100 protein-coding genes and 1 pseudogene (2 of these 101 cut by a window edge) are annotated in these 115,343 nt (G+C 71.3%); 45 read left to right on the forward strand and 56 right to left on the reverse strand.

Features of this window, described 5'->3' with window-relative positions:
- The 3 genes from QLQ12_RS05045 to QLQ12_RS05055 form a co-directional block, all read right to left on the reverse strand.
- On the reverse strand, positions 1 to 894 hold the 5' portion of the coding sequence (locus tag QLQ12_RS05045) for a threonine aldolase family protein (protein ID WP_282757424.1). The gene continues 126 nt to the left of window position 1, outside the view; only the first 894 of its 1,020 coding nucleotides appear in the window; it begins with the start codon at positions 892 to 894; its stop codon lies beyond the left edge, outside the window.
- On the reverse strand, positions 887 to 2,293 hold the full coding sequence (locus tag QLQ12_RS05050; RefSeq protein ID WP_282757426.1) for a class II 3-deoxy-7-phosphoheptulonate synthase: 1,407 nt from the start codon (positions 2,291 to 2,293) through the stop codon (positions 887 to 889). Before QLQ12_RS05050 ends, QLQ12_RS05045 begins: the two co-directional genes overlap by 8 nt.
- Positions 2,294 to 2,357: 64 nt before the next feature.
- The gene (locus QLQ12_RS05055) at positions 2,358 to 3,818 is read right to left on the reverse strand and encodes a glycosyl hydrolase family 18 protein (RefSeq protein ID WP_282757427.1); all 1,461 of its coding nucleotides are present in this window, start codon (positions 3,816 to 3,818) and stop codon (positions 2,358 to 2,360) included.
- A 172-nt stretch (positions 3,819 to 3,990) separates the two neighbouring features.
- Between QLQ12_RS05055 and QLQ12_RS05060 the strand changes: the two genes are divergently transcribed.
- Together QLQ12_RS05060 and QLQ12_RS05065 are read left to right on the forward strand one after the other, a co-directional pair.
- Positions 3,991 to 4,464 carry a glutathione peroxidase gene (locus QLQ12_RS05060; protein WP_282757428.1) on the forward strand — a complete coding sequence of 158 codons (474 nt, stop codon included), beginning with the start codon at positions 3,991 to 3,993 and terminating at the stop codon, positions 4,462 to 4,464.
- Complete coding sequence (locus QLQ12_RS05065) at positions 4,461 to 5,138, forward strand: DUF429 domain-containing protein (protein ID WP_282757429.1); 678 nt, start codon at positions 4,461 to 4,463, stop codon at positions 5,136 to 5,138. The genes QLQ12_RS05060 and QLQ12_RS05065 overlap by 4 nt, the downstream gene beginning before the upstream one ends.
- A 120-nt stretch (positions 5,139 to 5,258) precedes the next feature.
- Here the strand turns inward: QLQ12_RS05065 and proC are convergent, their stop codons facing one another.
- The 4 genes from proC to QLQ12_RS05085 form a co-directional block, all read right to left on the reverse strand.
- A complete protein-coding gene (proC, locus tag QLQ12_RS05070) occupies positions 5,259 to 6,071 on the reverse strand; it encodes a pyrroline-5-carboxylate reductase (protein ID WP_282757431.1) in 813 nt (270 codons plus the stop codon).
- Between the two features lie 67 nt (positions 6,072 to 6,138).
- Entirely contained in the window at positions 6,139 to 7,167 is a 1,029-nt protein-coding gene (locus QLQ12_RS05075) for a 6-phosphofructokinase (RefSeq protein WP_282757433.1), read from the reverse strand.
- Between the two features lie 141 nt (positions 7,168 to 7,308).
- On the reverse strand, positions 7,309 to 7,806 hold the full coding sequence (locus tag QLQ12_RS05080; RefSeq protein WP_282757434.1) for a pyridoxamine 5'-phosphate oxidase family protein: 498 nt from the start codon (positions 7,804 to 7,806) through the stop codon (positions 7,309 to 7,311).
- Between the two features lie 2,452 nt (positions 7,807 to 10,258).
- On the reverse strand, positions 10,259 to 11,671 hold the full coding sequence (locus QLQ12_RS05085; protein WP_282757435.1) for a DHA2 family efflux MFS transporter permease subunit: 1,413 nt from the start codon (positions 11,669 to 11,671) through the stop codon (positions 10,259 to 10,261).
- Between the two features lie 167 nt (positions 11,672 to 11,838).
- Between QLQ12_RS05085 and QLQ12_RS05090 the strand changes: the two genes are divergently transcribed.
- Positions 11,839 to 12,480, forward strand: a complete 642-nt coding sequence (locus tag QLQ12_RS05090) for a TetR/AcrR family transcriptional regulator (RefSeq protein ID WP_282757436.1) — start codon at positions 11,839 to 11,841, stop codon at positions 12,478 to 12,480.
- Here the strand turns inward: QLQ12_RS05090 and QLQ12_RS05095 are convergent.
- Together QLQ12_RS05095 and QLQ12_RS05100 are read right to left on the reverse strand one after the other, a co-directional pair.
- Positions 12,461 to 12,955: a polyadenylate-specific 3'-exoribonuclease AS gene (locus QLQ12_RS05095; RefSeq protein WP_282757438.1), complete on the reverse strand. Its 495-nt coding sequence runs from the start codon at positions 12,953 to 12,955 to the stop codon at positions 12,461 to 12,463. The two genes, QLQ12_RS05090 and QLQ12_RS05095, sit on opposite strands and share 20 nt — an antisense overlap.
- Positions 12,956 to 13,020: 65 nt before the next feature.
- Positions 13,021 to 13,875, reverse strand: coding sequence for a phosphotransferase enzyme family protein (locus QLQ12_RS05100; RefSeq protein ID WP_282757440.1), 855 nt, complete (start codon positions 13,873 to 13,875; stop codon positions 13,021 to 13,023).
- Positions 13,876 to 14,112: 237 nt separating this feature from the next.
- Here QLQ12_RS05100 and QLQ12_RS05105 point away from each other — a divergent pair, with 237 nt between their 5' ends.
- Entirely contained in the window at positions 14,113 to 14,802 is a 690-nt protein-coding gene (locus QLQ12_RS05105; protein WP_282757441.1) for a Crp/Fnr family transcriptional regulator, read from the forward strand.
- 131 nt (positions 14,803 to 14,933) lie between these two features.
- On the opposite strand, the gene QLQ12_RS05110 is transcribed toward QLQ12_RS05105, so the two are convergent.
- Positions 14,934 to 15,647, reverse strand: a complete 714-nt coding sequence (locus QLQ12_RS05110; protein WP_282757442.1) for a lysophospholipid acyltransferase family protein — start codon at positions 15,645 to 15,647, stop codon at positions 14,934 to 14,936.
- A gap of 142 nt (positions 15,648 to 15,789) precedes the next feature.
- Between QLQ12_RS05110 and QLQ12_RS05115 the strand changes: the two genes are divergently transcribed.
- Together QLQ12_RS05115 and QLQ12_RS05120 are read left to right on the forward strand one after the other, a co-directional pair.
- Positions 15,790 to 16,590 (forward strand): DUF308 domain-containing protein, encoded by an 801-nt coding sequence (locus QLQ12_RS05115; RefSeq protein ID WP_282757443.1) that lies wholly within the window; start codon positions 15,790 to 15,792, stop codon positions 16,588 to 16,590.
- A gap of 34 nt (positions 16,591 to 16,624) precedes the next feature.
- On the forward strand, positions 16,625 to 18,085 hold the full coding sequence (locus tag QLQ12_RS05120; RefSeq protein WP_282757444.1) for an alpha,alpha-trehalose-phosphate synthase (UDP-forming): 1,461 nt from the start codon (positions 16,625 to 16,627) through the stop codon (positions 18,083 to 18,085).
- A gap of 40 nt (positions 18,086 to 18,125) precedes the next feature.
- Here QLQ12_RS05120 and QLQ12_RS05125 read toward each other — a convergent pair whose 3' ends face one another.
- From QLQ12_RS05125 to QLQ12_RS05150, 6 genes are read right to left on the reverse strand one after another with little or no spacing between them, the layout of a single operon-like run.
- Positions 18,126 to 18,908, reverse strand: a complete 783-nt coding sequence (locus QLQ12_RS05125) for an alpha/beta hydrolase (protein ID WP_282757445.1) — start codon at positions 18,906 to 18,908, stop codon at positions 18,126 to 18,128.
- Positions 18,908 to 20,224 carry a flavin-containing monooxygenase gene (locus QLQ12_RS05130; protein WP_282757446.1) on the reverse strand — a complete coding sequence of 439 codons (1,317 nt, stop codon included), beginning with the start codon at positions 20,222 to 20,224 and terminating at the stop codon, positions 18,908 to 18,910. The genes QLQ12_RS05125 and QLQ12_RS05130 overlap by 1 nt, the downstream gene beginning before the upstream one ends.
- A 25-nt stretch (positions 20,225 to 20,249) precedes the next feature.
- On the reverse strand, positions 20,250 to 20,927 hold the full coding sequence (locus QLQ12_RS05135; RefSeq protein WP_282757448.1) for an endonuclease/exonuclease/phosphatase family protein: 678 nt from the start codon (positions 20,925 to 20,927) through the stop codon (positions 20,250 to 20,252).
- An 11-nt stretch (positions 20,928 to 20,938) separates the two neighbouring features.
- Positions 20,939 to 21,886: an ROK family glucokinase gene (locus tag QLQ12_RS05140; RefSeq protein ID WP_282757449.1), complete on the reverse strand. Its 948-nt coding sequence runs from the start codon at positions 21,884 to 21,886 to the stop codon at positions 20,939 to 20,941.
- A gap of 25 nt (positions 21,887 to 21,911) precedes the next feature.
- The gene (locus tag QLQ12_RS05145; RefSeq protein WP_282757451.1) at positions 21,912 to 22,667 is read right to left on the reverse strand and encodes a hypothetical protein; all 756 of its coding nucleotides are present in this window, start codon (positions 22,665 to 22,667) and stop codon (positions 21,912 to 21,914) included.
- A 23-nt stretch (positions 22,668 to 22,690) separates the two neighbouring features.
- Positions 22,691 to 23,143: an SRPBCC family protein gene (locus tag QLQ12_RS05150; protein ID WP_282757452.1), complete on the reverse strand. Its 453-nt coding sequence runs from the start codon at positions 23,141 to 23,143 to the stop codon at positions 22,691 to 22,693.
- A 92-nt stretch (positions 23,144 to 23,235) separates the two neighbouring features.
- Here QLQ12_RS05150 and QLQ12_RS05155 point away from each other — a divergent pair, with 92 nt between their 5' ends.
- Positions 23,236 to 24,924: a GAF domain-containing sensor histidine kinase gene (locus tag QLQ12_RS05155; RefSeq protein ID WP_407651415.1), complete on the forward strand. Its 1,689-nt coding sequence runs from the start codon at positions 23,236 to 23,238 to the stop codon at positions 24,922 to 24,924.
- A gap of 7 nt (positions 24,925 to 24,931) precedes the next feature.
- The gene (locus QLQ12_RS05160) at positions 24,932 to 25,600 is read left to right on the forward strand and encodes a response regulator transcription factor (RefSeq protein ID WP_014688640.1); all 669 of its coding nucleotides are present in this window, start codon (positions 24,932 to 24,934) and stop codon (positions 25,598 to 25,600) included.
- A 154-nt stretch (positions 25,601 to 25,754) separates the two neighbouring features.
- Here the strand turns inward: QLQ12_RS05160 and QLQ12_RS05165 are convergent, their stop codons facing one another.
- Positions 25,755 to 26,246, reverse strand: a complete 492-nt coding sequence (locus tag QLQ12_RS05165) for a MarR family winged helix-turn-helix transcriptional regulator (RefSeq protein ID WP_282757459.1) — start codon at positions 26,244 to 26,246, stop codon at positions 25,755 to 25,757.
- Between the two features lie 81 nt (positions 26,247 to 26,327).
- On the opposite strand from QLQ12_RS05165, the gene QLQ12_RS05170 reads away from it, so the two are divergent.
- Positions 26,328 to 27,749: an MFS transporter gene (locus QLQ12_RS05170; protein WP_282757460.1), complete on the forward strand. Its 1,422-nt coding sequence runs from the start codon at positions 26,328 to 26,330 to the stop codon at positions 27,747 to 27,749.
- Positions 27,750 to 28,111: 362 nt separating this feature from the next.
- On the opposite strand, the gene QLQ12_RS05175 is transcribed toward QLQ12_RS05170, so the two are convergent.
- The 5 genes from QLQ12_RS05175 to QLQ12_RS05195 all read right to left on the reverse strand — a co-directional run bounded on the left by QLQ12_RS05175 (position 28,112) and on the right by QLQ12_RS05195 (position 34,574).
- Entirely contained in the window at positions 28,112 to 28,480 is a 369-nt protein-coding gene (locus QLQ12_RS05175; RefSeq protein WP_282757462.1) for a thioredoxin family protein, read from the reverse strand.
- A 988-nt stretch (positions 28,481 to 29,468) separates the two neighbouring features.
- On the reverse strand, positions 29,469 to 30,596 hold the full coding sequence (locus tag QLQ12_RS05180) for a glycosyltransferase family 4 protein (protein ID WP_282757464.1): 1,128 nt from the start codon (positions 30,594 to 30,596) through the stop codon (positions 29,469 to 29,471).
- A gap of 751 nt (positions 30,597 to 31,347) precedes the next feature.
- Positions 31,348 to 32,604: a M48 family metallopeptidase gene (locus QLQ12_RS05185; protein WP_282757465.1), complete on the reverse strand. Its 1,257-nt coding sequence runs from the start codon at positions 32,602 to 32,604 to the stop codon at positions 31,348 to 31,350.
- Between the two features lie 266 nt (positions 32,605 to 32,870).
- Complete coding sequence (locus QLQ12_RS05190) at positions 32,871 to 33,092, reverse strand: hypothetical protein (protein ID WP_282757466.1); 222 nt, start codon at positions 33,090 to 33,092, stop codon at positions 32,871 to 32,873.
- A gap of 93 nt (positions 33,093 to 33,185) precedes the next feature.
- The gene (locus tag QLQ12_RS05195) at positions 33,186 to 34,574 is read right to left on the reverse strand and encodes an NYN domain-containing protein (RefSeq protein WP_282757467.1); all 1,389 of its coding nucleotides are present in this window, start codon (positions 34,572 to 34,574) and stop codon (positions 33,186 to 33,188) included.
- Positions 34,575 to 34,680: 106 nt separating this feature from the next.
- On the opposite strand from QLQ12_RS05195, the gene QLQ12_RS05200 reads away from it, so the two are divergent.
- From QLQ12_RS05200 to QLQ12_RS05215, 4 genes are all read left to right on the forward strand, one after another.
- Entirely contained in the window at positions 34,681 to 36,480 is a 1,800-nt protein-coding gene (locus tag QLQ12_RS05200) for a DEDD exonuclease domain-containing protein (protein ID WP_407651416.1), read from the forward strand.
- Between the two features lie 148 nt (positions 36,481 to 36,628).
- Positions 36,629 to 38,413, forward strand: coding sequence for a RelA/SpoT family protein (locus tag QLQ12_RS05205; protein ID WP_282757469.1), 1,785 nt, complete (start codon positions 36,629 to 36,631; stop codon positions 38,411 to 38,413).
- Positions 38,414 to 38,445: 32 nt separating this feature from the next.
- A complete protein-coding gene (locus QLQ12_RS05210; RefSeq protein WP_282757470.1) occupies positions 38,446 to 39,021 on the forward strand; it encodes an NUDIX domain-containing protein in 576 nt (191 codons plus the stop codon).
- A complete protein-coding gene (locus tag QLQ12_RS05215; RefSeq protein ID WP_282757472.1) occupies positions 39,018 to 39,860 on the forward strand; it encodes a sugar phosphate nucleotidyltransferase in 843 nt (280 codons plus the stop codon). The genes QLQ12_RS05210 and QLQ12_RS05215 overlap by 4 nt, the downstream gene beginning before the upstream one ends.
- A 347-nt stretch (positions 39,861 to 40,207) precedes the next feature.
- Here the strand turns inward: QLQ12_RS05215 and QLQ12_RS05220 are convergent, their stop codons facing one another.
- Positions 40,208 to 40,453, reverse strand: a complete 246-nt coding sequence (locus tag QLQ12_RS05220; RefSeq protein WP_282757473.1) for a hypothetical protein — start codon at positions 40,451 to 40,453, stop codon at positions 40,208 to 40,210.
- Positions 40,454 to 40,503: 50 nt separating this feature from the next.
- Positions 40,504 to 40,791 carry an Lrp/AsnC family transcriptional regulator gene (locus QLQ12_RS05225; protein WP_282757474.1) on the reverse strand — a complete coding sequence of 96 codons (288 nt, stop codon included), beginning with the start codon at positions 40,789 to 40,791 and terminating at the stop codon, positions 40,504 to 40,506.
- 1,077 nt (positions 40,792 to 41,868) lie between these two features.
- Here QLQ12_RS05225 and QLQ12_RS05230 point away from each other — a divergent pair.
- Positions 41,869 to 42,127 (forward strand): annotated as a pseudogene (locus QLQ12_RS05230) (IS3-like element ISMyma3 family transposase); the annotation flags it as partial.
- 458 nt (positions 42,128 to 42,585) lie between these two features.
- On the opposite strand, the gene qcrB reads toward QLQ12_RS05230, so the two are convergent.
- The 4 genes from qcrB to ctaE are packed head-to-tail and all read right to left on the reverse strand — an operon-like array spanning position 42,586 to position 46,787.
- Positions 42,586 to 44,196: a cytochrome bc1 complex cytochrome b subunit gene (gene qcrB / locus QLQ12_RS05235; protein WP_282757476.1), complete on the reverse strand. Its 1,611-nt coding sequence runs from the start codon at positions 44,194 to 44,196 to the stop codon at positions 42,586 to 42,588.
- The gene (gene qcrA, locus QLQ12_RS05240) at positions 44,193 to 45,296 is read right to left on the reverse strand and encodes a cytochrome bc1 complex Rieske iron-sulfur subunit (RefSeq protein ID WP_282757479.1); all 1,104 of its coding nucleotides are present in this window, start codon (positions 45,294 to 45,296) and stop codon (positions 44,193 to 44,195) included. The genes qcrB and qcrA overlap by 4 nt, the downstream gene beginning before the upstream one ends.
- A complete protein-coding gene (qcrC, locus tag QLQ12_RS05245; RefSeq protein WP_282757481.1) occupies positions 45,293 to 46,141 on the reverse strand; it encodes a cytochrome bc1 complex diheme cytochrome c subunit in 849 nt (282 codons plus the stop codon). The genes qcrA and qcrC overlap by 4 nt, the downstream gene beginning before the upstream one ends.
- 49 nt (positions 46,142 to 46,190) lie before the next feature.
- Complete coding sequence (gene ctaE / locus QLQ12_RS05250; RefSeq protein WP_282757482.1) at positions 46,191 to 46,787, reverse strand: aa3-type cytochrome oxidase subunit III; 597 nt, start codon at positions 46,785 to 46,787, stop codon at positions 46,191 to 46,193.
- A gap of 109 nt (positions 46,788 to 46,896) precedes the next feature.
- Between ctaE and QLQ12_RS05255 the strand changes: the two genes are divergently transcribed.
- The 4 genes from QLQ12_RS05255 to QLQ12_RS05270 all read left to right on the forward strand — a co-directional run bounded on the left by QLQ12_RS05255 (position 46,897) and on the right by QLQ12_RS05270 (position 49,729).
- Positions 46,897 to 47,847 (forward strand): cytochrome c oxidase assembly protein, encoded by a 951-nt coding sequence (locus QLQ12_RS05255; protein WP_407651417.1) that lies wholly within the window; start codon positions 46,897 to 46,899, stop codon positions 47,845 to 47,847.
- A 48-nt stretch (positions 47,848 to 47,895) separates the two neighbouring features.
- Positions 47,896 to 48,321: a response regulator gene (locus QLQ12_RS05260; protein WP_282757484.1), complete on the forward strand. Its 426-nt coding sequence runs from the start codon at positions 47,896 to 47,898 to the stop codon at positions 48,319 to 48,321.
- 38 nt (positions 48,322 to 48,359) lie between these two features.
- Positions 48,360 to 49,418 carry an anthranilate phosphoribosyltransferase gene (trpD, locus tag QLQ12_RS05265; protein ID WP_282757486.1) on the forward strand — a complete coding sequence of 353 codons (1,059 nt, stop codon included), beginning with the start codon at positions 48,360 to 48,362 and terminating at the stop codon, positions 49,416 to 49,418.
- Positions 49,419 to 49,528: 110 nt separating this feature from the next.
- Entirely contained in the window at positions 49,529 to 49,729 is a 201-nt protein-coding gene (locus QLQ12_RS05270) for a hypothetical protein (RefSeq protein ID WP_282757487.1), read from the forward strand.
- A gap of 233 nt (positions 49,730 to 49,962) precedes the next feature.
- Here the strand turns inward: QLQ12_RS05270 and QLQ12_RS05275 are convergent, their stop codons facing one another.
- Complete coding sequence (locus QLQ12_RS05275; protein WP_282757489.1) at positions 49,963 to 50,430, reverse strand: cytochrome c oxidase subunit 4; 468 nt, start codon at positions 50,428 to 50,430, stop codon at positions 49,963 to 49,965.
- Between the two features lie 10 nt (positions 50,431 to 50,440).
- Positions 50,441 to 51,367 carry an aa3-type cytochrome oxidase subunit II gene (ctaC, locus tag QLQ12_RS05280; RefSeq protein WP_282757491.1) on the reverse strand — a complete coding sequence of 309 codons (927 nt, stop codon included), beginning with the start codon at positions 51,365 to 51,367 and terminating at the stop codon, positions 50,441 to 50,443.
- Between the two features lie 175 nt (positions 51,368 to 51,542).
- Between ctaC and QLQ12_RS05285 the strand changes: the two genes are divergently transcribed.
- Together QLQ12_RS05285 and QLQ12_RS05290 are read left to right on the forward strand one after the other, a co-directional pair.
- Positions 51,543 to 52,688 carry a cysteine desulfurase family protein gene (locus QLQ12_RS05285; RefSeq protein WP_282757492.1) on the forward strand — a complete coding sequence of 382 codons (1,146 nt, stop codon included), beginning with the start codon at positions 51,543 to 51,545 and terminating at the stop codon, positions 52,686 to 52,688.
- The gene (locus QLQ12_RS05290) at positions 52,685 to 52,894 is read left to right on the forward strand and encodes a sulfurtransferase TusA family protein (protein WP_282757885.1); all 210 of its coding nucleotides are present in this window, start codon (positions 52,685 to 52,687) and stop codon (positions 52,892 to 52,894) included. Before QLQ12_RS05285 ends, QLQ12_RS05290 begins: the two co-directional genes overlap by 4 nt.
- A gap of 67 nt (positions 52,895 to 52,961) precedes the next feature.
- Here QLQ12_RS05290 and QLQ12_RS05295 read toward each other — a convergent pair whose 3' ends face one another.
- The 4 genes from QLQ12_RS05295 to QLQ12_RS05310 all read right to left on the reverse strand — a co-directional run bounded on the left by QLQ12_RS05295 (position 52,962) and on the right by QLQ12_RS05310 (position 56,163).
- Positions 52,962 to 53,477: an AAA family ATPase gene (locus tag QLQ12_RS05295; protein WP_282757493.1), complete on the reverse strand. Its 516-nt coding sequence runs from the start codon at positions 53,475 to 53,477 to the stop codon at positions 52,962 to 52,964.
- 17 nt (positions 53,478 to 53,494) lie between these two features.
- On the reverse strand, positions 53,495 to 54,472 hold the full coding sequence (locus tag QLQ12_RS05300) for a carbohydrate kinase family protein (RefSeq protein WP_282757494.1): 978 nt from the start codon (positions 54,470 to 54,472) through the stop codon (positions 53,495 to 53,497).
- Positions 54,473 to 54,599: 127 nt separating this feature from the next.
- Positions 54,600 to 54,968, reverse strand: coding sequence for an iron-sulfur cluster insertion protein ErpA (gene erpA / locus QLQ12_RS05305; RefSeq protein WP_282757496.1), 369 nt, complete (start codon positions 54,966 to 54,968; stop codon positions 54,600 to 54,602).
- An 88-nt stretch (positions 54,969 to 55,056) separates the two neighbouring features.
- Positions 55,057 to 56,163 carry a glycerate kinase family protein gene (locus QLQ12_RS05310; RefSeq protein ID WP_282757497.1) on the reverse strand — a complete coding sequence of 369 codons (1,107 nt, stop codon included), beginning with the start codon at positions 56,161 to 56,163 and terminating at the stop codon, positions 55,057 to 55,059.
- A 60-nt stretch (positions 56,164 to 56,223) separates the two neighbouring features.
- Here QLQ12_RS05310 and nadA point away from each other — a divergent pair, with 60 nt between their 5' ends.
- The 3 genes from nadA (at position 56,224) to QLQ12_RS05325 (ending at position 59,673) form a co-directional block, all read left to right on the forward strand.
- Positions 56,224 to 57,402: a quinolinate synthase NadA gene (nadA, locus tag QLQ12_RS05315; RefSeq protein WP_282757498.1), complete on the forward strand. Its 1,179-nt coding sequence runs from the start codon at positions 56,224 to 56,226 to the stop codon at positions 57,400 to 57,402.
- Positions 57,403 to 57,538: 136 nt separating this feature from the next.
- Positions 57,539 to 58,966, forward strand: coding sequence for a UDP-N-acetylglucosamine 1-carboxyvinyltransferase (gene murA / locus QLQ12_RS05320; protein WP_282757887.1), 1,428 nt, complete (start codon positions 57,539 to 57,541; stop codon positions 58,964 to 58,966).
- 89 nt (positions 58,967 to 59,055) lie between these two features.
- Positions 59,056 to 59,673: a DUF3043 domain-containing protein gene (locus QLQ12_RS05325; protein WP_282757499.1), complete on the forward strand. Its 618-nt coding sequence runs from the start codon at positions 59,056 to 59,058 to the stop codon at positions 59,671 to 59,673.
- A gap of 68 nt (positions 59,674 to 59,741) precedes the next feature.
- Here the strand turns inward: QLQ12_RS05325 and QLQ12_RS05330 are convergent, their stop codons facing one another.
- Together QLQ12_RS05330 and QLQ12_RS05335 are read right to left on the reverse strand one after the other, a co-directional pair.
- Positions 59,742 to 60,050 (reverse strand): AzlD domain-containing protein, encoded by a 309-nt coding sequence (locus QLQ12_RS05330; protein ID WP_282757500.1) that lies wholly within the window; start codon positions 60,048 to 60,050, stop codon positions 59,742 to 59,744.
- Complete coding sequence (locus QLQ12_RS05335; RefSeq protein WP_282757502.1) at positions 60,044 to 60,829, reverse strand: AzlC family ABC transporter permease; 786 nt, start codon at positions 60,827 to 60,829, stop codon at positions 60,044 to 60,046. The genes QLQ12_RS05330 and QLQ12_RS05335 overlap by 7 nt, the downstream gene beginning before the upstream one ends.
- A 66-nt stretch (positions 60,830 to 60,895) precedes the next feature.
- Between QLQ12_RS05335 and QLQ12_RS05340 the strand changes: the two genes are divergently transcribed.
- Entirely contained in the window at positions 60,896 to 61,453 is a 558-nt protein-coding gene (locus QLQ12_RS05340; RefSeq protein ID WP_282757503.1) for a helix-turn-helix domain-containing protein, read from the forward strand.
- A 92-nt stretch (positions 61,454 to 61,545) separates the two neighbouring features.
- Here QLQ12_RS05340 and QLQ12_RS05345 read toward each other — a convergent pair whose 3' ends face one another.
- Genes QLQ12_RS05345 through QLQ12_RS05355 form a run of 3 tightly spaced genes read right to left on the reverse strand, consistent with a single transcriptional unit; the run spans position 61,546 to position 64,146 of the window.
- Positions 61,546 to 62,496, reverse strand: a complete 951-nt coding sequence (locus tag QLQ12_RS05345) for an ABC transporter ATP-binding protein (RefSeq protein WP_282757504.1) — start codon at positions 62,494 to 62,496, stop codon at positions 61,546 to 61,548.
- The gene (locus QLQ12_RS05350; protein WP_282757505.1) at positions 62,493 to 63,293 is read right to left on the reverse strand and encodes an ABC transporter permease; all 801 of its coding nucleotides are present in this window, start codon (positions 63,291 to 63,293) and stop codon (positions 62,493 to 62,495) included. The genes QLQ12_RS05345 and QLQ12_RS05350 overlap by 4 nt, the downstream gene beginning before the upstream one ends.
- Entirely contained in the window at positions 63,286 to 64,146 is an 861-nt protein-coding gene (locus QLQ12_RS05355) for an ABC transporter permease (protein ID WP_282757506.1), read from the reverse strand. The genes QLQ12_RS05350 and QLQ12_RS05355 overlap by 8 nt, the downstream gene beginning before the upstream one ends.
- Before the next feature lie 1,228 nt (positions 64,147 to 65,374).
- Here QLQ12_RS05355 and QLQ12_RS05360 point away from each other — a divergent pair.
- Both QLQ12_RS05360 and QLQ12_RS05365 read left to right on the forward strand, forming a co-directional pair.
- A complete protein-coding gene (locus QLQ12_RS05360; RefSeq protein ID WP_282757507.1) occupies positions 65,375 to 70,372 on the forward strand; it encodes a WG repeat-containing protein in 4,998 nt (1,665 codons plus the stop codon).
- A 19-nt stretch (positions 70,373 to 70,391) separates the two neighbouring features.
- Entirely contained in the window at positions 70,392 to 71,390 is a 999-nt protein-coding gene (locus QLQ12_RS05365; RefSeq protein ID WP_282757508.1) for an aldo/keto reductase family protein, read from the forward strand.
- 84 nt (positions 71,391 to 71,474) lie between these two features.
- On the opposite strand, the gene QLQ12_RS05370 is transcribed toward QLQ12_RS05365, so the two are convergent.
- A complete protein-coding gene (locus QLQ12_RS05370; protein WP_282757509.1) occupies positions 71,475 to 72,302 on the reverse strand; it encodes a site-2 protease family protein in 828 nt (275 codons plus the stop codon).
- A gap of 1 nt (position 72,303) precedes the next feature.
- A complete protein-coding gene (locus tag QLQ12_RS05375; RefSeq protein WP_282757510.1) occupies positions 72,304 to 72,501 on the reverse strand; it encodes a hypothetical protein in 198 nt (65 codons plus the stop codon).
- Positions 72,502 to 72,583: 82 nt separating this feature from the next.
- On the opposite strand from QLQ12_RS05375, the gene QLQ12_RS05380 reads away from it, so the two are divergent.
- Both QLQ12_RS05380 and QLQ12_RS05385 read left to right on the forward strand, forming a co-directional pair.
- Positions 72,584 to 74,473, forward strand: a complete 1,890-nt coding sequence (locus QLQ12_RS05380) for a bifunctional adenosylcobinamide kinase/adenosylcobinamide-phosphate guanylyltransferase (protein ID WP_282757511.1) — start codon at positions 72,584 to 72,586, stop codon at positions 74,471 to 74,473.
- Positions 74,466 to 75,200 carry an adenosylcobinamide-GDP ribazoletransferase gene (locus QLQ12_RS05385; RefSeq protein ID WP_282757512.1) on the forward strand — a complete coding sequence of 245 codons (735 nt, stop codon included), beginning with the start codon at positions 74,466 to 74,468 and terminating at the stop codon, positions 75,198 to 75,200. Before QLQ12_RS05380 ends, QLQ12_RS05385 begins: the two co-directional genes overlap by 8 nt.
- 93 nt (positions 75,201 to 75,293) lie before the next feature.
- Here the strand turns inward: QLQ12_RS05385 and gcvT are convergent, their stop codons facing one another.
- Complete coding sequence (gcvT, locus tag QLQ12_RS05390) at positions 75,294 to 76,415, reverse strand: glycine cleavage system aminomethyltransferase GcvT (RefSeq protein ID WP_456049080.1); 1,122 nt, start codon at positions 76,413 to 76,415, stop codon at positions 75,294 to 75,296.
- Between the two features lie 92 nt (positions 76,416 to 76,507).
- Between gcvT and QLQ12_RS05395 the strand changes: the two genes are divergently transcribed.
- The gene (locus QLQ12_RS05395; RefSeq protein WP_282757514.1) at positions 76,508 to 78,046 is read left to right on the forward strand and encodes a leucyl aminopeptidase; all 1,539 of its coding nucleotides are present in this window, start codon (positions 76,508 to 76,510) and stop codon (positions 78,044 to 78,046) included.
- Positions 78,047 to 78,064: 18 nt separating this feature from the next.
- Here QLQ12_RS05395 and QLQ12_RS05400 read toward each other — a convergent pair whose 3' ends face one another.
- Positions 78,065 to 78,385, reverse strand: a complete 321-nt coding sequence (locus QLQ12_RS05400; RefSeq protein WP_282757515.1) for a hypothetical protein — start codon at positions 78,383 to 78,385, stop codon at positions 78,065 to 78,067.
- A gap of 164 nt (positions 78,386 to 78,549) precedes the next feature.
- Between QLQ12_RS05400 and lpdA the strand changes: the two genes are divergently transcribed.
- The 7 genes from lpdA (at position 78,550) to QLQ12_RS05435 (ending at position 87,493) form a co-directional block, all read left to right on the forward strand.
- Positions 78,550 to 79,941, forward strand: a complete 1,392-nt coding sequence (lpdA, locus tag QLQ12_RS05405) for a dihydrolipoyl dehydrogenase (RefSeq protein ID WP_282757516.1) — start codon at positions 78,550 to 78,552, stop codon at positions 79,939 to 79,941.
- Positions 79,942 to 79,982: 41 nt separating this feature from the next.
- Positions 79,983 to 81,821: a 2-oxoglutarate dehydrogenase, E2 component, dihydrolipoamide succinyltransferase gene (gene sucB / locus QLQ12_RS05410; protein ID WP_282757517.1), complete on the forward strand. Its 1,839-nt coding sequence runs from the start codon at positions 79,983 to 79,985 to the stop codon at positions 81,819 to 81,821.
- Between the two features lie 86 nt (positions 81,822 to 81,907).
- On the forward strand, positions 81,908 to 82,825 hold the full coding sequence (locus QLQ12_RS05415; RefSeq protein ID WP_282757518.1) for a TIGR01777 family oxidoreductase: 918 nt from the start codon (positions 81,908 to 81,910) through the stop codon (positions 82,823 to 82,825).
- A gap of 31 nt (positions 82,826 to 82,856) precedes the next feature.
- The gene (locus tag QLQ12_RS05420) at positions 82,857 to 84,731 is read left to right on the forward strand and encodes a DUF2079 domain-containing protein (protein ID WP_282757519.1); all 1,875 of its coding nucleotides are present in this window, start codon (positions 82,857 to 82,859) and stop codon (positions 84,729 to 84,731) included.
- Positions 84,732 to 84,889: 158 nt separating this feature from the next.
- Positions 84,890 to 86,689 (forward strand): glycosyltransferase family protein, encoded by a 1,800-nt coding sequence (locus tag QLQ12_RS05425; protein ID WP_282757520.1) that lies wholly within the window; start codon positions 84,890 to 84,892, stop codon positions 86,687 to 86,689.
- A gap of 10 nt (positions 86,690 to 86,699) precedes the next feature.
- Positions 86,700 to 87,329 (forward strand): lipoyl(octanoyl) transferase LipB, encoded by a 630-nt coding sequence (lipB, locus tag QLQ12_RS05430; RefSeq protein ID WP_282757521.1) that lies wholly within the window; start codon positions 86,700 to 86,702, stop codon positions 87,327 to 87,329.
- Positions 87,329 to 87,493, forward strand: a complete 165-nt coding sequence (locus QLQ12_RS05435) for a peptide ABC transporter substrate-binding protein (protein WP_282757522.1) — start codon at positions 87,329 to 87,331, stop codon at positions 87,491 to 87,493. Before lipB ends, QLQ12_RS05435 begins: the two co-directional genes overlap by 1 nt.
- Before the next feature lie 129 nt (positions 87,494 to 87,622).
- Here the strand turns inward: QLQ12_RS05435 and QLQ12_RS05440 are convergent, their stop codons facing one another.
- A complete protein-coding gene (locus QLQ12_RS05440; protein WP_282757523.1) occupies positions 87,623 to 88,810 on the reverse strand; it encodes an outer membrane protein assembly factor BamB family protein in 1,188 nt (395 codons plus the stop codon).
- Between the two features lie 43 nt (positions 88,811 to 88,853).
- Positions 88,854 to 90,119, reverse strand: a complete 1,266-nt coding sequence (aspS, locus tag QLQ12_RS05445; protein WP_282757524.1) for an aspartate--tRNA(Asn) ligase — start codon at positions 90,117 to 90,119, stop codon at positions 88,854 to 88,856.
- A 377-nt stretch (positions 90,120 to 90,496) separates the two neighbouring features.
- Between aspS and lipA the strand changes: the two genes are divergently transcribed.
- Positions 90,497 to 91,393, forward strand: a complete 897-nt coding sequence (gene lipA, locus QLQ12_RS05450) for a lipoyl synthase (protein WP_282757888.1) — start codon at positions 90,497 to 90,499, stop codon at positions 91,391 to 91,393.
- A 14-nt stretch (positions 91,394 to 91,407) separates the two neighbouring features.
- On the opposite strand, the gene QLQ12_RS05455 is transcribed toward lipA, so the two are convergent.
- The 4 genes from QLQ12_RS05455 to QLQ12_RS05470 all read right to left on the reverse strand — a co-directional run bounded on the left by QLQ12_RS05455 (position 91,408) and on the right by QLQ12_RS05470 (position 95,293).
- A complete protein-coding gene (locus QLQ12_RS05455) occupies positions 91,408 to 92,361 on the reverse strand; it encodes a PfkB family carbohydrate kinase (protein ID WP_282757525.1) in 954 nt (317 codons plus the stop codon).
- A gap of 8 nt (positions 92,362 to 92,369) precedes the next feature.
- Entirely contained in the window at positions 92,370 to 93,140 is a 771-nt protein-coding gene (locus QLQ12_RS05460) for an ATP-binding cassette domain-containing protein (RefSeq protein ID WP_282757526.1), read from the reverse strand.
- Positions 93,137 to 94,150, reverse strand: a complete 1,014-nt coding sequence (locus QLQ12_RS05465; protein ID WP_282757527.1) for an ABC transporter permease — start codon at positions 94,148 to 94,150, stop codon at positions 93,137 to 93,139. Before QLQ12_RS05465 ends, QLQ12_RS05460 begins: the two co-directional genes overlap by 4 nt.
- 84 nt (positions 94,151 to 94,234) lie before the next feature.
- Positions 94,235 to 95,293: a sugar ABC transporter substrate-binding protein gene (locus QLQ12_RS05470; RefSeq protein WP_282757528.1), complete on the reverse strand. Its 1,059-nt coding sequence runs from the start codon at positions 95,291 to 95,293 to the stop codon at positions 94,235 to 94,237.
- 293 nt (positions 95,294 to 95,586) lie between these two features.
- Here QLQ12_RS05470 and QLQ12_RS05475 point away from each other — a divergent pair, with 293 nt between their 5' ends.
- Positions 95,587 to 96,669: a LacI family DNA-binding transcriptional regulator gene (locus tag QLQ12_RS05475; RefSeq protein WP_282757529.1), complete on the forward strand. Its 1,083-nt coding sequence runs from the start codon at positions 95,587 to 95,589 to the stop codon at positions 96,667 to 96,669.
- 98 nt (positions 96,670 to 96,767) lie between these two features.
- Here the strand turns inward: QLQ12_RS05475 and QLQ12_RS05480 are convergent, their stop codons facing one another.
- The 3 genes from QLQ12_RS05480 to QLQ12_RS05490 all read right to left on the reverse strand — a co-directional run bounded on the left by QLQ12_RS05480 (position 96,768) and on the right by QLQ12_RS05490 (position 100,406).
- A complete protein-coding gene (locus tag QLQ12_RS05480; protein WP_282757531.1) occupies positions 96,768 to 96,989 on the reverse strand; it encodes a hypothetical protein in 222 nt (73 codons plus the stop codon).
- Between the two features lie 202 nt (positions 96,990 to 97,191).
- Positions 97,192 to 100,221: a helix-turn-helix transcriptional regulator gene (locus QLQ12_RS05485; protein ID WP_282757532.1), complete on the reverse strand. Its 3,030-nt coding sequence runs from the start codon at positions 100,219 to 100,221 to the stop codon at positions 97,192 to 97,194.
- Positions 100,218 to 100,406 carry a hypothetical protein gene (locus QLQ12_RS05490; protein WP_282757534.1) on the reverse strand — a complete coding sequence of 63 codons (189 nt, stop codon included), beginning with the start codon at positions 100,404 to 100,406 and terminating at the stop codon, positions 100,218 to 100,220. The genes QLQ12_RS05485 and QLQ12_RS05490 overlap by 4 nt, the downstream gene beginning before the upstream one ends.
- A gap of 163 nt (positions 100,407 to 100,569) precedes the next feature.
- Between QLQ12_RS05490 and QLQ12_RS05495 the strand changes: the two genes are divergently transcribed.
- The 4 genes from QLQ12_RS05495 (at position 100,570) to QLQ12_RS05510 (ending at position 105,584) form a co-directional block, all read left to right on the forward strand.
- On the forward strand, positions 100,570 to 101,262 hold the full coding sequence (locus QLQ12_RS05495; RefSeq protein WP_282757536.1) for a DUF4191 domain-containing protein: 693 nt from the start codon (positions 100,570 to 100,572) through the stop codon (positions 101,260 to 101,262).
- Between the two features lie 380 nt (positions 101,263 to 101,642).
- Positions 101,643 to 103,301: a right-handed parallel beta-helix repeat-containing protein gene (locus tag QLQ12_RS05500; protein ID WP_282757538.1), complete on the forward strand. Its 1,659-nt coding sequence runs from the start codon at positions 101,643 to 101,645 to the stop codon at positions 103,299 to 103,301.
- Positions 103,302 to 103,329: 28 nt separating this feature from the next.
- Positions 103,330 to 104,631, forward strand: coding sequence for a type VII secretion protein EccE (locus tag QLQ12_RS05505; protein WP_282757539.1), 1,302 nt, complete (start codon positions 103,330 to 103,332; stop codon positions 104,629 to 104,631).
- On the forward strand, positions 104,628 to 105,584 hold the full coding sequence (locus tag QLQ12_RS05510) for a hypothetical protein (RefSeq protein ID WP_282757541.1): 957 nt from the start codon (positions 104,628 to 104,630) through the stop codon (positions 105,582 to 105,584). Before QLQ12_RS05505 ends, QLQ12_RS05510 begins: the two co-directional genes overlap by 4 nt.
- Here QLQ12_RS05510 and eccCa read toward each other — a convergent pair.
- A complete protein-coding gene (eccCa, locus tag QLQ12_RS05515) occupies positions 105,581 to 109,534 on the reverse strand; it encodes a type VII secretion protein EccCa (protein ID WP_282757543.1) in 3,954 nt (1,317 codons plus the stop codon). The genes QLQ12_RS05510 and eccCa overlap by 4 nt on opposite strands.
- 75 nt (positions 109,535 to 109,609) lie before the next feature.
- Between eccCa and eccD the strand changes: the two genes are divergently transcribed.
- Both eccD and eccB read left to right on the forward strand, forming a co-directional pair.
- Positions 109,610 to 111,019, forward strand: a complete 1,410-nt coding sequence (gene eccD / locus QLQ12_RS05520) for a type VII secretion integral membrane protein EccD (RefSeq protein WP_282757545.1) — start codon at positions 109,610 to 109,612, stop codon at positions 111,017 to 111,019.
- A 7-nt stretch (positions 111,020 to 111,026) separates the two neighbouring features.
- Positions 111,027 to 112,397, forward strand: coding sequence for a type VII secretion protein EccB (gene eccB / locus QLQ12_RS05525; RefSeq protein WP_282757547.1), 1,371 nt, complete (start codon positions 111,027 to 111,029; stop codon positions 112,395 to 112,397).
- A gap of 101 nt (positions 112,398 to 112,498) precedes the next feature.
- Here eccB and QLQ12_RS05530 read toward each other — a convergent pair whose 3' ends face one another.
- The 3 genes from QLQ12_RS05530 to QLQ12_RS05540 form a co-directional block, all read right to left on the reverse strand.
- Positions 112,499 to 113,719 (reverse strand): S8 family serine peptidase, encoded by a 1,221-nt coding sequence (locus tag QLQ12_RS05530; RefSeq protein ID WP_282757549.1) that lies wholly within the window; start codon positions 113,717 to 113,719, stop codon positions 112,499 to 112,501.
- Positions 113,720 to 114,038: 319 nt separating this feature from the next.
- Positions 114,039 to 114,323 (reverse strand): WXG100 family type VII secretion target, encoded by a 285-nt coding sequence (locus QLQ12_RS05535; RefSeq protein WP_282757551.1) that lies wholly within the window; start codon positions 114,321 to 114,323, stop codon positions 114,039 to 114,041.
- A gap of 20 nt (positions 114,324 to 114,343) precedes the next feature.
- Positions 114,344 to 114,682: a WXG100 family type VII secretion target gene (locus QLQ12_RS05540; protein WP_282757552.1), complete on the reverse strand. Its 339-nt coding sequence runs from the start codon at positions 114,680 to 114,682 to the stop codon at positions 114,344 to 114,346.
- 242 nt (positions 114,683 to 114,924) lie between these two features.
- Between QLQ12_RS05540 and QLQ12_RS05545 the strand changes: the two genes are divergently transcribed.
- A protein-coding gene (locus QLQ12_RS05545) for a hypothetical protein (RefSeq protein ID WP_282757553.1) crosses the window boundary here: on the forward strand, positions 114,925 to 115,343 show its beginning. It continues 589 nt past the right edge of the window; the window shows 419 of its 1,008 coding nt (coding positions 1-419); the start codon lies at positions 114,925 to 114,927; its stop codon lies off the right edge, out of view.

A 115,343-nucleotide genomic window follows, 5' to 3' on the forward strand; every position in this document is an offset into this window, starting at 1 on the left:
GCGGGCGGCCAGCGTCGGCGCGTCCAGGTCCGATTTCGACAGATCCAGCGGTACGAGGTTCGTCCGCACCTTCTCCGGATCGACCACCCCGAACGGGGCGAGGGCCTCGGCGATGATGCGGGCCCGCTCATGGTCCTCGGTGAGCCGCCGCAGGTGGTGATCGAGGGCGTACCGGCCGGCGGCGGCGAGGATGCCCGCCTGCCGCATGCCGCCGCCCATCCGTTTGCGGATCACCCGGGCCCTGGCGATCCTCTCCCGGCTGCCGACGACGAGGGAGCCGACCGGCGCACCGAGCCCCTTGGAGAGGCAGACCGAGAGGGTGTCGAACAGGGCGCCGTACTCGGCCAGGCTCACCCCGTCGGCGATGTGCGCGTGCCAGATCCGGGCGCCGTCGCAGTGCAGCGTCACACCGCTCGTGTCGGCGACCGCACGCAGATCCTGGAGTGTGGAGAGCGGGATCACCCCGCCGCCGCCGAGGTTGTGGGTCTGCTCGACGGCGATCGCCGCGGTCGGCACCGACGGGAAGCCGCGCGGGCGGATCATCCCGGCGATCCGCTCGGCGTCCAGGGCGGCGCCGTCGGAACCCCAGGTGCGGGTGGAGATGCCGCCGAGCATGGCGGCGGCGCCGAGCTCATAGGTGACCACGTGCGCGTCGGCCCCGGCCAGCAACTCGCCGCCGGGCGGGACGACGAGTTGCAGGGCGATCTGGTTGGCCATCGTGCCGGACGGGGCGAACAGCGCCGCCTCGTGCCCGAAGAGATCCGCGACGTGAGCCTCGAGCGCGTTGACCGTCGGGTCGTCGCCGAAGACGTCGTCGCCGACGGCCGCGCGGGCCATCGCCGCCCGCATCCCCTTGGTGGGGCGGGTGACGGTGTCCGACCGCAGATCAGCCACGAAGCATCTCGGCGACGAGGAACGCCAGCTCCAAGCTCTGCTGGGTGTTCAAGCGCGGGTCGCAGGCCGTCTCGTAACGGCCCGGCAGGTCGAGGTCCTCGATGCCCTGGGCGCCGCCGAGGCACTCGGTGACGTCCTCGCCGGTCAGCTCGACGTGGATGCCGCCCGGGTGGGTGCCGAGCCCGCGGTGCACCTCGAAATAGCCGAGCACCTCGTCGACGACCCGGTCGAAGTGGCGGGTCTTGTAGCCGTTCGACGACTCGTGGGTGTTGCCGTGCATCGGGTCGCACTGCCAGACGACCTTGGCGCCGGTGGCGTTGACCTTCTCCACGATCGTCGGCAGGACGTCGCGGACCTTGCCGTTGCCCATCCGGCTGATCAGGGTGAGCCGGCCGGGGATGTTGTCGGGGTTCAGCTTCTCGCACAGCTCGATCGCGGTCGAAGGCTCCGTGCCCGGACCGATCTTCACACCGATCGGGTTGGCGATGCGGCTGATGAAGTCGATGTGCGCGTGGTCGAGCTGGCGGGTCCGCTCGCCGATCCACAGGAAGTGGCCGCTCAGCCCGTACGCCCGGCCGTCGGAGACGCGGGTGAGCGCCCGGTCGTACTCCAGGGCGAGGGCCTCGTGCGAGCAGTACAGGCTGACGGTGCGCAGCGCCTCGCTGTCGGTCATGCCGCAGGCGCGGATGAAGTCGAGGGCGCGGTCGATCTCGCGGGCGATCGCCTCGTAACGCTCGCCGGCCGGGGAGGCGCGGACGAAGTCCTTGTTCCAGTCGTGCAGGCCGTGCAGGTCGGCCAGGCCGCCGGAGAGGTAGGCGCGGAGCATGTTCATGGCGGCGGCCGAGTTCGCGTACGCCCGGATCATGCGCTGCGGGTCGGCGACCCGGGCCGCCTCGTCGGCCTCCAGCGAGTTGATCATGTCGCCGCGGTAGGCCGCCAGGCCGAGCGAGTCGGTCGGCGCGGAGCGGGGTTTGGTGTACTGCCCGGCGACCCGGGCGACCTTGACCACCGGCATCGACGCGCCGTAGGTGAGCACGACCGCCATCTGCAGCAGCGTGCGGGCGTTGGCCAGCAGGTGGCTCTCGGTGTTGTCGGCGAAGGTCTCGGCGCAGTCACCGCCCTGGAGCAGGAACGCGCGGCCCTCGCAGACCTCGGCGAGCCGGTGCCGGAGTTGGTCGACCTCGTAGGGCGCGACGATCGACGGCACGTTGTCAAGGACCTTGCAGACCTCGGCGACCTCGCCCATGTCCGCCCAGGGCGGCATCTGCACGCGCGGCAGGCTGCGCCAGCGGTCGAGGCCGAGAGCGGAGTCCTCGGCGGAGTCGGTGGACGGGCGGGACGTCTGGAGAGCCGGGTTGCCCACCCCGGGGTGACTGAGCTGATGCCACTCGCGGCGCATATCGGAAAGCCTACGGAAGAGGGGCACCGGGGCTGCGCCCGGTGCCCCTCTTCTCACAGGGTGACTACAGATTGCCCTTGATGGCGGTGATCAGCTCACCGTTGGTGGTGTCACCGGAGAGCTCCCAGAAGAACGCGCCGCCGAGACCCTGGTTCTTCGCGTAGGTCATCTTGCCGGCGATGGTCGACGGGGTGTCGTAGCTCCACCAGTTGTTGCCGCAGAAGGCGTAGGCGGTGCCGCCGACCGTACCGGTGGGCGGGCACTTGGTCTTGAGGACCTTGTAGTCCTCGATGCCCGCCTCGTAGGTGCCGGCCGCGGCGCCCGTCGCGGAGCCGCCCGGCGCCGCCTGGGTGACCCCGGTCCAGCCGCGGCCGTAGAAGCCGATGCCGAGCAGGATCTTGCTGGCCGGAACGCCCTTGCTCTTGAGCTTCTGCACGGCGGCGTCGGAGTTGAAGCCGGCCTGCGGGATGCCCGGGTACGAGGTCAGCGGCGAGTGCGGGGCGGTCGGGCCCTGCGCGGCGAAGGCGCCGAAGTAGTCGTACGTCATCGGGAAGACCTTGTCGAGCTTCGCGATGCCGGCCGCGTAGTCGGCCACGTCGAGCTTGCCGCCGTTGCTGCCGTCGGCGGAGATCGCCGAGGTGATCAGGTTGTTGCCGCCGAACTTGGTGCGCAGCGCCGAGATCACGTTGGCGTACGCGGCCGGGCCGCTGGTGTCACAGGTGAGACCGCAGGCGTTCGGGTACTCCCAGTCGACGTCGATGCCGTCGAACACGTCGGCCCAGCGCGGGTCCTCGACCAGGCGGTGGCAGGAGTCGGCGAACGCGGCCGGGTTCTTGGCGGCGTCGCTGAAGCCGCCGGACCAGGTCCAGCCGCCCATCGAGTAGATCACCTTGAGGTGCGGGTACTTCGCCTTCAGCTTGCGGAGCTGGTTGAACGAGCCACGCAGCGGCTGGTCCCAGGTGTCCGCGACGCCGTCGACGCTCTCCGCGGCGGTGTAGGCCTTCTCATAGTCGGCGTACGAGTCACCGATGCTGCACTTGCCGCCGGTGGTGTTGCCGAAGGCGTACAGGATGTGGGTCAGCTTCGCGGCGGAGCCGGACGTGTCGATGTTCTTCACGTGGTAGCCGCGGCCGTAGACGCCCCACTCGGCGAAGTAGCCGACGACCCACTTGTCGCCCGTGGTGGGCGGGGTGGTGGGCGGCGTGGTCGGCGGGGTGGTGGGCGGGGTCGTCGGCGGAGTGGTCGGCGGCGTCGTGGGAGGCGTGGTGCCGCCCTCACACACACCGCTGTCGGCCCAGACGGCCCACTGGGTGCTGTTGGTCGCCGGGGACTCGTTCTGGGTCCACCACTTGGCGGTGTAGTTGTGACCGGCCTGCGAGGCGACGTTGCCCTTGACGTAGACGGCGCTCGAGGACCAGGGGGTGGCACAGGCGGCGGCGGCGGACGCCTGGGTGATCGGAACGGCGACGCCGGCCGCCAGAACGATCACGCCGGCGATCAGCGCCCGACGGGGGGTTGTACGCAACGGATGTCTCCTCAAACAGTTAGGAAACTTTCCAATGAGAGGGATGAGGAGACGGTAGTCACATCGATTAACAACAGTCAAGCAACGTGAAGACCTTTAAGGTCTCTTTAACATCGCGACGCTGGATACGACGGGGTGCAATCGGGCGGACACACCCAGTAGTCTTCCCGTCATGACCATCTTCGACGTCAGCATTGGCGCCCTCACCGGTGGCGCGACCGAATTGGACCGTTACCGCGGGTCGGTCGTCCTGGTGGTCAATGTGGCCTCACGCTGCGGCCTGACCCCGCAGTACTCCGGATTGCAAAGCCTCTACGAGACCTACCGCGACCGCGGCCTGGTGCTGGTGGGCGTGCCGTGCGACCAGTTCGCCGGCCAGGAGCCCGGCACCGCCGACGAGATCGACGAGTTCTGCCGGGTGAACTACGGCGTGACCTTCCCCGTGACCGAGAAAGTCGAGGTCAACGGCTCCGGCCGGCACCCGCTCTACCGCGAGCTGGTCGGTGACGGCGACGACATCCAGTGGAACTTCGAGAAGTTCGTCGTCGCCCCCGACGGCACCGTGGCGGCCCGCTTCGCCCCGGGCACCACACCGGATGACGCCGAGCTGGTCGCGACGATCGAGAAGCTGCTGCCCCGCGGATGAGCATCCACGTGATCGGGGTCGACGCGTACGCGCTCGGCTGGGTCGGCGTCGAGTTGCGCGACGGCGCCTTCGGGCGCGCCGTCCTGGCGGCCACCCTCTACGAGATCGTCGCCGGCAGCTCGGGCGCCGCCGTGATCGGCGTGGACATCCCCCTCGGCATGCTGCCGGACCGCTGGCGGGCCGCCGACACCCTCGCCGCCGACCAGCTCGGCCCGCGCCGGGGCAGCGTCTTCCGGGTGCCGCCGCGGCCGGTGTGGCAGGAACCCGACTTCGCCTCCGCCAACCGGGTCTGCCGCGAGCTGACCGGGGCCGGCCTGAGCCGGCAGTCCTGGGCCCTGCGGCCCAAGCTGCTGGAAGCGAACGCGATCTGGGAACGGCACCCGAAACTGCTCTTCGAGGCTCACCCGGAAGTGTCGTTCCGCACCATGGCGGGCGAACCCCTGCCGTGGGCGAAGAAGACGTGGAGCGGCCAGGCCCGGCGCCGCGAGCTGCTCGCCCGCAACGGCATCGTCCTGCCCGACAAGCTCGGCCCGGCCGGTCAGGCGCCGCCGGACGACATCCTCGACGCGGCCGCCGTCGCCTGGACCGCCCACCGCGTCGCCACCGGCACCGCGCTCAGCCACCCCAGCCCACCCGAGGAGGAGAACGGCAGCCGGATCGCCATCTGGTACTAAAAAAAACCGCCTGCTCGGTACGGCCAGCGGCAGACAACCGCACCAGAGCCGTCCCCTGGCTCCCGCGCGGCGCCCGCCCGGCGAACGGCCCCGGCGCGCCTCTCGGGCTGATCGGCGGGGCTACTTCGCCTGGGCGGCGATCTCCCGGGCACGGTCGCGGGCCGCCTCCAAGGCGCTCGCCAGGGCCGCGCGGACCCCGTGGTTCTCCATCTCCCGGAGCGCCGCGGCCGTGGTGCCGGCCGGCGAGGTGACCGCCTCACGGAGCTGGACCGGGTGCTCACCGGAGTCACGCAGCATGGCCGCCGAGCCGACCGCGGTCTGCACGATCAGCTCCTGCGCCGTCCGGCGCGGCAGCCCGAGCAGCACACCCGCCTCGATCATGGCTTCGACCATCAGATAGAAGTAGGCCGGACCGGACCCGGAGAGGGCCGTGACCGCGTCCTGCTGGTACTCCGGAACCCGGACCGTCGAGCCCAGCGGCCGGAACATCGACTCCGCGAGGGCCACGTGCTCGTCGGTGGCGTGCGGGCCCGGGGAGATCGCGCTCATCGCCTCGCCGACCATGGCCGGCGTGTTGGTCATCACCCGCACCACCGGGGTGCCCTCGGGCAGCCGGGCGGCGAAGAAGCTGGTGGGCAGGCCGGCGCAGAGCGAGACGACGAGCTTGCCCGCGGTGACTCCCGGGGCGATCTCGTCGAGCAGCGCGGCGCAGTCCTGCGGCTTGACCCCGACCGCCACGATGTCGGCGCGCGTGACCGCCTCGGCGTTGCCGGTGACCGTCACGCCGTACCGCTCGGCCAGCTCGGCGGCGCGCGCCGCACGCCGGGCGGTCACCAGCAGGTGGCCGGCCGGGTGACCGGACCGCAGCAGGCCGGAGAGGACGAGTTCACCCATCTTGCCGGCCCCGAGGACGGCGACGGTGTGCTGGGACAACGCGGACTCCTCGATGGAAGACGAAATGCCGGGAGCGGTTCACCGCTCCCGGCATCGCAACGGTGGATCAGCTGCCGAAGAAGACCTCGGCCTCTTCGTAGCGCTCGAGCGGAACGGTCTTCAGCTCGCCGGTGCCCTCGATCAGCGGGACGCGGACGATGTCCGTGCCGCGCAGCGCCATCATCTTGCCGAAGTCGCCCTCGTGGACGGCGTCGATGGCCTGCAGGCCGAAGCGGGTGGAGAGGACCCGGTCGAACGCGGTGGGGGTGCCACCACGCTGGATGTGACCGAGGACGACCGTGCGGGCCTCCTTGCCGGTCTTCTCCTCGAGCTGCTCGGCGAGCCACTGGCCGATGCCGCCGAGGCGGACGTGGCCGAAGTTGTCGAGCTCCTGGTTGTGCAGCACCATCTGGCCGTCGAGCGGCTGGGCGCCCTCGGCGACGACGACGATCGGCGCGTACTCCACCTGGAAACGCTTGGTCACGTAGGTCGCGACCTGCTCGACGTCGAACTGGCGCTCCGGCAGCAGGATGACGTTGGCGCCACCGGCGAGGCCGGCGTGCAGCGCGATCCAGCCGGCGTGGCGGCCCATGACCTCGACGACCAGCGTGCGGTGGTGCGACTCGGCGGTGGTGTGCAGCCGGTCGATGGCCTCCATCGCGATGTTGACCGCGGTGTCGAAGCCGAAGGTGTAGTCGGTGGCGTTCAGGTCGTTGTCGATGGTCTTCGGCACGCCGACCACGTTGACGCCCAGGTCGTACAGCTTGGTCGCGACGCCGAGGGTGTCCTCGCCGCCGATCGCGACCAGAGCGTCGACGCCCTGCTCGGCCAGGTTGGCCTTGATCTTCTCGACACCGCCGTCGATCTTGAACGGGTTGGTGCGGGAGGAGCCCAGGATGGTGCCGCCGCGCGGCAGGATGCCACGCACCTCCGCGATGCCCAGCGGCTTCGTCAGACCCTCCAGCGGGCCCTTCCAGCCGTCGCGGAAACCGACGAACTCGTGACCGTAAGCGGACACGCCCTTACGGACGACGGCACGGATGACCGCGTTGAGACCGGGGCAGTCGCCGCCACCGGTGAGCACGCCGATACGCATGATTCTTCCCCCTGGATCGGGTAGCGAGATGCGGATAGCCCGTCAGGCCCCAGGGACGATCTCGTCGGCAGCGTTGCCGGTCCGGGGCGGGTCCGCAACCGCACTCTAGTCGCCGCCCCGGACCCGCCGGAACGCGGCCCACTAAAGCCTGACGGTTTCGTTCTCGCCAGCGTCCGGCGTCTTTCCGGTAACGGCGGCCTTGGCGTACCCCAGAAGGGTGGTGATCTTCGAACTGTGCGCCGCCTCCCAGTACTCCGCGCTCTCCGCGTGCACCTTGACCAGCGTCAGGTTCGGCGTCTCCAGCCCGTCCGGGAACCACGCCTTGAGGAACGGGTTCCACAGCCGCTCGGCCTGCGCCCGGTCGTCGACCCGCGCGGCCGCGCCCGAGATCGAGATCCAGTTGTGGTGCTTCGCGTCGCTGAACGCCACGTTCACCTGCGGATGCAGGCCGATCTGCTGGACCAGGTCGGAGTCGGCGTAGGTGAAGAACCACAGGTCCCCGTCGAACTCGACGTCCTGCACCGCCATCGGGCGGCTGACGTGCTTACCGTTATCGGTCATCGTGGTGAGCATCGCGATCTTCGCGTCCGCCACCATCGCCTTGACCTTCTCGCGTTGCTCCTGCTCCGTCGCGGTCATGTCGGCTCCTCACTTCCGGTTCGGTCTCCGCCTACCTTTCCTCTCGGCGACCCCTCAAACCTTCAAGATCAACATCAGGCGAGGTACGAGCCAGAGCCGCAGTTCGGACCAGACCAGCAGCACAGGTCAGACCGCCGCCACAGGTCAGACCGCCGCCACAGGTCAGACCGCCGCCACAGGTCAGACCGCCGGCACAGATCACCGCCGCCACAGATCAGACCGTCGGTACAGGTCAACCCGGGATTCGACGGCGAACTCGGCCTCGACCGCCCTCATGCCGCGGTTGGACTGGCTGCTGAGCCTGCTGAGCCGTAGTACTGGGCCGAACGGCAGGGGCCGAACGGCTGTACTGGCCAAAACGACAGTCCTGAGCCGAGCAGCAGTACTGGGCTGAACGGCAGTACTGGGCTGAACGGCAGTACTGGCCAGCACGGCGATACGGATCAGAGCCCCGATTCGGGGTCAGTGCGGCGGTTCCAGAGCGCGGAGCGACTCCGCACCCGTCCGAGCGCCACCGGAACCACGGTCGAGTCCCGGCCCCGCTCGGGTGGACGGCCGAGGACCTCGCAGCAGCGCAGCACTTGGAGACGCCGCCCTGGACCATGCCGACGTGCGACTCGCCCGCCCGACCAACCCCAGTCAACGCGCCACCAGACCACCCCACCAACCACAGCCAACACGCGCCGACCACCCCAACCAACCACGACGCGACCACCCCAGTAACCGCGACCAACGGGAGCCCACCCCACCGCGCCCGCCCCGCTGACGGGCAGCAAAGTGGTCCTTGACCGACAGTTACGGTCAAGCGGCAGTGCCTGCCCGACACCCGGTTCGACCGGGCGCCGCCGGCCCGATCGCCGACGCCCGAGCCGCCCAAGACCTGCAAGCCACCCGACCCGCCCGAGCCCAGCGAACCCAGCGAGCCCAGCGAGCCCAGCGAGCCCAGCGAGCCGCCCAGACCGCCAGAGCACAGCGAACCGCCCAAGACCTGCAAGCCGCCCGAGCGCCCGAGCCGCCCGAGCCCAGCGAACCGCCCAAGCCGTGCGAGCCGTAGCTATGAGGTCGTATGGCAGTCGGAGAACAGGTCCACGCTACGGCTGAACCGCCCCAGCCCAGCTCACCTCCGAGCCCGGCCGTAGCGCACGCGTGTTTGGAGGGTGTGGTGGGGCGGCTGAGCTACGGCTGGGGAAGCGCCTCTGCAACGGCGCGAACACGACAGCAACCTCGCGCCCGCTGGCTTCCCAGGTCAGTTGATCTGCTGGCCGTGCGGAAGCGCTGCCCCAGGTCCGTTTTGACCGAAGGTACGCACGGCCAGCAGATCAACAACTGGCCAGCGCGGCCATTGCTCCAGGTTCCCCGCAGTTCGCGCCGCAGAAGATTCGCCGCGACTCACACCCCAACAAAACCTGAGCAATCAGGCGAGCGAGCCACCGTTCCAGATGACCAGCGCATCAACATCACAGTCCCCCACCACCCACCACAACCCGGCCCCTGTGATCTTGAAGAGCTAGCCACCGTTCCGGGTGGTTAAGGCATCAACATCGCAGCGCCTGCCACATCCATCACAACCCTGCCCCGTGATCTTGGAGAGTCGGCCACCGCTCCGGGTGGCTAGGGCATCAACATCACAGCGCCCCCGCCCCACCACCCCAGCCCACCCCAGCGACCTTGAAGAGTCGGCCACCGCCCCGGGCGACTGGGGCATCAACATCGCAGCGCCCACCACCACCACCACCACCGGTGACCTTGGAGAGTCGGCCACCGCTCCGGGTGGCTAGGGCATCAACATCACAGCGCCCCAGCCCCACCACCCCAGCCCCGATGACCTTGACGAGCCGGCCACCGCTTCGGGTGGTTTGGGACATCAAGGTGGCGGGGTGGCCGGTGACCAAGGGCTCAGCCCGGTGGTCGCGCTGCGGTCCTGTGCCGGAAATGGTCGCGTCGTAGGACCGGAAGATGTGGTTGCGGTTGGGGAGGGCCTGGCCGTACGAGATCGGATGGTTGGCGATCACCGCCCACTTGCCGTCTCCCGCGTGATCTTGCCGGAGAGAGGTGTGGCGTCGGAAGTTGGAACGCGATGCGGCCATGCGGGTAGGCAGTTATCCGGCCATGCAGCCCTCCGACCCAGCGGCCCACCCAACCATCCGGGCTATCCGACCATCCGGGCTATCCGGCCATCCGGAGATCGCTGGCGTCGAGGTATCCCGGGCGCTCGGGGATCCGGGCGCTCGGGGATCCGGGCGCTCGGGATCCGGGCATGCTGCATGCGCATGCGGCGAGGTGCTTCGGGCGGCGGCGAAACGGGCGTCGGCGATGGTGGGCCGTTCATCGGTGAGGACTCGCGGACGGCGGTGACACGGCTCGCGGTGAGTCGTGTCGAGAGGGGTGTACGGCAACGCGCCCCGCACCGGGAACCGGGCGGGGCGCGGACTGCGTCAAGGTGGCGCGGCCGTCAGTGGGCCATGGCGGGCGGGGCGTCGGGGTCGACGTCGAGCGGGCCGGTGCGGAAGAGCACCGCGGCGACGACCGCCGCGAGCACGAAGAAGCCGGCCGACCACCAGAAGACCGTGTGGTAGCTCTCCAGGGCGGCCTGCGCCTGGACCAGCGGGGACGGCGTCTTGCCGGTCATGTAGTCCTCGGCGGCGCTGGCGGCGAAGGAGCTGAGCAGGGCGGTGCCGATGGAGCCGCCGATCTGCTGAACCGTGTTGATCATCGCGGAGGCGACGCCGGCGTCGCGGTGTTCGACGCCCGAGGTGGCGGCGTTCTGCGTGGGCGCGAAGACCAGGCCCAGGCCGAGACCGATGATGATCAGGCCGGGGAGGACGTCGGCGGCGTAGGTGGAGTCCAGTTCGAGGCGGGTCAGCAGGGTCATGCCGGCGGCCGCGATCAGGGCGCCGACCGGGACCAGCGGGCGCGGGCCGATCTTCGGGGCGAGCATCGACCCGGCGGTGGTGGCGGTGAGGATGACCGCGCCGAGCATCGGCAGGAAGGCCAGGCCGGTCTCCACCGGGGTGAACTGCAGGATCGCGACCAGGTAGTAGGTGAGGAACAGGAAGATGCCGAACATGCCGGCGCCGGCGATCGCGATGGAGGCGTAGGAGCCGCCGCGGTTGCGGTCCAGGACGACGCGGAGCGGCAGCAGCGGGTGGGCGGCCTTGCGCTCGATGAGCACGAACGCGGTGAGCAGCACCACGCCGGCGACGATCGGGCCGAGGGTCATGACGTCGGTCCAGCCGTCGGTCTCCGCGTTGGCGAGACCGAACACCAGGGCGACCAGGCCGGCGACGGCGGTGATCGTGCCGGGGATGTCGATCTTCCCGTGGGCGGGCACGGGCTCGTCGCGCAGCTTGGTGAAGGCGCCGAGCACGGCCACGGCGGCGATCACCAGGTTGACGTAGAGGCACCAGCGCCAGGAGACGTACTCGGTGAGGACGCCGCCGAGCAGCAGGCCGATGCCGCCGCCGGCGCCGGAGATGGCGCCGAAGATGCCGAACGCCTTGCCGCGCTCGGCGGGCTCGGTGAACGTCGTGGAGAGCAGCGACAGCGCGGCGGGCGCCAGAGCGGCGCCGAAGACGCCCTGCAGGGCGCGGGCGACGATCAGCAGTTCCAGGTTCTGGGCGGCGCCGCCGAGGGCCGACGCCAGGGCGAAACCGATCAGGCCGATGACGAACATCCGCTTGCGGCCGAAGAAGTCGGAGAGCCGGCCGCCGAGCAGCAGCAGGCTGCCGAAGGCGAGAGCGTAACCGGTCACCACCCACTGCCGGCCGTGGTCGTCGAAGCCGAGGTCGGCCTGGGCGGTGGGCAGCGCGATGTTCACGATCGTGGCGTCCAGCACCACCATCAGCTGGGCCAGAGCCAGCACCACGAGCGCCCACCAACGCCCTGACTCACGTTCCGTGGGCCGTGGCCGATCAACAAGGGTGCTGCTCATGTGCGGGGCTCCCGAAAGCTAAGTTGAGGACTCTCCTCCACATCGGCAGGCTAGCAGTGGAAGTTGAGGAGTTCTCTCCACTTGACTGTAGGCTTGGCCACATGCCCCTTCGCCGCGACGCCCAACGCAACCGCGAGCGGATCCTCCTCGCCGCGCGGGAGGTCTTCGCCGCCCGCGGTTTCGCGGCCACCCTCGACGACGTGGCGCATCACGCCGGGGTCGGAGTCGGCACGGTCTACCGCCGCTTCCCGACCAAGGAGGCGCTGATCGAGGCGATCTTCACCGACCGGCTGGAGGATCTCGTCACCCTCGCCGAGGAGTCGCTCGCCGCGGCGTCGGCATGGGACGGGCTGACCACGTTCCTGCGCACGTCGGCGCGATGGCACGCCGGCGACCGCGGCCTCCGCGACGCCGCGTTGAGCATGGACGACACACATTTCGTACGGGCCGGCGAACAACTCTCGCCGCTGCTGGAGCAGATCACCGCCCGAGCGCACGCCGAAGGCACGCTCCGCCCGGACGCGGGGTTCCATGACTTCCCGATCATCATGGCGATGGTGACCGAGATGGCACAGCACAGCGAAGGGTGCCGGCCCGGCCTCTACGAGCGTTATCTGGAACTGATGATCGACGGCCTGCGGGCCCGGCCCGGCAACGGCCCACTGGGAGCCGAGCCGGCCGAGGCCGACATCCGGGCCGTCATGCGGGAGTGCGTGCCCCCGCTCAAGCCTTCGCGGTCATAGCGTTCCAGCGGGCCAGGTTGTGCCGCGCGTCGACCAGGGCGTCGTGCCGGCCGGCCATCTCGGGCAGGTGCGGGCGGCCCAGGTCGTCCCACCGCTGGCGCAGATCCTTGGTGAAACGCGGGATCTCCCGGGGCAGAGCCGGCATCGCGCCCCACAACTGGGCCAGCGCCACGTGGTCGTAGGCCGCGTACCACGCCCAGAGCTCCATCTGCTCGCCCCGGCCGCGGAGCGGCTCGGACAGGAACTCGTGAAGGTCGTCACGGATGCGCTCGCGGCTGCGCCACGCCTTGTCGGAGGGTGAGGGAAGTTTGTCCAGGACGTTGCGGCGCACCCAGGGCACGGCTCGGGAGTCGTCGAACTCGGTGCTGACCGCGTAGAACTCGCGGCCGAACTCGTCGACGACCCCGATCGAGACCAGGTCGACGATCCGCCCGTCCTCGATGAACTCGCAGTCATAGAAATAGCGATATACCATCGCCGCCCATCCTCGCCCATCGTCATCCGGGCATGGACGTCAGGGCCTCCCTGACCGCGCCGTCATCATCCGGGCATCGACTCCAGAGCCTCTCTGGCCGCGCCGAGCGCCGCCGGGCAGCCGAGGCGGGCCGCCCGGTCACCCTGGACCGCCCAGCGCAGCCGCAGCAGCACCGGCAGGGCCGCGTCCAGTTCGTCGGCGCCGACCGGGCCGGCCGCGCGGTAACCGTCCAGAAGCTCACCGGCACGCTCCAGGCCTCCGGCGTACACGACCGCGGCGGCCACGTCGTACACCAGCGGGCCGGTCCCGCTCGCCCCGCAGTACAGGAGCCCGGAGCGGCCGGTCGACGGGTCGAGGACGAACATCTCCGGCGCCGGGTCGCCGTGCAGCACGCCGTAGGTGAGCCGGTCGGTCACGGTCAGCCGGGTCGCCGCGGCGACCGCGTCGGTCACCGCGGCGCGGAGCCAGGGCTCGGCGTCCAGGTGGGCGGCGTCGGGATCCAGCAACTGCCAGGGACGCAGGCCGGGGTGATGAAAACCCTGCAGGGCACGGTGTACGGCGCCGAGCCGCTCCCCCCACCACTGCTGGTCCACGGGATCCCGGCCGTCCAGGCGGCGGCCCGGGATCCGGCGCAGGACGGCGAGCGCGCCGTGCGGGGTGACCACGGTGAGGGCGCCGCCGAGCGTACGGACCGGGATGCCCGCGTCGATCCGCACGCCCCGCAGGTGGACCGCCACCGTGAGGCCGGCCTCCAGCGGCTGCCGGGCGGAGATCTCGGCCAGCCGGGCGACATGCCGCTCGCCGTCCGCGGTGAACTCCCAGCCGCGCGACATCAGGGTCGCCGGCAGCTCGATCATCTCGGACGGAAAGAGATGCCACTGGTCGCGCAGCGTAGATCGAAGGAACTCGTCATCCGGCACCGCGGGATTATCTCGACACAAGCCGCCAAAGCGACGGACAGCGAGGGTGACAGTGACTCAGAGAGATTGACGGTTTACAGAACGCTACCGAAGGGACATGATCGTACGAGGCGGGCTTCATTGTCCGGTTTGAAAATGGCGTTCGAGGCACGCTTCGTGCTAAGAGTGATCGTTCGCGTCGTGGGGCCGGCGTCGTCGGCGACCCGGCGCAGTCCTCACCGGGGGAGGGATAGCGCCGTGGATCATCGCTTGCCGGATTCCGGCGACGCGCTTACCGGTGTGGACATGTTCGCCGGTCTCGAACCGGAGGTGCGGCAGCGCGTCATCGCCGCAGCCGTGCCACGCCACTACCGCAAGGGCCAGATCCTCTTCGTCGAGCACGATCCCGGCGACTCCCTGATCATCATGAAACGGGGCGCCGTCGCCGTCTTCCGGACCGCGCCGACCGGCGAACGGGCCGTCCTCACCGTGGTCCGCCCGCCCGACGTGCTCGGCGAGGTGTCCCTGCTGGACGCCTCCACCCGCAGCGCCTCCGCCGAGGCCATCGAGGACTCCCAGGCGCTGTCACTCTCCCGGGTCGCCTTCATGGACCTCGTCCACTCCAACCCGCGCATCCTGGACGCGGTGATGCGCTCGGTCGGCGGCCTGATCCGCCGACTCACCGAGCAGAACGCCGACCACGTCTTCCTCGACCTGCCCGGCCGGGTGGCCAAGACCCTGGTCCGGCTCTCCGGCGAGAGCCAGGCGCCGATGATCACGATCGAACTCAACCAGAGCCAGCTCGCCGAAATGGCCGGCGGCTCGCGGCAGAGCGTCAACCAGGCGATCGGCTCCTTCGCGAGCCGCGGGTGGCTGCGCACCGAGGGCCGGCGCATCGTCGTCACCGACGTGCAGGCCCTGCGCCGCCGAGCCGGCATGCAGGGCTAGCTGGCCTTCGCTGTCGCTCGGCGGCATTGCGCCCTTCTGGCCGGTGTCGGGGGCGCCGAAATCGACCACGGCTTCGCCTCGCCGATTTCGGGCCCCCCCGACCCGGCGGGCGGCCAGCGCGGGGGCCGGGGCTACTTCACCTGCGTGGTAGCGGGTTCTTTCACCTGCGTGGTGGCGGGTTCTTTGAGGCTGGCGGCGTAGACGTCTACGTACTCTCGGCCGGAGAGGGCCATCAGCTCGTACATGATCTCGTCGGTGATCGCGCGCTCGACGAAACGGTCGCCGCGCTGGTCGGCGTACCGGGAGAAGTCGAGGGGTTTGCCGATCCTCATCCGGACCCGCTTCACCTTGGGGATCAGTGTGCCGGTCGGCTGGATCTCATCGGTGTTCAGCAGGGCCACCGGCACCACCGGGGCGCCGCTCTCCAGGGCCAGCCGGGCCACGCCCGTCTTACCGCGATAGAGCCGCCCGTCGGGCGAACGGGTGCCCTCCGGGTAGATCCCGGCGACGTTGCCCTCCTGGAGCACGCGCAGCAGCGTGTCCAGGGCCGCCTGGGCCGCCTGTCCCCCCGATCGGTCCACCGGGATCGTCCCCGCGCCGGTGAAGAACATCCGGGAGAGCCATCCCTTGATCCCCTTGCCGGTGAAGTATTCGGCCTTGGCGACGAAGGTCACTTTCCGCCGCATGACCAGCGGTGTGAAGATCGAGTCGGAGAACGAGAGATGGTTGCAGGCGAGAATCACCGGACCAGACCGTGGCACGTTCTTCAAGCCCTCCACCTTGGGGCGGAAGACCAGTTTCAGCACCGGTCCCAGGACCACCAACTTGAGCAGCCAGTAGAACACTGACGTCCTTTCATCGGATACCACCGTGCATGCGGGGCGACAGGAAGCGTACGAAGCGGGACGGCGCGCCACAACGCACTCCCGCAACAGGCGCCTGCCGTGTCACCATTCAAGGCACGGTCGGCAAGGGGGGTGTGCATCGGTGACAGCGGGTGGCGCCCGTCGCGGGCGGCGTGACAACGGGCTGGACGCCGCCGACTACGCGGCGGCGGGAGATGTGGACCCACGAGTCGGCGAGCACTTGCTCGATGTGCTCGCGGCCGGTGGCATAGCGGCATATCTGCAGCCGACCGCCGACCTGAACCCCATCCTGCGCGCCACGACCCTGCCCGCCAGGCCGATCGACCGGCTGTTCGTCGACCGCACACATCTGGACACCGCCAAGGAGCACCTGCAGAAGGTGACCGGCGGCGTCCCGCCCACCCCGCCGGCCCCGCCGGCGCCCGCCCCCCGGCCACAGGCCGAGGTGGACGCGGAATGGGCCAGGATCATCGCCGGGTTCCACACCACGGTCGAGGCGGGAAGCGCGCCCTGGCCGGCCGTCGAGGACGCCACCCGGCAGGAGCAGAGCCGGCCGGTCACCGACGAGGGCACCCCTCACAACCGGCGGCGCACCGATCCGAAGGACGAGCCGTCGATCCTTTACGGACTCGACTCGTTCGGCGCCGATCTGCCCGTCGAGGACGACGACGAGGAGGAGGACGAGCGGTACATCCCTCCGCCTCCCCCGCCCCTGCCCCGCATCTCGAAGTACGCGGTGATGGGCCTGGTCGGCATCGTGGCCGGTTTCGTGCTGTTCCTCTTCCCCGAACTGGTGCCGGTCGACCCCAACGTGGTCATGGTCTTCGGGTTCGCCGGGATCGTCGGCGGCGCGGTCACCCTGGTGTGGCGGCTGCGCTCGGGCGATGACGACGACGAATTCGACGACGGCGCCGTCGTATAGACAGATGTAGGTGTCTGACCGATAACCTACGGTGATGCGTCAGAGTTCGCTCGTCGTCATCGCCAACCGCCTCCCCCTGGACGACAATGCCGCCCCGGACGGAGCCTGCGAGTGGCGCCGCAGCCCCGGGGGCCTGGCCAGCGCCCTGCACGCGATCCTGGAGCAGACCCCGGCCACCTGGGTCGGATGGGCCGGCGGGGTCGGTCCCGCTCCGGCTCTTCCCGATATGGGCAGCCTGCGGTTACGGCCCGTGTCGCTGACCGAGGACGAACTGCGCGGCTATTACGAGGGGTTCGCCAACTCGACCCTGTGGCCGCTCTACCACGACGCGGTCCAGCAGCCGACGTTCGACCGGGGCTGGTGGGAGACCTACCGGGCGGTGAACCAGCGGTTCGCCGAGGCCGCCGCCGAGATCGCCGAGCCCGGGGCCGCGATCTGGGTGCAGGACTACCACCTCCAGCTCGTCCCCGCGATGCTCCGCGAGCTTCGCCCCGACCTGCTGATCGGTTTCTTCCTGCACGTGCCGTTCCCGCCGCCCGAGCTCTACATGCAGCTCCCCCGCCGGGTCGAGCTGCTCCGCGGGATGCTCGGGGCGGACCTGGTCGGCTTCCAGCGCCCGCAGGCCGCCCACAACGTGGCACAACTAGCCAAGAAGCTGCTCGGGGTGGTGGCCACCGACGACGCCATCGCCGTCGACGGGCGGACCGTACGCACCGGTGCGTTCCCGGTCTCCATCGACGTCACCGAGATGCGGGCCCTCGCCGCCCGGCCGGACGTGGTCAGCCACGCCCGGCAGCTGCGGCACGACCTGGGGGTGCCGAAACGGGTGCTGCTCAGCGTCGACCGGCTGGACTACACCAAAGGCATCGAGCACCGGCTCACGGCGTACAGCGAACTGTTGCGGGACGGGTTCGTGAAAGTGCGCGACACGGTGATGGTCCAGGTGGCGGTGCCCAGCCGGGAACGGGTGGAGAGCTACCAGGACCTGCGTGACCGGATCGAGGGCGAGGTCGGCCGGATCAACGGCGAGTACGGCCGGGTCGGCGAACCCGCCATCCACTACCTCAACCAGCCGTTCGCCCGCTCCCAGTTGGCCGCGCTCTATCAGACCGCGGACGTGATGGTGGTGACCCCGCTGCGGGACGGGATGAACCTGGTCGCCAAGGAGTTCATCGCGGCCCGTGAGGACGGCGCTGGCGCCCTGGTGCTCAGCGAGTTCGCCGGGGCGGCCGCCGAACTGGAGCAGGCCTTCCTGGTGAACCCGCACGATGTGGACGGGCTCAAGGACACCCTGCTGCAGGCGATGAAGGCGGACCGGGGCGACCTGACGGCCCGCATGACGGCGATGCGGCAGCACCTGACCGAGCACGACATCCTGGCGTGGGCCCGCGCGTACCTGACGGCGCTGGACCACACCGGACAGCTGGCCGAGCGGCTGCCCGCCAACCCGCGGCCACGACGCCGCCGCCCGCCCCGTCAGCGGTCGGCACGGTGATCCCGGTCCCTCCGGTCCACCTGGTCGGCCCGCCGTCGGGTCAGTGCGGCAACTCCTTGTCGAGCCAGTCGAGGATCGCGTCGATCGGCTCGGCCCAGTCGGTCTCCAGCATCAGCAAGTGGCCCATGCCGGGAAAGAGCAGGGGCGCCCCGCCGTACCGGGCGGCCGCCCGGTCCAGCGCCGGACGGGACACCACACGGTCGTCGGGGGTGCCCACCACCAGGGTGGGCGGCCCGCCGGCCGGCTCCGGCAGGCTGGTGCGGCCGAACAGTTCGGCGCGCGGCCGGACTCCGATCCGCTCCACGTGGGCCGCGGCCTGCTCGGCCGGGAACTCCGGCCCGAAGAGCTGGCGTGCGGAGAACCGCGGCCGCCCGCCCAGCAACGCCGGCACGGTCCCGGCCGGGTTGCTCCGCAGGGCCGCGCCGAGCGCCGCCCAGCCATCCAGCGCCGGGGCCACCAGGACCGCGGCGCGGGCCGGGTACCGGCCCAGCGCCCGGGCCACCACGCGGCCGCCGGCCCCGTGCCCGACCAGCACCGCCTGGCGCGGCAGCGAGGCCGCCACCTGCACCACGTCGTGCACCTGGGCCCGCGGGTCGCCGCCGGGGCGCGGGGTGACGGCATAGGCGGGGAAGCCCCGGCCGGCCGCGTGGCCGAGCCAGTGCTCGGCGAACACCCACGCGCCGTGGCCCGACACAAACAGCAGCGGCGGGCGCTCCCGGTCGCCCTCGGACAGCCGGTCGCCGCCGGGCAGCCGGGAGATCACCTCGCGTTCCGCCGGCGGCACCGGGTCCGACCAGTCCTCGAAGCGCAACAGGTCACTCATCAGGCCGCCGCCATCTCGTTCAGGAGGCTCTCCAGCGCGCGTAGGTAGTCGACGTGATCGACCTCGAACCAGTACCGCCGGGTGGGCACCGCCTTGCGGCGCGACCACGAGGTCAGCGGACGGGTGGACTCCTTCTGCTGCACGGCGGCGGCCCGTTCCGGGTCGGTGATCCGCAGCCTCAGCCATCGGGCCACCGCGACGCTCTGCCAGTGCGCCAGCGGGAACACCCCGGCCGACGGCTGCACCAGGCCCACCACCGCGAGCGTCGGATGGCGCCGGGCGAACGCGTGCAGATGCAGGTCCGGCCGGCCGTGCTCGTCGCAGTCGAGCAGTTCGGGGGCGAGGAAGTCGAAACGCGGCCGGTAACCGGTCGCGGTGATCACCAGCTCGGGCTCGATCCGCCGGCCGTCGGCCAGTTCCACCGCCGCGCCGTCGTAGCGGGCCACGTCCGGCACCGCCTCGATCCGGCCGTGCGCCAGATAGTGCGGCAGCAGGCCGTTGACGACCGGGTTGCTCTCGTTCGGGGCCTGCTCGGGCGCGGGGACGCCCCATCTGGTCAGGTCGGCGGCGGTCCGGCGGTAACGCCACTGCCGCAGCATCGACGGCAGCCGCCGGTGGTGCACCTGGTCGGCGGGGCGGTCGCCGATGTACTTCGGGGAGTGCCAGTACCCACGCCGGGTGGAGTGCCACACCCGGGTGGCGTGCTGGGCCGCCTCGACCGCGATGTCGCAGCCGGTGTTGCCGCCGCCGACCACGAGGACCTTCCGGCCGCGCAGGCGGGACGGGTCCTTGTACGCGTTCGCGTGGATCACCTGCCCGGCGAACTCTCCCGGGATCTCCGGCGTGACCGGCGACCAGTTGTGCCCGTTGGCGATCACCACGGCCGCGTACCGCTGCACCCGGGACGTGCCGCCGCCGGTCGACCGGATCGTGACGTCCCAGCGGCCGTCGTCGACGGGGACGATGCCGGCGACCTCCATGCCGTACCAGATGTGCTCGCCCAGCCCGAAATGCTTCGCGTACCGCTCCAGGTATTCCAGGATCCGGCTGTGGTGCGGGTAGTCGGGCCAGGTGTCCGGCATCGGGAAGTCGGGGAACTCGGTGAGCGGCCGGGACGAGATGACGTGGGCTCCGGCGTAGACCGGGCTGCGGTCGTGACGCCAGTTCCAGGCGCCGCCGACGGAGGTCTCACGCTCGTAGCAGTCGACCGCGAAGCCCAGCTCACGCAGGTTCTTGATGGCGGTCAGGCCGCTGGCGCCGGCACCGACGACGCACACGGCGTCGCCACGGTCGCCGAGGTCCGGGGAGTCTTGCACCCGGCGATCCTTGCAGACGGCGAGCCTAGGAGGAAGGGAGCAAAAGGTCCGCTACCACCGGTAAATGATCACTCGCGACGCGTGCCCGGTCGGTCTCGATGATCTCGTATCGTTCGATGATCACATCCGGGCTGACGAACAGTCCGTCGATGCGCCGGCTGGGCACGCTCGCCGGGAAGGTGGGCACCTCCTCGGCCGAGCCGAGCAGGCCGTCCTCGACCGTCCGCCAGGCGCCGCCGCCGGGACCCTCGTTCAGGTCGGCGGCGACGATCGCCGGACCCTGGATCTTCTCCAGCTCCGCCTTCCAGTACGCCGCCTGGGAGGGCCGCTCGGCCGGGTCGGTGGCCAGGTGCGACCCCGACACGGTGAAGGTGGCGCCCCGCACCGCGCCCTCGGCGAAGACCGCGCCACGCAGGTGCCGCCCGGGAGTGAGCGGATAGCGCAGGCACCACGTCCGCCGGATCGCCACCCGGAGACTGACCAGCAGCAGGTTGCCCAGCGAGGGCAGCCCGCCGGCGGCCACCACCAGCCCGGTGTCGGAGGCGAACGTCGCGCATCTCTGCCGCCACCGGAAGCGGCGTGGCGCCTCCTGCACGACGAGGACGTCCGGGGCCAGGTCGCGGACCAGGCCGACCAGCGCGGCCCGGTCGTCCCGCAACCCGTGGACGTTGTAGCTGACCACCCGCAGTGGAACCCCGGACATCCCCGGCCGCCTCAGGCGCGTCGTGCGAGGTCGGCCGCGCCGACCACGCCGGCCGCGTTGCCCATCAGAGCGGCGTGCACCTCGGCCACCGGGAAGCGGCCACGGTTGGAGAGCTGATCCCGGTACGCCCGCTCGATCGGCCCCATCAGCAGCGGTCCCGCGTCGATCACGCCCCCGCCGATGACCATGATCTGTGGGTCCAGGCTCTGCGCGAGGTCGGCCAGCGCCACCCCGAGCCAGTACCCGACCTGGGCGAAGGCGTCCATCGCGACCCCGTCGCCGGCCCGTGCCGCCTCGGTGATCTGCCGGCCGGTGATGGCGAGCGCGTCACCGCCGGCCAGTTCGAGCAGTTTCGCGGCCCGTGCCGGCTCCTGCCTCGCTCCGGCCCGGCCGAACCGGACGAGGGCGTTGCCGCTCGCGTACTGCTCCAGGCAGCCGAGCCGGCCGCAGCCGCAGGGATGCCCGTCCGGGACCGACTGGATGTGGCCCAGCTCGGCGGCGATGCCGTTGGCGCCGCGCCACAGGTTGCCGTTGACGACGATGGCGCCGCCGATGCCGGTGCCGACGGTGATCATCACCATCGAGTCGGCGTGCGTGGCCACGCCGAACCGGAACTCCGCCCAGGCCGCGACGTTGGCGTCGTTGTCCAGCACGACCGGCAGGCCGATCGCCTTGTGCACGTAGGCCTGCAACGGCTCGTCCCGCCAGGCCAGGTTCGGCGCGAACAGCACGGTCGAACCGGCGGCGTCGATCCACGCGGCGGCGCCGATGCCGATCGCGGTCGCCTCCGGGTACTGCGCCACGAGCTCGGCGGCCACCTCGACGATCGTGTCCCGGGTGCCGGCCGGGTCGTCCGCCGGCGTCGGCCGCCGGTTGGAAGCGAGCACGTTGCCCTGCTCGTCGACCACGCCACCGGCGACCTTGGTGCCCCCGACGTCGATTCCGATGGTCAGCGTCACGCTGCCCGTCCCCTCTGCAAACAGTTCACACCGCGCTGCCGGGGCGGGCGTCGTCGCCGGGCCCCGCGTCGCGGTCCTCGGGCGCCGCGGCACCCAACTCATGATCCACGCTACGGGGCCGAGCGGCGTCGCCTGCGGCCGCCTCCGAGGTGGCCATGGCCCAGACGTCGCCCGGGCGGGATCCCGCGGCTGCCGGTCGTGCGGCGCCGTGTTCTGCGGGGCGGGCCGCGCGGGCCTTGGCCCGGGCGACCGCTTTCGCCACCGCCTCCTCCGCGGCGGCGGCACGAGCCCGGGCCGCGGCGGCGGCCTCGCGGGCGTCGGCCGCGCTGGCGGCGCCCCACGGGTCGCTCTCCTCGTCGCGCGCCGGCGGCTCCTGCTCCGGCGACGCCGGACGGGTCGCCGTCGACCACGCCTGGTCGGGGGTGGGAGCCGGGCGGCTCCTCGGGGCCGGCGGCCGGGGACGCTCGACGGCCATCGAGGAGAACGCGCGCATCAGCCCGGCCACGCCGCTCGCGATGTCACCGGCACTGGTGGCGAGCCGCTCGGCGGTCTCCGGGCTCGGATCGCGCACCGCCGCGATCGCCTTGCAGACCGGGCAGACGCAGCACTCGGCGCTCCCGGTCGCGAGGTCGCTGCGGGAGAGCACACCGATCAGCCCGGCGACGGACTCACCCAGGAGACCGAATCCGTCCCCGGACGAGTGGCCACCGCTCCCTGTCACCGCCCGGGCGAGGATCGCCGCGACCAGCCGTTCGGCTTCCTCCCGTGCTGACGCCGGCATCACCGCTCCCCTCGGCCCGTGGCTCAGGCCGCGGGCAGGCTCTCGACGCGGCGCTTGAGCTCCTTCAGCGCCGTATCCATGATCATTTTCTCCGCCTTGCGGCGGAACATGCCGAGCATCCCGATCGAGAGGTCCACCGCGAGGGTGTACGTCACGGTCGTGCCGCCGTCCGCGTTCTCCACCAGGTCGTAGGAGCCGTCCTGGGAGCGCTGCGTCTTCGACGGCTCGACCAGGTGCCACTCGATGCGGGACAGGTCGTCGGCATACGCGTACTCCAACGTGTACTCGTCGACCAGGACCGTGGCGTCGATCTGGAAACGCACCTGGGCGGCATAACCGTCCTCGTACTCCTCGAGGACCTCCGCCTTCTTGATCGACTCTGCCCACTCCGGGTAACGCGCGAAGTCGCAGATCACCGCGGCCACCCGTGCCAGGGGCGCATGGACCTGAATCGACTGTGTCGAGGTGTCCGCCATGACGCGAGGCTACCCGTCGCCCGCGACAGAATGCGCAGCCGGGGCGTGCGCGAACCGCGCCGATGTCAGCCACGGCAGCTACCATCCGTGACGTGCCAGCCCTCGCCAGTGGTCCCGCGCGCATCCGCCCCGCCGAAGCCGCGGCCCGAGTCGTCATGCTCGCGCTGGTCGCGGCACTGACCCTGACCGCGACCGGCGACCCGGTCCAGCTCGGCTGGATCGCGCTGCTGGCCGTCGCCGCGGTGCCCGCCTTCGTGGCCCGCGGGCACGCCGTCCTGGCCCCGCTGGGCCGCCTCGGCGAGGTTGTGGTGACCTGCGTGGCGGCGGGCTCGGTGGCCGCCGCGGCCATGGCCGCCGACCGGGTCGGCGCCGGGTTCGGCGCCGAGGCCGTCCTGCCCTACCTGGCCGTGCCGCTGCTCACCGCGGCCCTGCGCCGCCGCCCCTCCGAGAGCATTACGCTGCTCGGGGTCGCGGCCGCCGCCATGGTGGTGGGCGGCGCCGTCGCCGAGCCCGGTGACCCGCTGCGCCAGCCGGGCTATCTCGCCGCCTGCGGCCAGTGGCTGGTCCTGGGCGCGATCATCGCGTTCGCCGCCGAGACGATGCGCCAGCTGCTCCAGCCGCCCGACCCGACGCCTCAGCCCTACGCCGAGGCCACCCGCCTGCTGACCCAGCTGCGCAGTGTGGCCCGGTCGCTGCCCGGCGCCACCCTGGACCCGGGCGGCATCTCCGAGCACCTGCTGGAGGAGTTGCGCGCGGTCGCGCCCGGCCATCGGGCGGCGGTGCTGTCGGCCAGCGGCGGCGGCCGGCTGGTGGTGCTGGCGCAGACCGGCGCCGAGCGGGTCGACTGGGAGACCACCCTCGACGCCGACTCGGGGATCGCCGACGCCTGGGCCACGCAGCAGCCGCAGACCGCCAGCCGGTCGCAGGCGCGCAGCCATCCCGGGGGTGACGTGTCCTCACTGGTGGTGCCCCTGGTCGCGGGGGTGCGCACGATCGGGCTGGTCATTCTGGAGACGGACGCCGCCGGGGCGTACCCCTCACCGGTCGTGCAGGCGGTGACCGAGGTGACCGGCCCGGCCTCGCTGCGGCTGGAAGCCGCCCTGCTCTTCGACGACGTGCGCTCGCTCGCCACCAACGAGGAGCGGCAGCGCCTGGCTCGGGAGATCCACGACGGTGTCGCCCAGGAACTGGTCATGGTCGGCTATGGCATCGACAACGCGCAGGCCACGCTACCCGAGGGCGCGGAGGAGACGGCCGAGGAATTGCGGGCACTGCGGGCCGAGGTGACCCGGGTGATCACCGAGCTGCGGCTGAGCCTGTTCGAGCTGCGTTCCGAGGTCGACCGCAACGGCGGCCTGGCCGCCGCCATCGCGGAGTACGCCCGGACTCTCGGCACGAGCGCCGGCCTGCGGGTGCACTTCACCTTCGACGAGTCGACCGCCCGGCTGCCCGCCGCCACCGAGGCCGAACTGCTCCGGATCGCCCAGGAGGCGATCACCAACGCGCGCAAGCACGCGGGCGCGTCGAACCTCTGGGTCACCTGTACGGTCGACCCACCGTATGCGGAGATCGAGGTGTCCGACGACGGCAAGGGGTTCGCAGACACCCGCCCCGACGGCCGTTACGGCCTTACCATCATGGCGGAACGCGCTGAACGCATCCGGGGTCGTCTCAAGATCACGCCGCGACACCCCAGCGGGACAACCGTCGCCGTAGTGCTCGGAACCCCGCCTCGGCGCGATAGCGTGCGGGATAGCGTTTCAGCTCCAGAAGGGGAGTAACCCGAGCATGTCGACCAGTCCTGCGCCGACGACGCGCACCAAGGTCCTCCTTGTCGACGATCACGATCTGATTCGTAAGGGACTGCGACACGCATTCGAGCGCGACCGCCAGTTCGAGGTCGTCGGCGAGGCCGCCACGGCGGCGGAGGCGGTGCGCCAGGCCGGCGCCCTCCAGCCGGATGTCGTGATCATGGACCTGCGCCTGCCCGACGGCAGCGGCCTGGAGGCGACCCGCGCCCTCCGGAAGAACAATGCCAACATGGGCATCGTCGTCCTGACGATGTACGCGGGCGATGACCAGCTATTCGGCGCTCTCGAGGCCGGGGCCAGCGCTTTCGTGCCGAAGACGGCTCCGGCCGACGAGGTCGTGGCGGCCGCCCGGCACGCCGCGTCGGCGCCCAGCGCGTTCACCGCGGCCGATCTGGCCGAGGCGATGAAGCGTCGTCTCGCCCCGTCCGGCCCACAGCTCTCGCCACGCGAGGGCCAGGTGCTGCGGCTGCTCGCCGACGGCATGAGCGTCGCGGGGATCGCCAAACAGCTGTTCGTCTCGGAGTCGACGGCGAAGACCCACATCTCGAAGCTCTACGAGAAGCTGGGTGCGGCCAACCGGGCGCAGGCGCTCATGACGGCGCTCCGGCTGGGCCTCCTTGAGGCTCCCGACGCTCCCAAGTTCTAAGCATTTCGGACAGATTCGGCGTTTCTGCATTTAACTGCCGAATCCAGATCTAAGCGTCGCAGCCCCGGCATAGCCCGGCGGCTGCGGTGAGTACGCGGCGAGCCGCGCCGCCGCCCGGTGAGGCGACCCACCGTGGCCGGATCCACCACGAGCCCTACTCGCCCAAGGCGAGGAGGACTTTCCGCAGCAGCGCGTTCAACTGGATCAACTCGTCGTGATCGAGCCCGCCGAGGGCCTGCTGATCGATCGCGATGCCCTTGAAGATGTACTTGTTCCACATCTCCCGGCCCTCCGGCGTGGGCCGCACCAGCACCCGCCGCCGGTCGGCGCCGTCCACCTGACGCGTGACCAGCCCGGATTCGGCCAGCCGGTCCAGCCGGCTGGTCATCGCGGCCCGGGTGACGTTCGCCGCCTCAGCCAACTGCGCCGGGGTCGCCTCGGTCGGCCACGGCTGCACCATCAGCACGTGCAGCGTCTTGAAGTCCTGCAGCGTGAACCCGTCCTCGGTGTCGGTGAACATCGCGGCGTCCGCCCGGTCGAGCCAGCGCTGGATGTACTTCATCCGCACCAGCGCACCCTCGACCTCGGGCGCGAAGGCGGGCTCGGTCCGCCAGAACGCCGCCCATCTGGCCACATGCTGATCCACGCTGTCTTCCACAGCCAGAAGTCTGCCACGCTTCTGACTATTCGATTGCTGATAGTTAGATGGCGAACTACCCTGCCGCTCATGACTCGTGACTTCCGGCTGCTCGCCATCGGCCAGGGCCTGTCCTGGCTCGGCAACGCGTTCCAGACCGTCGCACTTGCGTTCGCCGTCATCACCACCACCGGCGCCCGCGACCTGGGCCTGGTCATGGCCACCAACGTCCTCACGCTGCTCGCCGGCACCCTCTTCGGCGGCATCTGGGCCGACCGCCTCCAGCCCCAGCGAGTCATGGTCGTCTCCGACCTGGTCCGCTTCGCCGCCACCGCCGCCATCGCGGCGATGTTCACCACCGGCGGCTACCACCTGGCCACGCTCTGCGCCCTGACCGTGATCTCGGCCGGCGCCGGCAGCTTCTTCAGCCCGGCGATGAGCTCGCTCAAGCCCCTGCTCGTCCCGGTCGAGGAGCGCCAGAAGGCCAACGCCACCCTCAGCCTGCTGCAGTCCATGTGCGGCGTGGCCGGCCCGGCCACCGCGGGCATCACCGTCGCCGCCTTCGGCGCGCCGGCCGGCTTCAGCATCAACGCCGTCAGCTTCCTGGCATCCATGGTCGCCGCCGCCCTCATCCGGGTACGGGCCCCGCGCGGCCCCCGCTCGGCGATGGGCAGCGAACTGGCCGCCGGCTGGCGGGAGCTCCGCAGCCGCGACTGGCTCTTCGCCAACCTGCTCGGCGCCAGCGCCTACCACATCGCCAACGGCGTCATCCTGGTGCTCGTCCCGCTCATCGCGATCGAACGGCTCGGCGGCGCGCACGCGATCGGCTGGATCGCCGCCGCCGAGGGCCTAGGCGGCGTCATCGGCTCGGCGATCGGCATGCGGTTCCGCCCCCGGAGGCTCCTGTTCGCCGGGCTGCTGGCACTGCCACTGATGTCGGTCTGGGCCTTCGCCTACGTGTGGCCCGGCACCCTCGCCGCCATCATGATCGGCGCCGTCATCGGATACGCCGGCCTACTCTTCTACGACGTCGCCTGGGACACGTCCCTGCAGGAGAACGTGCCGCACCGGGTGCTCGGCCGAGTCAGCTCCTGGGACTACCTGACCTCGTTCCTGGCCATGCCGGTGGGCAACGCCATGGCCTGGCCGCTCGCCGACCGTTTCGGCATCGACCGGGTGCTGACGGCGTGCGCCTGCGTCCTGCTCGCCGCGGGCGTGGCGATGTTGCTGGTGCCGGGCTGCCGCCGGCTGGTCCGCACCGGCGAGCCCGCCCCGGACCCGGCCGCAGTCCCGGCCCCGGACTCAGCCCCGGACTCAAGCTCGAACCCCGCACGGTCCTCGAACCCCGGCTCAGCTTCGGACCCGGACTCGACCTCGATCCCTGGCCCCGCCCCCGCGCCTGTCCCGGTGCACCGTGACCCCGTCACGGCCGCCGTCATGCCCACGGATCCCACTCCGGACCGGGTCGTCCCGCCCGCCGACGTGCACCGCCACCACCACCCGGCCGGCTGAGCCGGGCCTCTCCCCCATCGCTGCCGCGCAGCCGTCCAGCTGACCCGTTCCCCGGCAAGCTCGCTCAGACCGGTCCCGATCCTGGCCTCGGCCTCAGACCCACCCACTCAGCCTCGGCTTCGAACCAGCCCCAACCTCGATCCCGGCCCCACCTCGACCCCAGCCCCATCTTCGAACCCCGCTCCGATCTCGGACCCGGCCCTGAACCCTCGATCCCGGCCTCAGCTCCCAGCCGCCACCCTTCCCGGGCAGCCCGGCCTTCCCCAGCCGCCACCCTTCCCAGGCAGCCCGGCCTTCCCCAACGGCCGGCTCGAACCCCGCCATCGACCGTTGCTCACGGCAGGCGGTTCCAGCGGCGGGCCTTACCTGATGGCAGGCGTTTCTCCAGCCACCGCTTTCCCTGCCGCCGGAAGCAGGTCCGCCAGAGCGGCGATCAGGTGCGGCTTCGTCGGCACGCCGGTCGCCCGGCGGACCTCACGGCCATCGGCGGCGAGGATCAACAGCGTCGGTGTACGCGAGACGCCAAGCTCACGAACCTCGTCGAGGTGACTCTCGGCGTCCACCTCGACGTGCCGGGCCTCGGGAAGCAGGGCCACGACCTCGGCGCTGACCCGGCGCACCGCCCGGCAGGGTGCACAGAACGCGGTGGAGAACTGCAACAGCGTGGCACGCCCCGGCTCCACCCCGAGGCGCTCCAGCAGGGCCGGGTCGAGCCGTACACCGTGAGTCATTCTCTGATCTTGACTCTCGACAGCCGTGCCGGCCAGCCGCTCGTCGCCACAGCGACTCCACAAGCCCAGCACCACGCCCGCCGCCGCACCCGAATCCCCTAGATCCACAGGTTGCTCCTGACACGCCATTCAGGCCTACCAGCAGCCGTCGCCCACGGCCCTCGCCGTGATCGTGTGAGTCAGTGGCTGCGCACCGAGCACAAACTCACAAATCTCCAACGATCCGCCGCAATCCCACAGGGGCGTCGACTGAGCAGAAGCCAGGTGTCGGCTGGTCGACGGGGGTTGGGGGCGGCGGCGGACGGCTGCGTGGGACGCCAGACGGCAGACCGACGACCACGCCGGCCACGCACGCCGAGCCGTAGCGCGGACGGCAGACCGACAACCACGCACACCGAGCCGCAGCGCGGACGGCAGACGGCGGCATGGACGCCTGGCGACGAGCAGACGGCGGCGCTGAGCGCAGGCGACGAGCGGCGGCGCTGCTGGCAGACGGTGGCAGCTGGCAGCGGATGGCGTATGGCAGCTGGCAGCGAGGCGGCGGACGGTAGCGGGCAGCGAGGCGGCGGACGGTAGCGGACAGCGAAGGCGGCGGACGGTAGCGGACAGCGAAGGCGGCGGACGGTAGCGGACAGCGAAGGCGGCGGACGGTAGCGGACAGCGAAGGCGGCGGACGGTAGCGGACAGCGAAGGCGGCGGACGGTAGCGGGCAGCGAAGGCGGCGGCGAGCGGGCGGAGGCGGCAGGCGACAGCGGGTGGAGGCGGCAGGCGGCGATGAATAGCAAGCAGCGGACGGCAGCGACGGGTAGCGATAGCAGCTGGCAGCGAGCGGCTGGAGGCGGATGGCGGATGGCGGGCGCTCGCCGAGAAAGCGGCAGGTGGCGGTCACATCCGCCACCCACCGCAAAACCGCACTCGGACAGGAACTGATCAGCGAGCCGTCAGCAGCCTGGTTCTTCCGACAGCCCGGAACCCGGGCGGCAACGGATCAGCGGGCCGTAAGCAGGTCGGTGAGCCGCGCCGCCTGTGTCTCCCAGCGCCACTCCCGCTCCACCCAGGCGCGGCCGGCCGCGCCCATCGCCTGCGCCTTTGCCGGGTCTCCGAGGAGTTCGGCGATGCGGGCGGCCATGGCGGGGACGTCGGTGCCGCCGACCACGTAGCCGGTTTCGCCGTGGCGGACGGCGTCGGGGGCGCCGCCGGAGTCGCCGCCGACGACGGGAAGGCCGGTGGCGGAGGCTTCCAGGTAGACGATGCCGAGGCCCTCGACGTCGAGGCCGGCGGCCCGGGTGCGGCACGGCATGGCGTAGACGTCGCCGGCCGCGTAGTGGTCGGGCAGTTCGGCCCAGGGGACGGAGCCGGTGAAGACCACGTCGGACTCGACGTCGTTCTCCCGAGCCAGGCGTTCCAGGGTCTTGCGGTGCGGACCACCACTGACCAGCAGCAACGCGGCGCCGGGAACACGGCGGCGGATCTCTGGCAGAGCACGGATCAGCATGTCCTGGCCCTTGCGCGGGACCAGGCGGGAGACGCAGACGACCACCGGGCGGCCGGCCAGTCCGTGGCGTTTACGGATGGCGGCGCCGTCCACGCCGGGGTGGAATTTATCCACGTCGACGCCGGGAGCCAGACGCCGCAGGTCGGTCAGGCCGTGCAGAGCCCGGTCGAGACGGGTGCGCTGGTAGTCACCCAGATAGGTGATCACGTCGTTGCCACGGGCGATGCGGCGCAGCAGCGTGCGGGCGCCGGGGAGAGCGGCCCAGCCGATCTCGTGGCCGTGGGTGATGCCGACCGCCCGCTCGATGCCCGCGCTGCGGCGCAGACCGTGGGCGAGCAGGCCGAGCGGGGCGGCCGCGCCGAAGAGGACGCTGCCGCAGCCGTGAGCGCGGGCCAGTTCGGCCGCCCGGCGGGCGACGGCGGGGGTGGGCAGCAGCATGCCGGTGGCCTCGCGCACCACTTCGAAGGGCTGCTCGGCATCGAACTCGGCGGCACCGCGCCACGTGGACGAGTAGACCACGATCGAGTCGGCCGGCTGGCGCACCGCCAGGTTGTGCACGAACTGCTGGATGCCGCCGGGTCGCGGCGGGAAGTCGTTGGTGACCAACAGGGTGCGGGCCATCAGCGGACTCCCTCGACTCGCACACCGGTCGCAACCGGCAACGAAGCACCTCGAACCCCAGGCGGCACCAGCGCCAGACCGACTCGGAAAACGGCCACCACGAGCGACACCCCAACCCTGAAACCAGCCACCACCAACGACACCCCAGCTCGGAACCCAGCCGTCCCCGACGACATCCCCGCTCGGAACCCAGCCGTTACCGACGACATCCCCGCTCGGAACCCGGTCACCACGAGCGACACACCAGCCCGGAAGTCGGCCGTTACCGACGACACTCGAGCCCGGAAACCCGACGCCGACACCGCAGCTCGGGGACCGGCCGCCACCGGCGACACCCCAGCCCGAGGACCGGCCACCACCAGGGACGGAGTGGCTCGGGTGACTGCCCCGGCAACGTTGTGGACGCGACAGCATCCCGCGTCCGTTGGCTTCCCGGGTGAGTTGATCTGCCGGCCGTGCGGAAGCGCTGTATCGCGTCCGCTTCGACCACGGAATCGCACGGCCAGCAGATCGACGACAGGCGAAGGCGGCCGCGATCCCGGCAAGCGCACGGACCGGGGCGGATCTGGCCGGTTCCGCCGGCCGGCCGTGACTGCCGCCTCGACCCGCCCGGAGCCGCGCCCACCACCAGACGGCCCAGAGCGGCTCGGCCGCCGTGCGCCCGTGGACGGACACTGCGCCACTCGGAGGGCGGCCGCCATCGGCGACGGATCAGCGCGGCGGCGGGCCACGACGGGCGACATGTGGGTCATCAGCGGGCTCCGCGCGCCCAGGCGCGGGCGGCGGCCATGCGCTGCACGGTGGACGGGTGCGAGGCGAACATGGCGTGCTCCCAGGACGGCGGGTCGGGATCGGACAGGTTGACGGTGCCGAGACGGCGCTGCATCGACTCGAAGGTCGCGGCATCGCTGGTGAGGGCGAGGGCGTGGATGTCGGCCCGGGCCTCGACGCGGCGGGACACGAACGACTGTGCCGGGCCGGCCACCAGACCGGCCACCGTGGTGACGGCCAGGAGCAGGCCGATGGCCCGGGGCTCGGCGATCGAGTCCACCCCGGCGAGGCGGAGCAGCCACTGCCAGGAGCCGAGCAGGTAGAGGGCGATCACGGCGACGGCGGCTCCGAGAGCGCCCAGGATCGTGCCGGTGAGGACGTCGTTGTCCTTGGCGTGGCCGAGTTCGTGCGCGGTCACGGAGACCACCTCGCCGGGGGTGGCCTCGGTCAGCATGGTGTCGTAGACGACGATCCGGCGGGTCGGGCCGAGGCCGGAGACGTAGGCGTTGACCGCCCGGGTGCGCCGGGACGCGTCGGCGACCAGGACGTCCTTGACCGGGACGCCGTCGCGCTCGGCGAGCGCCAGCAACTCGGTGCGCAGCGGCCCGTCAGCCATCGGAGTGAACCGGTTGAAGACCGGCTCGACCAGCACCGGCAGCACGAACGAGAGCAGCGCCACGAGCCCGGCCGCCCCGGCCGCCCCGAACGCCCACCACCAGCGGGGCGCGAAGTGGGTGACGGTGAAGAAGCCGGCCAGCACGATCGCGCCGAGCACCGCGCCCACGCCGAAGGACTTGAGCAGGTCGACGCCCCAGCCGCCCCACGTCTGGGTGGAGATGCCGTAGCGGACCACGATGGTGTGCCGCCAGACGGCCAGCGGCAGGGTGAGCAGCTCGGCCACGAGGATGACGGCGAGCCCGCCGAGGACGGCCCGGGCCAGCCAGTGGTCGCCGAACGGGCGGCCGGCCAGCTCGACCAGCCGGGCGCCGAAAGGGGTGAGCCCGAGCGCGAGGGCGATCAGCAGGCCCAGGAGCATGCCGGCGTAGGAGCCGGGCCGCAGCTCGGCGTGGAAGGCACGGGAGCGGGCCACCTGGTCGGCGGGCAGCTCGCCGAGGGCGGCGAGCTGGTCGGCACGCGGCGCCGGAGCCCGGTGCCAGGGCACGGCCACGATGGTGAAGGCGATCAGGGCCACCAGCAGCACGACGAGCGTGCCGGCCGCCCAGAGCCGGGGAGTCACCGCTCACCGTGCCGCGTCATCACACTGCTCACCAGACATCCCGACCTCCGAAAGCACGTTGGGAAACTCCGGCCCAGCGTGTGACCGCCAATCCTAGATACGCCGATCGGGATCGGCTGCCCGCCCGGTGCGGTCATGATCTGCCGGGGAGGGGTCCACCTCGTACACCACGATCTGTCCGTGCCGGCTGACCGGAAGCCGCCCCGCCTCGCTCGCGCGAAGGCGCGGCCTGGGCGGGCGCCGTGGCCAGACGACCGTTTCCATGATCACGCCACGTCACGGCGGGACGGGTCGACCGGGACCACGACCGGTGGCTCCGGGGTCTCCAGCAGCTCCACCTCGAACCCGGCCAGCTCGAACGTCTCGATCGCCCGCAGCTCGCCGGGGGTCAGATCGGCGATCCCGTCGGGCGTGCCCATCAGCACGCTGACCAGGCATCCGTTGCAATCGACGCTCCGCTCGGCGCAGCGCCCACAGTCGATGATCATTACCCCTCCTCGATCGGAGGACGGCGACGTGACCGCCACCATCGGTAACAGTCACGCTAAGCGAGGGGTATGACAAGTTTCCGAAACCGCTGGCTACGAGCGTGACAGCCGGCGAAGCAGGGAATCGGCGCCCATCGGGTAGGCGCCGTGCCGCCGCACCCCGTCGGCCACTTCGCGGTCGGAGGACACCACCACCACCGGGCGGCCCGGCGGCTCGGCCCGGACCAGCTGGCGGATCAGCTCGTCGGCGGTGGTGCCCTTGCGGGAGAAGAGCACCCGGACCCCGCGCGGCGCCGGCGGCAGGCCGTGCACCCGCTCGGCTCCGTCGAAGACCACGGTGATCTCGTCGCCGGTCTGCGCGGCTATCCCGCCGAGCCCGGTGATCAGGCGCTTACGCTGCTGTTCGAGAGACATGTCGGCGAAGCCGCGCTTGGTCACGTTGTAGCCGTCGACGATCAGGTGCGCCCGGGGCAGAGCGAGCAACTGGTCGAGACGGCCGGGGTCGTCGGTGTCCTGGGCGCGGGCCCGGGACCGCTCAGGCGCGCCCGGCCGGTCGGCGGAGGCCTCGGCCACGAAGTCGGCTGGCAGCTTGTCGGCCGGGCCGATGGCCAGTTCGCGGCGGAGCCCGGTGGCGGCCTGGCCGATGGTCTCGAGAAGCAGCCAGAGGCGGGCGTCGTCGACGGCCCGGGAGTCCTTCGCCGCCTGTTTGCCGGTGGCGGCGGCGGCCTCCGCGTCGGCCAGGCGCGACCGCAGGCGCCGAACCTCCGCCTCGTGGTCGAGGGTGACGCGCGACGCGCGGCCCTTCTCCGTCGCCAGCAGGTCGCTGGCACGTTTCTGTGCCGCCTGCGCCTCACGCAGGGACCGTGACGTGGACCGCGCCTCCTCGCGCAGCTGGCTCATCTCCTCGCGAACGCGGGCGAGCTCGTCGCGCAGCTTGTCGGCCTCGACCCGGGCGACCGCCCGGTCGTGCTCGGCACGGGCGGCGCGCTGCTCGGCGGCGCGGACCTGCGCGGCGATCGCGGCCGAGTCGGCCTCGGCCCGGACCGCGTCACCGGCCGCGTCGATCAGCTCGCGCCAGCCCTGCGGGCGGGCCAGGTAGGCCAGCGCGGCGACTTCGACCGGGTCGGCCGCGGCCGGGGCGACACCGCTGGTCACAGCCGCGCCGAGGTCTCCCGCGTCGGCCACGATGCGGGTGCCGATGCGCTGCCGGAAGAGCGGGTCGGCGACGAGCTGGGCGGCGATGTCACGGCCGCCGAGGCGGGCCCGGCGGTTGGGCGCGAAGCGGGCGACCCGGCGCAGCGGCACCGGCATCTCGTCGGCCGGGAGACCGGGGAGAGCGGCGGCGGCGAGGACGGTGATCCGCTGACGGACGGCTTCGGGTAGAACCGGTTCGGGTGAGATTTCCGTTCCGAGGGAGAATTCCGCACCCTCCGGAACCGCCTCCTCCTCGGGGCGGTCATCAGGGTTCAGCAGTGCGGACATCCCCCCATTCTCACACCGGTCACCGGCGATTAGCCCACTGGAGCAAGTGATCTTTTCTCACCCCGGCCCGGGTTTATGTCGTACCCCCGCTCTAATGTTCCGGCCCGTGACGCAACCGGCCTACGTGCAGGGCACTCTGGACTCGCTGCTGTCCGCCGACGGCTCGGTGGACCCGGCGGCGCTGTCGCTGGCCGACACCACCTTCGTGGTGCTCGACCTGGAGACCACCGGGGGCGCTCCGGACGGCGGCGGCATCACCGAGATCGGCGCGGTCAAAGTCCGTTCCGGCGAGCGGCTCGGTGAATTCGCGACGCTCGTCAACCCGGGCGAGCCGCTGCCACCGTTCATCACCGTCCTGACCGGCATCACCGAGGCCATGCTGCGCCCGGCCCCGCCGATCGAGAGTGTGCTGCCCGCCCTGCTGGAGTTCCTGCGCGGCGCCGTCCTGGTCGCCCACAACGCCCCCTACGACGTCGGGTTCCTCAAGGCCGCCTGCGCCCGGCACGGCTACCCGTGGCCGGCCCTGCGGGTGCTCGACACCGCCGCGCTGGCCCGTCGCGCCCTGACCCGTGACGAGGTGCCCAACCGCAAGCTGGGCACCCTCGCGCAGTTCTTCCGGTCGCCGGTGCAGCCCACTCACCGCGCGCTCGACGACGCCAAGGCCACCGTCGACGTGCTGCACGGGCTGATCGAGCGGCTGGGCAGCTTCAAGGTGCACACGCTCGGTGACGCGATCGAGTTCGCCAAGGCGGTCACCCCGGCGCAGCGCCGCCAGCGGCATCTGGCCGACGGGCTGCCACACGTCCCGGGGATCTACATCTTCCGGGCCGCCGACGAGCGGCCGCTCTACGTCGGCACGTCGAAGGACGTCGCCACCCGGGTCCGCAGCTATTTCACCGCCGGCGAGAAACGGGCGCGGATCTCGGAGATGCTCACCGCGGCGGTCCGGGTGGAGGCGGTGGAGTGCGCCCACCCACTGGAGGCGGAGGTCCGTGAGCTGCGGTTGATCGCCGCGCACGCGCCGCCGTACAACCGCAGGTCGAAGTTCCCGGAGCGGGTGGTCTGGCTGAAGCTGACCGCGGAGGCGTTCCCCCGCCTGTCGGTGGTGCGCCGGCTCGCCGAGGACGGCGCCACCTACCTGGGCCCGTTCTCCTCGCGGCGCACGGCCGAGTTGGCCGCCGCCGGCGTCTACGACGCCGTGCCGCTGCGGCAGTGCAACCACAAGCTCTCGCTGCGCTCGAAGACGCCGGCGTGCGCTCTGGCCGAGCTGGGCCGGTGCCCGGCGCCGTGCGAGCACGAGATCACCCCCGAGGACTACGACGTACGTGCCGCCCTGCCCTTCCGCACCGCGACCTCGGGTGATCCGGGCCCGGTGGTCTCGGCGATCCTGGCCCGCATCGACACGCTGTCACAGAAGCAGCGTTACGAGGAGGCCGCGGTCGTCCGGTCCCGGTTGATCGCGCTGCTCCGGGCGCTGGTCCGGATGCAGCGGCTGGAGGCGCTGACCCGGCTGAGCGAGCTGGTGGCGGCCCGCCGCGACGACCGGGGCGGCTGGGAGATCGCGGTGATCCGGCACGGCCGGCTGGCCGCCGCGGCCACGTCGCCGCCACGCGAGCATCCACGCCCGACCCTGGACGCCGCCCGTCTCACGGCCGAGACCGTGGTTCCAGGTCAGGGGCCGACGCCGGCCGCGACGGCGGAGGAGACCGAGCGGATCCTCGCCTGGCTGGAGCGGCCCGACACCCGCTTGGTGGAAACCGTGGGCGACTGGGTGTCACCGGTTCGTGGCGCCGCGCGTTTCGCCGCCCTGCTCAGCAGGGCGGAAGCGGCGGCTTCCGCTCAAGACTCGACCGTTCGCCTATCGGTAACTGACCGTTCGGATGACGCTCACTCGCTTAGGCTGTAAGGCACGCACATCTGTCGCAAATGATTCGTCACATTTGTGGGCTCACGCCTTGGCGACGGGCCCTCTCCGATGATTCGCTTGCGAAGGAAACGCGAGGCGACTCCACGCACCGGTTGGGGCGTGGGCGATCGGTGAGGGGGGTGTCCGGGTGGACGTCGACGCCGGCCACGGCGCCGCCTTCGGTCGCGCTCTGCCGGCCAGCTCGTCCGAGACGTCCTTCACCCAGCGCCTGCGCTCGCTGCTCAGCTTTCAGAACAACGACGACGATCCGGTCGCCGAGCTGGCTCGCACGCACCGCAGCATCCACACCTCGGCCGACGTCGCGATCCTGCGCCGCAGCTACCAGATCGCCGAGAGCATGCACCGCGGCCAGTTCCGCAAGAGCGGCGATCCCTACATCACCCATCCGCTCGCCGTCGCGCAGATCTGCGCCGAGCTGGGCATGGACACCACGACTCTGGTCGCCGCGCTGCTGCACGACACGGTGGAGGACACCAGCTACACCCTTGAGGCGCTGCAGGGCGACTTCGGCAACGAGGTGGCGCACCTGGTCGACGGGGTGACCAAGTTCGACAAGGCGTACTACGGGAAGGCCGCCGAGGGCGAGACGATCCGCAAGATGATCGTCGCGGCCGGCAAGGACGTCCGTGTCCTGGTGATCAAGCTGGCTGACCGGCTGCACAACATGCGCACACTGGGCGCCCGGGGCACGGCCAGCCGGGCCCGGATCGCGACGGCCACTCTCGACGTGCTCGTCCCGCTCTGTGACCGACTCGGCATCCAGGCTCTCAAGCGCTCCCTCGACGACGTGGTGCTCTTCCACCTCGAACCGGATTCCTTCGCCCGCATCGACGAGCACGTGAAGAACCGTCCCGGCTGGGACGACTACCTCGCGGACGTCTCGCACCAGGCCCGGGTCGCGCTGCGCCGGCAGAAGGTGACCGCCGAGGTCACCCCCCGCCCGCGGCACTATTACTCGATCTGGAAAGACACCGTCGCCGGCAACCATCCGGTGCCGTTCGACCTGCCCCGCATCGCGGTGATCGTGGACGGACCGGACACCGACTGTTATGCCGCGCTCGGCGCGATCCACGGGCGATGGCGGCCGGTGGCCGGCCGGTTCAAGGATTTCATCGCCTCGCCGAAGAACAACCTCTACCGCTCTCTGCACACCACGGTGGTGGGTCCGGACGGCAAGCTGGTCGAGGTCCTGATCCGCACCCAGGCCATGCACCGCTACTCCGAGTACGGCGTGGCCACCAGTTACCGATATCCCAAGGAGTCGGACGAGCCGGCCGGCTCCGACCAGCTAACCTGGCTGAAACGGGTGCTCGACTGGCAGCAGGACACCACCGACGCGGGCCAGTTCCTCGATTCGCTGCGGTGCGATCTGGCCGAGGGGCAGATCACCGTCTTCGCGCACGGCAACGCCTACGAGTTACCGAGCCAGTCCACGCCGGTCGACCTGGCGTACGAACTAGGCCCTCGCCAGGGTGACCAGTGTCTTGCCGCGACCATCAACGGACGTCTCGCCCCCCTCAGTTCCCCGCTCCGCGACGGTGACGTCGTGGAGATTTTTTCGGAGACCGAGAACCAGGTCGACGTCGAGCCGAACGCGCCACGCGGCCCCCGCAAGGAGTGGCTGGGCTTCGTGAAGTCGAGCCAGGCACAGATGCAGATCAACCGCTATTTCGACGAGCGGAACGAACCGGGCATCAGCATCGCCGACAAGGTCCGTCTGGGCCGCGCCACCATCGGCCTGACCCTCCGCAAGCACGACCGCGGTCTGGCGAGCGAGGTGCCGCTGCGCCGCCTCGCCGAGGAGCTGGGTTACCCCGATCTGGAGACGCTGCTGGTCGCGGTCTGTGAGCGCAGCCTCGAACCGGACGCGGTCGTCGAGCAGCTCATCGCACTCGTCGACCACCCGGACTGAGTTGCACAGCGTCCCCCGTTAGCCTTACGCGCGTGAACATTCAGCGGCAGATCCGCGGCCTCGCCTATCAGGCCTTCTATGGGCTGCCTCTTCCGATCCGCCGCCATGTCGCCCGTCTCGTCTCACCGAAATACCTGGTCGGAGCGGTCACGATCGTCCGCGATTCGGAGGCGGAGCGCCCCGGGCGCATCCTTCTGCTGCGCCAGCCGCCCGGCCGCGGCTGGGGCCTTCCGGCCGGCATCCTGAAGCGGCGCGAGCTGCCCGCTGTGGGCGCGGCGCGAGAGCTTTTCGAAGAGTCGGGGGTACGGGTGGAGCCCGGCGACCTGACTCCCGGCATTCCGAACGCGATCGTCCACCCGAACGGTGGCGTGGTCGACACCGTCTGGTTCGCCGCGGTTCCGGCGTCCAGCACCGCGCTGGCGGTCGACGGTGGTGAGGTTCTGGAGGCCCGCTGGTTCCCGGTCGACGACCTGCCCGAACTGACCTGGCCGACGGCCCGCCTGCTCGGCGTCTACGGCCTGGGCCCGCGGGCCGGGGAGTTGCCGCCGTCGATTCCGGCCGGCACCATCTACCGGGCGCCCTTTCCCGGTTCCGGGGAGCAGCGGTGAGCGTGGCCGTGTGCGGGGTGGTGCTGGCCGCCGGTGAGGGCCGGCGTCTGCGTCCTCTCACCGAGTCCCTGCCGAAGTCGCTCTGTCCGGTGGGCAATCTGCCGTTGCTCGACCACGCGCTGCGCCGTCTGGCCGGTCTCGGTCTGTCCGGTCCGGCCGCGGTCGCCGTGAACGCCGCCTACCTTGCCGAACAGGTCGTCGCGCATGTCGGCGCCCGCGCCCACCTCTCCGTGGAGCCGGACGGCCCGATCGGCACCTCCGGCGGGGTGGCCCGGTTGCGCCCGTGGATCGACGGCCGCGCCGTCCTGGCCGGCAACGCCGACGCCTACCTGCACGATCCGGCGCGCGAGCCGGGCAAGGACATCGCGGCGATGCTGGACGGCTGGTCCGGCGACACCGTCCGGATGTTGACGAAGCCGTGTCTGCCCGGCGACACCGGCGGTTTCAGTGGCCGCCGCTTCGCCGGTCTCTCCCTGCTGCCGTGGCGCTACGTCAAGGACCTGGTCGAGGAGAGCAGCGACCTGGTGCGGACCGTGTGGCGCCCGGCGGAGGCGGCCGGGGAACTGGAGCTGATCCCTTACGAGGGTTTCTATCTGGACACCGGCACTCCGGCCGACTACCTGGCCGCCAACCTGCACGCCGCCGCCGGCGCCACCCTCGCCGGCCCGTCGGCGAGGGTCACCGGCGCCGGCCGTGCCGTCGAGTCGATTCTGGGTGCCGGCTCCCACGTGGAGGGCACGGTCACCCGCTGCGTCCTGTGGCCCGGTGCGCATGTCGCCCCGGGCGAACACCTCACCGACACCATCCGCACCTCGACCGGCCTGACCGTCCAGGCCTGACGCCATCCGGGCCGCCTGCCCGGCGCATCACTCCACAGCGACCGCGTTCCGCCGTTCGGTCGTTACGCCGTTCGGCCGTTCGGCCGTTTGGTCGTTCGGCCGTTTGGTCGTTCGGTCGTTCGGTGAGGAAGCCGACGATGCCGTCCATCGACTCGCTCCCCCTGTGGGTGCGCGCTCCCGGCATCGCTCCAGATCAGCCGGATGGGCAAGGTCCCGCACCACGCATCCCTGAAGCAGTCCACGACCGCGGGAAGTTCCATCCGAAGTAGCCGCCCGGTCCGTTGACCGCCTCACCGAGCGCGCAGAAGAACCAGTCGACGCGGGGTGACGTGCCGCCCGTCGAGCCGTTAGACCGACCCAGGCGGCCGGTCCGGGACCTTGCCGAACCGGTCGCGCCCCAGTGCCAGCCGGAGCCATTCGTGCCGCAGGCCGGCGTCGAGTGCCGCCCAGGTCCCCGGCTCCGACGGCGGCGGGCGCATTCCCCGGCCATCCGAGACAACGACTCCGGCCATCCGGGACAACGACTCGTCGTCGTCGAACTCGCTGAACACATCGTCGAGCAGCCACCGCATCGAAACAGCGACGCTCGTCACCGCGGCAACCTGGCAACCACGCCGTTCAGCGTGCGCCCGCCGCCGGCCGGTCAGTCAGCCTCAGGAAGCCCGATGGCAAAAGCATCCTCAAGATCATGCTTCGAGTACGCCCGGAAGGCCACGAACGTCTCGCTGTTGATCACCCCAGGCGTCTTGGAGATCCGCCCCGCGATCACCTCAGCGATGTCGTCGAAGCGAGGCACCCGAACGATGGCGATCAGGTCGACCCCACCGGCGACCGAGTAGACCTCGCTGACCCCGTCCAGCGCTGCCAAGGCCTCGGCCACTTCCGGAATCGAGTTGGTAGCGCAGTCGATATGCACGATCGCCGTGTTCACCAGCAAACTCCCCACCCGCGAGGACAACAGATCTCCGCCCACTCTATGTCCTCCCCCACCACAAACCACAGACCACCCAAGCCCCCCCGCCCAAGACCAACACCCCACCCCACCCCACCCCAGTCCAGCCCCCAGACCAAGCTGAGCCCTCGCCGGGCCGGGCCGGGCCGGGCCGGGCAGTGTCGGGCCGGGCAGTGTCGGGCCGGGCAGTGTCGGGCCGGGCAGTGTCGGGCCGGGCCGGGCCGGGCAGTGTCCATCGACGGGCGCACGGTGACAGCCAGTCTCTCCTCCGTTGGCTGGCCGTAAGCGCGGTCCCGAGCGGATCGAGGCAGCACTCACCACCAGCCGACCAGCCGCGCGAACCGGCCAAGGTCCTCCCCATCCGGGGCGCTTCCCGAGATCACGGCCGCTCACGCCGGTTGTTGATCTGCTGGCCGTGCGAGTCCGCGGTCAGACCGACGCGAGACAGCGCCTCCGCACGGCCAGCAGATCAACTCACCCGAGAAGCCAACAAACGCGAGAGTGCTAACGCGTCCACACCGTTGCTGAGGCACTCCGCCGAGGCGGGGCGAGGCGGGACGGCGGGGCGCGGCGCGAGGCGGGACGGCACGGCGCGGCGCGGCGCGAGACCGGACGGCGCGGCACGAGACCGGACGAGACGGCGCGAGTGTCCGTCCACGGGCGCACGGCGGCTGCCAGCCCGACCGCTGCCGGCTGGTCGTGAGTGCGGTCCCGAGCGGATCGAGGCAGCACTCACCGCCGGCCAGCAAGAACCGCCAAGATCCACCGAGCTCGGGTGCTTCCCGAGATCACGGCGGCTCACGCCGGTTGATGATCTGCTGGCCGTGCGAATCCGCGGTCAAAACGGACGCGAGACAGCGTTCCCGCACAGCCAGCAGATCAACTCACCCGTGAAGCCAACGGACGCGAGGCTGCTGTCCCGTACACACCGTTGCCAAGAGATTCCCCGCCGGCTGACCGACGTCCGACCACTCCAGCCGTAGTACGCGTGCCTCATGGCAGTCGGCAAGCACGTCCGGGCGACGGCTGGGTGTGGGGGTCGAGGGCTGAGCCTAATGGGCGGCTATCGGTGTGGTCGCGCGGAAGCTCGGGATCGGCAGCGCCGAGACGGTGTGCAAAGGGTGCGTCAGGCCGAGGTCGACGACGGGCAGCGGCCGGGAGGGAGCAGCGACGAGTCGGCCGAGTTGAAGCGGCTGCGCCGGGAGAACGCCGAGTTCCGCCGGGCGAACGAGATCCTGAGGGCGGCGTCGGCCTTCTTCGCGGCCGAGCTCGACCGACCACAGAAGTAGTCGTGAACGTCATAGACAGTCACCGCGGCCGCTTAGGCACGGCGCGAAAGCGACACGGCGCGAGAGCGACACGGCGAGGCGAGGCGAGGAGGCAACCCAAGGCGAGTCGCGCCGCGGTGAAGGCGGGGACACCACCCGACAGAAGGGTTCACCACGACCCGATGCCCCCGCACCCCCACCGACCGGAGCACCCACCACCCACAGAGCACGCAGGCCCGCCACACCCCAAAACGTGTCCCACCGAGAACCACAAGATCCAAACCGTGAGTAGCGGGACAACGCAAGGTTCGGGGGCGGGGGGGGGGGGGGGGGGGGGGGGGGGGGGGGGGCGCCCCCCCCCGCGCCCCCCCCCCCCCCCCCCCCCCCCCCCCCCCCCCGACCCACAGCAAACGCCCCAAAACCCAAAAAGCAAACCCCCAGGCCCAAAAAGCAAAGGCCCGCCGGAGGAAACCCCCCGACGGACCCCAGAAGAACCAACCCCGATTCACCGACCGGACTTGATCTCCTCACGCTTGACAGCCCCACCGACAGCCGGAGAAACCGGAATCTCGGCAGGCTTCTCCACCGGGAAGAAGAACCCCTTGATGGCCGGAGCCAGAGCCCCGATCCGGTTCATCTTCTTGGGAACGACCCATCCCGCGTACTCCAGCGGAATCGGATGTCCGTGATCGTCCACCGGGCCGAGGGGCTGGTGGATCTCGACGAACTGGCCGTTGGGCAGCCGCTTGATGATGCCGGTCTCCACACCGTGGGCCAGCACCTGGCGGTCGTGCTGCTGCAGACCGAGGCAGATGCGGACGGAGATGTAGTAGGCGAGCGGCGGCAGGATGAGCAGGCCGATGCGGCCGGCCCAGGTCATCGCGTTCAAGCTGATGTGGAACTTGTCGGAGATGACGTCGTTGCTGCCGGAGATGGTGGCGACCATGAAGAACGTGAAGGCCATCATGCCGATGCCGACGCGCTCCGGGTTGTCGCGCGGCCGCTCCAGCAGGTGGTGGCTGCGCTTGTCCTTGAGCTTGCGCGCTTCCAGCCACGGGTAGGCCATCGGCAGGGTGAACAGGGCGCCGAGGCCGACGACGGCCGGCCAGAACATCGGCGGGATGCTGTAGCCGTTGCCGATCGGGATGTAGATCTGCCAGTTCGGCATGAGACGGACCAGGCCGTCCATGAACATGACGTAGAAGTCGGGCTGCGATGCCGAGGAGACCTCGGCCGCGCGGTACGGCCCGAACAGCCAGATCGGGTTGATCTGGAACAGGCCGGCCATCAGGGCGATGACGCCGAAGACGGCCATGAAGAAGCCGCCCTGCTTCATCGCGTAGCGCGGGAACATGCGCTCGCCGACCACGTTCTCGTTGGTGCGCAGCGGGCCCGGCCACTGAGTGTGCTTCTGCTTGAACACGATGCCCAGATGGGCGGCGATCAGCGCGAGCAGGATGCCCGGGATGAGCAGCACGTGCGCGATGTAGAACCGGCCGATGATCAGCTCGCCGGGGAACTCGCCGCCGAAGATGGAGGCGGAGAGCCAGGTGCCGATGATCGGGAGGGTCAGCATGATCGCCGAGGCGATGCGCAGGCCGGTGCCGGAGAGGCCGTCGTCAGGCAGCGAGTAACCGGTGAAGCCGGCGAAGAACCCGAGCAGGAACAGCAGGACGCCGATGACCCAGTTGATCTCGCGCGGCTTGCGGAACGCGCCGGTGAAGAAGACGCGCGCCATGTGCACGAGGATCGACGCCATGAACAGCAGCGCCGCCCAGTGGTGCATCTGCCGCATGAACAGACCGCCGCGAACCTCGAACGACAGGTTCAGCGACGACTCGTAAGCCGCCGACATCATGGTGCCCTTGAGGGCGAGGTACTCGCCGTCGTAGGCCACCTCCTTCATCGACGGGTCGAAGAAGAGGGTGAGGAACACGCCGCTGCCCAGCAGCACGATGAACGAGAACAGGGCGATCTCGCCGAGCAGGAACGACCAGTGGTCCGGGAAGACCTTGTTGAGCAGGCCCCGCAGGGGGGTGGCGCCTTGGAACCGGTCGTCCGCACCCTTGGCGAAGTTGACCGGAGCCTGAGCTAGATCGATCTTTCGGCGCTTCACGGCCGCTCCCAGAAGTCAGGTCCGACGGTGTCCTTGAAGTCGGACGCTGCCACGAAGAAACCTTCCTCGTCCACTGTAAGCGGCAACATCGGCAGACGCCGAGTCGCGGGTCCGAAAACCGGCTGCGCGTTGTCGGTGATGAGGAACTGCGACTGGTGGCACGGGCAGAGGAGGCGGTTGGTCTGCTGCTCGTAGAGGCTGGCGGGGCAGCCCGCGTGCGTGCAGATCTTGGAGTACGCGACGTAGTTGCCCCACATCGAACCCTTGTTGCGGCCGTTCTTGTCGGCCTCGGCGTTCGCGCGGGTCGTCGCCGCGTCGTCCGCCCGCAGGTGGATGAGCAGCGTCGGCGAGTCGGCGTAGTGGTTGGTGGCGCCGTGCGGGATGCCCGGGAAGACGGTCATCTGGCCGCCGGCGCTGACGTCCTCGGGACGGATCGGGCTGCCGTCCTCGCGGGTCAGCCGGACCGGCTTGCCACCGTTGGCGACGGGGTTGAAGCCGGTGCGGTACATCATCGGCTCAGGATCCCCGTGCGGGTTCTTGATCATGCCGCCGACCAGCGGAGCGGCGATGGCCAGGCCGAGCGGGGCCGAGCCGAGGGCGATCGCGCCCTTGAGCAGCGGCCGCCGCTGGACACCCAGTTCGTCGGCCACGAACAGCGCGGTCTGGCCGGTGATCAGGCGCTCATCGTCGGAGGACGGATCGCCGTGCCGCTGCTGGATGGACAGCTCGTGCGGCAGCAGCTTCTTGGCCCAGGCGAGGATCGCGAAGCCGAGCGCCAGCAGGCCGAGGCCGAGGGTGATGCCCAGGATCGGCGTGTAGTAGTCGCTCATCGTGTGGCCGAGCTTGAAGTGCCACGGCCACCAGATGTAGGCGACCAGGAAGGCGAGGGTGAACAGCCCGGAGAGCAGGAACAGGATGGAGATGTTGCGGACGACCCGCTTCTCCGCCTTGGAGTTCTGCCCGTGGAAGTGCGACTCGTACGTGACGATCTCGATGTCGTCGCGCCGGAGGCCTTCCTTGACGATGTCGAACCGCGACAGGTGCGGGTCGTTGACGTCGACCGGGGTGCCGGTCTCTCCCGCGTGGTGCACCGCCGTCATGACTTCCCCGCAATCCAGAGCGACGTGAAGACCAGGAGCGTGATGCCGACCAGGAAGATGGCCATGCCCTCGGTCGACGGGCCGTACCGGCCAAGGTTGAACAGGCCGCCCGGGTCCTTCTCCTCCTGGAGCTGGAACTTGATGTAGGTGATGATCTGCTTCTTCTGCTCCGGCGTGAGCTGGTTGTCGCCGAAGACCGGCATGTTCTGCGGACCGGTCAGCATGGCGGCGTAGAGCTCCTCCGCCGTCGGGTCGTGCAGCGCGGGGGCGAACTTGCCCGAGGACAGCGCGCCACCACCACCGCCGAAGCCGTGGCAGGAGGTGCAGTTGACCCGGAACAGCTCGCCACCACGGGCCAGCGCCTCGGGGTCGGTGTCGATGTCGGCGACCAGGGGGCCGTCCGGGATCTCCGGACCGCCACCGAGCTCCTGCACGTACTGTGCGAGCTGCTCGGTCTGGGCCTTGTCGAACTGCGGCGGCTTCTCCTCGGCCTGGGCTTCCTGGCGGGTCATCGGCATGCGGCCGGTGCCGACCTGGAACTCCACGGAGGCCGAGCCGACACCGATCAGGCTCGGCCCGCGCTCGGTGACACCCTGGCCGTCACGGCCGTGGCAGGAGATGCAGCTGGTGTCGTAGAGCGCCTTGCCCTCTTGAGCGACAGCGGAGAGCTGGACGTTGTCCTCGGCGAAGGCGCCCGGGGTGAACGCGGTGTAGACGCCGCCGGCGAGAGCCAGGGCGGCGAGCATGCGCACCGCGGCGCCGAGCCTCCGGCGAGCCCGGCCGGGCGCGCCGCGCCGCCGGGAGAACACCCGGCCACGCCTGCGGGCGGGGGTGTCAGAAGTCATGGGTTATGTCCCTCTGGTTTGTTGTTGCGATCCTCGCCGTTGGCGCTGGTTACTGAAGCCAATAGATCATGGCGAACAGCGCGATCCACACCACGTCCACGAAGTGCCAGTAGTACGACACGACGATCGCCGAGGTGGCCTGAGCAGGGGTGAAGCGCCCCATCGTCGTCCGGATCATGTAGATGATGAAGGCGATCAGCCCGCCGGTCACGTGCAGACCGTGGAACCCGGTCGTCAGGTAGAACATCGAGCCGTAGCCGTCACCGTTGATCTTGACGCCGTGGTGGACCAGCTCGACGTACTCGTTCACCTGGCCGAGCACGAAGATGAGGCCCATCACGAAGGTGATCGTGAACCAGCGCCGCAGCGCGAACACGTCGCCCTTCTCTGCTGCGAAGACGCCGAGCTGGCAGGTCACCGACGAGAGCACCAGGATCACAGTGAACGTGGTGGCGTACGGGATGTTGAGATGCTCGGTGTTCTTCTCCCACTGCTCCGGTGCCGCAGCACGGATGGAGAAGTACATCGCGAACAACGCCGCGAAGAACATGAGCTCGCTGGAGAGCCACACGATGGTCCCGACGCTGACCATGTTGGGTCGGGTCAGCGAGTGGATCCGGCTCTTGTCGATGGCTGCCGCAGTCACCGCCTCATTATTCATCCGAACCAGGTCCAAGGTCCTCCGGGGTCCCCAATCCGGCACTGTGGGCGGCCCGGAATATTTTGTGACCAGCCGATAGGCCTAGCCTCGAGTGGTGCGCCTTCACGATTTGCCCCCTCTCGCGGCCGATGGCGGGGATACTTATCTTCCGCCGTTCACCCCGGCGGCCCTCTTCACCGAGATCAACCTGGTCAGCCTGATCGCCCTGGCGCTTCTCGTGTCGGCGGCGCTCTACGGGTACGGCGTCTGGCGTCTGCGCCAGCGCGGTGACCACTGGCCGGCCGGGCGGACGGCGGCCTTCGTCGCGGGTGGACTGGGCTCGATCGCCTCCGTCACGGTGACCGGCATCGAGGCGTACGACACCACCCTGATCTCGGTACACATGGTCCAGCACATGGTGCTGTCCATGGTGGGGCCGATCTTCCTGGCGCTGGGCGCACCGACCACCCTGGCCTTGCGGGTGCTGGCGCCGCGGCCGCGGAAGGCGCTGCTCGCCGTCCTGCACAGCCGCTTCGTCCGGGTGGTCACCTTCCCGCTGGTCGCGTTCGGGCTGTTCATCGCGAACCCGTTCGTCCTCTACTTCACCAGCGCGTACCGGCAGACCCTGGAGCACGTCTGGGTGCACGAGTTCGTCCACGTGCACTTCATCGTCACGGGGTGCCTGTTCTTCTGGCCGCTGCTGGGGCTGGACCCGCTGCCGAACCGGTGGCCGTACCCCGGTCGCGCCCTGTTGATGGTGCTCAGCGTGCCGTTCCACACGGTGCTCGGGCTGACGATCATGCAGAGCAAGGAACTGCTGGGCGGCGACTGGTACCCGAACCTGGGCCTGAGCTGGCTCGATCCGGCCGCCGACCAGGTCACCGCGGGCGGCATCCTGTGGGCCGGCGGCGAGATCGTGAGCGTCACGATGCTGGGCATCCTGGTGGTCCAGTGGGTCCGCCAGTCCGAGCGCGAGGCCCGCCGGATCGACCGCGCCCTGGACAGGGAAGAGGCGAAGGCCGCCACCGGCGGGCCGGCGACCCGCCCGGAGCCCGACGCCGAATAACAAGTTCGGTACGATCGGCGGGACTCAAGACGTGAGGTGGGGCACAAGATGAGCGAGTACACCGTTCTGCTCTACAGCGACGACGCCGCCGTGCGAGACCGGTTCCGGCTCGCCATCGGCTCGCGTCCCGCGGCTGATCTGAAGGTCGAGTTCGCCGAGGCCGCCTCCTGGGAGGAGTGCCGCCGCCTGCTCGACGAGTACGAGATCGACCTGATGATTCTCGACGGCGAGGCCACTCCGGCCGGTGGCATCGGCATCGCCCGGCAGACCAAGGACGAGTACCTCACTCCCCCGCCCACCTGCGTCGTGATCGCCCGTGCCGCGGACCGCTGGCTCGCCGCGTACGCGCAGGTGGACGCCACCCTGGTGGCCCCGCTGGACCCGGTCACCACCGGCCAGACGGTGGCCGGCCTGCTGCGTGCCCGCCGGGGCGGCGCCGTTCCGCTCGGCACGCAGGGCACCGCAGCCAGCTGACCTTACTCTGATCCACCACCCCTGATGGAGGCAGCGCCATGGGCGCACGCACCTGGCCCAATCTGACCAGCGCACTGCTGCGTGGCGAGGAACTCGCCACCGAGGACACCGGCTGGGCCATGGGCGAGATCATGGGCGGAAACGCGACGCCGGTGCAGATCGCCGGGTTCGCGGTCGCGCTGCGGGCCAAGGGCGAGACGCCGGGCGAGCTCGCCGGTCTGGTGCAGGCGATGATCGCCAACGCCACGCTGGTCGAGTTGCCCGAGGCGACCCGGACCAGCTCGGTCGACGTGGTCGGCACCGGCGGCGACCGGGCCAACACGGTGAACATCTCCACCATGGCGGCGATCGTGACCGCCTCCGCGGGTGTGACGGTGGTCAAGCACGGCAACCGGTCGGCGTCCTCCACCACGGGCACGGCCGACCTGCTGGAGCACTTCGGCCTCCCGCTGGACCTGGGCCCGGTGGGCGTCGCCCGCACGGTCGCCGAGGCCGGCATCGGCTTCTGCTTCGCGGCTCGCTACCACCCCGGCATGCGGCACGCCGCGGTCACCCGGCGCGAGCTGGGTGTTCCGACCTTCTTCAACGTGCTGGGGCCGCTCACCAACCCGGCCCGGCCGACCGCCGCCGCGGTGGGCTGCTTCGACCCGCGGATGGCGCCGGTGATGGCCGAGGTGTTCGCCCGTCGCGGCGACTCGGCGCTGGTGGTGCGCGGCGAGGACGGCCTGGACGAGTTCACCACCGCGGCGCCCACCCGGGTCTGGCTGGCCCGTGACGGCAAGGTGGAGGAGCTTCTGGTCGACTCGGTGGACGTGGGCCTGCCCCGCAGCCAGCCGGCCGACCTGCGCGGTGGTGACGTGGCCTTCAACGCCGACGTGGCCCGCCGGACGTTCGCCGGCGAGCAGGGCCCGGTCCGGGACGCGGTGCTGCTCAACGCGGCGGCCGCGTTCGCGGCCCGCAGCGGCTTCCCGGGCGACTTCCACGAGACGCTGCGGGCCGGGATCAAGCGGGCGGCCGAGGCGATCGATTCGGGCGCCACGACCGCTCTGCTGGACCGCTGGGTGGCCGCGGCGCAGGCGGCCAAGGCCGCCGAGTAACCGGGAAAATCCTTTCAACACGCCGTCGGCAATGCCCGAGATCATCCGATATACGTGACACCGTCTGAATGACATTCGGGTAATTCCACCTTCCCGCGAAGGAGACACCCGTGCAGGAACGCGAACTCCGCTGCGTCATCTGCGACGGCGACATGCTCTTCGAGGTGCCGCCCTGTGAGGACGGCCACGACGACTGCCCCGAGCTGGTGTGCACCCGCTGTGGCGCCGCCGAGGTGGTCGCCCCGATCGTCGTGCACCTCTGGAAGCCCGGCAAGGGCCGCGTCGCTCCCGCTCAGCGCTCCGCCGCCTGATCACTTCAAGATCAGAATCCGGCGGTACGGCTACCGAAGCACCGTGCCCACCACGCGAGGCCCGGCCCACTCACGCCTCCCGCGCGCCCACCGGGCTGCTGCCCGGTACAGCGGTGGCCCGCGGCCGCCGGCGCACCCGGCCGAAGCGTGCGGCCCCCACGATCCGCCCGCCCGAAGTCGCGGAACGACAAAAGCCCGCACCCCCGGCGGGGGTGCGGGCTTTCACGTCGAACTCAGAGGTGCGCTTCGGGGTGCCGGGTTCCCGAGTAGTACTCGAAGAGCAGGCCGCACGAGGCGAGGATGACCGCGACCAGGCCGAAGGCCAGCAGCCACCACATCCAGAACACCAGGCCGATGCCGGCGATCGCCGCCGCCAGCGCGATGCCGAACGGCCAGTAGCTGCCCGGGCTGAAGAAGCCGACCTCGCCGGCGCCCTCGGCGATCTCGCCGTCCTCCCGGTCCTCCGGCCGCAGGTCGATGCGGCGGGCGACGAACCAGAAGAACCCGGCGCACATCGAGCAGAGCAGCCCGGACAGGATCAGGGCGACCACGCCGACCCACTCGACGCCACCGCGGAAACCGGCCGCGTCGGCATCGGTCCCGGAGATGTTTCCGGTGTTCAGCGTGTAGACCCCGTAGACGGCGGCCGCGCCGAAGAGGAACACGGCGACCGCGGCGAAGATCTTGTATTCGGTCTTCACGTCGTCAGTCCTACTTCCCCACGGCTACGGTCTCGGGCTGGTTCCAGGTGTTGGCCTGGCGCCGGGTGTTGAACGGCGAGGTCTCCGTCGCGTACGGCTCCTTGCCGATCGCGACCAGCGCCTGCTGGGTCGACTGACCCGCCTTCCGCGCCGCGATGTACTGGTCGAACTCGCCCGACGACACCGTGACCAGCTCGAAGTTCATGAACGCGTGGTAGGTGCCGCACAGCTCGGCGCACCGGCCGACGTAGCGGCCCTCCTTGTCGAGGGTCACCTCGAAGACGTTGCGCACGTTGCCGGGGAACACGTCCCGCTTGAACAGCATCTCCGGCACCCAGAACGAGTGGATGACGTCGCGGCTGGTCTCCTCGAAACGGATCTTCTCACCGACCGGCAGGACCAGGATCGGGATGACGTCGGACGAACCGACGGTCGAGGCGACCGTGTTGGCCTTCTCGCCCATGCCGTCGCGGTAGTTGAACTGCCAGTTCCACTTGAACGCGACGACCTCGACGACCTGGTCGGGGTTCTTCGACAGCCGGTCGACGTTGGTCTGCACGATCGCCGTGTAGTAGAAGAGCACCGCGACGATCAGCACCGGCGTGACCGTGTAGAGGATCTCCATCGGCATGTTGAACCGGGTCTGCACGGGCAACTCGTCGCCGCGCTTGCGGTACCGGATCACGCACCAGAAGATCAGACCCCACACGCCGAAACCGACCACGAGGGCCGCGATCGTCGACGCGATCCACAGGTCGTACATCTCGTGTGCCTGAAGGCTGATGCCCCGGCTCGGCCAGCCGAAGTGGCCGAACGCATCTCCCCAGTCCGCGATCGAACAGCCCGAGAGCAGCGTCAGCAGCGTCGCGCCGCCGAGACCCAGCCCGGCCGCCCGGCCTACTGCCCGCGGCCGTGTGGCCGAACTCCTTGCGCCCACCTGCTTCTGCCTCCTTAGCAGCGCCGCCTGCCGAAACCGGACTTCTGGCGGCAAGGCTCACCGACGGTCGCACACTACTCGACCTGGCCGGAGCCGCCCGCCACCGGGGGGCGTAGGGCCTTCGGTGAAGCGGCCGTCGGAGAACACCCGACATCCGGACGATACCGTTCCCTGTGTGGATTACACAGGCGATCCGGCCGGGGCGCCCGTCTACCTGGACGCCGCTACCGCGGCGCCGCCGCATCCGGTAACCCGCGAGGCCCTGCTCGCGGCCCTCGCCGACGGCTGGGCGGACCCCACCCGGCTCTACGCGGCCGGGCGGCGGGCCCAGCAACTGCGCGAGGCGGCTACCGCGGTGGTCGCCGAGATCCTGGGCGTACGGGCGGACGAGGTCTCCTTCTGGCCGTCCGGCACGGCGGCGGCGCAGGCGGCGGTCCTCGGCGGTGTCGGAGGACGTCGACGCGCGGGCCGCACCCTGGTGCACTCGGCGATCGAACACTCGGCCGTCCTGCACGCGGCCCGCACGGCCGAGGCGGTCACGGTCGGCGTGGACCGGCTGGGCCGGCTCGACCTGGACGCCTGGGCGGCCGAGGTGGCGAGGCCGGGGGTGGCCCTGGCGAGTCTGATCAGCGCGAGTCACGAGGTGGGCACGGTGCAGCCGGTCGCCGCCGCGGCGGAGCTCTGTGCCGAGGCGGGGGTGCCGCTGTTCGTGGACGCGGCGCAGACGGCCGGCCGGGCTTCGGTGCCGACGGGCTGGTCGATGCTGAGCGCCAGCGCGCACAAGTGGGGCGGCCCGCCCGGAGTCGGTGTCCTGGTGGTCCGTAAAGGTGTGCGCTGGCTCTCCCCGTACCCCCAGGATGATCTTTATCGCCCCGGCGACCCGGGCACGCCCGGACTGCCGCAAGTGGTCGCGGCCGCCGCGAGCCTGCGGGCGGCGGCCGGCGAGGCGGAGGTCGAGGCGGTGCGGCTGAGCGCGCTGGTCGACCGGATCCGGGAGCGCGTGGCGGCGACCGTGCCGGACGTGGAGATCGTCGGCGACCCGGTGGAGAGGCTGCCGCACCTGGTGACGTTCAGCTGTCTCTACGTGGACGGGGAGGCGCTGCTGCACGCGCTGGACCGGCACGGTTTCGCGGTCTCGTCCGGCTCGTCGTGCACGTCGTCGACGCTACGGCCGAGTCACGTGCTGGAGGCGATGGGTGTTCTCAGTCACGGCAACGTGCGGCTGTCGCTGCACCGGGAGACCCGCGAGGCCGACGTGGAACGGTTCCTGGCGGTGCTGCCGGGCGTGGTGGCCGACCTCCGGAAGGAGGCCGGCCTCTGATCACCATCGACTGCCGTGGCCTGCGCTGCCCGATTCCGGTCATCCGGCTGGCCAAGGCCATCCCGACGGTCGCGGTCGGCGAGATCGTGCGGGTGCTCGCCGACGACCCGGCCGCGGCCAACGACATCCCCGCCTGGTGCCGGATGAAGGATCAGGAGTTCGTCGCGGCCGACGGCCACGCCTTCGACGTGCGAAGGCGCAGCTGACCGGCTCCGCCCTCGCCGCGCGGACGATCGCCGGGTGAGGAGGTGGGCCGCCGAGCGGCCCGCCGCCTCACCGCCGGTGATCGTCGGTGAGGTAGTCGATCACCGAGGAGACCGGGTCCTTCGCCAGATGGGTGTCGACGACCAGGCGCGGGCCCAGGTAGGGCTCGTACTCGGCCTGACGCTCCAGGACCCGGACCCAGTCGGGGATGCCGTCGTGGTCGCGGACCGCGTAACGGGACTCGACCCGCCGGCGGTGCTCGTCGTCGTCGCCGCAGATCACCTCGACGACGCGCAGCGGCACCGCCATCCGGTCGGCCAGGTCGGTCCACAACTCGCGGGCCGCCTTGACCGGGTTCACCGCGTCGATGATCACGTGGTGGCCGATCCTCAGCTGTTCCTCGGCGAGCGCGGCCACCACCCCGTAGGCGGCGAAGCCGGGACGGGGCTCGTGCACCGAGTATCTCTGGAGGGTGAAGTCGACCGTGTCGACGGCGAGGCTCGCCGCGGGCAGCTCAGCTGCGACCGCGGCGGCCAGGGTGCTCTTGCCGACTCCGGGGAGGCCGGCGAAAACCGCTAGAACCATGTCTGAAGGTCTACGCCTTATGCCGCGAGGAAGGGGGTGATCTCGGCAGCCGCCTCTTCGCCGTACGCGGCGGCCAGGCGCTTGCTGAACTCGGCGGGCTTCACGTCGTACTCCTGGGTGCCGACGGTCTCCAGCACGAGGGCCGCGACCAGCGAGCCCACCTGGGCGGCGCGCTCAAGCCCGAGACCCCACGAGACGGCCGCGAAGAAGCCGGCCCGGAAGCCGTCGCCGACACCGGTCGGGTCCTCGCCGATCACGCCGGGGACAACCGGCACGTGGATGCGCTCGATGTCCCGGCCGGTGATCTCCACGCCGTCCTTGCCGAGCGTGGTCACCCGGATCCGGACCTGCTCCAGGACCTGCTCGCCGGTGAGGCCGGCCTTGGTCTCCAGCAGGGACCGCTCGTACTCGTTGGTCATGAGGTATTCCGCGCCGCTGATCAGGCTCAGCACGTCGGAGCCGTCCATCCGGGCGAGCTGCTGCGACGGGTCGGCGACGAACCGGTAACCGCGGGCCCGGCACTCCTGCGAGTGGCGGATCATCGCGGCCGGGTCGTTCGCACCGACGAGCACCAGGTCGAGGCCGCCGGCCCGCTCGTCGACCGGGGCCAGTTCGATGTTGCGGGCCTCGGCCATCGCGCCGGCGTAGAACGAGGCGATCTGGTTCAGGTCGTCGTCGGTGGTGCAGACGAACCGAGCGGTGTGAGCCACGTCACTGACGTGCACCGAGTCACAGTCGACGCCGTGCCGCTCCAGCCACGAGCGGTAGTCGGCGAAGTCCGCTCCGACCGCGCCGACGAGGATCGGCCGCAGGCCGAGCTTGGCCATCCCGAAGGCGATGTTGGGAGCCACGCCACCGCGCCGGACCACCAGGTCGTCGACGAGGAACGAGAGCGAGACCTTGTGCAGTTGGTCGGCGATGAGCTGCTCGGCGAACCTGCCGGGGAAGTGCATCAGGTGGTCAGTGGCGATCGAGCCGGTGACGGCGATCTTCATGTCGGCCCTCGGGGTCGGGAACAGGGGGCGTTACGCCATGAGACTACCGGGCGGTTACGCCGAACAGGCCGTCCCGTTAACGGGACGGCCTGTTCGGAAGTTGCCGTGACTCAGTAGTTGCCGTGACTCAGTGGAAGGAGTCACCGCAGGCGCAGGAGTTCTGCGCGTTGGGGTTGTCGATGGTGAAACCCTGAGCGTCGATGCGATCGGCGAAGTCGATGGTCGCGCCCGCCAGATAGGGGGAGCTCATCCGGTCCACCACGACCTCGACACCGTCGAAGTCGCTGACGACGTCGCCGTCGAGCGAACGCTCGTCGAAGAAGAGCTGGTAGCGCAGGCCGGAACAGCCACCAGGCTGTACGGCGATGCGCAGGCGCAGGTCGTCGCGCCCTTCCTGCTCGATCAGGGCCTTGACCTTCACCGCGGCGACGTCGGTGAGGGTGACGCCGGTCGGGGCGGTCGCCTCGGTCGACTCGGTGTGCGCTTCAGTGGTCACTAGGTATCTCCCTGCCAGGTGCGGTCATGTGCCGTACCAGGCAACGCTAACCCCATTCCCTCCGATTCCCAATCCGGGGCGGAACAGATCACCTGCTCCATTGCCCCGCCAGCCGGGCGGCGAGTTCACGCAGGCCACGGGCGGGTTCGGCGAAAGCCGTCGCGACATCGCCGAAATGCTCCACGAGGGTGTGCGTCTCGGTCACCCCGGCCGCCGAGGCCTCCCGCTGGCCGGTCTCGTTGCGCCCGGCCAGGACCACGCACGGCAGGCCACGGTCGCGGGCGCCGGCGGCGATCCCGGCGACCACCTTGCCGCGCAGCGACTGGTGGTCGAACGAGCCCTCGCCCGTGATCACCAGATCGGCGGCGTCCAGCTCGCGGTCCAGGCCGATCAGATTCGTGACCAGATTGATGCCGGAGGTCACCTCGCCGCCGAGAGCGATCAGGGCGGCACCGATGCCGCCGGCCGCGCCGGCGCCGGGGCGGGCGGCCAGGCCCTCGGCGCCGAACGCCTTCTCCAGCACGCCGGCGAAGTGTTCGAGAGCCGCGTCGAGCAGCAGCACGTCCTCCCGGGAGGCGCCCTTCTGCGGGCCGAAGACGTTGCTGGCGCCGTGCAGGCCGGTCAGCGGGTTGTCGACGTCGGTCGCCGCCACCAGCCGGACCTGCCGCAACTGCGGGACGCCGTCCAGCGTCACCGCGCTGATCAGGGCCGCGCCGCCGTAGGGCAGGGCGTACCCGGCGGCGTCCAGCGGGGCGGCGCCGAGAGCGGCCAGCATGCCGGCGCCGGCGTCGTTGACCGCGGAACCGCCGAGGCCGACCACCACCTCCGCCGCGCCGGTCTCCACCGCGGCGGCGATCAGCAGGCCCAGGCCGTACGAGGTGGCCGCTTTCGGGTCACGCTCGGCGGCGGTGAGGAGATGCAGGCCGCAGGCCTGGGCGCTCTCGACGTAGGCGACGCCGTTCGCCAGCAGGATCTCGCCGTGGGCCGGGCGGCCCAGCGGGTCGACCGTGGCGACCGGGATCCGCCGGCCGTCGAGGGCCGCGGCGAGCACCTCGACGAAACCGGGGCCGCCGTCGGCGAGCGGGCGCTGGACGAGGACGTCGCCGGGGGCGGACCAGCCGTCGGCGACGGCCCTGGCGACTTCGGGAGCGGAGAGGGTGCCGGCGAACTTGTCCGGACAGATCAGTACGCGCACCCCGCGAGTGTGGCAGCACACTCCCGCAGGCGCAGCTACCGTCTCACCCGCTGTGCGAACATGGCTGACGTGACGTCGACCTGGACCGAACCCTCGAACACCCCGCTGGCTCTGCTTCTGCTCGGCAAGGACACCGATCCGGCGAGCGAGCGCGGGGTGGACTGCCCCGGCGATCTGCCCGCTCCCAGCGACCCTGATCTGGTGGCCCGCGCCACCGCGGCCAAGGCGGCGCTCGGTTCCCGGGTGTTCGTCCTGGGGCACCACTACCAGCGTGACGAGGTGATCCAGTTCGCCGATGTCACCGGTGACTCGTTCAAGCTCGCACAGCAGGCCGCCGCCCGGCCGGACGCGGAGTTCATCGTCTTCTGCGGTGTGCACTTCATGGCCGAGAGCGCGGACATCCTGACCAAGCCGGAGCAGCGGGTGATCCTGCCCGACCTGGCGGCCGGGTGCTCGATGGCCGACATGGCGGTCCTCGGGCAGGTCGAGACGGCCTGGGAGCACTTCCAGGATCTCGGCATCACCGACCAGATCGTGCCCGTGACCTACATGAACTCCTCCGCCGACATCAAGGGTTTCGTCGGGCGGAACTCCGGCGTGGTCTGCACCTCGTCCAACGCCAAGCGCGCCCTGGACTGGTCGTTCGAGCAGGGTTCGAAAGTGTTCTTCCTGCCCGACCAGCACCTCGGCCGCAACACCGCGGTCCTGGAGATGGGCTTCGAGCTGGACGACTGCGTCCTCTACGACCCGCACAAGCCGCAGGGCGGCCTGACCGCCGACCAGCTTCGCAACGCGAAGATGATCCTGTGGCGCGGGCACTGCTCGGTGCACGGCCGGTTCACCCTCGACAGCGTCCGCGAGGTCCGTGAGCGGGTCCCCGGCGTCAACGTGCTGGTGCACCCGGAGTGCCGCCACGACGTGGTCCGGGCGGCCGACTATGTCGGCTCGACCGAATACATCATCAAGGCGCTCGACGCCGCGCCCGCCGGTTCGGCGTGGGCGGTGGGCACCGAACTCAATCTGGTCCGCCGGATGGCCCTGGCCCACCCGGACAAGCAGATCATGTTCCTCGACCGGGCGGTCTGTTACTGCTCCACCATGAACCGGATCGACCTCCCCCACCTGGTGTGGACGCTGGAGGAGCTGGTCGCCGGCCGGGTGCCGAACGTGATCACGGTCGACGAGAAGACCGCGCACGAGGCGCGGATCGCGCTCGACCAGATGCTCGCCTTGCCGTAACGCTGTGTAGTCGCGCGAATCCACCCACATGGTGGATTTCTTAAGTCGACCTTAGTCAACAGCATTTAAACGGCGTTTCACGCTCCGCCACGGCTGCCGTGGTTGTCACTCAGCGCTATGCTTCCCCGGTTGCAGAATCGGGTACCCCCGCCCGCGCTCTGCTTACTCGATCCTTGGGCGCACTCGTGCCCACCGGCTGGAGGTTACGTTGACCGACGATGTCCTGATCGTGCACGGCGGTACGCCGCTGCAGGGGCAGATCCGGGTCCGTGGCGCCAAAAATCTCGTCTCCAAGGCCATGGTCGCCGCTCTGCTCGGTGAGTCACCCAGCCGCCTCTTCGACGTTCCGCGGATCCGTGACGTGGAGGTGGTCAGCGGGCTGCTCGAACTGCACGGTGTGAAGGTCACCGCCGGCGTCGAGGACGGCGAGCTGGTGATGGACCCCACCAACGTGGAGAGCGCCAGCACCGACGAGATCAACGTGCACGCGGGCTCGAGCCGGATTCCGATCCTGCTCTGCGGCCCGTTGCTGCACCGCCTCGGCCACGCGTTCATCCCGGATCTGGGCGGCTGCCACATCGGCCCCCGCCCGATCGACTTCCACATCAAGGCGCTGCGCGAGTTCGGCGCGGTCGTCGACAAGACGCCCGAGGGCATGCACCTGAGTGCCCCGAACGGCCTGCACGGCGCCAAGCTGGAACTGCCGTACCCGAGCGTCGGCGCCACCGAGCAGGTGCTGCTCACCGCGGTCCGCGCGGAGGGCGTCACCGAGCTGCGCAACGCGGCCATCGAGCCGGAGATCATGGACCTCATCTGCATCCTGCAGAAGATGGGCGCGATCATCACGGTGCACACCGACCGGGTCATCGAGATCCAGGGCGTCCCCCGGCTGTACGGCTACGAGCACAAGCCGATCCCGGACCGGATCGAGGCCGCCAGCTGGGCGGCGGCCGCGCTCGCCACCCGTGGCGAGATCGAGGTGCTGGGCGCCCGCCAGGCCGACATGATGACGTTCCTGAACGTCTTCCGGTCCATCGGCGGCGAGCTGAAGATCACCGACGACCGGGTGGCCCGCAACGGTGTGAGCGGCGCCCAGGGCGGCATCAAGTTCTGGCACCCGGGCGGCGAGCTGAAAGCCGTCGCGCTGGAGACCGACGTGCACCCCGGTTTCATGACCGACTGGCAGCAGCCCCTGGTCGTCGCCCTGACCCAGGCACGCGGCATCTCGATCATGCACGAGACGGTGTACGAGCAGCGGCTCGGCTACACCGAGGCGCTGAACCAGATGGGCGCCACCATCCAGGTCTACCGGGACTGCCTGGGCGGCACCCCGTGCCGGTTCGGCCGCCGCAACTTCATGCACTCCGCGGTGATCGCCGGCCCGTCCAAGCTGCACGCCGCCGATCTGGTCATCCCCGACCTGCGGGCCGGTTTCGCGCACCTGATCGCGGCTCTGGCCGCCGAGGGCACCTCGCGGGTCTACGGGGTGGAGCTGATCAAGCGCGGCTACGAGGACTTCGAAGGCAAGCTGGCCGCTCTCGGCGCCCACGTCGAACGTCCCTGATCCTGCTCTGATCCTGCTCTGATCTGCGATTTAGTCACGATCAACGGCGCGGTGTGTGACACACCGCGCCGTTTGGCTACGCTTCTGACGTGTCCCCGCTGTTTCGCCGCAAGTCAGCCGACGTCGCCTCCGCTCCCGAGGAGCAGGCGGTGATCGCCGCCGAGCCTCGCCCCAAGGGCTACACCCCCAGCAAGAAAGAGCTGGGTGTGGTCACGCCGAAACGGACCGCCCAGGGCCGCCGGGTGCAGGATCCCGCGCCGGCCAACCGCAAAGAGGCCTACAAGCAGCTCCGTGAGCGGCAGCGGGCCGAGCGGGCCGAGGCGTCCGAGGGCATGCGCAACGGTGACGAGCGTTACCTTCTCGCCCGCGACCGGGGCCCGGAGCGGTCCCTGGTCCGTGACATCGTCGACTCCCGCCGCACCGCCGGGTCCTACTTCATCGGTGGCGCGGTCGTCGTGCTGATCGGCTCCTCGGTCGCGATCCCGATCGTGCGGACCGCCAGCAACGTGCTCTGGGCCGGCCTGGCGCTGGCCGTCCTCATCGACAGCGTCTTCATCAGCCGCCGCATCAAGAAGCAGATCACCGCCCGCTTCCCGGACACGACGCAGAAGCTGGGATCGCTCTACTTCTACGGGATCATGCGCGGCCTGACCTTCCGCCGCATGCGGGTCCCCAAGCCGAAGGTCGAGCTCGGCGCCACCGTCTGACCCGGCCGCGACAAAGAGCGTGTGAAGGTCGAGGCGCGGATCGCGCCCGAGCCTCACACGCTCTTCCGTTATGCGACGCCGGCCAGGCGGAGCAGGCCCGCCACCGCGGCGGCGGCCAGCACGACCACGACGAACGGGGCCTTCTGCCAGGCCAGCAGGCCGCCGACCAGCACGCCGGCCGGGCGGGCGAGGCCGGCGAACTCGCTGCCGGCCATCAGCGCGGCCGTACCGGCCAGCGCCGTCAGCAGCGCGGTCGCCGCCATCGGCAGCATCCGCTGCAACGAGTCGGAGAGTTCCAGGCGGTCGCGCAGGAGCACGCCGCTGAGCCGGAAGGCGTAGGTGCCCACGGCCAGTGCCACGATCGCGGCGATCAGCATGACGCCTCCTTCGGCTCGGTCGTCTTCTCGACCTGGTCAGCGGCTTCGGGGGTCGACGGCGGAGCCGGGTCTCGGCGAGCCGGGTCTCGGCGAGCCGGGTCTCGGCGAGCCGGGTCTCGGCGAGCCGGGCGCAGGAGCACCAGCAGGCCGAGCAGGGCGCACATGACCGGGAGGCCGGCAGGCAGCACCGGGGTGAGCAGCACCGCCACGGCCGCGCCGGTCAGGGCGACGAGCCGGGTGCCGCGGTCGCGCAGGGACGGCAGGATCAGGGCGATCAGGCCGGCCGGAAAGGCGGCGTCGAGGCCGAGCGCGTCCGGGTCGCCGGTGGCCCCGCCGAGCAGCACACCGAGGACTACTCCGGTGTTCCAGGTCACGAAGATGGTGGCGCCGACCAGCCAGTAGACGCGGCGACGGGCGGCGGGCGACGACTCGGCGAGGGCGAAGGCGACGGTTTCGTCGGTCATCAGGTGGCTGCCGACGAGACGGTCCCGCCAGCGGGCGCCGAGGGTGTCGGCCACGGCCAGGCCGAACGGCAGGTGCCGGGCGTTGAGCAGGAGGCCGGCGACGACGGCGGCGATCGGGTTGCCGGCCGCCAGCAGGCCGACCGCCAGGAACTGGGCGCCACCGGCGAAGATCAGCACCGACATGACGACCGGGACCCAGGCGGGTAGGCCGTACGCGATGGTGATGGCGCCGAAGGACGCGCCGACCGCGAGCGTGGCGGCGGCCAGTGCCCCGATGTCACGGGGCCGAGCCTTCGTTCGATATAACGTCCCCATAGTTCGAAATATTGAACGCACTCAGCGGTGTTCGTCAAACCGAACAACCTGATCGATGGAGCGAACATGCATCAGCCGGCACCGCCGCTGGCCGTCATCGCCGCAGCCGTGCGCCGCGAGCGCGACCGGGCCGGGCTGTCCCTGACCGAGCTGGCCCGGCGGGCCGGACTGGCCAAGTCGACGCTCTCCCAACTGGAGTCCGGTACCGGCAACCCGAGCATCGAGACGTTGTGGGCGCTCGGCGTCGCGCTCGGCGTCCCGTTCAGCCGGCTGGTCGAGCCGCCGCCGTCCCCGGTCCGGGTCGTGCGGGCCGGCAGCAGCCCGCGGGTGCGCGCCGAGGGCGCCGACTTCTACGGCACGCTGCTGTCAGCGGGAGCGCCGCACACCCGGCGCGACATCTACGTCCTGGAACTGGAGCCGGGCGCCCGACGCGACGCCCAGCCGCACATCCCGGGCAGCGTCGAGCACATGATGGTGTCCGCCGGCCGGATCAGGACCGGCCCGGTCGACGAACTGGTCGAGGTCGGGCCCGGCGACTATGTGACCTTCCCCGGTGACGTGCCGCACAGCTACGAGGCGCTGGAGCCCGGCTCCTGGGCGATCCTGGTCATGGAACACCGCTAAGCAGTGCACCCAGCGACGCCGCCGTCCCATTCCAATCTTGTGGAGTTCCACGATGGCGGTGCGCAGCAAAACGACAAGATCGCGGAATGTGTCTAGCGTTCGGCGTACAGCCGCGCCACCACGTCCTCGATGTCCGGTTCGACCACCGACAGGTCACGCACGGGCACGGCAGCGACCAGCCCGGCGACCGCGACGCCGGCCGTCGTGGAGTCCAGCGTGAAGGTCACCCGGTGACCATTGGCGGTCACGGCGGTGAGATCCGCGCCGGGCAGCGCGAACCCGTCCGGCAGTGGCTTCTCCAGGTCGGCGACGAGGGTGCGGCGGGAGCCGTACCGGGTGTGCAGAGCCTCGATGCTGCCGTCGTGCACCACCCGGCCGTGGTCGATCACCACCAGCCGCTCGCAGAGACGCTCGATGTCGGCCAGGTCGTGCGTGGTCAGCACCAGCGTCACGTCACCGGTCGCGCCCAGCTCCGCCAGGAACGACCGGACCGCCTGCTTGCTCACCACGTCCAGGCCGATCGTCGGCTCGTCCAGGAACAGCACCTCCGGGCCGTGCAGCAGGGCGGCGGTCAGCTCGCCGCGCATCCGCTGCCCCAGCGACAGCTGCCGGACCGGGGTGTCCAGGAACTCGTCGAGGTCGAGCAGATCGCGGCAGCGCTTCAGCCTGGACGCGTGGTCGGCGGCCGGCACCCGGTAGATGTGCCGGAGCAACTGGAACGACTCCCGCAACGGCAGGTCCCACCAGAGCTGCGAGCGCTGACCGAAGACCACGCCGATCCGCAGCGCCAGCTTCGTGCGCTGCGGGACGGGGGTCAGGCCGCACACCGACACCTCACCCGACGAGGGCGTCAGCACACCGGTGAGCATCTTCAGGGTCGTCGACTTGCCGGCGCCGTTCGGGCCGATGTAGCCGACCATCTCGCCACGATCGATGGTGAGGCTCACACCGTCCACGGCCGCGACAGTTCGCTTCTTTCGCCGGAAACGGCTCGCTTTCACCCGTACCGTGAAGTCTTTTCTGAGATCTTTCATTTTGATCATGAGCCGGTGCTCCGATATTGGCGGATGCCGGCTCGCCAGACGCCGGCGGCGATCGCCGCCGCGACGGCCGCGACCAGCGGGGACAGGAATCCGGCCCAGGCCGGCAGGCCGAGCGGATCGGGGCGGCCGAGCAGCGCCAGCGCCGGCTGGTAGGCGACGAACCCGAACCCGAGGGCGTACGCGAACAGGTTGCGGAACCAACCGCCGTAAACCGAGATGGGGTACGAGGTGAAGTCACGCCCGCCATAGGTGAACGCCGCCCCGATCTCCCCGGAGTCCACCCACCAGAACGCCAGGCTCGCGCTGAGCACGAAGATCGACCCGAAGAAGACCGTCGCCGCCAGCGGGGTCAGCACCACCAGCAGCACCCGCGCCGCCGTCCAGTCGATGTCGTTGGCGGCGACGGCCAGGCCCAGCACGACGAACCCGAACACCACCCGCAGCGCCTTACGGACCGGGATGTCCATCAGCAGCAGCTGCGGCAGCGCCGCCAGCGGCCGGACCAGCACCGCGTCCAGAGTGCCGGCCCGCACGTAGTTCTTGAGCCGGTCCACGTTGCCGACCAGGAAGTCGGCCAGCGCGAACCCGGCCGAACTCAGCCCGACGATCAGCACCGCCTCGCGCAGCGAGAACCCGCCGACCGCCGGCGTGGCCCGGAACAGCACCAGCACCGTCAGCACGTCGAAGACGGTCGCGCCCACATTGCCGAACAGTTCGACCATGAACGAGACGCGGTAGGCCACCGCCGACCGGAACTGGGCGGCCGCCAGAGCGGAATAGGGACGCCAGTCACCCACCCTGCACCACCAGGCGCCGCTCGGCCCGCCGCTGCACCAGCGCGGCCAGCGCCAGGATCAGCACCGCCCACCCCACCTGCACCGCCACCAGGCCGGCCTGCAACGCCGGGCCGTCCCGCTCGGCGATCACGTCCAACGGCGTCTGCAACAGGCTCGGCAGCGGCGTCGCCGCCCACAGGACCACCACGAACTCGGCCGGGAGAAGGCGCAACGGGAAATAGAGGCCGCCCAGCACCCCCGAGCCGAGAGTCCACAACATGATCGGGCCGCGGGCGTCCTGCAGCCAGTACGCGGACGCGTTCACCACGTACCGGCAGCCGAAACAGATGATCACCGCGAGCAGCACGGACAGCGCGAACAACGGGACCGTCTGCCAGCGCTGCGGCGTGTGCAACGGGAAGAACAGCGCGCCGGCCAGCAGTGGCGGGGCGAACCTGGTGAGCATGGCGTAGAGCGCCCGGCCCAGATCGGCGGCCAGATAGCCGGTCACCGGGCCGATCGGACGTAACAGGTCGGCCGCGATGTCACCACTACGGATCCGATCGGCGAGTTCCGTCCAACCCCAGATACCAATGACACTGAGTAGACCTTGACCGACCCAGACGTAGGTGGCCAGCTGCTCGGCGCCGTACCCCGCCGGCCGTTGCCCGACAGCCTCGGCGGCCACCGCCAGCAGCACGTAACAGCGGAGGAAGCCGAACACGATGTTGGTGAACGTTCCGGCTATGGTGGCTTGGCGGTAGGTCGAGTATCGCCGGAAACCCGACCCGATCAGCGCGCCGAAAGTTGTGACCCAGGCGCGGAACGGACCTATTCGAGAGATCGTCGGCACGCTGGCGTCTCGCTGGTCCACGCCGTTAATCTCCTTTCGAATCCCCGCAACGGAGCCGGGTGACTCTACGCGGGGTCCCCGGGCCGGCGCGGCTCATTTTCTGACAGGTGGAGTTCGCCGTGACGGAGCGTTGCCATTCGACGGGCCACCCGTGGGGCGCCCGGTGAACGGCTGGAGCTCCCGGCCGGGCGACAACTGGGACGACGAGCCCGCCTGGGTCTACGAGATCACCTGGGAGTGGGAGCCGGTCCCCGGCCAGCGCTATCCCGGCGATCCCGGCCTCCGCAAGGCCGTGCACACGCCGGTCTACGAGGCCTCGCGCGGCGTCTCCGCGCCCGCCAGCTCGGCCCCGGTGAGCCCCTCCGGGCGCGCCGCGGTCCCGGCCTCCGCACCCCCCGATCAAAATCAGTCACGGTACGAGGAAACGCGCTCTGAACAGCGCGGGCCCGCCCCCGCACCGCAGCCGCCGCGAGACGAACCCTCCTGGAACCGGCCGGGCAACCTGCACAGCCAGATGCCGGGCGGCGCCCCGGACCAGCGGCGCGCGTCCGCGCCCCTCTACGGCCGTGCCGCCGGCGACCAGCCCCGCCCTGGGGGCGGCCCCGAAGGGCCACACCGGTCCGGGGCGCCCGGGCAGACGCCGATTCCCGTCCATCCCGGCCACCCGATGTCGTCCACGCCGGTCTCCCCCGGACACGGCGGACGGCCCCCGGCAGGACGTCCCCCGCAGCAGCAGGCTCCCTCCGGCGCGCCCGGCGGGCCAGGGTGGAGTCGCGGCCCGCAGCAGCCCGGCGGATTCGGCAACCGGCCGGTCTCCCCCGGGGCGGCGGCCGGACGCGGCGCTCAGGGTCCCGGCGCTCAGGGACCCGGCGCTCAGGGACCCGGCGCTCAGGGACCCGGCGCTCAGGGACCCGGCGCTCAGGGACCCGGCCAAGGTCCGGGCAGCCACCCGGACGGCCACGCTCCGCATGGCGGGCCGGGGCCTCGTGGTGGCGCGATGCCGCCCGGCGGCTCCTCCGGCGGCCCGGCGGGTCACGGCCAGTTCGGCGGCCCGGCTCAGTTCGGCGCAGCCGGGGCCCAAGGGCGTCCGGCACCGCACGGAGGGCCGGTTTCCGGTGGGCCGGGCGGCCCCGGGCGGCACGAGGGCGTGCCTGGCCGGCACGAAGGACATCCCGGGCGTCACGAGCAGGGCGCCCCGGGTCGCTCCGGTGGCCCGGCCGCTTCGGGCGGGTACGTGCCCGGCCGGTCCGTGCCCGAGCAGGACCCCGCCTATCAGGGCCGTCGTCACGCTCCCGAGCAGCAGGCTCCCCGCCAGGGCGGGGAGACACGCCCGGTTTCGGGACCGGCGGCACCGCAGGGACAGTCCTACGGCACCGCTCGCCCGGCACCGGCCACCGCCTTCCCGGCCTACCCCGAAGACCGCCGCGCGGCCCGCGACGGCCGCGTCCCGGACGCTCCGTTCGACCTGCGGCCGGCACCTCAGGACCGGAACTCGCCGGCGCCGTCACGCCCGGCCGCACAGCCGACCCGGGTCACACCGCAGCAGCCGGTCATGCCACCCGCCGCGGTCTACCCGGGCGTGCCCGGCCAGGCCCCGGGTCCGGCCATGCCCGCACAGGGCCGTGGCATGCCCGGTGGCGCCGCGCCCGTCTCCGGACCGGTCCCGCCGCTCGCCGCGGGCTCCCGGGAGGCCCCGGCGGGCGGGCGCGTCCCCGGCTACGCCGCCCCGGCAGCGTCCGGCCACATCGCGCCGGTCTCCGGCCCGGCGACTCAGGCCGACCAGGTCGCACCCGGCCAGCAGTCGCCGGAAACCACCCAGGCGCTGGAGGTGCCCGGCCCGGCCCGGCGTGCCACGAATCCGCCACACGTCACCGCGGGCCCGGACCGGTATCCGCCGATGGAGGCCAGGCAGTCGACGGCCGCACCGTCCTCCGGACCGGGCGTGTCATTCCCGCACGGCCGGATCTCCGCCGAGGACGGCGTTCCCGGCGGACACCACTACGACGAGGAACAGGACCCGACACGGCCGCTGGACCGCCGGCGGCTCGGCCATGCCGCGCCGCCGCACGGGCATCCGGACTCCGCCACGCACCCCGACGACCCGACACGGCCGTTCGGTTTGCGGCGGTCCGGCCCGGCCGGTGAACGCCCTCAGACGACCGGCCCACGGCCGGGCGTCCCCGCGGAGAGCCGCACCCCGGTGGACGATCCGCGTCAGCCCGGCACGCCCGCCTCCGGGATCCCCGCGGACGAGCGCACCCAGGCAGTCGACCCTCGCCGGACGGGTGGGCCCATCCCCAGGCCGTACGGCGCGGAACGCACCGCATCGATCGACCCGCGCCTGCCGGGTGCGCCCGTTACAGGCATGCACGCTGCGGCCGGGCACCTCTCCGAGGTGGACGACCGTGGCTTTGCGGTGGAGCCGCGCCAGGACGGGACGGGCTCTCCAGACCGAACCGGTCGGCACATCGAAGCCGACGGCTCACGTGAGGCGGGTGGCTGGACGCCCGGGCTGGACGACAGTTCCGGGACGCCTTCGGAAGCTATGGCGTACGGCATGGAGCCCGCGACCGCGCCGGTGACCGGGCCCCCGGCCACGGCCGGGCCCGCCGACGCCTCCGACAACGAGCCGGAGACCCACGGTCTCGGATGGCTGCTGTCGATGAGTGGGCTCGGAGCCACCACCCCGGTTCCCGAGGCCGAACCGGCCGCGCCGTCCGCGGCGGCCTCCGTTCCCGAGGTCCGGCCGCTGGGCTGGTTCGCACCGGCCGACCCGGACGAGACTCTTCCTGAGCCGGACGACACCCTGCCGGAGGCAGACGCCTCCCTCAGGGCAGACCTCACCTCCCCCGAGAGCGGCACGGCACCGGCGCAGGCCGAGCACGACACCGTTCGCACGCACTCCGCATCGTCTGAGGGCCGCGCCGAGGAAACTGACTCGGCATCGGGCGGAGGCCTTCTTACGGGGAGAGGGCCCGCGAGGGATGTTCCGGCGCCGCCGGGGCTCATTCCGTCCACGCCGGAGTCGGTCTTCGGTGTGGACGAAGGGGATGCTCTCCAGGCCGAGGCGTCACACCCCGCTGAGCGGGCTGACGCCGAACACGCCGCCGAGCTCGCGGAAGCCGCATACGTCGCTGAGCACGTTGAGGCGGAACACGCCGCTGGGCAGGCTGACGCCGAACACGCCGCTGAGCACGCTCCGGCTACTGAGACAGTGCTCTCGCACAGCGAGCAGGATGTTGCCGCCGACGCGCCGCAGACTTGGCCTGCCGGCTCGGACGGAAGCGCGGTCGCAGGCCAGGCTGAGAACATCGGCGTTCGCTATGACGAGGCGGACTTGTCCGCTGCTGAGGGGACCGTCGACGAGCGCGAGACCGTCGGGCACGCGACCGCCGGGAGCGCCGAGACCGAGGTCGTCGACGCTGAGATTGTCGATGCTGAGATTGTCGACGGCGAGGTCGTCGACGCTGAAGCTATCGACGGGGAGATCGTCGAAGCCGAAGTTGTCGACGCGGAGGCCGACGCTGAAGTCATCGACGCGGAGGCCACCGACGCGGAAGCTGTCGATGCTGGAGCTGTCGATGCTCAGGTCGCCGACGCTGAAACTGTCGACACCGACACCGACACCGGCACCGACGTTGTGCAGGAGAGTGCTCCGGGCGCGGACGCCGCGGCCGATCAGGCGGCGTCGGGCGGGCCGGTTGCCGAGTGGGGGAACTCCGGGCTCGATGAGGACAGCGTCCTCACACGGACGATCCAGATCTCTCCGGTGAGTGCGCCGCCGGCCGACGACGTGGCGCGGGACGCGGTCACCGGCGGTACCGGCGAATTCAGGGCCGAGGATGTGCACTCGGAGGCCGGATATGGCGACACCACCGGGAACGCGGCCGCCGGGACGACAGCGGTTGAACCGGTCGCCGAAGAGGCGCCCGCACCGGCCGCCGACAGCGGGGTCGAGACGCCCGCACCGGTGGCCGCAGACAGCATGGCCGAAGTGCCCGCACCGGTCGCCGCCGACAGCACGGTCGAGGCGGCGGTGGGAGACACCGCGATCGAGGCGGCTGCGGGCGAGACGGTGGTTGAACCCACTCTGGCCGAAACGGCCGCTGAGTCCGGTCAGGATGTCGTCCCCGGCGAGAATTCCGAGTCAGGTGTGGCCGGTGAGGACTCGGCGTCCGTGGATTCGGACGCCGAGCATGCCGTGGCTGAGCCGGACCGGGCGGAGGCCGAGTACGAGGCGGAGGCCGAGTATCAGGAGGAGGCCTCCGCGACTGCACACGTTGAGGACGTCGTCGCCGGGGACGCTGAGGACGAGCCCGTTGCGGCTTCGGATGAGGCCGGGATCGTCGCGGGCGCTGCCGCGGTGGGCACCGATGCCGACAGTTCAGAGGGACCAGAGGGAGAATCCGAGCCGGGTACCGCAGGTGGCTCCGGGTCGAAGGGCGATGGCACGGCCGACGCGCTGACGGCCGAAGTCGCCGCACCGGACGAGGCGCTGACGGTCGAAGTCGCCGCACCGGACGAGGCGCTGACGGCCTCGGAGGGCGACGGCACGATGGCGTTGCCGCAAGCGAACGAACCGGCGGAGACACCGCAAGCCGACAAGACGGCGACGACACCACAAACCAGCGAACCGGCGGAGACACCGCAAGCCGAGGACGCGGTGCTGAGCCCTGCGGTCCTCGACGCGGCGGCGCCGGAGAAGGCAGCCGGGGAGGTTGACTCTGCGGGCGCCGGGAGCGGCGAATATGTCGCGAGGGCTCGTGAGGGCGGTGCTTCGGACGTACCACCGCAAGGGTTGACGCCGGAGGCTGAGAGCGGAGGCGCGGCGGCGACGTCCGGGGAGGCCGGGCCGCGGAAGGCCGTGCCGGAGGCGAGGCTGCCGGAGGCGAGGCTGCCGGAGGCGAAGGTCGAGCCGGTGCGACAGCGCCGGGACCAGCGGGCGCCGGCGGACCGGCGGCGAGCCGACCCGGAGCAGATTCTGGCGGCGTATCCGTGGGCCTACGATCCGCGGACGCTGCGGGAACAGGTCGATGAGCCGGACCGGCTGTGGGATGTGGCCGACCGGCTGACCGACCGGCTGGAGTTCGCCGAGCGGGACAACGTCCGGGCGGGGCTGCTGAGCCTGCGTGCGGTGGTGCACCGGATCCTCGGTGAGCTGGATGACGCGCTCGCCGACGGGCGGGAGGCGCTGCGGCACGCCGAGACCGGCGGGGACCTGCGAACCGTGGCGGTCGTACGGGCGCGGCTCGCGCACGTGCTGCAGTGGCGTGGCGACTTCGACGAGGCGGACCGGCTGTACGCGCGGACCGATTCGGTGGAGTTGCCGGCCCGGCTGCGGGCGGAGATCATCGAGTTGGCCGGGCGGTCGGCGTTCGAGCAGGGGCGGTACCTGGAGGCCGTCAACCACTTCGAGCGGGCGCTGGGCGTGCGCCGGGGTGAGGATCCGGACCTGGTGGAGCGGATCGAGCTGGCGCTCGACGCGATCAGCCGGCGGTCGTCCGACGGCTGGGGCCCCTACCCGCGTGGGCGGGACGAGTTGCTCGGGCTGCCGGAGGCTCCGGTTCCGCTCCTCGACGACGGGGCGGGGCTGTGGGGTTACGCCGCCGCGGTCGAACCCCGCTATGCGGAGGCGCAGCCGTTCGCCGAGGGTGTGGCGTGGGTGCGGCGGCCCGCCTCGTCGGCCTGGGAGCTGATCGATCAGCACGGTGAGCTGGTCATTCCGTCCGCGCACGGCTATCTCGGGGCGGTCCGGTTCGCCGAGGGCCTGGCGTGGGTGACGCGCGAGGAGGACGGCGGCTGGTTCGCGATCGACCGGCAGAACCAGCTGATCGTGCCGGCCGGCGGGTTCGAGGAGGCACGGCCGTTCCGGAGCGGGCTGGCCCTGGTGCGGCAGGGCGGCGTCTGGGGTGCGGTCGACCGGCAGGGGCGGATCGTGGTGGAGCCGCGGTTCCGGCGGTTCGCGACGGTGCTGCACCTCGGCGGGGCGGTGGACGGGTTCACCGACGAGGGCCTGGCCGTGGTCGACGAGGGTGACCGCTTCGGTGTCCTCGACCGGACCGGGCAGCCGGTGGTCGCGGCGGTGCACGCCGCCGTGGTGATCCACCCGTCGGCGTTCCTGGTGCGTGACGCGGCGGGGCTGTGGGGCGCGCTGAACCGTGACGGCGAGCCGCTGGTCGACGTGGCCCACCGTGACGTCGCATCCGTGGTGGACCTGCTGCCCGCGGAATCCCGCCCGGTCCTTTAGGTCCGGTTAGGGTCGAGTGATGGAGTTTCGTCATCTCGGCCGTTCCGGCCTGCTGGTCAGCGAGATCGCCTACGGCAACTGGATCACCCACGGGTCCCAGGTGGAGGAGGAGGCCGCCGCGGCGTGCGTGCGCGCGGCCCTCGACTCCGGCATCACCACGTTCGACACCGCCGACGTGTACGCGGGGACCCGCGCCGAGGAGGTGCTGGGCCGGGCGCTGAAAGGTGAGCGCCGCGAAGGGCTGGAGATCTTCACGAAGGTCTTCTGGCGCACCGGTCCCGGGCCGAACGACAGCGGCCTCTCCCGCAAGCACATCATGGAGTCGATCGACGGCTCGCTGCGCCGGCTCGGCACCGAATACGTCGACCTCTACCAGGCCCACCGGTACGACCACCACACTCCGCTCGAGGAGACGATGGAGGCGTTCGCCGACGTGGTGCACCGGGGCAAGGCGCACTACATCGGCGTGTCGGAGTGGACCGCCGCGCAGCTGCGGGCGGCGAAACCGCTCGCCGACGACCTGCGGATCCGGCTGGTGTCGAACCAGCCGCAGTACTCGATGCTGTGGCGGGTGATCGAGGCCGAGGTGGTGCCGGCGTCGCACGAGCTGGGCCTCGGGCAGATCGTCTGGTCGCCGCTCGCCCAGGGTGTGCTGACCGGGAAGTACCGGGCCGGGGAGCAGCCGCCGGCCGAGTCTCGGGCCACCGACGACAAGTCGGGGGCCGGGTTCATCGCCCGCTGGCTCTCCGACGACGTGCTGAACGCGGTGGCCCGGCTGCGGCCGCTGGCCGAGCAGGCCGGGCTGACGATGGCGCAGCTGGCGGTGGCGTGGGTGCTGCAGAACCCGAACGTGTCGGCGGCGATCATCGGCGCGTCGCGGCCCGAGCAGGTCCGGGACAACGTCAAGGCGGCCGGGGTGAGACTGGACGACGGCCTGCTGAAGGCGATCGACGAGATCGTGGATCCGGTCGTGACCCGCGACCCGTCGCTCACCTCCAGCCCGGCGTCGCGTCCCTAGCGTTCGCCGCCGGTGGGACGGCCCCGAAGCGGCCGTCTCACCGGTTACCAGGCGAGCCCCGCCCAGCGGGCGGGGCCGGCGAGGTCAGTTGCTCCAGAACCGCATCAGTTCGTAACCGCCGGCGTAGAGCCACGTCGGCACCCCGATCAGTCCGGACAGCCAGTTCACCGCGCTGAAGAACCAGTCACCCACCTGGGTCTGCCAGAGCAGCAGGAAGAGCACCAGGAAGCCCCACGGGCCGACCATGTCCCATGCGCGCTGATAGGCCGGGCTGAACCACGGGCGGAGGATGCCGCCGCCGTCCAGCCCCGGGATCGGCAGGAAGTTGAGCACGCTCGCGGTGATCTGCAGGAATGCCAGCAACGCGAGAGCGGCCCAGAACTCCAGGTGGCCGCCGCCGCTGGAGATCACATAGCGGCCGGTGACGTCCTGCGCGACCTCGGGCGCCATGCCGATCAGGAACGGCACCGCCAGGATCAGCGCCAGCACCACATTGGTGAGCGGGCCGGCCGCGCTGATCAGCGAGTTCTTCAGTTTGCTGCCGATGTGGCGGTGGTCGATCCAGACCGCGCCACCGGGCAGGCCGATACCGCCGAGGATGACCACGATCACCGGAAGCACGATCGACATCAGCGGGTGGGTGTACTTCAAGGGGTTGAGGCGCAGATAACCCCGGTCGGCGACGGTCAGGTCGCCGGAGAAGTAGCCGAACACGGCGTGCGCGTACTCGTGCAGGCAGAGCGAGATCAGCCAGCCCGAGATGACGAACAGGAAGACGTCGATCCCGATGTTGCCGAAACGGGTCCACGTCATCACGCCGCTCGCCACGAAGACCGCGACGATGCCGACGAAGATCGGGCTGGGGACGAAGGCGTTTCGCGGTGTACGGGTGTAAACCGGTTCGTACGTCACGTCAATCCGCCGGCTGCAAGCTCATCTGATAGTCCACCCGGTCGTCCTCGACCAGGGTGACCGTGCCGACTCCGGCGGCCTGCAACTGCCGCCACTCCTGCCCGATCCAGGACTCGGCGTCCGCCTGGCTGCTGAACGACTCGGCCGGACCGTCGACCGGCTTGCCGTCGACGTCTTCGTACCGCCAACTCCACGGCATACAGCCGCCCCCTCACGTCATCCCTCGGTGGGCCTCCACCCTACGGCTTCCGGGTGTGCGACCCGGCTCTAAGGTACGGGGCATGTCCGAAGATCGGTGGAACACGGTTCTCGTCCTCGGCGGTATCCGCTCCGGCAAGTCCGGGTTCGCCGAGTCCCTGGTGGCCGGCGCCCCGTCGGTGCGGTACGTGGCCACCGCGGCCGGCGGTGAGGACGACCCCGAGTGGCGCGCCCGGATCGAGGCGCACCAGCGGCGGCGTCCGCAGTCCTGGACCACGGAGGAGACGGGCAGCGACCCGGCGCTGCTCATCGAGCTGCTCCGATCGGCCGAGCCGGGCGAGACCCTGCTCGTCGACGACCTGGGCGGCTGGGTGGCCGAGGTGCTGAACCCGGCCCGGCAGCCCAACGACGACGAGGCCGACGTGGCGGCGCTCAGCTCGGCCGTCCGGGAGACCGCGGCGCGGGTCGTGCTGGTCAGTCCCGAGGTCGGGTTGTCGCTGGTGCCGCTGACTCCGGTGGGCCGGGCGTTCACGGACGCCCTGGGGACCACCAACCAGGCGCTGGCCGGCGCCTGTGACGGGGTCGTCCTGGTGGTGGCCGGTCAGCCGACCTGGCTCAAGGGTTTCGCCGCGCCGATCGACGCCACACCGGCCGCGCCCGCCGTCGTCGAGGCCCTGCCGACCGCGCCCGTCGAAGCCGTCACCTCACGTCCCGTCGCCGTGCCGACCCCCGCGACTCCGGCTCCTCCGCCGCCTCCGGCGCAGCCGCCCACAGTGGTCGCGCCGCCCGCCGACGCCGAACCGGAACCGGTGCGCGCCGACGTGCTCCGCGAGTCCACGATGACCCTGCCGCTGGTCGCCTCCGGGCTCACCGAGATCCGCCCCGGCATGGACCTGCCGCTGCCCAGCGCCGACTCCGGCCCGGACGCCCGGGAACGGCTGTCCGGCTTGGACCTGCCCGGTGGTGGGCTGGGCGCGCTCGGCGAGGCGGTCGAGTTCGCGGCGGCCACCCAGAGCACCGTCACCCCGCGGGCGTGGACCGGAGCCCGGGTCGTGGTGATCGCCGGGGACCGTGCCGGTGGGGCCGTCGCCGGCACCGACAGCGCCGATGTGGAGCGCCGTATCGCCGAGGCCGAACGGGGCGCCGGGCTGCTCGGCCGGCTCGCCGGCCAGGCCGGCGCCGACATCTCGGTGCTCCGGACGGCGCGGACCGGGGCGATGGAGGACGGTCCGGTCGCCGACGAGAGCGCTGTCGAGGCCGCGCTCCGGGAGGGCTGGAAACTCGCCGACGGCGCGGCTGACGCCGGCCGTGACGTGATCGTGCTGGCCGGCATCAGCGCCGGCATCGAGGCGGCCGCGACCGCGGTGCTCGCCGCCACCACCGGCGCCGAGGCCGTCGCGACGCTGCCCCGGGCGCTGGTTCCCGGCGCCCGGTTCGACGACGCCGCCTGGATGGTCCGGTGTGCCGCCGTACGGGACGCCCTGCACCGGATCCGGCAGGAGCCGCGCGGCGCCGTCGACATCCTGCGCCAGATCGGCGGCCTGGACGTGGCGGTCGCCACCGGCCTGCTGCTCGGCGCCGCCGCCCGCCGCATTCCGGTGCTGTTGGACGGCCCGCTCGGGATCGCCGCCGGGCTCGTCGCCCGGGACCTCGCCAGCCAGACCCGGCACTGGTGCCTGCTGCCTGAGCTGGGCACGCTCGCGCTGGTGAGGCAGGGCGCGGACGTGCTCGGCCTCACGCCGGTGCTGGAGATCGGACTCGACCTGGGCGAGGGGGCGAACGCGCTGTCGGTGCTGCCGGTGCTGCGTGCCGCCGTCGGCCTGGCGTCGGCGCTGCCGGTGCACCCGGCGCTGCTGGGCGAGGTCGGCGACGACGGCCTGGACGACGGGCTCGATGGCGGGCTCGACGGGGATCTCAGCGAGTTCGCCGAGCCGGAGCCGCACGGGCCGGGCCCGGCCTCCCCGGGTGTCTGACGGCTTCCGGCTGGCGGTCACGACGCTGACCGTGCTGCCGCTGCGGGTGGGCCGGGTCGACCGGTCCACCGCCGCGGTGGCGATGGCGGTGGCGCCGGTGGTGGGGGCGCTGCTCGGGCTGCTGCTGGCCGGACTGCACGAGGGCCTGCGAGCGCTGGGGTCGCCGGCGCTGGTCGCGGCCGGGGTCACCGTCGCGGCGGGGGCGCTGCTCACCCGCGGGCTGCACCTGGACGGGCTGGCGGACACGGTGGACGCGCTCGGGTCGTACCGCTCCGGTCCCGCCGCCCTGGAGATCATGAAGAAGGCGGACATCGGGCCGTTCGGTGTGGTGGCGCTGGTCGCCACCCTGCTGATCCAGGCCGCCGCGCTCACCTCGGCGGGGCCGTGGGCCGTGGTGACCGCCTGGGCCACCGGCCGGCTCGCGGTGACCGTCGCCTGCCGCCGGGGGGTGCCGCCGGCCCGCCCGGAGGGCCTGGGCGCGATGGTCGCCTCGACCGTGCCGCTCCCGGTGGTCCTGGCGGCCGCGGCCGCCGTCGCGGCTCTCTCCCTCGCCGCGGCGCCGGGCCGCCCGTGGCAGGGTCCGGCCGCCGTCGCCACCGCCCTGTTCGCCGTGGTCCTGCTCCTGCGTCACGCGGTACGGCGATTCGGCGGCATCACCGGTGACGTGCTGGGCGCGGCCGTCGAGTGCGCGGTGACGCTCACGCTGATCGCCGTCACCCTCGCCTGACGCCGCCGCCACCCCTTCCGCCGTTTCCACCCGCGATCTTGTGGAGTTCGACGAACACGGCGCGGCCTAACTCCGCAAGATCGCGGGCGATCGTCAGCGGACGGACGGGGTGACGAAAGGGGGTTTCACCAGGCGGGCCTCGGTGCGGCGGCCGCGGATGTCGATGTCGACCAGGTCGCCGTCGGCCACCTCGGCGGCGCTGTCGATGAGGGCCAGCGCGATGCCGACCTTCTTGGTCGGCGAGAAGGTGCCGCTGGTGGTCTCGCCGATGAGCGCGTCACCCGCGTACACCCGCATGTGACCGCGGGGGATGCCGCGCCCGGTGAGTTCCAGCCCGCGGAGCTGGCGGCGGGGCCCGGCGGCCTTCTCCGCCAGCAGCGCGTCACGGCCCCAGAAGGCCGGCTTGCTCCAGCCGACCGCCCAGCCGGAGCGGGCCTGCACCGGGCTGATGTCGAGGGTGAGCTCCTGACCGTGCAGCGGGTAGCCCATCTCGGTGCGCAGGGTGTCACGGGCGCCCAGCCCGCACGGCCGCACCCCGGCGGCGATCAGCGCGTCCCAGACCGCGGGCGCGTCGTCCCAGCCGACGACCAGCTCGTAGCCGTGCTCGCCGGTGTAGCCGGTGCGGCAGACGACGAGGGACACGCCGCCCAGGACGGCGGAGTCGAACGACATGTAGTCGTGTGCGGTGGGCAGCCCCAGCTTGCCGAGGATCTCCGCGGACCGCGGGCCCTGGACGGCCAGGACCGCGTGCTCGCGGTGCTCGCCGGTGACGGTCACACCGGGCGGAGCGGCGGCGGCGAGGCGGCGCACCACCTCGGCGGTGTTCGCGGCGTTCGGGATCAGGAAGACGTGGTCGTCGCCGTACAGATAAGCGATCAGGTCGTCGACCACACCGCCGTTCTCGTCGCAGCACAGCGTGTACTGAGCCTGGCCGGGGGTGATGCGGCCCAGGTCGTTGGTGAGGCAGGAGTTCACGAAGGCGGCCGCTCCGGCACCGCGCACCCGCGCCTTGCCGAGGTGCGACACGTCGAAGACGCCGGCCGCCTCGCGGACCGCCGCGTGTTCCTTGAGGACGCCACCGCCGGCGTACTCCAGCGGCATGTCCCATCCGCCGAAGGCGGCGAACTTCGCGCCCAGCGCAACGTGGCGATCGTGCAACGGCGACTGAAGAAGCTCGGCAGACATGACACTCAACTTACCGGTGACCTTGGTCAGGTTTAGAGTCGCGGGGACAACACCGATTTCCCGATAGCCACCGGACGCGTCCACAGACGCCCTCGGTGGCCCTGAAGTCCCGGAGAGTCCGAGTGACCCAGCCCAGCCTCAGCCTGGTCGACACCGACCCGGCCGAATCGGCGGTCGATGCGATCGTCATCGGCCTCCACAGCCAGCCCGACGAGGACGGCACCCTGCTGCCGGCCGCCGGCGCCGAGAGCATCGCCGCGGCTTTCGACGGCAAGCTGATCTCGACGCTGGCGCTGCTCGGTGCGACCGGAGCTGCCGGAGAGGTGACCAAGCTGGCGACCCTCGGCACGATCTCCGCGCCGCTGCTGGTCGCGGTGGGCCTCGGCGCCGAGCCGAGCGGTCCCGCTCCCGAGTTGGAGACGCTGCGCCGGGGCGCCGGCGCCGCGGTCCGGGCGCTCGCCGGCAGCGACACCGTGGTGCTGGCGCTGCCGGTGCCGGACGACACGGACGCCGGGCCGGTGCTGCGAGCCACGCTGGAGGGCGCCCTGCTCGGCGGCTACCGGTTCGCCGGTTACAAGACGAAACCGCAGAAGGGCCGCCGGGACCCGGTCGCCGAGCTGCGGCTGCACGTCCCGGACGCGGCCGACGAGACGGCCGCCGCCGAGCTGCGCCGCGCCGCGATCGTGGCCCGCTCGGTGCGCCTGACCCGCGACTGGGTCAACACCCCGCCGAACGCGCTGCGCCCGGCCGACCTGGCCGACCAGGTGGCGGCCGCCGCGACCGAGGCGGGCCTCGGGGTCGAGGTGCTCGACTTCGAGCAGCTCAAGGCCGGTGGGTACGGCGGCATCGTGGCGGTCGGCCAGGGTTCCGACGCCCCTCCGCGGCTGGTGAAGCTGACCTACACGCCGGACGGGGTCACCGACCCGAAGCGGGTGGCGCTGGTCGGCAAGGGCATCACCTTCGACACCGGTGGCGTCAGCATCAAGCCGGCCGCGGGCATGTGGGAGATGAAGTCCGACATGGCGGGCGCGGCCGCGGTGGCCGCCACGCTGCTCGCGGTGGCCGCGCTGAAGCCGGGTGTGGCGGTCTCCGGTTACCTGGCGATCGCCGAGAACATGCCGTCCGGGTCGGCGTACCGGCCGGGCGATGTGATCACCCTGTTCAACGGCAAGCGGGTGGAGATCTTCAACACCGACGCCGAGGGCCGGCTGGTGCTGGGCGACGCGATGGCACGGGCCTGCGCGGACGGCACCGACTATCTGTTCGAGACGTCGACGCTGACCGGCGGGCAGGTGATCGCGCTGGGCAAGCGGATCTCCGGCCTGATGGGCTCGGACGAGGCGACCGCGCTGGTCGAGGCGGCCGGCGCCGCGGTCGGCGAGCCGTCCTGGCGGATGCCGCTGCCGGACGACGTGCGCAAGGGCATGGAGTCGGAGATCGCCGACATCTGCCAGACCAACGCCAATCTGGACCGGGCCGGGCACATGCTCCAGGGTGGCGTCTTCCTGCGGGAGTTCGTCACCGAGGGCGTGGAGTGGGCCCACATCGACATCGCGGGCCCCAGTTACCACACCGGCGAGCCGAACGGGTACTGGACCAAGGGCGGCACTGGCGTGCCGGTCCGCACGCTCCTCAAGGTGCTCGACGACCTGGCGGCCTGACGCGGACGGCGCCGTCTCTCACTGAGGGCGGCGCCTCTGCCGTTCGTTGTAGTCACGCATCCGCTGTGGATAGCCGAGCAGGCTGATGTCGTAGACCGGCATCGACATCTTGTGGGCGAAACGGCGCGCGACCTCGGGCGACTCGATGCGCCGCCGGGTCCACTCGCCGTCGTGTGCGACAAGCAACAACGTGGTCTCGGTCACTGTCGTCTGTGGCTCGATGAATCCCTCGACTCCCCTCCGGGAGCTGACGAATTGCGTAAGATGCTCGAGATCGGCCTGGTTGACCGGCCGGCCGCCGGGCGCGCCCGATCGAGGACGCCGCCGAAACCAAGCCACCGTTCCTCCTCGCGTTCGATCCCGCAAGGGTACGTCGGGCCGACGTGTCGTGGGGCACCTGACTGCATTGACCGGGTCGAGAAGTGACAAGATGTCGGTGACGGGACTGTGACCGTTTCCATTGTGTGACCCACACCGGAGACGATGCGACCACTGGAGTCAACGTGAGCCAGCCCAACGGCGGAACCTTCGACATCGTCATTCTCGGCGCCGGCAGTGGTGGCTATGCGGCCGCCCTGCGTGCCGCTCAGTTCGACCTCAAGGTCGCGCTGATCGACAAGGCCGAGCTCGGCGGCACCTGCCTGCACCGCGGGTGCATCCCCACGAAGGCGCTGCTGCACGCGGCGGAGATCGCCGACCAGACGCGCGAGAGCGAGCAGTTCGGCGTCAAGGCCGACCTGGTCGGCATCGACATGGCCGGGGTGAACGCCTACAAGGACGGTGTCGTCGGCCGCCTCTTCAAGGGCCTGACCGGCCTGCTCGGCCACAACAAGAACATCACGATCGTCCAGGGCGAGGGCAAGCTCGTCAGCAAGGACACCGTCGAGGTGAACGGCCAGCGCTACACCGGCCGCAACGTCATCCTCGCCACCGGCTCCTACTCGCGTTCGCTGCCGGGCCTGGAGGTCGACGGCGAGCGGGTGCTGACCAGTGAGCACGCCCTGAAGCTCGACCGGGTGCCGCAGTCGGCGATCGTCCTGGGCGGCGGCGTGATCGGCGTCGAGTTCGCCAGCGTGTGGAAGTCGTTCGGCGCCGACGTGACGATCATCGAGGCTCTGCCCCGCCTGGTCGCCGCGGAGGACGAGGAGATCTCGAAGCAGGTCGAGCGCGCCTTCCGCAAGCGGAAGATCAACTTCAAGGTCGGCAAGCCGTTCGAGAAGGTCGAGAAGACCGAGAACGGCGTCAAGGTCACCATCGCCGGCGGCGAGACCCTCGAGGCCGAGGTGCTGCTGGTCGCGGTCGGCCGCGGCCCGACGACCGCCAACCTGGGGTACGAGCAGCAGGGCATCACCCTGGACCGCGGTTTCGTGATCGTCGACGAGCGCCTGCGCACCGGGGTCGGCAACATCTACGCCGTCGGCGACATCGTGCCCGGCCTGCAGCTCGCGCACCGCGGCTTCCAGCAGGGCATCTTCGTCGCCGAGGAGATCGCGGGCAAGAACCCGGCGGTCATCGACGAGGCCGGCATCCCGCGGGTCACCTACTCCGACCCCGAGGTCGCGTCGGTCGGCATCACCGAGGCCAAGGCCAAGGAGCAGTACGGCGACGACAAGGTCTCGACGTACAACTACAACCTCGGCGGCAACGGCAAGAGCCAGATCCTCAAGACGGCGGGCTTCATCAAGCTGGTCCGGGTCAACGACGGCCCGGTCGTCGGCGTCCACATGGTCGGCGCGCGGGTCGGCGAACTCGTCGGCGAAGCGCAGCTGATCACCAACTGGGAGGCCTTCCCCGAGGAGGTCGCCCAGCTCGTACACGCCCACCCGACGCAGAACGAGGCGCTGGGCGAGGCCTTCCTCGCGCTCGCGGGCAAGCCCCTGCACGCGCACAGCTGAAGCTGATTCGATCGTTCATCGCGTTAAGGAGTTTGGGAAGAATGCCGGTATCGGTAACCATGCCGCGGCTTGGGGAGAGCGTCACCGAAGGCACCGTGACGCGCTGGCTCAAGCAGGAGGGCGAGCGCGTCGAGGCCGACGAGCCGCTGCTCGAAGTCTCCACCGACAAGGTCGACACGGAGATTCCGTCGCCGGCCGCGGGTGTGCTCAGCCGCATCGTCGTCGGTGAGGACGAGACGGCGGAGGTCGGCAGCGAGCTCGCCGTCATCGCCGGGGACGGTGAGGACGCCGGCTCGGCCGCGCCCGCGCCGGCCCAGCAGCAGGCGGCGGAGCCCGAGCCGGAGCCCGCCGCCCCGACCGCCCCGTCGACCGAGAAGCCGGTCGAGGAGGAGGCCCCGGCGCCGCAGACCGCGGCTCCGTCGGCCGGTCCGGCCGAGGGGACCGAGGTGAAGCTGCCGGCACTCGGCGAGAGCGTCACCGAGGGCACCGTCACCCGGTGGCTCAAGCAGGTCGGCGAGACCGTCGAGGCGGACGAGCCGCTGCTCGAGGTCTCCACCGACAAGGTCGACACCGAGATCCCGGCCCCGGTGGCCGGCACCCTGCTGGAGATCAAGGTCGGCGAGGACGAGACGGCCGACGTCGGCGCCGTGCTCGCGATCATCGGCACTCCGGGCAGCGCGCCCGCCGCCGAGGCTCCGGCCCAGCCGGCGCCGCAGGAGGCTCCGAAGCAGGAGGCTCCGAAGCAGGAGGCCCCGGCCCAGCCCGCTCCGCAGCAGCGGATCGAGTCGGCGCCGGCGCCGAACCTGTCCGGCGAGTCCTACGCGACCCCCGCGCCCGCCGCGGAGACCGCGCAGCCCGCCGCTCAGCCGGCCGCGGCACAGCCCGCTCCGGCCGCTCCGGCCGCCGAGGCGGTCCAGTCGAACGGGGCCGGCGACGCCGGTTACGTCACCCCGCTGGTGCGCAAGCTGGCCGCCGAGAAGGGCGTGGACCTGTCCACCCTGACCGGCACCGGCGTCGGCGGCCGCATCCGCAAGCAGGACGTCATCGACGCCGCTGACAAGGCCGCCGCCGCCAAGGCACAGGCCTCCACCCCGGCAGCCTCGGCCGAGAAGGCTGCCCCGGTGGAGAAGGCCGCCGCCAAGCCGGCGCCGAGCCCGCTGCGCGGCCGCACCGAGAAGCTGACCCGGATCCGCGCCACCATCGCCCGTCGGATGGTGGAGTCGCTGCAGGTCTCAGCTCAGCTGACCACGGTCGTCGAGGTCGACGTCACCAAGGTCGCCCAGCTGCGCCTCAAGGCCAAGGACGCGTTCCAGGCCAAGCACGGCGTGAAGCTGACCTTCCTGCCGTTCTTCGCCCTGGCCACGGTCGAGGCGCTGCAGCAGCACCCGGTGGTCAACTCCTCGATCGACGTCGAGGCCGGCACGGTCACCTACCACGGTTCCGAGCACCTCGGCGTCGCGGTGGACGCGCCGAAGGGCCTGGTCGTCCCGGTGATCAAGGACGCCGGTGACCTCAACCTGGCCGGCCTGTCCAAGCGGATCGCGGACCTCGCGGACCGCACCCGCAACAACAAGATCGGTCCGGACGAGATCGGCGGCGGCACGTTCACGCTGACCAACACCGGCAGCCGGGGCGCTCTCTTCGACACGCCGATCATCAACCAGCCACAGGTCGGCATCCTCGGCCTCGGCGCGGTGGTCAAGCGCCCCGTGATCGTGAACGACCCGAACCTGGGCGAGATCATCGCACCGCGGTCGATGGTCTACCTGGCGCTCAGCTACGACCACCGAATCGTGGACGGCGCTGACGCGGCTCGCTTCCTGGGCACGATCAAGGAGCGTCTGGAGGGCGGCCACTTCGAGGCCGACCTCGGCCTCTAAGGGCAGATGACGATCGGGGGGTGCGCCACTGCGGCGTACCCCCCGGTTTGTTTGGGAACGTGCGATCTTCGGGAAAGAATCAGACCATGCGCATCGTCATGGCCGGAGCGTCCGGATTCCTCGGCACCCGGCTCGCCGAGCGGCTGCGAGCCAGCGGCCACGACATCGTCCGGCTCGTCCGGCGTCCCTCCGAGCGTCCCGACGAGGCCTCCTGGGACCCGGCGCAGGGGCGGCTGGACGTGACGGCGCTGGCCGGCGCTGATGCTGTGATCAATCTGGCGGGGGCCAACGTCGGTGACCGCCGCTGGACGGCGGCGTACAAGCGGGTGCTGCGGTCCAGCCGGATCGACACCACCGACACCCTGGCCCGGGCGATCAGCAAACTTCCGGCCGACGATCGGCCTCGCGCTCTGCTCCAGTCGTCCGGCGTCGGCTGGTACGGCGACACCGGCGATCAGCCCGTCACCGAGGAGGCCCCGGCCGGCAACACCTTCCTGGCCGACCTGTGCCGGGTCTGGGAAGCCGCCGCACGGCCCGCTGAGGACGCCGGCACCCGGGTCGTGCTGCTGCGGACGGCTCCGACGATCGACGCCGGTGGCGCGCTGCTCAAGCCGTTGTTGCTGCCGTTCAAGCTGGGCGCGGGCGCCCGGATCGGCGGAGGGCGGCAGTGGATGGCCTGGATCTCCCTGGCCGACTGGCTGGCCGCCGCCGAGTTCCTGGTGAATCGCGACGATCTGGCGGGTCCGGTCAACATGGTGTCGCCGCGCCCGGTGACGAATGCGGATTTCACCCGTGACCTGGCACGGGCGCTGCGGCGGCCGGCGTTGCTGACGGTGCCGGGTCCCGTGCTGGACGCGATCATCGGCGAGCTGGCCGGTGAGGCGCAGCGCAGTCAGCGAGTCCTGCCGGGGGTGCTGTCGAACGCCGGGTTCGTGTGGTCTTACCCCGGAATGGATGCCGCCCTGGCAGCGGCCCTGCGGCCGCAACCGGCGATGGCCCCCTAGGACATCCGGCTTTCTTGCTAACCTGCGCCTGATGTCCGTCGCCGCCACCGCCCCAGCAGCCTCCGCCGATCCGCCTACCGAGCCCCCCGCGCCTGTGCGCTCCCGGCCGTGGCGGACTCATTTGACCGTTGCCATGATCGCTTTGAGCATGGCCGTCTACGTGACGAACGGTCTCTGGCGGGATCCCTATGACCACGTTCTCTCCGACAACGTCGGCGACCAGGCCTTCTTCGAATGGCTCCTGGGCTACGGCGTCTACACGCTGGGGCACGGTTCGGACCCGTTCTTCAGCGAGCTGCTGAACGTCCCGTGGGGCGTGAACCTGGCGGCGAATACCTCCATTTCGGTCTACACGGTGGCATTCGCCCCGCTGACCTATCTGGCCGGGCCGCAATTCACCTATGTGACGATCCTCACACTGAACCTGGCCTGCTCCGCGTTCGCGTGGTACCTGTTCATGAGCCGCTGGCTGGTGCGCAGTCCGCTCGCCGCCGGGGTGGGCGGGATGTTCTGCGGGTTCGCGCCCGGGTTCATCTCGCACGCCAACGGCCACCTGAACTGGACGGCCGGCTGGGTGGCGCCGCTGGTGATGTGGCAGGTGCTGAAACTGCGTGAGCCGGGCCGCTGGCTGCGCAACGGCCTGATCCTCGGTGTGATGCTCGCCGCGTTCTTCACGATCGCTGCGGAGGGCCTGTTCTACGTCGCCCTGGCCAGCGGCATTTTCGTCATCACGTGGGCGTTCGGCCGCGAGGTGCGGGCCGAGGCCAAGGCCGCCTTCACCACCGTGCTGCGGGCCCTCGGAGTGACCGCGGTGGTCGCCGGCGCGCTGCTGGCCTATCCGCTGTACATGCACTTCGCCGGTCCGCAGACGTTCAACGGGACCGGGTTCAACCAGCGCTACTTCGTCGAGGACGCGGCTTCCTATCTGTCGTTCCCGAACCGTTCGCTGGCGGCCCTGGTCGGACTCGGCTCCACCCTGCCGCCCAACCGCACCGAGGAGACGACGTACTTCGGCGTGCCCCTGGTGGTGCTGGCTCTGGTCGCCCTGGTGGTGGTGTGGCGGCGGTCGGCGCCCGGCCGCCGCGTCACTCTACGCGCGCTCACGGTGGTCGGCGTCACCTTCCTGGTGCTGTCCTGGGGCCCCCGGCTCAACTGGATGCAGGCGGAGCTCCCCATCCCGCTGCCCTACGCGGTGCTCTCCCACCTGCCGATCTTCAACGCGGCGCTGCCGCTGCGGCTCGGGCTGGTGGTGGCCATCGTCATCGGCATCGTCCTGGCGCTGGTCACCGAGGAACTGGTGACCCACCGGATCAAGTCGCCGAACATGCACGCGGGCCTGACCGCGGCGACCGTGGCCGCGCTGATCCCGATCTTCCCGCTGCCGGTGCGGCACCAGGAGCGGGCGCCCGAACCCGACTTCATCTCCCAGGGCACCTGGCAGCGATACGTTTCGGACAACGGGGTGATCTCCACCCTGCCGTTCGCGCTCAACGTGACCGCTGACGGGCAGCGCTGGCAGGCTTACACGATGGCTCGCGGCGGCCCGCAGTACCGTATTCCCGGCGGCTATTTCCTCGGCCCGATGATCAACGGCGACGCGGGCCGCGAGGGAATCGGCCGGATCGGCGCGCCCCCACTGGCGACCGACTGGCTCTTCACCCGTGCCGCCTTGTACGGCTATGTCACCGAACTCAGCGATGCCGACCGCGACCAGGCCCGTGCCGACTTCGCGTACTGGAACGTCGAGGCGGTGTTCCTCCCGGAGCAGATCACCGGATCGGATCACATGACTCTCAACCGCAATGCAGTGCTCGTGACGGCGACCGATCTCCTCGGTCCACCGGAGCAGGTCGACGACGTCCTGGTGTGGCGTATCCGTCCCGGCGTGGACCCGCTGGACCGATGAATTCAGGGCTCGATAATCTCCGCGACGTGACGATCGCCGCGCCCGCGCCAGCAACGGACCTGACGACCGCGTCTACCGACGATGCGACACCCGCGGAACCGGCTGGTTCCGCGGGGTCATCGCCGTCGTTCTGGCGTGCATGGTCGGCACATCTGACGATGGCTGTGGTGGCTCTCTCCGCCGCTGTCTACGTCTGCCAGGGACTGTGGCGCGCGCCGTACCGCAACGTGCTCGCTGACAACGTCAGCGACCAGGGTCAGTTCGAGTGGATGCTGTCCTACGGCGTCTACCTGCTCCAGCACGGGAGCAACCCGTTCTTCACCACGCTGTTGAACGCCCCTAAGGGCGTCAACCTGGCGATGAACACGTCGAGCACGTTCTACGCCGTGGTGTTCGCGCCGCTGACGTACCTCACCGGACCGCAGATCACCTTCGCCACCATCCTGACGCTGAACCTGGCCGGCTCGGCGTTCGTCTGGTACCTCTTCCTGCGCCGCTGGCTGGTCCGCAGCGGGCTCGCGGCGGCGGTCGGCGGTCTGCTCTTCGGGTTCTGCCCCGGTCTCATCTCGCACGCCAACGGTCACCTCAACTGGACCTCCGGCTGGATGGTCGGGATCGTGGCGTGGTGGGTGCTGAAACTGCCGGAGCCCGGCCGCTGGCTGCGCAACGGCATCGTGCTCGGCCTGCTCTGCGCGATGGGCTTCTCGGTCGCCGCTGAGGCGCTCTTCTTCACCGCCCTGGCCAGCGGGGTGTTCCTGGGCGTCTGGCTGCTGTCCCGGCGGGGCCTGGAGAAGGCGAAGACCAGCCTCAAACCGGTCCTGCTGTCGCTGGGCGTGACCGCCGGGGTCGCCTCGGCGCTGCTGGCGTGGCCGCTCTACATGCACTTCGCCGGCCCGCTCAAGTTCTCCGGCACCGGCTTCAAGATGCGGTTCTTCTCCGAGGACCTGGTCGCCTACGCCGGGTTCCCGCTGCGGTCGGTGGCCGGGATGTTCGGCTGGGGCTCCGACCTGGCGCCCAACGAGACCGAGGCGACCTCGTTCCTGGGCGCGCCGCTGATCCTGCTCTTCTTCGCCGCGATGGCACTGCTCTGGAAGCGGTCGTCGCCGAGCCGCCGGATCACCCTGCGCGCGCTGGCCGTCGTCGCGGGGTTCTTCTTCCTGCTCTCGCTCGGCCCGCGGATGCGGTTCATGGGCGAGGAGACGGGCATCCGGCTGCTGTACGCCGGGCTGGAGGAGCTCCCGCTGTTCGACTCGGCGCTGCCGGTGCGTTACGCGCTCATCGTGGTGGTGGTGTTCGCTCTGGTCATCGCGATGCTCACGGACGAGGTGGTGCGCAGCAAGGGCAGCCTGATCCGCAGCCGAAGCGGGCGGATCGCGGCCGGTGTGGCGATCGTGGCGGCCATCGCGCCGATCGCCCCGACGCCGTTGCGCACCCTGGAGCGGGCGCCTGAGCCGGTCTTCATCTCCAGCGGCCGGTGGCAGGACTACGTCTCCAACCACGGGGTGATGACCTCGCTGCCGTTCTCCCTCGACGTGGCCGTCGACAGCATGCGCTGGCAGGCCTACACGATGGCGCGTGGCGGCGACAAGATGTTCCGCGTTCCGAACGGCTACTTCCTCGGCCCGCAGAACTACGGCGAGAGCGGCCGGCACATGGTGGGCCGGCTCGGTCCCCCGGACCGTCCGACCGACCGGCTGTTCCTCCGGGCCGCCCGGTGGGGGCAGGTGCCCAGGATCACCAACCTGGAGCGGTCCCAGGCCCGGGCCGACTTCCGCTACTGGAAGCTGGAGGCGGTCTTCCTGCCCGCTCAGGTCACCGGCCAGAGGGGCATGCTCCTCCGGGACCCGCTGGTGCAGCTCGCCACTGATCTGCTCGGCGAGCCGGAGCAGGTGGACGACGTGCTGGTGTGGCGGATTCGCCCGGGTGTGGATCCGGTCGACCAGTGGGAACAGCGCTAGGCTTGCGGTCGTGACCTCTTCCGTACTCACGGTCCTGCGCCCTGGCATGGTCGACTACGTGGAGGCCTGGGAGGAGCAGAAACGCCTGCACGAGGGCGTGGTGGCCGGCTCCCGGGCCGACACGGTGCTGCTGCTGGAGCATCCGAGTGTCTTCACCGCCGGCAAGCGCACCGAGCCGGCCGACCGCCCGTTCGACGGCACCCCCGTGGTCGACGTCGACCGCGGCGGCCGGATCACCTGGCACGGGCCGGGCCAGATCGTCGGTTACCCGATCCTGCGCCTGCCCGTCCCGGTCGACGTGATGGCCTATGTGCGCCGCACCGAGCAGATGCTGATCGACGTCTGCGCCGAGTTCGGCGTCACGGCCGAGCGGGTCGAGGGGCGCAGCGGCGCGTGGGTCCGGGCCGGTGAGGGCGGCGTCGACCGCAAGATCGCACAGATCGGGATCCGGGTGTCGCGCGGCGTCACGCTGCACGGCTTCGCCCTGAACTGCGACTGCGACCTGTCCAACTTCAACCGGTTCATCCCGTGCGGCATCCGGGACGCGGGCGTCACCTCTCTCAGCGCCGAGGTGGGCCGCCCGGTGCCGGTCAGCGAGGTCATGCCCGTCGTCGAGCGCCACCTGCACACGCTGCTCTGATGGCTCTCTACCGCGATCCCCGCGACAAGAGGGTCTTCGTTCCCAAGCCGGGCGGCGGCGTGGTTCTCAACTTCGGTCACCCGATCGCCTGGGCCATCCTCCTCTGCACGACGATCGTCCCCTTCGTGATCGTCACGGTGGTCACCGTCGCCGTCCTTCTCTAGGCCTTCTCCCCGGTCTGGGTGGGCTCAGCCCCAAAGCTCTCTGGCCTGAAGGGTTTGGGCGGACTCAGCCCGAGAGACGCGTCGCGGCCCGGGGCGGCCGCGACCTCGCGCTGGTGGCTCACGGTGCTTCTACTGGCCGTACCAAGCCGGGGTGTGAAGCAACCGCCAGACCTGGACCGGACCGCCGACCTGTTGGCAGGCGAGGTGGTCGCCGGTGCGGCGGCAGCCGCTCGGAGTGACGCCCGGCAGGCGGCCGCGGATCTGACCGGTCGCCCACTCGACCACGCTGAGGCCGTCGGGGCCGGCGCGCAGCAGCAGGTCGCCGACCGGCAGGCCGGGGCCGAGGTCGGCCCGGACCCCGCCGGTCTCCGGATCGACCAGCACGCCGTGGCCGTCGGCCGCCCGGACCAGGCCGGCCTCCCCGCCGGTCCAGTCGAGGTTGTTCCAGGCCACGCGGCCGGTCTCCGGATTGATCGCGGACACCCCGGCGGCGCCGGAAACGCAGACCCGGGCGCCGCAGGCCACCGCGACCCGCGGCAGGGGCAGCGCCGTGGTCCACAGCCCCGTCAGGTTCGGCACCGTCACCGAGGTCACGGTCCGGTCGCCGAGCAGGTAGGCCCGCGAGCCCAGGATCCGCACCACCGGCGCGCTCCCGCCCGGGATCGCCTGGCCGGTGGTCGCGCCCGGCTCGCCGCTGTTCAGGGCGAAGGTGGCGGCGACGCCGGTGTCGTCGACCGTGATCAGGTGGGCGCCGGTGGCCGCGGCGGCGCGCAACGGGCGCCCGAACCGGCGTTGCCAGGCGATCCGCCCCTGCGCCGGGTCGTAGAGAGCGAGCCGCCCGCCGGCACCGTCGCCGTAGAGGGCGATCCGGTCCCCCACCGGCAGCGCCACCGTGTACGTCGCCGGATCCACGCCGTCCTCACCGGTACGGCCGTCGAGAATTCTCGTCCCCACCCCGGCCGGGCCCGTCACCAGCAGCATCGGCCCGGCCTCGGTCAGCGCCGGAATCCCGGACCACCACGGGATGTCCCGCTGCCAGAGGACCTCGCCGGCCGTCAGCGAGCGGGCCACGACATCCATCCGGCCGCCCGCCCGGGCATGCGTGCTGTAGAGCGTGGCGCCGGTCAGCAGCCACGTTCCGGAGGCGCTCGACGTCGCCGCGACCAGAGGCAGGTCACGCACCCGGGGCGGCACCTCGGCCGCCCCGGGCAGCAACGCCAGCAACACGACCAGGACCAGGGCCCGCCGCGCCGGGAACCGCGGCCGGGTCCGGGCCGGCTCGCGCGACGGCGGGACCACGTCGAGATCGATCACCATGCCGCCGACCCTCTCACGGCGCCCGGCGGACGGTGACCGCCGGCTACGGCGCGATGCGGTTCAGGTCGCGGGGGAACGCGGTGGTCTCCCGGACGTTCGCGGCGCCGGTCAGCCGGGCCACGAACCGCTCCAGGCCGATCGCCCAGCCACCGTGCGGCGGCATGCCGTACCGGAAGCCGTCGAGGTAGCCCGCGTACGGGCCCACTCTGTTGTCCAGCGCCTCGACGTAGTCCTCGTACCGGTGCAGCCGCTGCCCACCGGTGACGATCTCCAGCCCGCGAAAGAGCAGGTCGAAACTGTTCGACCAGGTCGGGTCGGCCGGGTCCGGATGGGTGTAGAACGGCCGTTTGCGCATCGGATAGCCGGTCACGAAGACGAACTCCGAGCCGTGCTCGCGGCGCGCCCACTCCCCCAGGGCCCGCTCGTGTGCGGGAGCCAGGTCGGGCTCGTCGGCGGGCGCCCCGGCGATCCGCAGCGCCTCCGCGAAGTGCACCGCCGGGATCTCGGCCGGAACCTCGGGGCACGCGTACCCGGTCCGTTCGGTGACCTCGCCGAGCATCCCGGCGACGGTGCCGGTCAACGCGGCCATCACGTCCCGGTGGTCGGTGATGAAGCCCATCTCGGCGTCCAACGACGTGTACTGCGCGAGGTGCCGGGCGGTGTCGCTGTGCTCCGCGCGGAACACCGGCCCGACCTCGAAGACCCGTTCGAAGACGCCGACCATCAGCTGCTTGTAGAACTGCGGCGACTGCGCCAGATAGCCCGGCCGGCCGAAGTAGTCGAGCTTGAAGACGTTCGCCCCGGACTCGGTGGCCGACTCGACGATCTTCGGGGTCTGGATCTCGACGAACCGCTGCGCTTCCAGCGCCTCGCGGAACCCTTTCGCCGCGGCCGCCGCGATCCGCAGGTTCAGCGCCCGGGTGGGATGCCGCAACGACAGAGCGGCGTGGTCCAGCTGGGCGGGAAGGCCCGCGCCCAGCGCGGGACGATGCAGTTCGAACGGCAGCGGTACGGCCGCCCGGCTCAGTTCGTGGATGACCGGCGCGGTCAGTTCCACGCCGTGCGGCGCCTGCTCGTTGGCGGTGACCACGGCGGTCACCTCGACGACGCTCTCCTCGGGGAGCTGCTCCAGCTGCTCGCGGGTCCGCGGGTCGGTGACGACCACCTGGCTGAGCCCGGCGGCGTCCCGGACGATCAGGAAGGCCACCGACTTGAGCAGCCGGCGGCGATGAACCCAGCCGGCGATGGTCACTTTCTCGCCTGGTTTCTCGACGAGCCCGGCCAGTTCGGTGGAGAGGATGCGTTGCATGGCGGGTTACCTCCTCGGGTGCTGCAACGCGGCCCCAGGGAGGTGCGGGCGAGCGGGATCCTCGCGGTACCACCGCACCTTCACGCCCATGTGCGGGCGCCTCTTTGTCGTGCTGCGGCTCCGGGGTGTCTTCACGCTCCGGCGCGCGGGCCACCCTTCACAGCTGCCGGGTGGCTCTCTCGGCCGGCGGATCGAAGCGTTACTCGGTCCCATCATCGCCGTGGCGGGAACGGTAACAGCGACCGATGTGTCGTGCTTCTGAATATCGAGTGACGGCCCTCACATCATCGGTCACGTGAGCCTCGTCGCCCCTGCGGCGCACCCGGCCGTGGCGGGCGTATCTTCGGGTGGTGACTATTGCTCCCGAGGGCCGCCGCATGCTGCGCATCGAGGCGCGCAACGCCGAGACTCCCATCGAGCGGAAACCGCCGTGGATCAAGGTCAAGGCGAAGATGGGCCCGGAGTACACGCAGATGCGCGGCCTGGTGCAGAAAGAGGGCCTGCACACGGTCTGCCAGGAGGCCGGCTGCCCCAACATCTACGAGTGCTGGGAAGATCGCGAGGCCACCTTCCTCATCGGCGGTGACCAGTGCACCCGCCGCTGTGACTTCTGCCAGATCGACACCGGCAAGCCGGCCGAGTTCGACGCCGACGAGCCCCGCCGCGTCGGCGAGTCCGTCGCCACGATGGGCCTGAAATACGCGACCGTCACCGGCGTCGCCCGCGACGACCTGCCCGACGGCGGCGCCTGGCTCTATGCCGAGACGGTCCGCCAGATCCACAAGCTCCAGCCCGGGTGCGGCGTCGAGCTGCTGATCCCCGACTTCAACGCCGACCCGGCGCAACTCGCCGAGGTCTTCGGCGCCCAGCCCGAGGTGCTCGCCCACAACGTCGAGACGGTCCCGCGCATCTTCAAGCGCATCCGCCCCGGCTTCCGCTACGAGCGCTCCCTCGACGTGATCACCCAGGCCCGGGCGGCGGGCCTGGTCACCAAGAGCAACCTCATCCTCGGCATGGGCGAGGAACGCTCCGAAGTCTCCGCGGCCCTCCGCGACCTCCACGCCGCCGGCTGCGAGCTGATCACCATCACGCAGTACCTTCGCCCCACCCCGCGGCACCACCCGGTCGAGCGCTGGGTCAAGCCCGAGGAGTTCGTCGAGCTCCGCGAGGAGGCCGAGCAGATCGGCTTCTCCGGCGTGATGAGCGGCCCGCTGGTCCGCTCGTCGTACCGGGCGGGCCGCCTCTACCGTCAGGCACTCGACGCTCGAGGCTGACCCGCTCGCCTCCGTCAGGCCGGGGCAGCCGTCACGGCTGTTCCCCATCGCCGGTCCAGGTCGTCCTGGGTCGGCATGGCCGCCGCGCCACCGTGCCTTTCACAGACGAGCCCGGCCACCCGTAAGGCGAAGCCGAGGCTCTCACCCCAGCCGGCGACACCGTCCGGCAGGCCGGTGGCCAGCAGGCGCGCGATCAGAGCCGCCATGACCGAGTCTCCGGCGCCGGTGGCGTCGACGGCCTGCACCGCCGGAGCCGGCAGCGCGGCGGTCTCGGCGCCCGCGTCCAGCCAGGCGCCGTCGGGACCGCACGTCACCACGACCGCTCCGGCCCCGGTCCGCCGCAGGCGGCGGGCGGCCTCCGGCACGGTGGCGCCGCTGTAGAGCACGGCCACGTCGGCCGAGCTCAGCTTGACCAGATCAGCGGTGGCGGCGAACTGCTCGACGACGTCACGCAGCGCGGCGACGGCCGCGTCGTCGGGCAGCAGAGCCGGCCGCACGTTGGGGTCGAGCACCCGGAGCGGGCCGGGAACCGCCCAGGCCCGGCGTGCCGCATCGAGAAACGGCTGGGCGAGCAGGCTGATCGATCCGGCGTACCGCACGGCGGCGCCGCCGAGCAGCGACAGGTCCAGGTCGCCGGGGGTGAGCCGCCCGTACGAGGGCGGCTCACCGTAGAACCGGAACCGCGGCTCCGGGCCGGCGAACGTGGTCAGCGCCAGTGTGCTCGCGGCCGTCACCCGCCGTACGCCCGTGACGCCCACTCCGGCCTCGGCGAGGAACGCGCAGATCCGCTCACCCCACACGTCCTCACTGACCGTGCCGACGAAATGAGCCTCACCCCCGAGACGGCGTACGCCCACCGCCACGTTCAGCGGTCCGCCGCCGATCGCCGTCCGGTAGAGCGTCTCCGGGCCACTCGTCGTCTCCAGCAGATCGACCAGGGCCTCACCCAGGATCACCGCGTATGGCATGTCGCTCCTCAAACCGCCGTCTCCGGTGGTGGCGCCGCACCCGTCATGATCGCGACGGCTTCGGACATCGAGTGGCTCTCCGGGGTGATGACCGCGACCCGGCGGCCGAGGCGCTGGATGTGGATGCGGTCGGCGACCTCGAACACGTGCGGCATGTTGTGGCTGATCAGAATGACCGGCAGGCCACGGTCGCGAACCTCGCGGATGAGCTGCAGGACGCGGTTGCCCTCCTTGACGCCGAGCGCCGCGGTGGGCTCGTCGAGGATGACCACTTTGCTGCCGAACGCGGCGGAGCGGGCGACGGCGACCGCTTGCCGCTGGCCGCCGGAGAGCGATTCGACGGCCTGGCCGATGTTCTGCAGGGTGGCCACGCCCAGTTCGTTCATGTGCCGCTTCGCCTCGGTGCGCATGTGCTTGTGATCGAGCATGCGGAACACCGAGCCGAGCACACCCGCCCGGCGCTTCTCCCGGCCGAGGAAGAGATTGTCGGCGATGTCGAGGCCGGGAGCCACCGCGAGGGTCTGGTAGACGGTCTCGATACCGGCTGAGCGGGCGTCCATCGGGTTGCGGAACTGAACGGGAGCGCCGTCCAGGAGGATCTCCCCGCTGTCCGGGACGAGCGCCCCGGACAACGCCTTGATCAGGCTGGACTTGCCGGCGCCGTTGTCGCCGATGACGGCCAGGATCTCGCCCGGGTGGAGTTCGAGGTCGCTGCCGTCGAGCGCCACCACCCGGCCGTACCGTTTGGTGAGGCCTTTGGCCTGCAGCACCGGCGTCATGACTTGACCTTTCTGATCCACTGGTCCAGCGAGACCGCGATCAGCACCAGCAGGCCGATCGCGAAGCCCTGCCAGACCACCTCGACCCCGGCCAGTTGCAGGCCGTTGCGGAACACCCCGACGATCAGCGCGCCGATCAGCGTGCCGATCACCCCGCCGCGCCCGCCGAACAGGCTGGCGCCGCCGAGCACCACGGCGGTGATCGAGTCCAGGTTGTAGTCGGTGCCGACGTTCGGGCTGGCCGAGGCGAGGCGTCCGATGAGGACCCAGGCGCCCACCGCGTACAGGGCGCCGGCCGTGGTGTAGACGGACAGGAGCACGCGGTTGGTACGGATCCCGGCGAGCCGGGCGGCCTCGATGTCGTCGCCGGTGGCGTACACGTGCTTGCCCCACGCCGTCGAGCCCAGCGCGTAGAAGAAGAGCGCGAACAGCAGCAGCATGATGATCGAGCCGTACGTCAGCCGGAAGCCGCCGATCGGGATCGTCGTGCCGGTCCAGGTCATCAGGCTCGGCATATCGGAGCCGCGGACCGTCTCGCTCTTGCTGACCACCGAGTTGAGCGAGAAGAAGATGGTCAGGGTGCCGAGCGTGACGATGAACGGCGGCAGCTTGATCCGGGTGACCAGGAAGCCGTTCAGAGCGCCCATGGCCGTGCCGAGCACGAACCCGAGGAGCAGCGCGAGCGGACCCGGCATCCCGGCCTTCGTGGCGAAGGTGGCCATGAGGATCGAGGAGAAGACCGCGACCGCACCGACCGAGAGGTCGATGCCGGCGGTCAGGATCACCAGCGTCTGCCCGAGCGCCAGCACCGCGATCACGGTGACCTGGGCCAGCACGAGCGACAGGTTCGGCGCCGAGAAGAAGCGCGGGTTGAGGATGCTGAAGGCGCCGACCGCCAGAATCAGGACGGCGAGCGGGCCGAGCGTCGGATTGCCGTGCAACAGGTGCTGGAGGCGCAACCCGAGCGATTCACGATTGCGGGCCTCGAAGCCAGCGGTGGCGGTCGTCATCGCTGAGCCTCCGCGGACATGTTCGCGCGGCTCTCGCCGGCGTCGTGCGGTGCGGCCGGATGCCGCCCGGTGCGGTCGGTCATGTCAGCCCCAGCAGTTCTGTGCGCCCCAGGTGGAGTCCTGGGCCTCGACGCCGGTCTGCGACTGGTCGGTGATGAGCTGCACCCCGGTGTCGGTGAAGTCCTTGCCCTGCGTGGTGGCCGGCTTGGTGCCGTCCTTGGCGAACTTCGTGACGGCTTCGACGCCCGACGACGCCATCTTCAGCGGGAACTGCATGGACGTGGCGCCGATGACGCCGGCCTTGACGTTCTTGACGCCGGGGCAGCCTCCGTCGACCGAAACGATCGTGACGTCCTTCTCCTTGCCCGCGGCCTTGAGAGCCTCGTAGGCGCCGGCCGCCGCGGGCTCGTTGATCGTGTAGACGAGGTTGATCGACGGGTCCTTCTGGAGCAGGTTCTCCATGGCCGTACGCCCGCCCTCCTCGGCGCCGTCGGTCACGTCGTGTCCGGCGATCCGCGGGTCGGCCTCGTCGCCGATCTTCGTCTTGTCCTTGACGTCGATGCCGAAGCCTTCCAGGAAGCCCTGGTCACGCTGCACGTCGACGGAGATCTGGTTGGGGTTGAGGTCGAGCAGAGCGATCTTCGCCTGCTTGCCCTCCTTGTCGAACTTGGCCTTCGCCCACTTTCCGATGAGCAGGCCGGCCTGGTAGTTGTCGGTGGCGAAGGTGGCGTCGACGGCGCTGACCGGATCGGTCGGCGTGTCCAGGGCGATGACGAGCAACCCGGCCTGGCGTGCCTTGTCGATCGCGGGGACGATCGCCTTCGAGTCGCTCGGGGTGATCAGGAAGCCCTTGGCGCCGGCGGAGATCAGGTTCTCGATGGCCTGGACCTGGGCCTCGTTGTCGCCGTCCTGTTTGCCGCCGAACGTCTGCAACTCGATGCCCTGCTGCTGGGCGGCCTGCTGGGCGCCCTCCTTCATCTTGACGAAGAAGGGGTTCGTGTCGGTCTTGGTGATCAGACCGACGATCGGCTTTCCGCTGTCGCTGGTGGCTTCCGCGCCGCCACAGGCGGCGGTGCCGAGGCTGAGAGCGGCGACGACGCCGAGGGCGGAAAGCCGACGGCCGGAGATGAACGCGTGGGGCACCGATGCCTCCTGAAGAGTCAACGAGATTCGATCACTGGATGGATCTAGGAACGCGCTAAAGACAACGTTGTCATGGAGTAGACGCGACAGTGTTGCTCTTGTCAACATCGTGTAACTCGGAAGTTTCCATCGACCGTCGGACCTACCGCATGCACCTGTGGGAACGTGCGACGGTCATCAAAAGATGGCTCTCATGCTGCGAGACAACGACGATGACATCGTTGTCATAGCGGAGGGTGTTGTCTAGGCTCCACCCGTACCGGGGGGATCAAGGGTCAGCGAGGAGCACCGTCGTGCGCGAAGCACCAACCACGCCCGACGGCAGGGGAACCGGGCGGGCCACGATGAACGACGTCGCCCGCGCCGCCGGCGTCAGCCTCAAGACGGTCTCGCGGGTGGTCAACGGCGAGCAGAACGTCTCGCCCATGCGGATGGCCCAGGTTCGCGAAGCGATCGAAGCCCTCAACTACCGGCCCGACCTGGGGGCCATCACGCTACGGCGCAGCGACCGTCGCACCGGGACGGTCGCGCTGCTGCTCGAAGACGTCGGCAACCCGTTCTCCTCGGCCCTGCACCGCGCGGTGGAGGACGAGGCCCGCGCACACGGGGTGCAGGTGCTGACCGGAAGCCTCGACGAGGACCCCGAACGTGAGCGGGAACTGGCCCGGGCGTTCACCATGCGCCGCGCGGACGGTCTGATCATCGCCCCGGTCAGCTCGGACCAGAGCTACCTGGCCACCGAGATCCAGGCCGACACCCCGGTCGTCTTCGTCGACCGGCCCGGCCACGGCATTCCGGCCGACACCGTGCTGTCGACCAACGTGATCGGAGCGACCGAGGCGACCCGCCACCTCATCGCGCACGGGCACCGCCGGATCGCCTACCTGGGCGACTACACCAGGATCTCCACGGCACGGCACCGGCAGGAGGGATACCTCGCCGCCCTGCGGGAGGCCGGCATCGATCCCGAGCCCGCGCTGATCATCCCGGATCTGCACACCACGCCCATGGCGGAGAGCAAGGTGATGGAGGTGCTTCACCGCACGAACCCACCGACCGCCCTGTTCACCAGCCAGAACCTGATCACCGTCGGCGCGGTGCGCGCCCTGCGCCGCCTCGGCCTGCACCATGCCGTCGCCCTGATCGGCTTCGACGACTTCCCCCTGGCCGACCTGCTGGAACCGGCCGTCACGGTGGTCGCCCAGGACCCGGCGATGATGGGTTCCATAGCCGCGCAGACGTTGTTCCGCCGTATCGACGGCGACGACAGCCCTCCGGGTGAGTACTGGATCCCCACCACGCTGATCCGCCGCGGATCCGGCGAGCTGCGGCCCGGCTCATACCCTCCGCACGAACGCCGCGGCGAGTCCCTCTGACACAGCGGGGACGCCGATGAGGTGGTCACCGGCCTGGTCCCTGGAGAACCCGGCGGCCGATCGTTGCCGAACGGGCCGCGGAAAGGGAAGCCCAGCGGTCACTTCTTCTTCTTGCCGGGCTTCTTCGCCTTCTTGCCCTTCTTGCCGTCCTTCTCCGCCGTCGACTTCGCCTCCGCGACCTCAGGCATGAGCACGGGCGAGAGCAACTTGAGGAAGACCAGCGCCAGCGGAGCCAGCCAGGCCCACCACGGCACCAGTGAGCCCGGTCCGAACAGCATGCCGGCCACGTCGTAACTCACCTCGACGGTGGTATCCATCATTTGCCTCCGGGGGGCGAACGGCTCAGGTCGGGCAGGACGCCCTCCCTCGTTGGGGGTCGGAACCCAATATCGGGCTCGCACCGCCCGCTCTTAGCCTTTCCACCGACCGTCGAGCGGCCTCACTCCCACCGCCACCGCAGCCACCCGGCCGCAACCATCGGCCCCGTCCACCGCCGCCCACCGCCCAGAGGCGCGTCGACGATCAGGTGTCGAGGAGGCCGAGGCGGTGAGCGACGGCAGCGGCCTCGACACGGTTGGTGACCTCGAGCTTGGCGATGATCCGGGAGACGTGGACGCTGGCCGTCTTCGGCGAGATGAACAGGTTCTGAGCGATGCGGCTGTTGCTCTGCCCCTCGGCGACCAGGCGCAGCACCTCACGCTCCCGAGCGGTCAGCAACGCGGTGCTCATGACGGCAGCCGTGCCTCCGGCCACCCCGGCCGAACCGCGCAGCCCGGCGGCGTCTCGCACCCCGGCGGCACCTGCGGCCCCGGCGCCTCGGACACCAGCGCCCCGGACACCAGCGCCTCGGGACCCGGCCGCGCCTCGGACACCGAGCCGACGGGCCATGACCTCGGCGGCCTCGACCAGCGGCCGGGCACCGAGTTCGACGGCGAGCGCACGGGCCTCGGTGAGCGCGGCGGTGGCGGCCGGGCGGTCGGCGGCCACCACCTCAGCGAGGCTGAGCAGCGCGTTCGCGAGCTGGTAGGGCTGGCCGTCGGCCCGCCAGGCCGCGACCGCCTCCCGCCACCGGTCGGCGCCGCCGTCGAGGGATGCCGCCACCTGCGCGGCATAGGCCACCTCAGCCGGATAACGCTGCGGCAGGCGGCCCGCCAGCTCCCGGATCGTGCCCGCCAGATCCAGCGCGCTCCCGTCGGAGGCACCGAGGCCCGGCTGGGGCAGGGTGCGGGCGGCGGCGGCCAGCACCGCCCACCCGTAGCGGGGCCGGTCGGTCAGGCCACGGTCGGTCAGGGCGACGGCGGCGGCGGCGCGGGCCGCGGCTGTGTCGCCCGTGGCGAGGCCGGCGAGGATGCGCAGTTCCAGCAGGGCGAGACGGGTCTCGTTGGTGAGGAACGGTTTGGCGAGGAAGGCGACGGCCCGCTGGACCGTGGCCTCGGCGCCGTCGTGGCCGCGGGCCAGGCGGAGACGGCCACGAAGGCGGAGGCCGGGGGCGGCGAGAGTGCCGGGCGGGTCGTGGCGGGCCGCTTCGGCGAGAAGGGCGTCGGCCTCGTCCCAGCGGCCGAGGGCCATCAGCGCCTCGGCGTGGTTGGCGAGCAGGTAGACGCCGGTGGTGCGGCTGACACCGATCCGGTCGGCGTGTGGCACGCCTTCGGCGGCGGCCGCGGCGGAGGCCGCATAGGCCCCTGTTTCGAACAGCGAGTCGGAGAGGTTGACCAGAGCGGCCGCCAGGTTGGAGATGTCGCCGGAGTCGCGGGCCCGGTCGACGGACCGGCGCATGGCCGGCAGGCTCTCGGCGGCGGGGAGACGGCCGCTGCACACCTTGCTGTAGGTGATCTCGACGGCGACCTGACCCGCCTCGTCGCCGAATTCGGCTCCGGTCGCCAGCACCGACTGGGCGAGCCGGTCGGACTCGCCGGGATCGGTGGCGGCCAGGACGTAGACGACGTCGGCGGCGAGTTTCAGCCAGGCGGCGTCGCGGGGCGCCTCGACCAGAAGCCGGTACGCCTCGCGGGCCTCGGCCGCCCCGTCGCTCTTGCCGGCGTTGCGCAGCAGTTTGGCCCGCCGGACCAGCAGTCGCGCCGCCCGCACCGGCTCGGCCGCGGAGTCGAGGTCGGCGAGGGCGGCTCGGGTCAGCGTCTTCGCCCGCATGAGCTCGCCGGAGTCGATGGCGGCGAGGGCCGCCTCCTCCAGCAGGTCGAGGTGGCCGACGCCGAGCAGGTCGGCCGCGCCGGGCACCTGGTCCCACAGCTCCAGCATGCGGTCGAGCAGGCGGGCCCGCTCGGCGAACGCATAGCGGCTGCCGGCGGCGTCGGCGGCACGGTGCGCGGCGACGAGCGCGCGGGCGTGGTCGCGGGCGGCGAACCAGTGGTGGGCGATCTCGGCGGGGGCGCGGTCGGCGTCGACCAGGTGCGGCTCGGCCTCGATGGCCTGCGCATAGCTGGCGTGCAGCCGGGCGCGCTCGCCGGGCAGCAGATCGTCGTGGACGGCCTCACGGACGAGGGCGTGCCGGAACTCGAAGCCGCCGTCGGGGGCGATGACGATCAGCTGGGCGGCGACGGCGGCGCGCAGCGCGGACTCCAGGGTCGTCTCGTCGACGCCGGTGACGCGCGCCAGCAGCTCGTGACCGAACCGGTGGCCGCCGACCGCGGCGACCCGCAGCACCCGCTGGGCGGAGTCGGGCAGCTGGTCGGCCCGGGAGAGAAGAAGGTCGCGGAGGGTTTCCGGGATGTCGCCGCAGCGCGGGTCGGCGGAGGCGGCGAACTGCTCGATGAAGAACGGGATGCCCTGCGCCCGCCGGCTGATCGCGTCGACGGTGGGCGGGTCGGGCTCGGCGCCGAGCAGGTGCCCGAGCAGCTCGGCGGTGCCGTCACGGTCGAGCCGGTCGAGGTCGTGCCGCTGGACGCCACGGGCCCGCTCCAGCTCGGCCAGGAACGGCCGGAGCGGGTGCCCCCGGTGCAGCTCGTCGGTGCGGTAGGTGGCGATCAGCAGCAGGCGTGGCACTCGCACGGAACGGACCAGGAAGGCGATCAGGTCACGGGTGGACCGGTCGGCCCAGTGCAGGTCCTCCACCACCAGCACGAGCGGCCGCTCCTCGGCGAGCCGGGCGAAGAGCGCCCCGGCCAGCTCGAACAGGTGGCCGCGGCGGGTCTCGCCGCCCTCGGGCGGCGGGCCCAGCTCGGGCAGCAGCCGGGCGAACTCGGCCTCGCGGCCCTCGAAGACGGCCCGGCCCTCACGCCGGCTCAGCTCACGCAGCGCGGCCGCGAACGGGGCGAAGGGCAGGCCCTCCTCGCCCAGCTCGAGGCACTGACCGACCAGGACGCGGGCGTCGAGGGACCGGCAGAACTCCTCGACGAGCCGGGTCTTGCCGACGCCGGCCTCACCGCCGACGAGGACGGCGGCCGGCTCGGCGGCGCGCACCCGCTTGAGCGCCTCGTGCAGCGTGGCCAGGTCGGGCTCGCGCCCGACCAGGACCGTGCTGTGCGCGCTCACCGTCATGAGGTCGAGCATGCCACGCCCGTACGACATGATTTCGTCCCCGATCGTCGTGATCACGATGCGAGAGGCTGTCGCCGCGCCGTCCGTCCGGCCCGGAAGAGCCGGGGCCACCGGATGCGCCGGCGTGGCCGTTCGGTCTCGGATCTCCGCACGAGACGGTGGTCCTCGGCGTCGCGGAGCATCGCGTCGATGCGGTGGCGGGCGAGGTGCGCATGGGTGCCGGGGTCGTTGAAGGGGATCATTTCGGGGCTCCTGTCGGTTGTCGTGACACCGACTCTTCGCCCGAAGGCGGCCCGAGAGCATGGGGCGCCCGCCTCATATCCGCCGGACGGCCCCTCCTTACCGGCGGCCGCTGAGGTCCCCGGGACGCCGTAAGGTACCTGAGCCCCACTACACTTTGCGGCTATGGCAAAACCCCAGGAGAAGGTGTCGTTCCGCGAGCGCCTGAAGCAGATCGGCCAGGTGTTCGCGTTCACGGCGAAGCAGGACAAGTGGTTCGTCCCGCTGGTCATCGGAGCGGTCGCGATCCCGATCGCGATCACCGTGACGATCGTGCTCCTGACAGGCAACTGGCCCTGGATCCCGGTCGGGGTCCTCTTCACGCTGCTGGCCGTTCTGATCGTGCTCAACCTGCGGTCGAACACGGCGATGATGAACGTGGCGGAGGGCCAGCCTGGCGCCGCCGCCTCGCTGATGGAGAACATGCGGGGCGACTGGCGGGTCCGTCCGGCCGCGAGTTCCACCACGCAGTTCGACATGGTGCACGTGGTGATCGGTAAGCCCGGCGTGATCCTGCTCGGCGAGGGCGACCCGCAGCGCGTGCGCAGCCTCCTCAGCCAGGAGAAGCGGCGCCTGGTCAAGGTGATCGGCAACGCCCCGATCTATGACTTCGTCATCGGTACCGACGAGGGCCAGTTGCCGGTGCGCAAGCTGCGCTCGACGATGATGAAACTGCCCCGCAACCTCACCGGCAAGGACGTCAACTCGCTGGACAAGCGTCTCGGCGCGCTGATGTCGCGGCCGCAGATGCCGAAGGGCGCCATCCCGAAGAGCATGCGGCCGAGCAAGGGCGCGTTCCGGCAGCAGAGGCCGCGTTAAACCTTTCTCCTGTACGGGGGCAGACCTCCCCGAGAGCAACGATGCCCGTCCCGCCCGTTCCCGGCGACGCCGCAGCCACTCACGGCCCGGCGTCGCCGCCGGGCGGGGCGGGCATCGGCGGTTACGGGGCGGCCGATGAGGCGGGCTCTCCGGCCGAGTTCAGGGTTCGGGCCGCCGTTGTCCGCAGAGTCACGTGCATGTGTGGCCGTACCCGATGAGTGGCTTGGAGAGCGACCCCCGCGGGGGGGTGACTGGGCCGCATTCATCGACAGGGGCCTCCATGATCGGTCCGGGGCGCTAGCCTCGGGACTACGCCGCTGTCCGGCGTCCAAGGCGGACGGTGGCGCAGACTCACCCGCGGGCACGAAGGAGTTCCGTTCGTGGTCAGCACCCTGGCGGTCCCCGGCACCTATCCGACTCTCCGAGACGCTCTCGAGGTGGCGCCCGACGGCGCTGTCGTCATCCTCGCTCCCGGCACCTACCGGGAGCGCATCGACCTGGCCGGGCGCCGTCTGACGGTGCGCGCCTCCGGCGATCCGGGGTCGGCGATCGTGGACGCGTCCGGGCTGGACGGCCCGGCGCTCGCGGTCTCCTCCGGTGACGTCGAGGTGGACGGCCTGGCCCTCGTCTCGGACGACTATCCCGCGGTCGCGATCGGCGGCGGCCGGGTGCGGTTGCGCCGCTGCGAGCTGTCCGCGGGTTACGGCGCGGGCCTGCAGGCCGACGGCGGTGCGATGGTCGACGCCTCGGAGGTGCGGGTGGTGGCCGGCCAGCACGGTTTCGTCTTCTCCGACGCCGGCGGCACGGTGGAGTCCTGTGAGATCCGCGGCGTCTCCGACGACGGGGTGATCGTGCGGCTGGGCGCGGACCCGGCGATCCGCGGCACCAAGATCGGCGACTGCGGCTACCGCGGCGTCTACGTCTATCAGTCGGGGCGCCCGGTGATCGAGCGCTGCGACGTCTCCGGCACCGGCGACGCGGGCATCGTGGTCGCCTATGCGAGCGCGGTCCGGATCGTGGAGACGTGGGTGCACCAGACCTCCGGTCCGGGCATCGTGATCGGCGCCGGCTGCACGGCCGAGGTCGAGCGGTGCCGGGTGGAGGAGACCGCCGACCCGCCGGTGCGGGTCGATCCGGGCGCCACGGCGACGGTGACGCTGAGCGACGCCGGCGGGCTGCCGACAGCGGGGGTCGTCGCGGCCGGCGCCGCGCAGGATGCCGCCGAGGTGGAGCGACTGCTCACCGAGCTGGATTCGATGATCGGGCTGACCGGGGTGAAGGACGAGGTCCGGGCCTTGATCGACGAGATCCAGGTGAACGAGTGGCGGCGCGGTGCGGGGCTGTCGGTGGGCGCGGTCAGCCATCACCTGATCTTCACCGGTGCCCCGGGCACGGGGAAGACGACCGTGGCCCGCATCTACGGGCAGTTGCTGAAGGCGCTCGGCGTCCTGCCGAACGGCCGGTTCCGTGAGGTGTCCCGGCGTGACCTGGTTGGACAATACATCGGGCATACCGCGGAGAAGACGACGTCGGTCTTCGAGGACGCGATGGGCGGGGTGCTGTTCATCGACGAGGCCTACACGCTGGCCCGGGCCGGCGGGGCGGCCGCCGACTTCGGCCAGGAGGCGATCGACACCCTGGTCAAGCTGATGGAGGACCACCGTGACCAGGTCGCGGTCATCGTCGCCGGGTACACCCAGGAGATGCTCGACTTCCTGGACGCCAACTCCGGCCTGGCCTCCCGGTTCGCCAAGACGATGGAGTTCGAGAACTACGGGCCGGACGAGCTGGTGATGATCGCCGACCGGATCGCCCGGCAGGACGACTACATCTTCGCGCAGGGGCTGCCGGAGGCGCTGCACCACCATTTCGGGCAGCTCGAGCAGAGCCGGAACTTCGGTAACGCCCGGGAGGCGCGCAAGCTGCTGGAGGGCATGCGCAAGGCGCAGTCCGGGCGGCTGCGGGCGATGGGGCGGATGCCCAGCCGCGACGATCTGCGCACGTTGATGCTCGCCGATCTCCAGGTGGCGACCCGCTGAGCTGAACTACTCCGTCGGAGGCGATCTGGTGCATCGAGGTGAGGGAACGACGTATGGGGTGGCGGTCCCGCCACAGCCGCCCGCGCCCGTTTCGCAGCACCGGCCGCCTGCCGGGGCGACGCCGGCGGTGGCGGTCCGGGCGGTGCCGAAACGGGGCCATCTCGGCACGCTCAGCCTGGCGCAGATCCTGGTCGCCGAGGCGGCGGTCCTGGCTGTCGCCGCGGCCTTCACCGGCACGCTGCTCACGGTCGCCGTCGCCGTCGCCGGCTCCGCGGCGCTCCTGCTGCTGGTCTTCTCGCGCAGGCAGCACCGCTGGTGGCTGGAGCACCGGCTGGTCGCCCGCGACCATCGCCGCCGCCGCGCGGCCCGGATCGACGCGAGGTCCGGCCCGGTGCTGGCGGCGCTGCGCACGGTGGCGCCCGGCCTCACCGTGCGGGACGTCGCGGCGTCGAGAGGCCCCACCGCCGGAGCGCCGGCCTCCGGGGGCACAGCCGCCGAGGGCACGGTCGGTGTCGCCCGGGACGAGGCCGGCTGGTTCAGCGTCGTCACGCTCGACCCGGCCGCCGCGCCCCTCCCGCTCGACTCGCTGCTCAGCGCGCTCTCCGGCACCGGCCAGCCGGGCCTGGTGATGGAGCTGGTCACACACACGGTGCCCGCGCCGAGCCCGGACGTGCCGGCCGCCTCCCCGTCCGGCGCCTCCTACCGGCAACTCGTCGAGGCGGTCAGCCCGAGCCCGGTCCCGGCCTACCGGGAGTCGTCGATCAGCATCCGCATCGACGCGCAGACCCTGGCCGAGGCGCTGCTCGACCACACCGCCGACCCGGAGGCGGCGGCCACGCTCGTCGCCGGGCTGGCCCGCAAGGTGGTGACCAGCCTGCGGCGGCTCGGTGTCACCGGGCGGCCGCTCGACGCGGAGCGGCTGCTGGCCCTGCTGGCCCGCTCGTGCGACGTGGAGCCGTGGGCGCTGGCCGACGGCCCGGGGGTGGACGAGGCGTGGACGCACTGGCGGTCCGCGCGGCTGGTCCACCGGACGTACTGGCTGAAGACCTGGCCGGAGTCGGCGACCGAGATCGGGTCGTTGTTCGCGTGGGCGGCGACCGCGCCGGCCGCCCAGACCAGTGTGGCCCTGGTGCTCGGCGCGGGCGGCGGCGACGAGGTCCCGATGCGCGCCTTCATCCGGCTGGCGACCCGGCCCGACGCGGACCTGGGCGCGCTCGACCGGGTGCTGCGGGAAGGCGCGCGGCGCGCCGGGGGCGAGTTGCAGGCGCTCGACGGGGAACAGGGCCCGGCGGCCTACGCGACCGCGCCCACCGGAGGTGGGGCGGGATGAGCAGTTACCCGAGGCCCTATCCGGACGAGGTGCCACAGGCCGCTCCGGTACCACGCCAGACAACGCCACGGCCTGCTCCGGCGCCCCAGCCGCAGCACGCTCCGGCCGTCGCGCGGGTCGCTGTCCCGCAGTCGCGAACGCTGGCCGCACCGGTGGTGACGTCGGCGCCGCTGGCCACTCCGGCGCCGCTGACCCGCCCGCCGGACCAGCCGGGCGGCCCGCCGCCCGAGGAGCCGCACGACAGCCCCCGCGACCGGACCGGGCCGTCCGGGCGCACCAGCCGGCTGCGGATCGGCTGGCACACCGTCCCGCGGTCCGGGTTGCGCCGGGTGACGGCCACGGTGTCGACGCCGGCGGGCCTGCTCCTCGGGCGTGACCAGCGGCAGGCGCCGGTGCCGGTGCGGCTCTTCGCGCCCGATCCGGTGCTGGTGGCGCTGGTCGGCGGGGTGTGGGCGGCCCAGTTGCTGATCTTCCGGGCGTTCTCGGCGGGAGTCCGGGTGGTCGTGGTGACGACCGAGCCGCGGGCGTGGGCGGGCTTCGGCGAGCGGGCCACCGGGCAGCAGAACCGGCTCACCGTGGTCGGCCAGGAGCCCGGCGGGCCGTACAGCGGGACCGCCCAGACTCCCCTGCTCACCGTTTACGACCTGGGCATGACCGGGCCGATGACGAGTCCGCCGCTGGGCCCCTGGCACACCCGGCTGACCATTCTGCGGCAGCTGGACCGGCCCGGGGTGGCGGCGCTGCAGGAGGCCGGCCTGGCGGTCCTGCAACGGCTCGGCGGCGACGAGGCGACCCTGGCCGCTGCGGCGCTCAAACTGCCACCGCAGAGCGGGCAGCTGCTCCAGTCGATGAACGACGACATGATGGCGCTGATCGGCGACGGCGACGAGCGCTACCTCTTCCTGAACCAGACCGGCATCGAACAGCAGTACGTCGGTCTGCCCCGCCGCTAGCGTCCCGGCGGGGACCAGGCGAGCTGCACCAGCCGGGCACCGTGCTTGCGGGTGATCATCCACGCCCGGCCGGGTGGCAGCGGCTGCGGTTTGAGGTTGCCGAAGAGCGGTCCCTCCTCCCGCTGGCCGGACATCATGATCCCCGGGGACGCCAGCTCCCGGATCCGCCCGATCACCGGATCGAACAGCGCCCGCCCGGCGCCGCCGATCCGCCGGGTGATCACCACGTGCAGGCCGATGTCGCGGGCCTGCGGCAGGAACTCCAGCAGCGGCGTCAACGGGTTCGGGCTGGCCGACGCGATCAGGTCGAAGTCGTCGACCAGCACGTACAGCCGCGGGCCCTTCCACCAGCTGCGGTCGGCGAGCATCTCGGGGGTGACGTCGGGGCCGGGCAGCCGCTCCCGCATGGCGACCGCCACCTGGTTGATCAGGTCGGCGGTCACCTGGTGCGAGGTGCCGTAGCCGATGGTGTGCTCGGCCGGGACGCAGCCGAGCAGGCTGCGCCGCAGGTCGATCAGGAGCAGACGGGCCTCGGCCGGGGTGTGCGCGGCCACGATCGAGCGGGCCAGGCCGCGCAGGAACGAACTCTTGCCGCTCTCCACGTCGCCGAAGAGCAGGGTGTGCGGCTCGGCGTCGAAGTCCAGCGAGACCGGCTGCAGGTCGGTCTCGGCGATACCGATCGGCACCAGTCCGCCCCGGGCCGGTGGCAGCGCCTCGAACGGCAGCTCGGCCGGCAGCAGCCGGACCGGGGGCGCCGGGGCCGCCGTCCACTGTTCGCCGGCCTGCCGGACCAGGTCGGCCACCGCCTCGGCCAGATCGTCGACGCGCTGTTCCCGGTCGATGCGGGGCAGCGCGGCGAGGAAGTGGTGGCCGTCCGGAGTGAGGCCGCGGCCGGGCGCGTCCTCCGGCACGTTCACCGCCTCCCGCCGGTTGATCACCGAGTCGCCGGCCTCGCCGAGCCGCAACTCGATGCGGGTGCCGAAGACGTCGCGGATCTGCGGCCGGACGTCCATCCACCGGTTCGTCGCGCCCAGCACGTGGATGCCGAACCCGAGACCGCGGTTGGCCAGCTCGTGCACGGTGGTCTCGAGGTCCTCGAACTCGGCGCGCAGGGTCGCCCAGCCGTCGACCACCAGGAAGACGTCACCGAACGCGTCCTCGGCATACCGTCCCTGCGCCTTGGCCCGCCGGTACGCCGCCGCGCCCTCCACGTTCTCGGCGGCGAACATCTCCTCCCGGGCCCGCATCAGCCCGTGGAGTTCGGCGATGGTCCGCCGGACCCGGTCCACCTCGCGACGGGTTGCCACCCCGCCGGCGTGCGGCAGGTCGGCGAGCGCGCTGAGCGGCCCGCCCCCGAAGTCGAGCCCGTAGAACTGCACCTCACGCGGGGTGTGGGTGAGCGCCAGACTGACCACGAGCGTACGCAGCAGGTTCGATTTGCCGGACTGGGCCGCCCCGACGATCATCACGTTGCCGGCCGCCCCGGCCAGGTCCAGCCACATCGGATCGCGGCGCTGGTCGTACGGCTTGTCGATGATGCCGCCGAGCGCGTGCAGAGAACCGAACCGCTCCGCGGCGTCCGCGGTCAGCCCACGCTCCGGCATCGTGATCACCGGCGGCAGCATCTGGCCCAGGGTGGGCGCCTTGTCCAGCGGCGGCAGCCACACCTCGTGGGCGGGCGCGCCCTTGCCCTCCATCTGGCGGACCATCACCTCCAGCAGGGTGTCCCCGACCGCGCTCTCCTCTTCCTTCGGCTGCTCGTCCGCACTCGGCAGCTCGTCGCGCGGCGGCGCCACATAGAACGTGGAGAAGTCCCGGATCGGGTTCCCGCCACGGCTGCCCAGGCCGGGGGTGGCACCGTCCTTGCGGACCGTCCCGGAGACGTACGCCGCCTTCAACCGGATCAGCCCTTCGGTGCCGGTACGCAGGTAGCCGTGCCCGGGAGAGCGGGGCAGCTCGTAGGCGTCCGGCACACCGAGCACGGCCCGGCTCTCCATCGACGAGAAGGTTCGCAGCCCGATCCGGTAGGACAGGTGGGACTCCAGCCCGCGCAGCCGCCCCTCCTCCAGTTTCTGCGAGGCGAGCAGCAGGTGGATGCCGAGGGAGCGCCCGACGCGTCCGATCTGGACGAACATGTCGATGAAGTCGGGCCGGGCGCTGAGCAGCTCGGAGAACTCGTCGACGATGAACAGCAGGCTGGGTAGCGGGGCCAGCGGCACCCCCGCCGAGCGGGCGCGCTCGTAGTCGCGCTGGGACGCGTAGTTGCCGGCCTTGCGCAGCAGTTCCTGCCGCCGGGTCAGCTCGCCCTGGATGGCGCCGAGCATGCGGTCGACCAGCGGCAGCTCACCTTCCAGGTTGGTGATCATCGCGGCGGTGTGCGGCAGCCGGTCCAGGGAGGCGAAGGTGGCGCCGCCCTTGAAGTCGACGAGCACGAAGTTGAGGATCTCCGGGCTGTGGGTGAGGCCGAGCGCGAGCACCAGGGTGCGCAGCAGTTCCGACTTGCCGGAGCCGGTGGCCCCGACCAGCAGGCCGTGTGGGCCCATGCCGTCCTGTGCGGACTCCTTGAGGTCGAGCTCGACCGGCCGGCCGTCGGCGCCGACCCCGATCGGCACCCGCAGCCGGTCCCGGTTCGGCCGGCTGGCCCACAGATCGTTCAGATCGATCTGGTACGGGTCGTCCTGCTCCAGCAGGTCGGCCAGCCCGGTGTCCTGGGAGATGGCCGGGGTGTCGGCCATCGACGCGGCGGACAGCCGCAACGGCGCCAGCTCGCGGGCCAGCACCTCGGCCTCGGCCAGGCTGAGCGCGTCGGCCGTGCCGACCTCGGTGGGACCGTCCATCGTGGCGCCGGTGACCGTGCCGTCGGCCGCGATCTCCAGCACCACCGAGCTGTCGTCGAGCAGCCGCGGCGGGGGCACCGACAGGTCGACGATGGTGACCCCGGCGACCCCGCCCTCGGTCATCAGGTGGTCGGAGCCGGCGGTCGAGCCGCCGTCGATGATCACCATGACGTGCGGCCCGCCGCCGGGTGCGCCGGCCGGGTCGAAGCGGGGCCGGTTGACCAGCACGTCGTCGAGCATCGCCTCCAGCGCCGGCACGCTCGGGGCGACCAGGCGCACCGGGCCGGTCGCGTCGGTCTTGCCCGGGTGCTGGGCGTGCGGCAGCCATTTCGCCCACTCCCACCGGCCGCGTTCGTGGTCCGGCACGCAGACGCCGACGCGCAGGTCATCGGGGGCGTGGAAGGTGACCATCTGGGCGAGCAGGGCCCGGCTGAAGTCGTGCGCCTGCCGGTCGGCGCCGCGCACGTAGATGTGCGAGAAGTCGCGCAGCGCCACCGACACCGGCAGGTCGGGCACCACCGAGTAGGTGTTGAGGAACCGGCGCAGCGCCATCGTGCACAGTGGCTCCAGCTCGTCGACCGGGCGGGTCTGCGGCGGGACCAGGCGGGTCGCCACCTCCTGCGGGCCGACCGCGATGCGGACCACGGTGAAGTCGGCGTCGCCACGCCGGCGCTCCCACAGGCGGCCGCTGTCGGTGAACGTCCAGAGTGTCTCCGGGTCGGGGTTGCGGTAGTAGAGCGCCTCCCGCTGCCGGCGGATGGTGTTGCGGACCTGGGCCCGGAGCTGGGAGAGCTGGCGCAGGTACTGCCGGCGGGCTTCGATCATCTCGCGTTTGCCGGGACCGGTGGTGTTGGCGGCCATCATGGCGATCATGCCGAGGATGGAGACGCCGTACATCGCGCCGGCCACGTAGGTGATCGCCCCGCCCCGCTGGGCGCCCATCATCAGGCCCATGGCCGCGGCGCCGGCGCCCATCGGCAGGATCATCAGCATCCTGGTCCAGCCCTTGCCCGCAGGCGGCGGCACCTCGGGCGGCGGGTCGAGCGGGATCTCACCGGACGGCATGACGGGCGCCGGGCGGCGAGGCGGTCGCTTGATGATCGTCACTGTCACTCTGGGCTCCCCATCTGTGACGTAGCGACGTCATCCTATCCATCATCCGGCGGCGATCCTGCTACGTTGTCCACTGTGAGCGCACCCGCATCGAGCGGGCCCTCCCTGGCCCGGGTGACCATCGCGGCTCCCACCCGCCGTCTCGATCTCGCGCTGCCCGACAACATGCTCGTCGCCGAACTCCTGCCCCACCTGCTCCGGCACGCCGAGGGCGCGCTGGGCGAGCCCGCCGAGCGGTACGGCGGCTGGGTTCTGCGCCGGGCCACCGGCACCGCTCTGGAGCCCGGGCGCAACCTGGCCGCCCAGGGCGTGCGCGACGGCGAACTGCTGCACCTCAACCCGGCCCGGGAGGACTGGCCCGAGCTGGCGTACGACGACGTGGTCGAGGTGATCGCCAGCGGCTCCCGGCGGGCCGCCCGGTCCTGGACCCCCGCCGCCACCCGGCGCTGCGGGCTGGCCGTCACCGCCGGCGCGCTGCTGCTCGGCCTGGCCGGGCTGGCCGCGACCGGTCCCGGCTGGGTGCTCCCGGGAGTGGTCGCCCTGGTCGTCTCGCTGGCGTGCGCGGTTCTCGGCATCCTGCTGTCGCGGGCGTTCAAGGACGCGAACGCGGGCGGGGTGGTGGCCGCGAGCGGCCTGCCCTACGCGTTCGCCGGCGGGGCCTGGCTGCTCACCCAGCCCGGCGGCGGCTTCCTCGACGTCGGCGCCCCCGGCCTGGTCCTCGGCTCGTCGGCGCTGCTGGTGATCAGTGTGATCGGGCATGCCGGGGTGGCCGGGCTGACCCGGTTCTTCGTCGCCGGCATCGCGGCCGCCCTGACCGGCCTGCTCGCCGCGGTGCTGTCGTTCTCGGGCGTCTCCGGCGAGGGCGCCGCGGCGGTGGCGCTGACCGCCGCGATCGGCCTGCTCCCGGCCTATCCGGTGCTGGCGGGCTGGCTCGGCCGGCTGCCGTTCCCCGACCTGCCGGCCCGGGCCGAGGAGATCCTCAAGGACGAGCAGATGCCCCGCCGGGCGGACGTGTTCGCCGCCGTGGTGCGGGCGTCCGAGGTGCTGACCGGGTTCATCCTGTCCGCGGCGATCTGCAGCATCGTGGCGATGACCTGGTTGGCGCTGTCGACGCCGGGCACCTCCGCCGTACTCCTGATGATCGCGGCGATCGCCGCCCTGCTGCTGCGGGCCCGCCTGTTGCCCACCCCGCAGCAGCGGGTGCCCCTGCTGGTCGCCGGCCTGCTCGGGCTGGCCGGGCTGGGTGTCGGCCCGGTCGTCACCGGCGCCGTCTCCGGGGTGGTGCTGGTCGCCGGGGCGGCGCTGGTCACCGCGGTGGCCCTGCCGTCCGCGCTGATCTACAGCCGCCGGGCGCCGTCGCCCTACCTGGGCCGCGCCGCCGACATCTTCGACATCGTCGCGATCATGGCGTTGATCCCGCTCGCCTGCGCGGTGATCGGCGTCTTCGACGACATCCGCGGCCTGTTCGCCTCGATCGGCGGGTGAGCCGCCGGTGATCTCCCGCCGCGATCAGCTCCAGTCGTACCAGTTCATGAACCAGCGGGTGATCTCGGCGTTCGTGATGCGCGAGACCGACCCGGCCCAGTCCCCGCTGCGCCGCGGCATCGGGGCCCTGTTCGGCGGCCTGATGGTCGCGATCCTGGTGGCCGCCGGATTCGGCATCTACGGCATCCTCACCAAGACCGGCTCCAACCAGTGGCAGAAAGACGGCTCGGTGGTCGTCGAGCGGGAGACCGGCGCCAGCTTCGTCTACCTCGGCAACCGCCTCAACCCGGCTCTCAACTTCGCCTCCGCGAAACTCGCCGCCGGCCGCCCCGACCCACCGGTCTTCCGGATCGCCGCGAAATCCCTGACCGGCACCCCCCGCGGCAACACCATCGGCATCGCCGGCGCCCCCGCGTCCCTGCCCGACCCCGGCCGGCGGGTCGGTCTGCCGTGGACGATGTGCGCGATCCCCGACGGCAACGTCGGCTCGGTCCTGCTGGTCGGCGCCACCGGCCCGGCCGGCGCCGCCCTCGGTGACCGCGCCCTGCTGGTCACCGACAACCCCCGCGCCCAGGTCAGTCACCTGATCTGGCAGGGCCGCAAGTACCGCATCCCGGAGACCGCGATCGCGGTGGCCCTGTTCGGCACCGACGACGACCCGATCCGCGTCAGCACCGCCTGGCTCAACGCGCTCCCGTCCGGCGCCGACCTCGCCCCCATCGACGTCCGCGCGCCGGGCACCCCGTCCGGCGCCGCCCGCGGCTTCGACGTCGGCGACATCCTGGTCACCGAAACCGGCAGCGGCAAACAGTTCAACCTGATCCTCGCCGACGGCCGCGCCGCCATCACCGGACTGCAACAGGTGATCCTCAGCGCCGAGGAGGGCTTCGGCGATCCGAAACCGATCGCGGTCGGCGACCTGACCGACATCCCGGAAAGCCGGTCCCTCAAGAACGACGACGCGGGCGTCCGTGGCCCCGCCCAGGTCCCCCCGCTGGCCGGCATCGCCGCCGGCGAATCAGCCTGCGCCGTCACGTCCGCCGCCGACAAGCCCCCCACCGTCGCCGTGGGCGTCCCCGCCAGCGCTTTCGGCGCCGCCATCCCCACCGGCGGCACCACCGACGCCGGCCGCCCCCTCGCCGACGCCGTCAGCGTTCCCGCCGGCCGCTTCTCCCTGGTGCGCGTTCCCGGCTCCGGCGGCTTCATGCTGGTCACCGACCTGGGCCTGCGCCACCCGGTCCCGAGCCCCGACGCCCTGGCCCGCCTCGGCTACACCCCCGCGATCGCCGTCACGGTGCCCACCGCTTTGATCAACTCCGTCCCGGCGGGCGTCACCCTCGACCCCAACGCCGCGCTCCAGCGAGCCCAGAACCCCTGACTATTTTCGTACGCTCGCCGCCGCACCCAACCGCACCCACGCGCCCCCACGCAGACGCCCGGCACACTCCGCGCTCCGGGACCGCGTGGCTGCGGTTGCCACTAGCGGATCTTGGTGCGTTGGCCACCCGAATCGGCGGCCGGCGCACCAAGATCGGCGCCGGATGGCGGCGGGGTGTCGAGAAGCATCACCGGCGGGCCGGGCTCCAGCGGTTCGGGCGGCGCCGCGACGCGGGGCGACAGGCCCGGCCGCCACTGGCGGCGGCTGCGGCGCAGGGCGGCGGCCGCGAGCAGCAGGGCCCCGGCCAGGATGGCCGCGACGACCGCGGCGTTCACGGCGATGGCGCGGCGCCGCAGTTCGGCGCTGTCGTCCGGGAGTCGCGGTGGTCGCAGGGCCGGGATGCGGCGGGCGTCCGAGTCGACGATCCGGGCCGTCAGGGCGGCGTAGGGGCTGACCACGCCGGCGCCGAAGGCCGGGCCGGCGGGGGCGGGGCTCGCGGTCGCGATGAGGCGGCGGGCCACCTCGCCGGGCGGCAGGTCGCGTTCCCGGGCCCGGATCAGGGCGGCCGCCGCGCCGACGAAACCGGCGGCGACGGCGGTGCCGTCGGCGAGCACCAGGCCACGGCCGGTCTGCAGAGTGGGTACGGCGACGCCCGGCGCGACCAGGTCGACGTATCTGCCGAACTGTGAGTCCGGGGAGATCTGGCCGTTCTGGTCGATCGCTCCCACGCCGATGACGTCGGGATAGGAGGCCGGGTACGGGTCGGGATTGCCGTCGTCTCGGGAGCCGAGGTCGCCGGCCGCGGCCACGACGACGACGCCTTGCGCGACCGCGGTGGACACGGCCGATTTGAGGACGGGTTCGTCGTCGTAGACGGGGGCGGCCACGACGATGACGTCGGCCTGGTTCTGGACCGCGGTGAGGATGCCGCGGGCCAGCGAGTCGGGGGTGGGTTCGGATCCGGCGGGGTCGTCGGGCATGACCCGGATCGGCAGGATGACCGAGCCTGGTGAGACGCCGCCGCCGTCGCCGGTCCGTGAGCCGCTGATGACGCCCGCCACCTGGGTGCCGGTTCCGGTGCAGTCCTGGTCGGCGCCGCCCGCGTTGTCGACGGTGTCGGCGCCGGTGAGCACCCGCTCGCCGAGTTGCGGCTGCCCGCCGTCGACTCCGGTGGAGAGGACGGCGACTCTGGTGTTCCCGCCGTTCTCCAGGGCTTCGACGGCGTCGGCCTGCAGCATGACGCGGGGCCAGGAGCCGTTGATCCGGTCCTCCCCGGGTTGCGCACAGTTCTGCCCGGGCGCCGCGACAACAGACGCCCTCACGAAACCCGACGTCGCGACAACAGACGCCCCCACGAGACCCGACGCCGCCGCAAAGGCGGGCGGCCCCGCAGAAACCGGTGAGGCCGCGAAAGCAGGCGCGGCAAGAAGACCCGGCGACATCGTGACGGAAATGATGATCGAAAACAGCGGCCAGGTTCTCACGGCGCCCGTACTCCGATTCTCTCCCCGAGCAATTAACCCATCGTCACAGCACCTTCGTGCACCTTCTGAACTTCCCGGAGAATCGCCATTCCCATCCTCCGCACAAACGTGGAGCGGCCGCCGGCAATACCGGCGGCCCCGCCAGCGAATCGCATCGTCACATGTTGGAGGCGATCTGCGCGTCCACCTGCTGCATCCGCTCGGCGGAGCTGCCCAGGCGGACACCGACGCTCGCCAGCGCCTGCTTGATCTCGGTGGCGCCCTGGTTCCACTTCTGCCGGGCCTCGTCGCACGCGGTGCCGGCGGCACCGGTCCAGTCCTGCGCGAAGAGCTGGGTGAACGCGGTGTAGAGGTCGTTGAGCTGCTGGTCCATCTGACTCTGGAAGCTGTTGATGGAGGCCGAGGTGTCGGCGATCTGCCCGAAGTTATAGGTGATGTTCATGATTTTCTCCCCGTTCCCGATCAGCCGCGGAGGGCGTTGATGACGGCGCCATCGCCACCGGCGGCGGCACCACGGATGGCCTGCGCGGCCTCGTCGTCGTTCACGCCGTACGTCTGGGAGGCGGCGGACATCTTGCCGCCCAGCTCGTCCAGCGCCTGCATGATCTTGTTGAGACCGTCGTTGAGCTGCACCGAGACGTCCTGAAGGGCGTTGTTCGCGGTTCCAGCGAAGGCGCCGCCGCTGAGTCCCTGAATCTGGCCGAGCAGCTGGTTCATGCCGCGCGAGATGTTCTGCCCGGTGTCGGCGCAACGGCCGGCCATCGCGTTGAGCTGTTCCTGAGTGGCATGGACCTGACCCATGCCCGGCGTTCCTGCCACAATGTCTCCCCGATTCTGATGTCCGGCGTCCCGGTCAGGTCCGCCAGTGGGTTATGCCAATCCGTACGCCGTCCGCCGGGGCTCGGTTCGAAGCTTTTTCAAAGAATCTCGTCGAACCTGATCGGGGGTGCGCGCGTACTCTTCCGTGTCACCCGCTCACCGCGATCGACAATTAACTTGATCAATTGCGGGGGCGTATCACCGCCGAGCCTGGGGGAGGCGTGATGGGAGCGGATAATCCCTACGCGGACCAGACCGCGAAGAACACGAGCGCACCGTGGCTCGGCGGCGGCCCCGCGGTCGACGTCGACCTCGACGGGCTCCGTGAGTACGCGACTCTCATGACGAACCAGCAGATCGACATCGCCTCCCGCGCCGGCTACCTGGGCCCGCTGAGCCAGGGACCCGGACAGGCGTTCACCGGCGAGGTGCTGGGCGAGGCCGACGCGGTCCGGGCCCGGCTGGTGGCCAACGCCGGCGAGCTGACCGTCTACCTGCAGAAACTGGCCGAGTCGGTGGGCAACATCGGCAGTGCGGCACGCACGGTCGCCGACAGCTACCGGTCCGGCGACGCGACTTCGGCCGCTTCCCTCAACGACGTTCTCTTCGCGTACGGGGACAAATCCGTCCCTCGTCCGGACGA

Source organism: Actinoplanes sandaracinus, assembly GCF_030009775.1.
GTDB classification, from domain to species: domain Bacteria; phylum Actinomycetota; class Actinomycetes; order Mycobacteriales; family Micromonosporaceae; genus Actinoplanes; species Actinoplanes sandaracinus.

Bases quoted from the DNA above. Each gene is read 5' to 3' on its own strand.
- QLQ12_RS05050 (WP_282757426.1), bottom strand. From the start codon at position 2,293: ATGCGCCGCGAGTGGCATCAGCTCAGTCACCCCGGGGTGGGCAACCCG.
- QLQ12_RS05060 (WP_282757428.1), top strand. From the start codon at position 3,991: ATGACCATCTTCGACGTCAGCATTGGCGCCCTCACCGGTGGCGCGACC.
- QLQ12_RS05065 (WP_282757429.1), top strand. From the start codon at position 4,461: ATGAGCATCCACGTGATCGGGGTCGACGCGTACGCGCTCGGCTGGGTC.
- QLQ12_RS05075 (WP_282757433.1), bottom strand. From the start codon at position 7,167: ATGCGTATCGGCGTGCTCACCGGTGGCGGCGACTGCCCCGGTCTCAAC.
- QLQ12_RS05080 (WP_282757434.1), bottom strand. From the start codon at position 7,806: ATGACCGCGACGGAGCAGGAGCAACGCGAGAAGGTCAAGGCGATGGTG.
- QLQ12_RS05090 (WP_282757436.1), top strand. From the start codon at position 11,839: ATGCCCCTTCGCCGCGACGCCCAACGCAACCGCGAGCGGATCCTCCTC.
- QLQ12_RS05095 (WP_282757438.1), bottom strand. From the start codon at position 12,955: ATGGTATATCGCTATTTCTATGACTGCGAGTTCATCGAGGACGGGCGG.
- QLQ12_RS05120 (WP_282757444.1), top strand. From the start codon at position 16,625: ATGCGTCAGAGTTCGCTCGTCGTCATCGCCAACCGCCTCCCCCTGGAC.
- QLQ12_RS05125 (WP_282757445.1), bottom strand. From the start codon at position 18,908: ATGAGTGACCTGTTGCGCTTCGAGGACTGGTCGGACCCGGTGCCGCCG.
- QLQ12_RS05135 (WP_282757448.1), bottom strand. From the start codon at position 20,927: ATGTCCGGGGTTCCACTGCGGGTGGTCAGCTACAACGTCCACGGGTTG.
- QLQ12_RS05145 (WP_282757451.1), bottom strand. From the start codon at position 22,667: ATGCCGGCGTCAGCACGGGAGGAAGCCGAACGGCTGGTCGCGGCGATC.
- QLQ12_RS05150 (WP_282757452.1), bottom strand. From the start codon at position 23,143: ATGGCGGACACCTCGACACAGTCGATTCAGGTCCATGCGCCCCTGGCA.
- QLQ12_RS05160 (WP_014688640.1), top strand. From the start codon at position 24,932: ATGTCGACCAGTCCTGCGCCGACGACGCGCACCAAGGTCCTCCTTGTC.
- QLQ12_RS05170 (WP_282757460.1), top strand. From the start codon at position 26,328: ATGACTCGTGACTTCCGGCTGCTCGCCATCGGCCAGGGCCTGTCCTGG.
- QLQ12_RS05175 (WP_282757462.1), bottom strand. From the start codon at position 28,480: ATGACTCACGGTGTACGGCTCGACCCGGCCCTGCTGGAGCGCCTCGGG.
- QLQ12_RS05180 (WP_282757464.1), bottom strand. From the start codon at position 30,596: ATGGCCCGCACCCTGTTGGTCACCAACGACTTCCCGCCGCGACCCGGC.
- QLQ12_RS05190 (WP_282757466.1), bottom strand. From the start codon at position 33,092: ATGATCATCGACTGTGGGCGCTGCGCCGAGCGGAGCGTCGATTGCAAC.
- QLQ12_RS05195 (WP_282757467.1), bottom strand. From the start codon at position 34,574: ATGTCCGCACTGCTGAACCCTGATGACCGCCCCGAGGAGGAGGCGGTT.
- qcrA (WP_282757479.1), bottom strand. From the start codon at position 45,296: ATGACGGCGGTGCACCACGCGGGAGAGACCGGCACCCCGGTCGACGTC.
- qcrC (WP_282757481.1), bottom strand. From the start codon at position 46,141: ATGACTTCTGACACCCCCGCCCGCAGGCGTGGCCGGGTGTTCTCCCGG.
- QLQ12_RS05260 (WP_282757484.1), top strand. From the start codon at position 47,896: ATGAGCGAGTACACCGTTCTGCTCTACAGCGACGACGCCGCCGTGCGA.
- trpD (WP_282757486.1), top strand. From the start codon at position 48,360: ATGGGCGCACGCACCTGGCCCAATCTGACCAGCGCACTGCTGCGTGGC.
- QLQ12_RS05295 (WP_282757493.1), bottom strand. From the start codon at position 53,477: ATGGTTCTAGCGGTTTTCGCCGGCCTCCCCGGAGTCGGCAAGAGCACC.
- QLQ12_RS05300 (WP_282757494.1), bottom strand. From the start codon at position 54,472: ATGAAGATCGCCGTCACCGGCTCGATCGCCACTGACCACCTGATGCAC.
- nadA (WP_282757498.1), top strand. From the start codon at position 56,224: ATGGCTGACGTGACGTCGACCTGGACCGAACCCTCGAACACCCCGCTG.
- QLQ12_RS05330 (WP_282757500.1), bottom strand. From the start codon at position 60,050: ATGCTGATCGCCGCGATCGTGGCACTGGCCGTGGGCACCTACGCCTTC.
- QLQ12_RS05335 (WP_282757502.1), bottom strand. From the start codon at position 60,829: ATGGGGACGTTATATCGAACGAAGGCTCGGCCCCGTGACATCGGGGCA.
- QLQ12_RS05340 (WP_282757503.1), top strand. From the start codon at position 60,896: ATGCATCAGCCGGCACCGCCGCTGGCCGTCATCGCCGCAGCCGTGCGC.
- QLQ12_RS05345 (WP_282757504.1), bottom strand. From the start codon at position 62,496: ATGATCAAAATGAAAGATCTCAGAAAAGACTTCACGGTACGGGTGAAA.
- QLQ12_RS05365 (WP_282757508.1), top strand. From the start codon at position 70,392: ATGGAGTTTCGTCATCTCGGCCGTTCCGGCCTGCTGGTCAGCGAGATC.
- QLQ12_RS05375 (WP_282757510.1), bottom strand. From the start codon at position 72,501: ATGCCGTGGAGTTGGCGGTACGAAGACGTCGACGGCAAGCCGGTCGAC.
- QLQ12_RS05380 (WP_282757511.1), top strand. From the start codon at position 72,584: ATGTCCGAAGATCGGTGGAACACGGTTCTCGTCCTCGGCGGTATCCGC.
- sucB (WP_282757517.1), top strand. From the start codon at position 79,983: ATGCCGGTATCGGTAACCATGCCGCGGCTTGGGGAGAGCGTCACCGAA.
- QLQ12_RS05415 (WP_282757518.1), top strand. From the start codon at position 81,908: ATGCGCATCGTCATGGCCGGAGCGTCCGGATTCCTCGGCACCCGGCTC.
- QLQ12_RS05420 (WP_282757519.1), top strand. From the start codon at position 82,857: ATGTCCGTCGCCGCCACCGCCCCAGCAGCCTCCGCCGATCCGCCTACC.
- QLQ12_RS05425 (WP_282757520.1), top strand. From the start codon at position 84,890: ATGGCTGTGGTGGCTCTCTCCGCCGCTGTCTACGTCTGCCAGGGACTG.
- QLQ12_RS05435 (WP_282757522.1), top strand. From the start codon at position 87,329: ATGGCTCTCTACCGCGATCCCCGCGACAAGAGGGTCTTCGTTCCCAAG.
- QLQ12_RS05440 (WP_282757523.1), bottom strand. From the start codon at position 88,810: ATGGTGATCGATCTCGACGTGGTCCCGCCGTCGCGCGAGCCGGCCCGG.
- aspS (WP_282757524.1), bottom strand. From the start codon at position 90,119: ATGCAACGCATCCTCTCCACCGAACTGGCCGGGCTCGTCGAGAAACCA.
- lipA (WP_282757888.1), top strand. From the start codon at position 90,497: ATGCTGCGCATCGAGGCGCGCAACGCCGAGACTCCCATCGAGCGGAAA.
- QLQ12_RS05455 (WP_282757525.1), bottom strand. From the start codon at position 92,361: ATGCCATACGCGGTGATCCTGGGTGAGGCCCTGGTCGATCTGCTGGAG.
- QLQ12_RS05460 (WP_282757526.1), bottom strand. From the start codon at position 93,140: ATGACGCCGGTGCTGCAGGCCAAAGGCCTCACCAAACGGTACGGCCGG.
- QLQ12_RS05465 (WP_282757527.1), bottom strand. From the start codon at position 94,150: ATGACGACCGCCACCGCTGGCTTCGAGGCCCGCAATCGTGAATCGCTC.
- QLQ12_RS05480 (WP_282757531.1), bottom strand. From the start codon at position 96,989: ATGATGGATACCACCGTCGAGGTGAGTTACGACGTGGCCGGCATGCTG.
- QLQ12_RS05490 (WP_282757534.1), bottom strand. From the start codon at position 100,406: ATGATCCCCTTCAACGACCCCGGCACCCATGCGCACCTCGCCCGCCAC.
- QLQ12_RS05495 (WP_282757536.1), top strand. From the start codon at position 100,570: ATGGCAAAACCCCAGGAGAAGGTGTCGTTCCGCGAGCGCCTGAAGCAG.
- QLQ12_RS05510 (WP_282757541.1), top strand. From the start codon at position 104,628: ATGAGCAGTTACCCGAGGCCCTATCCGGACGAGGTGCCACAGGCCGCT.
- QLQ12_RS05535 (WP_282757551.1), bottom strand. From the start codon at position 114,323: ATGAACATCACCTATAACTTCGGGCAGATCGCCGACACCTCGGCCTCC.
- QLQ12_RS05540 (WP_282757552.1), bottom strand. From the start codon at position 114,682: ATGGGTCAGGTCCATGCCACTCAGGAACAGCTCAACGCGATGGCCGGC.